Origin of the sequence: Ensifer sp. (genome assembly GCF_031989085.1) — a bacterium.
Taxonomy (GTDB): Bacteria; Pseudomonadota; Alphaproteobacteria; order Rhizobiales; family Rhizobiaceae; genus Ensifer.
Window position 1 is genome coordinate 687,398 of sequence record NZ_DALZXU010000002.1, and the last position, 115,343, is coordinate 802,740.

Sequence of the window (115,343 nt, forward strand, 5' to 3'; positions counted from 1 at the left end):
ACACGGTGTCGGCCTTCGCTGGCAGCGGGTGATGATGATACGTGCCCGTTAAGAAAATGCTCCAACCCATTCCAGCGTCGATGACGTGCAGGCACCCGGAATGCGGCACTTATATGTTGCAGATATTGATGGCCCTCTGCAATTTCCAGAGGCGCGCGCGATTTTTGTTTCGATCGTGTCCACACGAAGATTTGATGGCCGCAGAACTGGCGGTGCATGCAGCCAGCCATAGGCTCCGCGCTTGACTTGCACCTTGTTTCTATCCAACAAACCACGACATGCCGTCAGGCAGGCGCCTGCCAATCCCAACAGCTGGAACCGAAACTTGACCTCTCCCCATTACGAAATGCTGCTGGCGTCGATCTCGACCCGCACGGCCCATGTCGGCGTCATCGGACTTGGTTATGTCGGCCTGCCTCTCGCGATTGCCGCGGCACGCGCCGGGTTTTCGGTGACCGGTTTCGACATCGATCCGGGAAAGATCGTCGCGCTCGACGCCCACACGTCCTATATCGCAGCCGTGCCGAACGCCGTTCTGGCCGAGCAGGCGCAAGCCGGTCGGTTTTCCAGCACGACGGATTTCGGCCAACTTGGCCGTTGCGACGTCATCATCATCTGCGTGCCGACGCCCTTGACGAAACATCGGGATCCCGACCTCTCCTTCGTCGAAAGAACGGCGCGCGCGATCGCTTCGACGTTGAAGCCCGGCCAGCTGGTCGTGCTCGAATCGACGACCTATCCGGGAACCACCGACGGCGTCGTGCGCACGATCCTCGAAGAGACCGGCCTCAGGTCGGCGAGCGATTTCTTCGTCGGCTTTTCGCCCGAGCGCGAGGATCCGGGCAACCCGGTCTACGAGACGACAAGCATCCCGAAAGTGGTGGCAGGCGACGGCCCGCTCGCCGCAAGCCTGATGGAACGGTTCTATTCCGCCGTGGTCAAGACGGTCGTGCCGGTGTCGTCCAACGCCACCGCCGAAGCGGTGAAGTTGACCGAGAACATCTTCCGCTCCGTCAACATCGCGCTCGTCAACGAGTTGAAGATCGTTTTCGAGGCCATGGGCATCGACGTCTGGGAAGTGATCGAAGCGGCAAAGACCAAGCCCTTCGGCTACATGCCGTTTTACCCCGGACCGGGGCTCGGCGGGCACTGCATCCCGATCGACCCCTTCTACCTGACCTGGAAGTCGCGCGAATACGAGCTGCCGACGCGCTTCATCGAATTGGCCGGAGAGATCAATTCGGCGATGCCGCGACATGTGGTCAGCCGCCTCGCCGAGGCGCTCGATCGCCACCAGGGCAAGGCACTCAGCCGGTCCAGGGTGCTCGTCATCGGCCTAGCCTACAAAAAGAACGTGCCCGACATTCGCGAAAGCCCGTCGCTCAGACTGATCGAGCTGATCGAGGAGCGCGGCGGTCGCTGCGACTATCACGACCCCTTTGTCGCCGAGATCCCGTCGACGCGCGAATACAGCGCGCTGAAGGGCAGGCGCTCCGTGACGCTCGATGCGTCGTCGATTCGGCAGTTCGACGCCGTGCTGGTTGCAACCGACCACGACCAGGTCGACTACGCCGCCCTTGCGGCCGCAGCGCCGCTGATCGTCGACACCCGCAATGTCTTTCACCGCAACGGGCTGAGCGGCGAGCACATCGTCAAGGCTTGACCAGGGCCGCCTTCAGCTTGCTGGCGGCCACAGCGTAGCCGCCGGAGGCCCCATCGACGAAGTGCATGTGATCGCGGCTCATCGGCGTCGGCACGATGCAGGTCATCAGCGCGGAGTCCTGCTGGTGAAGGCCGTAGCGGCCGACACCCTCCTCCTCGGCACGGCGCAACCGCGCCTCGATCAGCGCAAGACGGGCGGCGCTGATATCGAGCGTCATCTTGAGACCGTCGTCGAATTTCCGGAAGTCGGTATTGTTGGCGAGATCGCGGCGGTAGCGGTCGATGTCGAATGTGCCGATGTTCCAGCCCATGCGAAAGCAGACGAACAGCAACAACGTCTGCAGGGTGATCCACAATCGCGCCAGCAGCCGGCCCCTGCGGGGAGAGCGTGCGCGCGCTTCAGCGCCGATACCATCGATCGAAAGCCGCGCCTCCGGCCCAAGTTCGGGAACCGGGTGGGCGTGCCGCTCTTCCTGATCGGCGAGTGCGACGACATCGGCGATCAGCGCCTGGAATTCCGGTCCACTGCCTTTTTCGCCGGGCAGGGCGATGATCGAGGCGATCGAGCCATGACGCGATTTTATGGGATTCCACCGGCAGGAAAGCCCCGTGAGGTCCGGCCTGGAACCGGGCGGAGCAGCGTCCACCTGGTAACGCCCTGCCTTCATGGCCGCTTCCGCCCAGCTGGCCCCGCCGCCGGCAAACATCGCGTAGGAAACCTCTTCGCTCGCCTTGAACCGGGCGACACGCATGTCGAGACCGTCTGCCCTGATATCGGCAACGGGAACCAGTGCTGCGCGCAATTCGAGGCCCAGTTCCTCGAGCACCCAGGTCTTGACGGCAGCAAGCGCTTCCCGCGCCCGCCCGGCCATGGCGGCCGGCAGAACCGCGAGGGCGCCGTCACCGCCGAACACGAAGGGCATGGCTTTCTCGTCGAGGGCATTCATCAACGCGGAGATGACACTGGCGCCGGCCATGTTCACCGTCTTGTATCGCCCCTCGGCGATCGCTCCGGTTGAGTTGACGATATCGGCCAGCGCCAGCACCCATCCATCGGGCAAGGCGTGATAGTTCGCCTCGTCCGCGACGCCTTCGAAGGCATCGAAGAGCGGCACGCTGTCGTAGAAACCTGTTTCGCCTGCCTGCGCCATGGGTGCTCCGACCTGCTGACTGTCGGCTATGTCGATAGATGTTCCACGAAAGACCGCAAGAAAAAGTTTCACGCGCATCGTCAATGTGCGACGGGCCGGTTTCGTGCACACTCCGGCTGGAAAGGCATTTTTCCCGCAAAACTGGCCCTCAAACCCGGTCCGAGAGGGCTTTCGCCGCTTGCTGCAACCGTCGGTGCGCCATCGTCATTTGTGGGCATTGATAAGGTTAATGTCTAAACAATAACCCATGGCATTGCAGGGGGGTGGTCATATGTGCTTGTCTATTGGTCAAGCGTGGGCAACAAAGCTTGCGCAGGCAGAGTGAAGCCGAAACAGGAATGCAAGAAGACAACTTTCGAGTGCGATTCTGGGGCGTGAGAGGCAGCTTGCCGGTATCCGGCAAGCAATTCCTGCGCTATGGCGGAAATACATCCTGCATCGAAATTCGGTGCGGCAAGGAAGTGCTACTCTTCGATGCGGGATCCGGGCTGCGCGAGGCCGGCGCCTCGCTGATCGCCGAAGGCGTCGATAACTTCGACCTCTTCTTCACCCACAGCCATTACGACCACATCGTCGGGCTTCCCTATTTCAAGCCGATCTACAAGTGTCAGTCGTCGGTTCGCTTCTGGTCCGGGCACCTTCACGGCGTGATGACGACCAAGGAAATGATCCGCGACTTCATGCGGCCGCCCTGGTTCCCGGTCGATCCGGATATCTGTCAGGCGAGCCTCGAAGGCGTCGACTTCAAGCCCGGCGACGTCCTGACACCGCGCGAAGGCGTGACGATCCGCACGACGAGCCTGACCCATCCCGGCGGTTGCGTCGGCTATCGCGTCGAATGGAACGGTCGCGCGGTCGCCCTCGTCTACGACACCGAGCACGAACCCGGCATCCTCGACCCGGCGGTTCTTCAGCTGGTCGCCGGCGCCGATCTGATGATCTACGACTGCACCTATCTCGAGAGCGAGATGACGCATTTCCGCGGGTTCGGTCATTCGACCGGCGTTCATGGTGCGCGCCTTGCGATGGCGGCGGGCGTCAAGCGCCTGGCGATGTTCCATCACGACCCGGCTCGAACCGATGCTCAGCTGGACGCCATGGAAATCGACGTGCAGTCCCTGTTTGCAGGCGCTTTTGCCGCCCACGACGGACAGATCATCGACCTGTGAGGTCGCTTGTCTTGCGCCACCGGCAAGCCGGGTGTCCCGCAGTGACCGTGAAAAGCGTCTCCAGGAAGTCCCAGACCGCCTCGTCGTGAACGAGGTGATGGGTCAAGATCCCGACCGTACCTCCCGCCTGATCCTCACAGCCCGCAATGTCGCCGCCGACCTGTCGCATGCGTGCGAGGATGTCGGCAACGATCAGCCGGTGTTCGCGGCAGCCGCGCGTGCCGTGCCAGTCCATCACGTCCACATGGGTGTTGACCAACGGGATCGGTGAGCGTTTTTCCGGGCCGAAAACCGAGAGGACCGAAAACCCCGCCTCGGGCAGCCGTGCGAGCAGCGCGGGATCGATCCGGTTCCACGGTGGCACGAGCATGGGCACGAAGTGTTCAGGAAAGAGCGTCCGCAGGCGCTCTACGCCGCCTTGCAGCTCCGCGAGCACCACCTCTTGCGGCCGATGCCCGCCGAGCTCCTGCTTCTTTTCGGTCGGTGGTGCGTGGTTGCGGTGCGCCCAGCCATGAACCGTCACGCCGATATCGCCAAGACCGGCAAGTCGTCGCGCCAGCGCTTGCGTCGCCGGTTCGGGTGGTACGGCGAGTGTCACCGGCACGGCGTGTGCATTAACGAGCGACAGCAGCCGGTCGAGCGCCGCGGTCGGTTCGATAGCATCGTCGTCCCGCAGCCAGAAATCGATCCTCCGTCCACGGAAATGGACCCCGTCGAGCGCCTCGACGAGCAATTGCCAATAAGCATCGGCGGTCACTTGGCGTCCCCCAGAAACTGATCGAAAATGGCATCCAGTCGTCGTGCCGCGGCCGGGAACGACCGCTCGTCATGGGCGAAGCGGCGGGCGTTTTCGCCGAATTGTCTTCGCGTCGCCGGCTCATCGATCATGCGGCGGATCGCGTCCGCATAGGCAGCGATGTCGCCCTCTGGCGTCAACAGGCCGGTCTCGCCATCGCGCACCACTTCCGGCACGCCTGCCGTCCGTTGCGCAATGACAGGCAGCCCTGCCGCCTGCGCCTCGAGATAGGCCAGGCCATAGGCTTCACCGCATCCCGGCCAGAGGTAGAGTGTGCTTTCAGCCAGCACGGCGGGAATATCGCGCGGATCCCGTTCGCCGAGCCAGACGAGCCTTTCTGCTGGCAAGGCGGAAAATGCGTCATGGACATCCTGCCGGCACGGCCCGTCGCCGACGACGGTCAGCGTCCATGGCCGGTTGAGCACCAATGACAGCGATCGGGCAAGCATGCGGTAGCTCGCCATCTTGTCGCCGCTGCGCATCATCGCCACGGTGACGAAGCGGCAGGCTTCGACGTCACCGCCCCCCGTCGAGGCGTATCGACTGGTATCTATGAAGGGCGCAAGCATTGCATGGCGGCAGGCGGGGGCGGCCTCCACCAGTCCGCGGCGATCGCGTTCGGTGAGGCAGATATTGACCGCCGCCTGCTCGATTGCACTCAGGACGTGGCGTTGCGACTGGGTGCGCGTCCCTTGATTGCGCCGGAGCGAGTACGACGCCTCGGCCGTGAGATAGGGAATGGCAAACTCGGCAGCAAGCTGCGGTCCGATCAGATCCGGCGCCTTGTAATACGGGTGGTAGCAGAACCACGCGTCCGGCGGCGTCTGCGACAGCCACAGCGCACGAAGACGCCGGGTTTCGTCGACCGCCGCCTGTCGGATCGCCTCGAACTGCGCCTCGTCGTCGTCCGCCATGAAGCTGCGCAGCGCGCTTGCCACCGACACCTCGTGTCCTGCCGCGCGCAGCGCTTCCACCAGCATGCGCGCCATCAGCCGGTCGCCGGAGGGAACGGGATGGTCGGGGGATTTCAGCGGCGCGTAGAAGGCAATTTTCATGCAGACGGAGCTATCATGTCTTCACGGCCGGGTGTCAACGCCCCGATCAGTTGATCGGTATGTCGAAATAATCCCGGCGCACGAGCTTCAGCGATCGATCCGGCTGGATGATGTAGGCCTCCTTGACGAAGCTGTTTCCGCTGACGAACTGGTGCGGCACGATGCTGCCGACCGGCGCCTTGGTCAGCTTAGTGCGCGGTTGTCCGCCATAGGTGATGCTGCCCGGTATCGGCTCCAGATCCGGCGTCGTACAGCCTGAAAGCACAAGGCCCAGTGCAGCGACCATCACCAGTGCGCCACGACGGCGAGGCGCGGGTTTGGATTTCATCGACATCAATGCCTCCCTGTTGCCTGCTTCTCTTCCCCGGCGTTTCGCGCCGAAACGCCAAACCATGGGCGAACTATCGGCTCCGGCGGGCCGGGCACTACTGTGCGCTGGTGTCGGTGGCAGACGGTGCCTTCGCCTTTGCCGCCTCCTTGGCATGTTCCGCCAGCAGCTCGTAGGCGACGTAGTACTTGTAGATGTTACTGACATACTGGACAGTCTCGCGCCCGACAATCTCGGCGGCAGCGTTTTCGACATTGCCAAACCACAGATCGGGATCGAGCCCCATGTCCTTCGCCTTCGCCCGGAACTTGCGCAGGTTGCCCGGGCCGGCATTGTAGGCCGCAAAGGCAAAGAGCAGCTGGTCCTGCGGCGTAATCTTCGGGTCGTTGATGTAAGTATCGACCAGATGCCGCAGGTATTTCGAACCGGCCTCGACGTTGCGGTCCTGGTCCTTGTCTATTCCCTTGATGCCGACCGACTTGTCGGCGGCCGTTGATGGCAGGAGCTGCATGACGCCGACGGCGCCGCGCGGGCTGCGACGGGACTGATCGAGTTGCGACTCCTGATACCCCTGCGCCATCAGCATGAGATAGTCGAAATCGTAGGTCGTGCCATGCTTGCGGAAGATGTCGACGAGCGCCTGGAAGCGTTCGACATCGGCCGGCGCATAGGCGCGCTTCAGCATCTTGTCGCTCTTGTAGTAGGCGTTCTTCAGCATATTGCCGAAGGTCGTGCCGATGCGGTGCGTCTTGACGAAAGCGTCGAGCGCCGTCTTCAGTTTCGGACTGTCCTTGCGGATCGCCCAGGCGATCTGCCCGTGATCAGAGATCAGGATATCGTCACGCACCTTGAGATCCGTGAACACGGTCGCCCAGATGTCCGCCTTGTACCTGTCGACGACTGTCCACGGCAAAAGTCCTGCATTCACCATCTCGAGCACGTCTTCGTCCTCGAGGTTCTCGTCCATGTCCTTGATAGATATCGGCGCACGGCCGGCCTTGACGAAACCGTCACTCAAGGCCGTGAGGTGTTCGAAATAGCTGCTGGATCTGCGCACGCGGACCTCCTGTCCGCTGAGGTCGTCCAGGCCCGCGATCGCCGGCGCCGACGGCCCCGTCACCAGCACTTCCTGGGCCTCGTCATAAAGCGGCGCGGTGAAATCCACCTTGGAAAGCCTGGCCTCGGTGATCGTGAGGTTGCCCATCACGATGTCGCCGCGGCCCTCCTCAAGAGCTTCGAGAAGCCGTGGCCGCGGAACCGGCACGAAGGCGACGCGGATCCTTTCGATCTCCTTCTTGCGCCCCCCGTTGAGTTCCTTTTCGAGCGCCGTTCCGAATTCAACCGCCGTGCCGAACTGACGTCCGCGATCGAGAAAGTAGATGGTCTTGCTGAAAGGAACCAGGATGCGCACGAGACGGCGCTTCTCCATGCCGTCGAGGTCGCCCAGATGCGGTTTTGTGATGACCTGGAAAGCGCTTTCGGTGGATTGCGCCCAGGAAGGTCCGATCCCCGCAATTGCGAAGAGCAGAAAGAACCATGCCAGCCGTCTCATGTTGGCCTCCCCAGCCCGAGAAAACCTATGCCTGCGGTGCGCCCTCGCCGAGTGCTGCTGCCGCATTCTTCTTGGCGATCGCGTCGCGCGTCGCCGCAGCCGCGGCCGCGTTCTGCTCGTCGCCGGCCACCTGCACCGTCGGCGAAGCGAAGGAAATGCCGTTCTTGTCGAACGCCTCCTTGATCATCGCCTGTGCCCGGCGCCGGACCTGCGTCTGGTGCCCCGGCTTCGTCGTCATCGCGAAACTCAAGGCGATGCCATAGTCGCCGAAGGTCTCCACGCCCTTCATCTTCACCGTCTCGATAATCATCGGTCCCAGCTCGGGATCTTCGAGAAGTGCCGCGCCGATACCCTTGACCACCTTCTTCACCTTGGCGATGTCGGCATCGTAGGAGACGTTGATGAGGAACTTGTCGATGACCCAGTCGCGGCTCATGTTTTGAACCGCACCCAGCGAACCGAACGGCACGGTGAAGACCGGCCCGCGGTGGTGCCTGAGCTTCACGGACCGGATGCTGAAGGATTCGACCGTGCCCTTGTAGCTGCCGCTTTGAATGTACTCGCCAATGCGGAAGGCGTCGTCGGTCATATAGAAGATCCCGCTGATGACGTCCTTGACCAGGGTCTGCGAACCAAAGCCGATGGCGACACCAAACACGCCGGCACCGGCGATCAACGGCCCGATTTCGACGCCAAGCCCCGAGAGCACCATCAACACCGCCACGACCAGGATGAAGGCGGCCAGGAAATTGCGCAGGATCGGCATCAACGTCAAAAGCCGTGTGTTGCGGGCCAGCTGCGCCGGGTCGCCCGTTGCAAGGCGGGCATGCTTGACGCGCAGGCTGATCAGGCTCTTGGTGAGCTGCCACACAAGATCGGCCGCCAGCAGAATGACGATGCCGGTCAAGACGCCGCGGAAGATCCGGTTGACGACATCATCCTGGACCATCATCGAGGCATGCAGGCGGAAGATGAAGATGAGCCAGGCGGCCGCAAGGCCGATGATGACCAGTCTGGCGCCGCGTTCGATCAGCACGTTGCGCATCACGCGCATGTCGTCATCCGCAGACGTATCGACCATGGTCGTCGCAAAGGCGCTGGTAAAGCGCAGCAGCGGCGGCAGCCCGATCACGTAAAGGCCGATCCAGAACAGCACCCGCATGTCGACCACCCACAGGACCCACAGCAGGACCAGGAAAGCGACGATCAATATGTTGCCGACCACGCGGCGCGATCCCGATGCGGTGACGACGGGTCGGCGCAGGACGGTCACCACCGCAAGCACCAGCACCACGAAACCGAGAATGGCGACGATGAGATCGCGAACGTCGCTGGAAACCGCAAGCGCCCGCATCGCGTCGCCAATACCCCAGACGGCAGCCGCGACGCAGATGATCGCCACGGACGACCGGTACCAGAAGCGAGCGTCCTCCGCCGGCAGGTGTAGATAGCCGGCTCGTCCGGTCGCATCCTCGGCATCGGCCGGTCCGGCGGACAGCACGGCGGATGCGATGGTGATCAGCAGCCGCGCGCCGATCCAGGCGACAAGCAGCGGGGCGATCGTCTCTTCGAGGCGGGATGGCCAGTCGGCAACGGCAAGCACCGTCGTCGTGGCAATCGCGAACACCAGGAGCGGCAGAACCTTGACCATCATCGCCCGCGCCGGCCCTGTCAGGGCAACGGAATGCAAGCTCCGCCTCAGGAGGTAGCGCAGAAGGTATTCAGCACCGTAGCCGACCAGCAGAATGAAGAGGAACCCCTTGAGGATCGGAGCGGAGCCGTGGCTTTCCATATCGCCGGAAAGGCGGGCGCGCGCCGCGTCGAACTCGGTACCGACGCGCGGAACCGCATTCGTGATCTTGGCGAGATGCCGGCGCACTTCTGCCGTCCAGCGGGCAGCAAAGCCTGCCTCCGGAGCGGCTTCCGTCGGCGCGGTCGCCGCGGGATTGGCCGCAGCCGTTGTGGCGGGTTGCTTGGTCGAGAGCCACTGGCGAACTTCCGGATCGTCCAGCAGTTCGATCAGTTGCTGCACCTTGGCCGGCTCGGCTACAGGGGCTGCCCCCTGCGCCGGCGCGCCCTGGGCCAAGGCTTGGGTGGCGAACAGAACGCCAAGTAAAATTGTCAACGAAGCGAGTAACCGAGCCACGGACCCGAAAGAAGCACTCAAATAACTGCCACCGACCATGCTGATCCTGCCCCCAGCGATCGGCATGGCGCCGATCGATTCCTGCCCTCATCCGCACAAACGCTAACACACTCTCCAGCGTTTGTGCCAACCCGCGTGTTTCACGCGCTTGCGACCATCAGCGACGGCGAAAACCGCCGCCACCGCCGCCGTGAAAGCCGCCGCCACCGCCCCCGTGGAAACCGCCACCGCCCGAAAAGCCTCCGCCGCCCGAAAAGCCGCCGCCGCCACCATGGAAACCACCACCCCCATGGAAGCCGCCGCCGCCATATCCACCACCGCCGAAACCGCCTTGCCGGTCGAAACCACCGCCGTTGAAGCCGCCGCCGCTTGGGAGGTTGAGCGGCCGCTGGTTGTACGACCGGTGCTCGAACGAACGCTGATTGCCGATCTGGCGGCCGGCCCGGTCGATCGCCAGATGATCGGGCGCACGATTGCGGGTCGAGGCCCGGCCGCCGGCCGGGCGGTTCTCGATGCGCTTGTTCAGGTTCTGCGCCGCATCCGGGTGCTGGGTCGCAAATTGTTTCCCTGCTTTCTTCGCATCCTGGATCGACGGTTTCTGCACCGGCTGCCAGCCATCAGGCGTATGCTTTTGCCATTGGCCGTCGTCGCGGCGATAGACATTGCCGTCGCGTCCGGCATAGACGTCGCCGCCCTTGCCGCCGGCGACGAAACCATGATTGCCGTCGGACGTGCGCCAGCGGGCAACTGCACCGCCTCCCGTCGTCGAACCGCCGCTGATGCGCGCAAAGTCCGATCCGTGCTTGACCGAGGCCGAGCCCCAGTTGCCGTAGACGTTGCTGCCGCCCCGTGCGATCGCCGCATTGCCGGTTCGAGGATTGTAGGCGGCGACGAAGCCGCGTTCGCCAGAAGGACCGTAGCCTGCCGCGCCGCGGATATAGGTGCCGGTGCGCGGGTTGTAGGCAGCACCCGCCACAATGCCGCGATAGGGGCCATAGGCGTAGCCGTAGCGCCCGAATGTGCCGACCGCCGGGTTGTAGAACGCGCCGACGCCATAGGTGATCGGTCGCGGATAGTAGGGCCAGTAGCCACCGCCGGCCCAGCCGTAATCCCAATAGTCGTCGTAGTACCAACCGGTGCCATAAACGAAGGTATCCCAGGCGAGATAGGCGCCCAGATAGCCCATGGTGTATCCGACCCAGACTGCGTCCGGCTCGGTTTCATAGATCCGCACATAGGTGGCATTGTAGACCGGCGATGAGGGCGGGATCGTGTAGATCTCGTCCGGCACGGCCTTTGCGACAGTGAACGGTCCCGTCGGCGTGTCACCGACGAACCAGACGCCGTCCTTCACGACGAAATACTTGTCGCCGACCTTGATCACCGTCTCGTTGGTGTTGACGGCATAGGTGAGCGACGTTCCGTCGATCGCTTCGAATTTCGGATCGCCGCTATAGGCGACATCGACCTTGACAGACCCGTCGAGCGCGACCCGCGCCTTCTGGGGAATGCTCGCTTTCAGGCGGGCTTCCGCATTTTCCGAGGTGCCCGGCACCGACGAGCGCACCGTGTAGTAGGCGGCATCCTCGGGAATATTCTGGAAATCCTGGGGCAGGTTCGGGGTGGCGAAGGTCCACGGGCCCTCGAGCGACTTGGCTGAAAACCACCGGCCGGAGACGAGGACATACCAGTTGCCATCCGCAGCCAGGTGAAAGACGTCGCTCTCGGTGTTCGTCGCGACCATCAAACCGGTGCCCGGCACCGGCTCGAGCTTCGGTTCGCCATCAAACGCGAGCAGTTCGGAAGGCGTGTCGGAATAGATGACCTTTGCCGGCGCGCCCTCACCTGCTGTGGGCGGGATCGCCGCCTTCGCATCCTTCCAATTGTCATCGTCAGGCAATTTGCCGAAGAGATCGGGAAGCGACGTCGTGGGTGTCCAGCCGCTCGCCAGATCCTTCGACTGCAACCAAGCCTTTTCGTTGCGAAGGTAATAGGTGCTGTCGGCGTCGACCTTGAACAGGTCCCAGTTGGTGTTGACCGCAAAGGAAAGGCCTTCGATACCTTTAACCGGTGCGAATACCGCCTTGCCGTCGGTCTGCACGAGCACCGCTGGCTCCTTGCTGAGATAGATCGGCGGCGGATCGGACTTCAGGCCCTCGACATTGCCGAGCCGCTCGTAGTCGGCAAGGCTTGCAGTCAGCTTGTCCTCCGACAGCGTGATCGTGCCGACGGGCAACAATTTGCCGACCTCAAGCGCTAGGTCCGCCAGTTCCTGGCGGTCGAGAACGGAGAAATTGATCTCCTCGACCTTGATGTCGGAAACGACAACCTCGTCGGAGCCACTGTCGGTGACGGTCTTGCCGGTCACCCCGATGACGCCGAAGATGGGCGTGGCGTCGTCGGACTGCTTGTATTCGGTTGCAATCAGGGCATCGAGGTCGGAGAAATCCTTCCAGGCGTTTACCTGCGGCTGGTACAGGGTGATCGTTGCGCCTTTCTCGGTCTTGTAGGCGCGCGGCCAGCCAAGACCTTTCGGATCGGCGTCGTTGAGGTACTTGCCGCTGACGAACCCGTCTTTCCCCTCGTAGCTGACGGCGCACCACGCGCCGGCGTCGTCGCATTCCTTGACGTCGACCTGGCCGCCTTCGCCGATCGTGCCGAAGCTGTCAAAACCGGTTCCCGGGCCGGCGCGGAAATTGACGTTGGCCGTCGTCGTTGCCGGAACAGCCCATGCCGGAGCGGCGCCGATTGCAAACAGGGTCAGGGTCAAGGCTGTTGCGCGCATTTCGCATCTCCGACGTTGCCGAAATCGACTTGAACCAGGCGGGCATGGCCCACCGTGCCCAACGAGCATCGCCCGGGCGCGATCCCGCGCAAGTACGTAACAGTAACAACGACCGTAACGCGGGCCCGACCCAAAGGAGGTATCGGCTTCATACAATGCAATTATCCGTGTTTTGGCGCGTAGTGATTGCATCGAGTCATTTATTCGAGCAAACTCATATGTGTGATTTGGTCATGCAGACATGCGGAGGAACTACCCGTGAACACTAAAGCACCCAGCCAGATTGATGTCTTTGTCGGTTCCCGCGTCAGGATGCGTCGGTTGATGGCCGGGTTGAGTCAGGAAAAGCTGGCTGACGGCCTCGGGATCACCTTCCAGCAGGTCCAGAAATACGAAAAAGGCACCAACCGCATCGGCGCCAGCCGGCTGCAGGCGATCGCCGATGTGCTGGGCGTTCACCCGAGCTTCTTCTTCCAGGAAGGCGAAGAAGGCGCGGCACCGCGGGCAGGCTTGGGCGATGTGCGCGAACCCAACGAAATCTCCTCCTTCGTTTCGTCGAAGGAAGGCATTGCGCTCAACCGCGCCTTCCTGAAGATCACCGACCCGGTCCTGCGCAAGAAGATCATTTCGCTGGTAGCGGCCGTCGCACAGACGCCCGAAGCGGAAACGATCGTCGCTCACAGTAGTTCGGCTCATGCACCCGACCTGCATGGATAGGCACGCCGGTTGCCAATGAGATAGACAGATGAAATTCAGGTTGCAGACCCTCGGGCGGTTGCGACTCGTCGATGACGACGAGTGCGATGTCGCTTTCCCGGAAAAGGGTCTGCTCATCCTCGCCCAGGCAATCGCCGGTGGCCACCGCGAGCAATCGCGCAACGACGTCGCCAAGCTGCTTTGGAGCGACGTCATGCCAAGCCAGGCCTTCGTCAATCTGCGCAAGACCATCTCCCGCATCACATCGCGGCAGGAAGAACTCGGCCACACCTTCCTCAGCTTCTCGCAAACATCCATTCGGCTGGAGACGGACGCACTTTCGAGCGACCTCGACGACCTCCTGAGCAATGTCCCTCAGGATCCCCTGTCGCGGTTCCATTGGGCGATCGAGACATTCCGCGACGATTTCATCAAGGACCTGAAATCGCAGGGCCCGGCCCTTCGCGACTGGGTAGCACAGCAGCGTGCCGATCACACCGGGCTGCTGCGCGAAAGCCTGATCAGCGCTGCCGACGCCGCGACCGGCCCGGATCGCAAGCTCGTCAAGTCCGCGGCGGTCAAGCTTCTGGAGAAAAACCCCGAAGACGACGAGGTTCGCAAGATCCTGAAGACCGTGCTGGCGCTGGAGGGGCGGCAATACGAGCCCCGGCTTCTGCCAGGCATCGAGCTTGCCTCCTTGTCCGCCAAGGCCGCGCCGGCGTCCGCCCTGACAAGCGCCCCTCCGCCCGAGCCCGGCGGCGACACGCGGCCGCCGCGCGTCGTCCTGTTGCCGCCCGGCGCCGGCAACGCCGACACTTCCGCCACGCTGTTTGCCCATTCGCTGATCGAGGACGTTACGATCGGCCTGTGCGCCCTTCGCTCGGTGTCGGTCATTGCGCCCTACACGGCGGCACAAATCAGCCTGCAGGCGGACAAGGCGAGCACCTACGAACAGCACGCCATCAGTTACATTCTCGACACCCGGCTGACCAACGAAGGTAACCGGCAGACGCTGTTCACGCAGCTGATCTTCTTTGCCAATGACGAGGTGATCTGGGCCGATCGCTTCACGCTCGACGACCACGGCCTGATGCGCTCGCGCCAGGAGATCGCACGCCAGATCGCCTTCGCCATCGCGAGCCAGGTCGAACGCAACGAGAGCATGCGCAAGACCTACGAGAGCAACGCCGGCTCCTATCGCAGCTATCTGCTCGGCCAGCGCTTCCTCAAGCAACTGAATTTGCCGGAGGTCCGGCGCGCCAGGAAGAGCTTCCGCGATGCACTCGGCCAGAATGCCGATCTGGCGCCGGCGATGAGCGGACTGGCCCGCAGTTACTTTGTCGAGTGGCTTTTGACGGCGCGCGGCGACAGCGAGCTGCTGGCTCTCGCCGAACAGCATGCGCGCGACGCGATCGCCATCGACGATACGCTTGCAGCCGGTTATCGCGAACTCGGCGTGGTCAAGCTCTACTGCCGGCAGTTCGACGAAAGCATCGAGTTTCACCAAAAGGCCGAAGCGCTGAGCCCGCAGCACGCCAACGTGATTGCAAGCTTCGCCGATACCCTGGTGCAGGCCTCGCGCCCGGATGGCGGCCTGCAGAAGATCGAAGCGGCGATCAACCTCAATCCGATCGCTCCCGACGAGTATTTCTGGACTGCCGCCGGGGCCTGCTACTCGCTAGCGCAATACGAAAACGCCCTTGCGTATATAGAACGAATGCGCGATCCAACGCCTGCGGACCGTCTTGCGGCCGCCAGCTGGGGCATGCTCGGCAATCGCAAGAAGGCGAGCCAATACGTGCGTAAGACGTTTGACGTCCATCCGGACTTCAACCTGGAAAAATGGATGGCAATCGTTCCGTTCCGCGAGGAATGGCAGAAAACCCATTACGGCGAAGGCCTGCGCAAGGCAGGTTTCTGAACCATCACAATCACATGAGGGATAAGGGGAAGATCATGACGGAACAGACTGCGAAGGTCGTTGTATTTGGCGTTGAGGGTGACGACGGCCTGTGGCTCGCGGATCTCGCGGCGGGAACCGTCACACCCATCACAGCCCCGCTCACCGGCGCACTGGCTTCGGCCAACGAGCACAGAAACGCCGGCGCGACGGTGGTCAAGGGCGTGAACTTCGCCGTGCGCGCCAATTCGGCCGGCTCGGTATCCGGCGGCTTCATGGACGGCTAACTCACGGCCGATGACGACGAGGCATGAGGCGGACCGGGCGCGCGAAGGCAGCCCGGTCAAGGACAATCCCGACGTATACTCCGACCGTGTGTGCGCGCCCGAGGAAACCTTCGCGCGGATAGCCGGTCTCTTGCCCGTTTTCGGCGTCAGCAGACTCGCCCGCCTGACCGGGCTCGACAGCATCGGCATACCCGTCTGGAATGCGGTTTCGCCGAATGCACGATCGATCGTCATCAACCAGGGCAAGGGCATCACCGATATCGACGCAAAGGTGTCGGCGGCGATGGAAGCCCTGGAGCGTGCCGTCGCCTGCACGCCTTCGGCACCGGTGCGAACAGAGACGCGGCGCGCACTTCTGGACAAGGGCGAGCGGGCGCTCGGCTTGCCCGGGTTGATCGCAGCCGGCATGGACGATCTCGGCGATGACGAACCCACGACGTGGCTTCGCGGCCACGATCTTTTCGATCGACATACAACGTTCATACCCTTTCACGCCGCATCGCTCGACCGGACGCTTGAGCAATGCCGCTACTGGCAGTCGTCGGACGGGCTAGCCTCCGGCAACACCGAACAGGAGGCGATCCTGCATGGCCTGCTGGAGCGCATCGAGCGTGATGCCGAAACCCTTTGGCGGCTTCGACCACTGGCGGCGCGCCTCAAGACCTGCGTCGATGCCCGGCTGTTCAACGATCCCGTCATCGACGACATGACCGGCCGCATAGAAACGGCCGGCCTGACATTCCGCCTCTTCGACATGACCAGTGACATCGGCATCCCCTGCCTGTCGGCGATCATCGCCGACGCGGACATTCTCGGTGCGAAAGATCCACGGTACCATGACGTGACCGTCGGTCACGGCGCTCATCCGGATCCGCGCCGCGCCGCGATTAGGGCCGTGACCGAGGCGGCACAATCGCGCCTCACCTACATCAGCGGCGCGCGCGACGATGTCTTTCCAGAGACGTTTACGCGCAAGCTGCCGCGTGAAACGCAGCAATTGTTCGTGGCGGCGCCCGGAGATCGCAACCCGGCGGCTTGCGCTTTCGCCGGTACCGGCACCGGCGCGCTGCTCGACCATGTTGTTGCGGCCTTGAAGCGTGCGGGCATCGGGACCGCCGCTGCCGTACCACTTCTCTCAGAGCCGCTGCCGTTTTCCGTGGTCAAGATTTTCGTCCCCGAACTCGAGAACCCCGACGGCGCGCGCAAGCGACGCTTCGGCAACCGGGCCCTGTCACACGCACTGGAGCTCGGATGAAAGTCCTCTTTGCCGGCCCAACATTGCCCGATGCGCGAACTCTGGTCGGCGATGACATCGTCCTTCGCCCCCCGGCCGAACTGGGCGACATCCTGCGGGCGACCCAGGAGGGCGCGACCGCCATCGGGCTTGTCGACGGTCATTTCGAACAGGTTGCCCCCGTTTGGCACAAGGAGATCCTGTTTGCCCTGTCGGTAGGCGTGCACGTCTACGGCGCTGCAAGCATGGGCGCGCTTCGCGCCGCCGAATGTGCAACATTCGGCATGATCGGCGTCGGCCGGATCTATGGCCAATATGCGGCCGGCGAGCTTGAGGACGATGCCGACGTCGCCCTTCTGCATGGCCCGGCTGAGCTCGGGCATCTGCCGCTGACCCTTCCGCTGGTCAACGTCGTTGCAACTCTGGAGGACCTGCGCCAGCGCCAGTTGATCGACGCAGCGGCTGCATTGCAACTTTTGCAGGCAGCCAGAGCGCTTTTTTACAAGCGGCGGACCTGGAGCGCGATCGTCGCCCGAACCACGCATGCGCAAGACGCGGAGACCCGGCGACTGCTGGCACTTCTGACTGGCGGAACGATCAACCAGAAGCGGCTGGACGCCCTGGAATTGCTCGAAATCCTGCGCAACGCCCCGGCCCTGCGGGCGAGGCCGGCCCAGGACTGGGCATTCAATTCGACAAGCCTGTGGAAGCGATTGCTCAATCAACTTGTCGCTTCATCCTGACGATCTGGATTTCCCATGCAACGTGTGTCACGCTCGTGTCACGCGCATCTAAAAATAGTCGCGCTATGATTTGCCATGTTGAAGTGGGTCGCACTGATCCGCGCGGAGCTGGGGAAAATCATGCAATCTTCGATCGCCATGTCCTTTGAAGCCGATGACAAGGAAAAGGAGCTGCTGGCGCTGGCTCGTCTGGTTACGTATGCACGTGACTCGTCGCGCACCCTGAATGTCGAAGGTGTCCAGTATTGCCTCGAACTGGCGCTCGCCGCCTTGCTCAAGGAAGTCGAGGAATGCGGCGACCGGACAGCCCTGCTGACCAACGAACTCATGACTCGCGCCAGCCTCGGCAACTGCTGAGCGCGCCGCCATCAGCGGCAAATTCACCGGTGGCACGGAAAGAGCCCTGCTTCGCGATCGCGCAAAGCGGGGTTTTTCGTTGACTATATGGTCTCCCGCCTCATCCGGGCCGCAGAAAGTCCCGTCCATCCGCCGGTCTGCCTAACGGCTTTCCCCTTTGGATCAAATTCAATCTCAGCAGTCACGCGGTCGTCGGCCCAGTTGTAACGGGCGATGACCGACGGACCCGTTGGGATGGAAATTCTCGTCTTAAGGTCGTTGCCCGAACGCATCTGCGCGCGCGGCCGGATATTTAGTCTATCTTTTCAATAGACAATATTGATTAAACACACACACCCGGTAGGCTTTCTGACAGCAAAGCGGCCAGCGATATCCGGACGGTTCGCCCGATAAGCGGGCATGCCGGCCCTCTACGCGCGGTCGATGAAGGGAGCCCTTATGACCGACACCAACTCATCCTTGCCCATCCTCGATCTACAGCGCTTCGCGGCGGGCCACCCCGAGCGGGCGGCCGCACTTGAAGAGCTGCGTTCCGTCGCCCGCTCGGTGGGCTTCTTCTACCTCGAAGGCCACGGCATTCCGCAAGAGCAGATCGATGGCGTCCTTCATCTCTCCCGACGGTTCTTCAGCCTGCCGGAGGCAGACAAGCTGGCGATCGAAATGCGCAAGTCGCCGCATTTCCGCGGCTACAACCGCGCCGGCCTCGAATATACCCGCGGTACCCAGGACTGGCGCGAGCAGGTCGATTTCGGCCCGGAGCGCGCACCGGTCGAGGTCAAGCCTGACGACGCCCCGTGGAAGCGGCTTGTCGGCCCCAACCAGTTTCCGGACGCCCTGCCCGAATTGAAGCCGGCCATCCTTGCCTGGATCGAAGCGGTGACCGGACTTGGTATCCGCCTGATCGAGGTCTTCGCCGAGGCGCTCGGTCAGCGCGCCGACGTCTTCGAGCCGATCTATCGCGACGGCCCGAACCAGCTTTTGAAGATCATCCGCTATCCCGGCCGCGACAAGACCGAGAGCGACCAGGGGGTTGGCGCCCACAAGGATGGCGGCTTCGTCACCATCCTGCTTCAGGATGAAGTCGGCGGACTGCAGGTCGACGACGGCAGGGGCGGCTGGATCGATGCGCCGCCGAAGCGCGGAACCTTCGTCGTCAATGTCGGCGAATTGCTGGAGCTCGCGTCGAATGGCTACCTGCTTGCCAACATCCACCGCGTGGTCACGCCGCCCGCGGGCGGGGATCGCCGATCGGTCGCCTTCTTCCTCGGCGCCAACCTTGCATCCACCATTCCGGTCCTGGATCTGCCGCCTGCGCTTGCCACGGAGGTCCGCGGCGTGACGCAGGACCCGCTCAATCCCTTGTTCCACGAGGTCGGCCGCAATGTGCTGAAATCGCGCCTGAGATCACACCCCGATGTCGCCGCCACGCACCATGCCGATCTCGTCGAGCAGCTGAAGGTACCCGTGCCGGCCTGACTTTTCCAACGCGACCACGCAAGAGCTGCCACCCAAAAGCTGAAGGAGCATTCGATGACGATCCATCAAAAGCCTGAGGAACCTGCAGTCGAAATCAAGACGCCGAGCGGCCTGCGCGACAGATCGCGACCGCTTCATCCTGAAACGCTGGCCCTTCATGGTGGCAGCTACCGTTTCGACCCGGTGAGCGGCGCCGTCGCCGTGCCGATCTACCAGACCACGTCTTATCAGTTGCCCGGCACCGACGGCGCCGACAAGCTGTTTGCTCTGGAGGCTGCCGGCCATCTCTACACGCGCGTCTCCAATCCGACGCAGGATGCATTCGAACAGCGGCTTGCCGAGATCGAGGGCGGCGCCGCCGCGCTGGCGCTCGGCTCCGGTCAGGCGGCATCGGCCTATGCGTTGCTCAATCTCGCCCGCTCCGGTGACAATATCGTCAGCGCCGCCGGTCTTTACGGCGGCACCTGGGCGCTGTTTGCATCAACGTTGAAAAGCTTCGGCATCGAGGTGCGTTTCGTCGACGCGTCCGACTCCGAGGCCTTTGCGAAGGCGACCGACGACAGGACACGCGCCTATTACGCGGAATCGCTTCCCAACCCGAGCCTAGAAGTCTTTCCGATCGCCGACGTCGCCGAAATCGGTCGCCGGTTCGGCATTCCGCTCGTCATTGACAACACCGCGGCACCATTGACGATCCGCCCGTTCGATCACGGTGCTGCAATCGTGGTCTATTCGACCACGAAATACATCGGCGGACATGGCACCTCGATCGGCGGCGCGATCATCGACAGCGGCACCTTCCCGTGGCACGACCATGCAAGGCGCCATCCCAACCTGCATGAGCCCGACGCAAGCTATCAGGGCAAGACCTGGCTGGAAAAGGCGGCCGCCATCGACTTCCATCCCTACATCCTGCGCGCCCGCGCCGTGCTTTTGCGCGATCTTGGCGCGGCCATCAGCCCACAGAATGTCTTCCAGTTCATTCAGGGGCTCGAAACCCTGCCCTTGCGCATCCGCCAGCACAGCGAGAACGCCATCAAGGTTGCCGATTTCCTGCGATCGCACCCGAAGGTCGCGCGTGTCATCTTCCCGAAATTCCAGGAGGGAGACGCCAAGGCGCGGAACGAAAATTACCTGCGCAACGGCCATTACGGCGCATTGATCGGCTTCGAACTGAAGGACGGGCGCGACGCCGGTCGTCGCTTTATCGATGCGCTGCAGCTGCTTTATCACGTCGCCAACATCGGTGATGCGCGATCGCTTGCGATCCATCCGGCCACCACCACTCACTCGCAGCTGTCTGAAGCGGACCAGCTGAGAACAGGCGTTACGCCCGGTTACGTCAGGCTGTCGATCGGCATCGAGCATCCCGACGACATCATTGCCGACCTGAAGCAGGCCATCGACGCTGCCTGAACGGGCAGAACCGACCAAACGCTCCCGGCCCAACCGTCCACGGCGGTTGGGCCTTTTCCATGCTCGGCGTCAGCCCTTCGTGTCGGCGGTTCGCACGCATGCCAAGGGCGAGAACTTGCGGCTTGCAGTCCTTTGCGTCGGCGCCGAAGGTGACTGCCGATCAACACGAACCGCGGCGCTGTTGCCAAAGCAGGCGCTGACGATGGAAGGAAATGCCATGCCATCCGGAAACACCCAGGTCCGTCTTGCCTCCCGCCCGATGGGCAAGCCTACGCCGGAAAACTTCGAGATCACGCAGACGTCACTTCCCGAACCCGGCGAAGGACAGCTGTTGCTGAAGATCCTTTACCTGTCGCTCGACCCCTATATGCGCGGCCGCATGAATGCGACGAAATCCTACGCCAAGCCGGTCGAGATCGGCGACGTGATGGAAGGCGGCACGGTGGCGCGCGTCGTGCGCTCGCGCCATCCGGACTTCGCCGAGGGTGACGTTGTGTTGTCCCATTCCGGCTGGCAAAGCTACGCCCTTTCCGATGGCGCTGGCCTGCGCAAGCTCGACCCGCAGGCAGCGCCCCTTTCAACCGCGCTCGGCATCCTGGGCATGCCGGGCTTCACCGCCTATTCCGGCCTTTTGACGATCGGCAGGCCGAAGGCGGGCGAAACCGTAGTCGTTGCCGCCGCCAGCGGCGCCGTCGGATCGGCGGTCGGGCAGATCGCGCGCATCAAGGGCGCACGTGCGGTCGGGATTGCGGGAGGTGCCGAGAAATGCGCCTTCGTTCGCGATGAACTCGGCTTTGACGCGGTGATCGACCATCGGGCATCCGATTTTGCCGCACAGCTGGTCGCGGCCTGCCCTGGTGGCATCGACGTCTATTTCGAGAATGTCGGCGGCCATGTCTGGGATGCGGTGTTTCCCTTGCTCAATGATTTTGCCCGTGTTCCTGTGTGCGGGCTGATCGCGCAATACAACAGCCGTCCCGGAGAACCGACCGGCGCCGACCGACTGCCCCTTGTCATGCGCGACGTCCTGAGCAAGAGCCTCAACATTCGTGGCTTCATCCAGAGGGAATTCGCCGACCAGCGCCCCGACTTCTACCGCGCGATGGCCGGATGGATATCCTCGGGCGAGGTGCGCTACCGGGAAGACATCGTTGACGGTCTCGAAAACGCGCCGGCAGCCTTCATCGGCCTGCTTGAGGGCCGAAACTTCGGCAAGCTCGTCATCCGCGTGGCGGCAGAAAACTAGAGCATGCCCGGGAGAAGTGTCTCGGCATTCCGTGAAGATCGGAAACGCTCCAATCGTACCGGCGAGCCTTTGCGCGAACCGCCGTTCGAAACGTCATAGGTGACCGGCGAGACCGACGGCCGCCTTGCCAAGCCCATCCTCGATGAGTGCCGACAACTCGGGCGCGTAGCCGCGCCCGAGCGGCCCGGGCAAGAGCGATAGTTCGGCGCCCCCTTTCAGCGCGCGGACCTCGTCAAGCGCGCTCGTCGCTTCCTCAGTCAAACCGAGCTGGCCCGCGACAGCAAGGCGCAACAGGTTGACGGCATGGTCCGACGCATTCGCCAACTGGCGCACGCGCAACAGGGCTTCCTCGTAGCGACGCTCGCGATAGGCGTCGAGCGCCAGCGTCAGCGCCGCATCGTGATGCAGATATTCGGCGTTTTCCTCGGCCAGGCGCGCCAGCCTTACGCCTTCCAGCCAGTGACCAGAGACATATTGCAGCAATCCGAGCTTGGCGGAGATCGCCTCGTCGAGCGGATTGAGCGCACTGGCCCGCTGTCCCGAAAGAAAGGCGGCCTCGCTGTCACCGGCGGCAAACCGCGCCATCATCTGAGCGACGTAACTCTCGCTAGCCTGCGGGGCCAGCGCAACGGCCCTGTCGGCAAGTTTCAATGCTCTGTTGCCGACAACAGGCGAAGCGGCCGCCTCGCCCGTGGCGACGAGCACCATTGCCAGGCTTGCCGATACATCCGCGTCGTTTGCCCTGTAGGCGAGCGACCGCTCCAGGCAAGACAGCGCGCCCGAGAGATTTTCGCCGTCGCTCCGCGTCAGCGCCATGTTCGCCTGCAACACGCAACCGTAGCCGAGCGACGGCTCGGCGATCTGGCGTGCCGCCTCGAGACTGATGATCACGCCGTTCTCGCCAGCGAGCACGCGGGCGAGCTTGACCAAAAGCGCTTGCTGTATCTCCTCGGCATCGCCGGGAGAAAGAGGTGCTCGCTCCGCGCCGGAACGCAGCGCCTCCTTGCTTTGCGGGTCCACCACCTGCCAGGCGAGTTCAAGGTTGCCCTTTGCCACGCTCGCGTCGATCGACAGCCTGTATTCCTTGCTGCCTGCCAGGCGCACCACCGCTTTCGGAGCCACCCAACCGGTGACCGCGGCGACGTCGACACCGGCGACCGGGTCCTGGGCGAGCGTGCGCACGGACGAAAACTGCGACAACGCATGCACGAGGTCGTCGCCGGCCCTGTTGTTTTGGCCGGTGCCAATTGTCGACGCCGCCTTGACGTCGACGATGACCGTCGGCTTTTCGGAGAGGACCGGCTGCCACGGGAATTGGATGGGCACGGCAGCGTAAAATGCGGCGGCCATGACCAGGATCCCGAGCCCAGCCATGGCGAGCTTGCCCACAGGCATCTGCCGCGGGGCGGAACGTGCCACAACGGCCTCTATCTGAAGCGCCACGTCGGGCGCAGCATGGGCAACTGTCGGCGGCGCAGGCAATGACCGCGGCGATCCGTCCTCGGCCTTGACGAAGAGCGGCACATAATTGCCCTTCGGCAGCTCGATGCGCACCGCAGCCTCGTCGCCCAGCGCCTCATAGTATTGAGCGAGCGCCGCACGCAGCCGCGAGGCCTCTACGCGCACGATGGGATCTGTCGCCGGATCGAAGGAACTCGGCCGAGCGAAGACGTCGATGGCGATGGTGTAGGCTTTCACGGCCCCCGAACGGCCAGCGAAGAACTCGTCAACGAGATACCGAAGCAACTTGCGATGCCGCTCCGTCCCGTGGAAGCGCGGATCGTCGAGCATACGTTCCAGCTCGGCGCGTGCTGCGCGCTCGGGAACAGGGCAATAAGCCGCTCGATTGGCGTCTTCTCCCGTTTTCATACCGCGCCCCCATCTACTACAACTCGAAAGAGAGTGCTAATGCGAGGGAACTCTAAATCAGGGACACGACAGCGAAAAGAAAAATATCGCTCCACATCAAAGAAATTGCGATCAACGCGGTTCGTTTCAAAATCAACCGAAAGATACACTTGAAAACCAGTATGGTTACAGGGGTAAATAGTAGAATTTCCGGATGCGACGTCGCGAGAATAGCTAATCACAACGGATTAGGTTCGTTGCTGGCATTGGAAAGACAAATGGAAATGACTTCCTGCTCGATCTCAAGACAGATCAATTCGTACTCGGCCACCATAGATCCATCCTGCGGATCGCGTCGGCGCTGTCGATCAAGCATGGAGTTGGCTTCGTCATAGGCCTCGCAGAGGCTCGCGAGCGGCATATTCTTGGCACTAAGCAACTGCAACTGGCCGCGCAAGGCCGGAAGCTTGAGCATCAACTTCAAAAGTCCCCGTTGCTTGGCTTCGTTGGGCATTGTGCTGTACCCGATTGAACGACGATCGATGCTGCATGCCACGCCTGCGGGCGATGAAACCATCGCGCCTCTTGCCTAGATCCAGATGCGTCGCCGCAACTCTGATTGCCGGCGCCCCATTCAGATGGGTCTGCCTGGAAACGAATTTCGTCCTGCAGGGGCGACCAACCCCGCCATGCCTCTTTGCCGAAAATTCTCAGGAACCAGGCGCTTCCGGAAGTACGTAACAGTAACATTGGCGCAAGCGCGCTTGACGGGCGCCAATTCGCCGCGCGCAAAGAGACGATCGGCACCGCCTCGCGCACCGCACGGCCTGACGGCATTTTCGACTTTAGCCGCGATGGCGCCTTCAAGGGGCAATCGGCACCGCCGCATTGTCGCGCCCGCTTGCCGGGCTCTGCCAGCGCGCTACAGTTGGGGCCAATCGCCCTGCCAACGCGGATCGATTGCCGATTGTAACTGTTACGTACTTCGATGCCGAATGTTGCAGCGCCTAGAATGCGCACGGTGACGCGCGACGACGCGCCGCGCCGCGTGCTGAGTGCAACGGAGAGATTTCCATGCGATCCCTGGACACAACATCTCATGACCGACGTGGTGCGGCGTTCCTTTTTTCCGGGATCGCCGCAATCCTTTTGTCGCTAACGAGCACAGAGCTTGCGGCAAGCGACGACAAGTTGAGCGGCCTGCCCTCGCTCGTCCTTGGCGGACAGACGGCAACGGCACAGACCCTGCAGTTCGAGACCCCCTTCGACAACAAGGTCAATGCGGGCTCGCTCACCATCGTGCTCGAAAAGACGACCCTCGACGACGTCAAGGCCACGTTCGGCGGCACTGTCCGCAGCCGGTCCGTCGAGGGACTGTCGATCGGCTGGCTATGCTACGAGCTTTCGACAGGCGACCTTCCTCGGCGGATCTGGCTCGTCGCCAACGGCAGGGACGCCGACGCAGCCGACAAGAAGCCGGTAACGTTCATCTCCACGGAAGAGGTTTCAGGCGCCGCCGACAAGTGTGACACACCGACCGTCGCGCTGGCTCCGCTGCTGCTGCCGGTCCCGACCTTGAAGGACGGCACCGACGCGCTGGAAAAGCGCTTCGGTGCAGCGCCGAAGCAAGGCATGGTGCGCTATTCGCACCAGCAGCCGGGCGAACAGAACACGACCGTCATGCAATCGCTCGTCTATCGCCTGAAGGACGGCCTGATCGACGGCATCGCCTTCACGCAGGTTACGTCCAAGTAGCAAGGCACCGGGAATGCCCGCCGCCGCTCTGCCGGCGGGCATTGCGATTGCGAGATCTTTCATTTCTCGAAGGCGTAGATCCTGTTCCAGTCCGCCTTCATGTCGACGAGCAGCCACTTTCGCTGCTCCGCCTCGTTCATCGCCTTGTCCAGCTTGCCGACATGCGACTGCCGGTCATAGGCCCACTCCCGTTCACCGTCCGTGTGATGCACGATCATGCCGAAGCTCGGGCCCGAGCCTGACGTCACCCACCGCAGCATCTCATAGTCGCCGTCGGAATTGCCGGCGGCGAAGATCGGCCGCCGGCCGATGAACTTGTTGATACCGACGGGCTTGCCGGCGCCGTCGTCGATGAAATCGACTTTCGGCTCGCGCATGAGCACAGGCTTATCGCCTTGCAACTCGTATTTTGTCGCGATCGTGCTGCCGACCACCTGTTCAGGGGGAATGCCGTACATCTGCTCCGTCATCGGCCGCATGAACTCGATGCCGCCGCCCGAAACGATATAGGTCTTGAAGCCGTTTTCGCGGAGATAATCGAGAACCTCGCGCATCGGCAGGAAGGTAATTTCGTTGTAGGGCCGGTCGAACCGCGGATGCTTGGCGCTTGCGAACCAATCCTTCACGAGCTTTTCGAATTCCTCGGTGGTCATGCCCGCATGCGTCGCCAGAACGAGCTCGACAAGACCCTTGTCGCCGGCGGCGGCAACACCCGCCATATCGCCCTTGAGAAGCGACGCAAACGGCTCCTTGTCCTTCCACTCAGGATGGTCCGGGGCCATGGCCTTGATGCGGTCGTTGACGAACATCGCCTGGAAATACATCGGCTGTTCGGTCCAGAGCGTGCCGTCATTGTCGAAAACGGCGATACGATCGGCTTCGGCGACAAAATCGGGTCCGCCCTCGGTCGTCACCCGCGTCACGAAGTCGATGATGGCCGACTTTGCCGCTCCGTCGTTCCAGGAAGAAAGGCCGGCCGGCGGCGCATCGGCCGCAAGCGCGAATGCCGGCGCGGCGAGCGTCAATGCCAGCGCGGCGGCGGCCCCCAGCAGCGTGCGCCGCCGCCAGCCGCTGCGATGCCTGTTCGCCCCATTGGAAGTGAGTGGTCCTTCTGCCATTGTCATCGGGTTTTCTCCTGAACGGGGACGAGACGGTCGGTTGGCTCGGGCTCGGCTAGGGCCGGCGGATGCAGCGGAAGCCGATATGGGTCGTGGCGGCATTTTCTTCATGCGCGTGCCGCGCGGCCGGGCGATAGCGACGGCAGTAATTCGGCGCGCAGAGATGCGACCCGCCTTTGACCACCCGCCGCGCGATCAGAATTTCCGGTTGCCTTGGGTCGAAACTCGCCTCACGCCCGCCTCCGCGGGGATTGGATGGGACACAGCAGCTCTTCTGCGCCGGTTCGGGATGATTGCTCGACCAGTAATCGCTCGTCCATTCCCAGACATTGCCGATCATGTCGTAAAGCCCATAGCCGTTCGGCGGAAAGCTCGCGACGGGCGATGTCCGCTCGAAACCGTCTGGACGCAGGTTTTCAGTCGGGAAAGCGCCGTGCCAGGTGTTGGCCATGAAGCGTCCGTCCGGCACCAGGTCGTCGCCCCAGGCAAATTCCGCACCCTCAAGGCCGCCCTTGGCTGCAAACTCCCACTCGGCCTCCGTCGGCAGGTCCTTGCCGGCCCATTGTGCATAGGCCATCGCGTCGACATAGGAGATGTGCACGACGGGATGGTCGAGTTTGCCGCGAATGTTGCTCTGGCGGCCGTAGGGCCTTTTCCAATCCGCCCCGAACTTGAAATCCCACCATTGGGAGGGATCCCGGCTGACGACCCGCTTGGGAGGATCGAAAATGACGGAGCCCGCGCGCAGCATTTCAGGCTTTGCGCCCGGATAGTCCTTGGGATCTGGCGCCTTCTCGGCGACCGTGACGTATCCCGTCGCCTCGACGAAGGCGCCGAACTGGCGGTTGGTGACCGGCGTGACGTCGATCCAGAAACCGTCGACCTTCACCGGATGGGCGGGGGCCTCTTCGGGATAGTGGCTGTCGGACCCCATGGTGAAAGAGCCGCCCTCGATCCAGATGGGCTCAAGTGCGCTCGCATCCATCGGTGTCAGGTCAGCGGTCGGTCTTGTCGATAGGATTTGCATGCGGTTTCAGTCTCCCGGGCAGATGTCTCGGCCATCCTGATGCCGCGAAGTCTAGACGCAAAGCGGCGCGGCCCAAAGTACTTAACTGTTACAGAGACGCAGGCCCCGGTTTCCGACATCGTCCGCGCCGTCGAGGGGGCGTCTGACAACCGTTATCGCCTCCGTCGTTACTGTTACGTTCTTTCCAATCAGCGGCTTGTAACCTTACTCTGCGCAAGGAACGCACATGAACTGGCGCCGGCGGATCGGCCAGAGGGGCGAAATCTCATGGGTACACGCGACGATATCGAGCAGTTGGGCAAACGCATCGGTCAAGCCATTGTCGGCCAGGAGGGCATGATCGAACGCCTGCTGCTCGGTCTCCTCAGCAACGGCCACCTGCTCGTCGAGGGTCTGCCGGGCCTTGCCAAGACACGGGCGATCAAGAGCATGGCCAAGAACCTCGACGCGCAACTGTCCCGCATCCAGTTCACGCCGGACCTCCTGCCGTCGGATATCACCGGCTCGGAAGTGTATTTTACCGAAGGCGGCAAGGGCGAGTTCCGCTTCCAGCAAGGCCCGATCTTCGCCAATCTTATCCTTGCCGACGAAGTGAACCGCGCACCCGCAAAGGTGCAGTCGGCGCTGCTCGAGGCGATGGAGGAGCGGCAGGTCACCGTCGGCGGCGACAGTCACGAACTGCCGGACCTCTTCATGGTGATGGCCACGCAAAACCCGATCGAGCAGGAAGGCACCTACCCCCTGCCCGAGGCCCAGCTCGACCGCTTCCTGATGCATATCCAGGTCGATTATCCCGACGCCAAGTCGGAGGCCGAGATCATGCGGCTGGTGCGCTCGGAGGAAACGGCGACGACGTCGAAGGCCAAGTCGGACGAAAAGCTGGCGCAGGACGCGGTCTTTACAGCCCGCAAGGAAATCTCGGCGGTGACCGTCTCGAGCGCGATCGAGGACTATATCGTCGCCCTTGTCGTGGCGACCCGCTACCCGGACAAGCTCGACAAGGATCTCGCCAAATGGATCCAGGTCGGCATCAGCCCGCGCGGCGTCATCGGCCTCGACAAGGTCTCGCGCGCGCACGCCTGGCTGAAGGGGCGCGATTTCGTCACGCCTGATGACGTGCAGGCAACCGTGCACGACGTCTTCCGCCACCGGCTGGTCCTTTCCTACGAAGCCCATGCCGGCGGCACGACGGCGAACGAGGTGGTCGACCGGATCGTGCAACTGGTCGCTGTCGCCTGACAAAAGGAGAAGGCCCGATGGCAATATCCTTGCCCGCATTCGCAAGATCGAAGGGCATTTCCCGTCCGGCACAGGTGGAGATGTCGGGCGCCTATACGTCCGTCGACGAACTCGTCGCGCTCGAGGCGATCGCCTGCGACTTGAGTTTCCTGCGCAAGGCGCCAGTGAGGCGACTGCTTGCCGGACGTCACGAGTCGCGCATGCGCGGCCGCGGCCTGTCCTTCGAGGAGCTGCGCGAATACCTGCCTGGCGACGACATCCGCACCATCGACTGGAGGGTCACGGCGCGGACCGGCAAACCGGTCGTGCGGGTTTATGACGAGGAGAAGGATCGACCGGCGCTCGTGATCGTCGACCAGCGCATCAACATGTTCTTCGGCAGCCGCCGGGCGATGAAATCGGTCGCTGCGGCGCAAGTGGCGGCCCTGTGCGCCTGGCGCATTACGGCGCTCGGCGATCGGGTCGGCGGCTTCGTCTTCGGCGACGAGACCGTCGACGAAGTCCGCCCCCACCGCAGCCGCGAAGCCGTCATCCGTTTTGCCGACGTCATCGTTCGCCACAATAAAGCGCTCACGGCAGGCTCCACGGTCGCAAGGGGCGACGAGCAACTGGATCTGGTGCTTGCCACCGTCGCCAACATCGCCAAGCACGACCACCTGATCATCGTGGTCAGCGATTTCGACGGGCATGGCCTCGAGACGCGCGACATGCTGCTCAAGCTTTCGGCCCACAACGACGTCATCGCCATCCTGATCTACGACCCCTTCATGCTGGAGCTGCCACGCAAGGGTGACATCGTCGTCAGCGGCGGCGCGTCACAGGCCGAACTGCAGTTCGGCCAGGCCAACGTGCGCGAGGCGATCGACGGTTTCGCCCGCAAGCGCGGCCGGGCGTTGCGCGCCTGGCAGGAAGACCTGGGCCTGCCCATGCTTCCGATCTCGGCCGCTGAAGAGATCGCGCCGCAGTTGCGCGCCATGCTCGGCCAATTGGCCTGGCGTCAGCGGAGACGCTAGCGATGGAAGGCGCGCCCCCGCCAACGGTCGATCCGGGTCTTGCCGCGGCACTGCGAGGTCTTGCCGATATTGCCTCGCCGCCTGATGTCTCGATGCTGCCGCAGACCTGGGCATGGGCGGTACTGGCCGCGCTCGTCGTCCTCGCGATCGCGTTTGCCCTCTGGCGCTGGTTGCGCCACCGCGCGATCAATCGCTACCGCCGCGAAGCCCTTGGCGAACTTCGCCTGATCGAAGCACGCATCGGTACGGCACAGACGCGCGGCGACGCGCTCGCAGCCCTGCCCGCCATCCTCAAGCGCACCGCACTTGCCGCCTGGCCGCGTGAAACAGTCGCCAACTTGAACGGCCCCGGCTGGACCCAATTCCTCGATGCTCATTCCGGCGGGAAGCCCCTTTCGCAAACGTCCGCACACTTCTTCGAAGAGGCCGAATATCGCGGCCCGGCGGCGCTGGCGTCCATTCCCGCAGATGAAGCGCGCGCCCATGTTGCCGCTGCACGCCATTGGATCGAGGCGCACCATGTACGTACTTGATCATCCATGGCTGCTGGCACTGCTGCCGATCCCCGTCGTCGTCTGGTGGCTGCTGCCCGCCTATCGCGAGCAGTCCTCGGCGATCCGCTTTCCCTTTTTCAAGGACATCACGGCGGCAGCCGGCATCGGCGCGACCGAAGGCTCGGTCGTGCCGAAGACCAATTTCGGACAGAAGCTGGTCGCGCCCATCTGCTGGATCCTGGTCGTCCTGGCGTTGGCCCGGCCGCAATATATCGAACCGCCGATCGAAAAGACCGAACCGCAGCGCGACCTGTTGTTGGCGATCGACCTGTCGCAATCGATGGATACGCGCGATTTTCACGATCCCGCCGGCAATCTGCAGGCTCGCGTCGATGCCGTGCACAAGGTGGTCGCCGACTTCATCGACAAGCGCCCCGAAGACAGGCTCGGCCTCGTCGCCTTCGGCGACGCGCCCTATCCGCTCGTGCCTTTCACGATGGACCACAAGACGGTTCAGGCGATGCTGGCCGACAGCCTGCCGGGCATGGCGGGTCCGCGAACGGCCATCGGCGATGCGATCGGCCTTGCCATCAAGATGTTCGACCAGAGCACGGCGCCCGACAAGGTTCTGATCCTGCTCACCGACGGAAACGATACCGCAAGCAAGATGCCGCCCGACAAGGCCGCCGGCATCGCTGCCGACAAGCACATCGTCATCCACACCGTGGGTATCGGCGACCCCAATGCCCAAGGAGAGCAGAAACTCGACACGTCCGTGTTGCAGCAGATCGCCACAGCGACGAAGGGCCGATACTTCTTCGGCCAGGATCAGGCGTCGCTCGAGAACATCTACGTGCTTCTCGACCAGCTGACGCCAGCCAACCAGAAGACCCTTTCCTGGCGACCGCGCATCGAACTGTTCCACTATCCGCTCGGTGCGGCGCTGATCGTCCTTCTCCTCTATCACGCCGCCATGTGGCTTCTCTCCGCGCGGACCACCCGGCAGCGCGAAAAGGGGGCCGACGCATGATCGCCGATTTCCATTTCCTGCGCCCTCTTTGGCTGCTCGCGTTGCTGGCCGCGCCACTGCTCGTCGTCCTGATCGGCCGGCGCACCGACGTGCGCGCGCAGTGGCAGGGCATGATCGCGCCGCATCTTCTCGATCATCTGCTGATCGAAAAGGGCGGAAAACACTGGTTCCACCCCGTCCATCTGACGGCAGCCCTGATCGCGGTTGCCGCGATCGCTGCTGCCGGGCCGACGTGGCAGCGCGAAAAACCGCCCTTTGTCGAGGACACCGCGCCTCTGGCGATCGCCATCGACCTGACCGAGACGATGAACGCCACCGACATCTCGCCGACGCGCCTGGAGCGCGCCAAGCTCAAGGTGCAGGACATTCTTTCGATGCGCAAAGGCGCGCGCACGGCGCTCTTTGCCTATGCCGGCAGCGCCCACATGGTGCTGCCGCTCACCGACGATGCCAACCTGACCAAGACCTATCTGGCGGCCCTGTCGCCCGGTATCATGCCGGTGACCGGCCGGGACACCGGCAAGGCGCTGCAATTGGTGGAGGCCGCGCTTTCCAGCGAGACCGTCCCGGGCACGATCCTGTTCATGACCGACGGCGTCGAGCGCACGGCCTTCGACGCCTTTGCCGGCTATCAGGGGCGAAACGATCTGATGGTGCTCGGCATCGGCACCGCCGACGGTGGCCCGGTAAAGACGGCCGACGGCCAGTTCCTCACCGACGCGACCGGCGCGCGCGTTCGCGCCAAACTCGATGTCGACGCACTGAAAGCCCTGCAGTCTGCCTCGAAGGCCGAGGTGGCAACAGTCACGCCCGACGATGCCGACGTGCGCTGGATCGTCAGGCGGATCCAGACGAGCTTCGCACAGAAGACAGCAGACGGTCTGACGCGCTGGTATGATGCCGGCTGGTGGTTGACCATCCCGGTTGCGCTGATGGCCGCGCTCTGGTTCCGGCGCGGCTGGTCCGTGCGCTGGGCCGTTTTCGTGCTCGCCATCGGCACGGTGTTGTCGGGGGGAAAAGCGGAAGCGGCGGACAACAGCTTTGCCGATCTGTGGTTCACCCCGGACCAGCAGGGACTGCGCGCCGTCCAGCGTGGCGATTTCCAAGCAGCCGCCGACGACTTCACCGATCCGGCCTGGCAAGGCATAGCACTCTATCGCATCGGGCGCTTCCAGGACGCCATCGACGCCTTCGCGCAGGCTGATACGGCCGAGAGCTACTACAATCAGGGCAATGCGCTGATGCATCTCGACAAGGCGGAAGAGGCGATCGCGGCCTACCAGCAGGCCCTCAAACGTCGGGCGGACTGGCCCGAGGCAAAACAGAACCTGGCGGTGGCTGAAAAACGCAAGGCCGACAAGGACAAACTGGAACAGGACGCCCAGCAGGAGCAGGCCGGCATCGACCCGGACGAGGTGCAATTCGACGAGAAGGGGAAGAAGGGCAAGGAGGGTACGGTTCCCGGCGGCGCGCAGACCGCCGACATGTGGATGCGCAACATCCAGGTGTCGCCCGCCGAACTGCTGGCGCGCAAATTCGCGATCGAAGCCAAGGACACGAAGCCATGACCGCGCGCATCTGGCCCATTCTCGTCGCGTTGATCGTCTCCTTGCTGTCGCTGGCAACTAGCGCTGTGGCCGCCGATCCTTTCGCCCGCGCAACGATTGCGACCAAGGGTACGATCTACGCCGGGCAGCAGGTGGAGATCGATGTCGACGTTTTCGTGCCGAATTTCTTCCTTTCGCCGCCGCAGTTTCCGCTGTTCGACCTGCCCGGCACCGTGGTGACGATGCCCGACGATCGCGGCCTCAATCTCAACGAGACCGTCGATGGCGTCGGCTTCTCCGGTATCCGCAAGACCTACATCGTGACACCGCAGGCCGCCGGCGACTACACCTTGCCACCGGTCGAGATCCCGTTCGGCTACGCGGCCGTTCCGGGCGAGACCACGCAAGGTCGGGTGACGCTGCCGCGTTTGCGCCTGACGGTCGCCGCAGTTCCCGGCAGCACCGGTGCCCAGGCGGGCGTGACGGCCGCCAAGGTGACGATCGTCCAGACCTTCGATCGTGATCTGACGAGCCTTGCCGCCGGCGACGCCCTCGTGCGCACCGTCACCGTCAATGCGGCCAGACTGGCTGCGATGATGATCCCGGAGCCGTCCTTCGACGCTCCGGCCGATGTCCAGGTCTATGTCCACGACCCCGTTCTCTCCGAGGACAAGTCGGAGGAAGGCGACCTGCGAGGCGGCATCCGCAAGGACACCGCAACGTATGTCTTCGGAAAGCCTGGGGATTACACGCTGCCTGCGATAACCCTGCAATGGTTCGACCCGTCGAGTGGCAAACAGCAAACCACCGAAGCGCCGGCGGTCAAGGTTTCGGTTGCCGCAGCACCGGCCACCACGACCGCGCTCGCACCGCCGCCTCCCCCGCCCGAGAGGCAGGCAGTCGACTGGCAATGGTGGGTCGCCGCTGGCCTGGCCGTCATAGGCCTGGCGCTCTTGATCCACTTCAGCGCCGTTCTCGCCGGCCGCATTCAGGCATGGTTCGAGGAGATGCGAACGCTGAGGCAGCAGTCCGAAGCGACGGCATTCCGGCGCGTCGACGAGGGATGCGGAAGCGGTGATCCAAAGCGTCTCGAAGCGGCGCTCGACGCCTGGTCGCGCAGGACGGGAAATGTGCCGTTGACGACATGGCTCGACCGCTTCGCAGACCCCGGGACGAAAGCGGCCTTTGCCGCCCACCAGCAGTCGCTCTATCGCGTCGCGCAGACCGCGACAAAGCCGAACCTCCTGCCGCTCAAGGCGGGTCTGGGCAAGGCGAGGCGGCGCTGGCTCGATGAGACCGCGGACTTGGAGCCACCGTCCGGAAACACGTTGCCCGATCTCAATCCTGCACTCGAGGCCGATATGCCGATCGACCGTTAGCGCCTGCGCGCACGGTTGCGGCAACGTTTGCACACAACGGATTCAGCCACATTTGCAGGGCATGTCTGCGCCGATGGCGGCGCGCCAGCGTGGTGGTCGCGACGGGGCATCACGCCCACATCTCAAGCGGCATCGAGCGACTGTCTTCATCGTCCCAACCGCCAGTGCCGCCCACACGTGGCGCGCCCGGCGGGCGTCCCACAAGAATAATTCCGCAAGAAGGGACGCAAGGCGCGAAATATTTGCACGACCACCCTTGCGAATGGCACGGATTTGCAACACGAGGCCCGCTGCCGCGGTGTATCCTTTGCCGCAGTCATACCAACCAACTGTTGGACAGGGAGGCAGGATATCTCATGACGGATCAGGACAAAGCGGCAGAGGCCGCGACATCGCGGGCAGCGATGGACGGCGAACTGGGCATTCTCGCGCGCCGGCGCATCGAGGCGGGCATTATCGCGCCAATCTATGAGGCGATGCGCGAGGAGATCGGCGAGGCACGCGCCCAGGCGATCCTCGACAAGGCGGTCAGCCGGGCTGCCATCGAGGCGGGCCGGACATTTGCAGCCAAGACACCCGGCGGCACCAATCTGCGAACGTTCCAGGAGCTGCAGGACCTCTGGACGCAGGACGACGCCCTGACGATCGAGGTGACCAAGGCGACCGACGAGGAATTCCACTACAACGTCAAGCGCTGTCGATACGCCGAGACCTATCGCGAGATGGGCCTCGGCCATATCGGACATCTGCTTTCCTGCAACCGTGACGGCGTGTTCTGCACCGGCTACGATCCGCGCATTACGCTGGAGCGTACACAGACGGTGATGCAGGGCGCCTCCCATTGCGATTTCCGCTACCGCCTGAACGCTGACCCGGCCGCCGGAGAGCAGAAATGACCGCGACGGGACAGGCACGCCGTGCACCGACTTCGGGCGACAACATGCCCGCCATCAACGGCGATCGGCTCTGGGCCGATATCGTTTCGACCGCCAGCTTCGGCGGCGCCGACAAGGGCGGCGTCACCCGGCTGACATTGACGGAAGAGGACCGGCAGGCTCGCGACTGGTTCGTCGACGAATGCCGCTCGCTCGGCTGCACCGTCGAATTCGACCAGATCGGCAACATCTTTGCCACCTATCCCGGCGAAGACCGATCCCTGCCGCCGATCGCAGTCGGGAGCCATCTCGATACCCAGCCGCAAGGTGGCCGGTTCGACGGCATTCTCGGAGTTCTGGCCGGCGTTGAGCTGATCCGGACGCTGAAGGAAACGGCGACGGTGCTGCGCCATGATCTTACCGTCATCAACTGGACGAACGAGGAAGGCTCGCGCTTCTCCCCGGCGATGATGGGGTCGGGCGTCTTTGCCGGCGCATCGCCGCTATCGAAGATCGAGGCGGTTCAGGATCGGGATGGAGCCACCGTTCGGGCGGCACTCGAAGCAATCGGCTATCGCGGCGAAATTCTGCCTGGCCATGTCGGTTTTGCCGCCTATGTCGAATTGCACATCGAACAGGGACCGCTCCTGGAAGCGGCCGCGACCGAAATAGGCATCGTTACAGGCGTCCAGGGTGTGCGCTGGTTCGATGTGACGATCACCGGGACGGAAGCCCATGCCGGCAGCACGCCCATGGAACAGCGCGATGACGCGCTGGTCGCGGCCTCGCAGATCGTGCTTGCGGTGCGCGATATCGCGCGCCGGCACTCGCCCGGCGTCGGCACGACAGGCTTTGCCGCCGTCGGCCCGAATTCGCGCAATGTCGTGCCGGGTTCCGTGCACTTGCAGATCGACATGCGCCACCCCTCCGATACCGGGCTCGACCAGATGCAAGCTGCGCTTGAACAGGCGATCGACGCGCTGGACGCCCGGATCGTGCTCGACCGCATCTGGTCGAAGCAGCCGGTCGTCTTCGATCCCCTCATTGTCGATGCGGTCCGCGCCAGCGCCGGAGCGCTCGGCCATTCCGCCATCGAGATGGTCTCCGGCGCCGGCCACGACGCCGCCCATCTCGCCGGTATCTGCCCGACGGCGATGATCTTCGTGCCGTCGAAGGATGGCCTGTCGCACAACGAGGCGGAATACACATCGCCGGAGGAATGCGCGCGCGGCGCCGACGTTCTGTTGCAGACGGTGCTGCAGATCGACCTCAAGTAACGATACGCCGCCGGCAGGACTTTCCAGCCGGCGACGCTGATTTCAATAGGCGCTGAAGCGCCCCGCAGGTGCCTGTTCAGGCGCGGGCCGAATCCAGCTGTTCCTGGTCCTTCTCGACCTGCTGGGCCTTCAGGTAGCTTTCGATCAGCAGCTGATACTCCGGGAAGATCTTGGTGTAGATCTCGGCCCATTGCTGGGCGTCATCGCGGTGCCAGGTGCGCTGCAGCTCGGAGGCGACGGCCGCCGTGTCCATCGGGACGACGCCTGCCTGAACGACGCGGGCAAGCGTGATCTCCTGCGCCATCTTCGAATAGGTGCCGGACGCATCGACGACGGCAAAGACCTTGTAGCCCTCGTGCGCGGCACTGATCGCCGGGAACGCCATGCAGACGCTGGTGATGGTGCCGGCGATGATCAGCGTCTTGCGGCCGGTCGCCTTGACGGCTGCGACGAAGTCCGGATTGTCCCAGGCATTGATCTCGCCGCGACGGGCGACATACTTGGCATGCGGCGCGTTCGCGTGGATTTCCGGGATCAGCGGGCCGTTCGGGCCCTGCGGCACCGATGCCGTGGTGATCACCGGCATCTTCGCCAGCGTCGCCATGCTGGCAAGTGCTGCTGCGTGGGCGCGCAGCTTCGGCATCGGCATGTCGTTGACGGTCTGGAACAGGCCGCTCTGATGGTCGATCAGAAGCATCACCGCATCATCGGGATCGATGACCGGGCGGGCGCCGTTGAAGTTTGCGACATTCGTCATGGCTTTTCTCCTGTGCGTGGGACCGGGGTTAGCGGGACGCCTTGGTGGTGGTGTAGCTGGTGATCAGGTTGCGGTAGTCGGGGATGTGGTTGGAAAACAGCGTTCCAAGTCCTTCGACATCGTTGCGCCAATCGCGATGCAGTTCGCAGGCAAGACCGAACCAGGTCATCAGCTGGGCGCCAGCCTGAGACATGCGATCCCAGGCCGAATGGCGGGTGATCTCGTTGAACGTGCCCGACGCGTCAGTGACCACGAAGACGTCAAACCCTTCTTCGAGTGCGGAAAGCGCCGGGAATGCGACACAGACTTCGGTGACGACGCCGGCGATGATCAGCTGCTTCTTGCCCGTCGCCCTGATCGCCTTGACGAAGTCTTCGTTGTCCCAGGCATTGATCTGGCCGGGCCGCGGGATGAACGGCGCATCCGGGAACATGTCCTTCAGTTCCGGCACGATCGGGCCGTTCGGGCCGTCCTCGAAGCTCGTGGTCAGGATGGTCGGCAGCTTGAAATATTTGGCGAGGTCGGCGAGTGCCAGGACGTTGTTCTTGAACTTGTCCGGGTCGATATCCCTCACCAGCGAGAGCAGGCCCGCCTGGTGGTCGACGAGCAGAACCGCAGCCTGATCCTTGTCGAGACGCTTGTAGGTTTTTGCCATAATGAATCTCCTTCATTTTTCGTCATGTCCGCGTGCTCTGGCCGCCAATCGGCCATCATAGGCTCGGCGCGGAGATCCGAGCCCATGGGAACTCAAAGTGCGGGTTGGGAGACAGCGCCGAAGCGGCCGCTCTGGAAATCGGCGAAGGCCTGGCGGATTTCGTCATAAGTGTTCATCACAAAGGGGCCGTGCATGACCACCGGCTCGTCGATCGGCTCGCCGGAAAGCACGAGTGCCGTCGCATCGGTGCTCGCATCGAGCGTGATGGCTCCGCCTTCGCGGCTCATCAGCCCGAATTGGGCTTCGCCGATCAGGTCGCTGCCGTTGACGAGCACGGTCCCGTGCAGCACCGCCAGCCCGACCGAATGGCCCTCGGGCAGATCGAGCGCCAGCGAACCGCCTTGCTTCAGCCGGAGATCCCAGAGGTTGATCGGCGTGAATGTCCGCGCGGGTCCCTTGCGACCCTCAAATTCGCCCGCGATGACCCTGAGGGTGCCGGCACCCTCCGGCAGCGTGACGGTCGGAATGTCGCCATTGGGCAGGGTCTGATAACCCGGTCTCGCCGACTTGGCGCGCGCCGGCAGGTTGACCCAGAGCTGAACCATCTCAAAGGTCCCGCCGTCCCTCGTGAAGGCTTGCGAATGGTATTCCTCATGCAGGATGCCGCCTGCGGCCGTCATCCATTGCACGTCGCCCGGACCGATATGGCCGCCATTGCCGGTGGAATCGCGATGATCCACTTCACCGCGATAGACGACGGTTACCGTTTCGAAGCCGCGATGCGGGTGTACGCCGACACCGCGCGGCTGTGCCGCGGGCGCAAATTCCGTCGGGCCGGCATAGTCGAGCAGCAGGAAGGGGCTTGCGTGCTCGCCGACACTGTCATGGGACAAGAGCGAACGCACCGGGAAGCCATCGCCGACCCAATGCTGCCTAGCGTTTCCGAAGATGCCGAGTATCTTGCGCATGTCTGTTTCTCCTTGTGCATCGCGTGACAGGCGATGACGTTGGGAGGAACATATTCTCGTGACAAATCTGGCGGTAGACGCCTAAAACAGACTATAGTGTCCTATCAATAGGACAATAAATCACCATGCAGGACTTGAACGATCTTAAGCTTTTCGTCGATGTCGTCGAGCAGAACGGCTTTGCCGCCGCCGCACGCAAGCTCGACATGCCCCGCTCACGGCTCAGCCGTCGCATCGGCCTGCTGGAAGAGCGGCTCGGCGTCCGGCTTGTCCAGCGCTCGACGCGCCACTTCGTGGTCACCGATATCGGCAAGGAATATTACCGCCATTGCGTCGCCATGCTGGTGGAAGCCGAAGCCGCACAGGAGGTGATCGACCGGACGCGCTCGGAGCCCCAGGGCGTCGTGCATGTCAGTTGCCCCTCCTCGGTGCTCTATTTCCAGGTCGGCGACATGATCGCCCGCTTCATGGCCGGATGCCCGAAGGTCGAGGTGGTGCTGGAGAGCACCAACCGGCAGGTGGACGTCCTGCGCGAAGGCATCGACATCGCCATCCGCGTGCGCTTCCCCCCGCTGGAGGAAAGCGATCTGGTCATCAAGAGGCTGGCCGAAAGCGCACAGCGCCTGGTCGCCAGCCCGACGCTGCTCGGCAAAAGCACCCGACCGCTGACCCCCGCCGACCTCACGGCGTTTCCAAGCATGGCCTGGAATTCCAACCGTCTTGAGCACGACTGGCGCCTGGAAGGGCCCGATGGCGCCACGGCCATCGTGCGCCACAAGCCACGTCTGGTGACAGAAGACATGGTGGCCCTGCGGCTTGCCGCATTGAACGGCGTCGGCGTCACGCAACTGCCGGCCATGGTCGCCAGGCAAGACCTGAAGGACGGGACACTGGTCGACGTACTCCCCGACTGGGCGCCGCGGGCCGGCATTATTCACGCCGCATTTCCGTCGCGGCGCGGCCTGCTTCCGTCGGTGCGGGCGCTTCTCGATTTCCTGGCGGCGGAATACGCCGAGCTTGCGCGTCTGGACGAGCCGAGGACGTGATCCCGGGCGACCCTTCGTCGCTCACCCGTTTCAGGCTATGTCTGCGGTGCGGGTCTTGAGGATCGCGGAAAAGCGCGGATCGAAGGTGCGGCTGATCGGCTCGGCGGCTGCCCCGATCGCGACCGCCCAAGGGTCGGTAAAGCCGACTTGCAGGCGCGGCAGGATGCGATCGCGGCGATCGGCGAGCGATGGCAGCAACGGTTGCATCGTGTCCGTCAACAGTTGCGCAAGACCTGGCGGCAGTCCGCCGCACAGGATCACCGTCTGCGGATCGAAGATCGTTTCGAGCGCCTGCACGGCCGCACGCAATTCGTAGACGGCCGTATCCAGCCAGCCGGGCAATCTGGCATCCTCGGCCATCACGGCCGCATCGATGTGGGCATAGAGATCCGGGTCGGCCGGGTCGAGTTCAAGCAGCTTGCAGAGCGACGCGATCGATACGCGGTATTCGAGCGGCGTGCGCTCGTCATTGGCCGCGCCGCGCGGCAGGCTGAGGATCATGCCGATCTCGCCGGCATTGCCGTTTGCGCCGCGGTAAAGCTCGCCATTAAGGATCAACCCGGCACCGAGACCATAGCCGAGATAGATGCAGATCGCGTGATCGACGCCGTGGGCGGCGCCGACGAGACGCTCGGCCGTGGCTGCGGCGGCGGAATCGTTCTGGAGCGCGACGTCCAGGCCAGTGCCGGCGGCAAGCGTTTCAAGCAGCGGAAAATTCTGCCACGCCGCCATCATCCAGGGATCATCGACATCCGCGTCGATACCGAATGGACCGGGCATGGCCGCCCCGAGCCCGACAAGGCGCTGCTCGGATTGCGGCGCGACCGCAGCGAGGTCCCGCCTTGTCTTTTCGATCAGGTCGAGAATGGTCTTGACCCCGGTCGCCGGCCCCCCGGCCGGCAGGTTGGCCTCGCCGCGCGCCAGAACCGTGCCGACCAGATCGACCGCAATGGTGCGCGTGACGTGCCGATCGATCTGCAGGCCGATGGCAAAGGCACCCTCGGCAACGAGACGATAGGGCGTCGACGGCTGTCCCCGGCCGTTGCGCACGGCTGCGAGCGACTGCACCAGCCCATCGCGCTCCAGCTCTTCGATGATGTTCGACACCGTCTGCTTCGTCAGCGCCGTCGCCCGGGCAAGATCGGCGCGGGACAACTGCCCGTTCAGCCGCAGCGCGTCGATCATGACGCGGCGGTTGTGGGCGCTCGTCCCTTCCTGGTTGGTGCCGCTCTTTGCCCGGATCGGGCGCAAATCATTCATGCTGAAAACCCTCTTGACACTGTTAGAATATTGAACAAGAAATAAGTCAAGACAATTGACTTAATAAGGAGCCGCAAGAGCTCCGGGGAACGAAGGTGACGGCGACAGGCCGCACGAGCGCTCCGACAGATATGTCGACGGCCGTCCGCTTGCGGACGGATTTCTCATATTCGGCCCACCGGGGAGGTGTTCCGTGAAACCTGAAACGCTCAGTTATTGGAGGCAGGAATGTTGAAATCCATTAAAACCACGCTGCTCAGCGCAACCTTGCTCGGCCTGTCCTTTGCCGGCCACGCCTATGCCGAGACCACGCTCAACGCACTTTTCATGGCGCAGGCCGCCTACAGCGAAGACAACGTGCGCGCCATGACCGAGGCCTTCACCAAGGCCAATCCGGATGTGAAGGTAAACCTCGAATTCGTCCCCTATGACGGCCTGCACGACAAGACGGTGCTGGCGCAGGGATCCGGCGGGGGCTACGACGTCGTGCTCTTCGACGTCATCTGGCCGGCGGAATACGCCACCAACAAGGTTCTCGTCGACGTTACCGACCGCATCACCGACGAGATGAAGTCGGGCGTGCTGCCCGGCGCCTGGACGACGGTCGAATACGACGCCAAGCGCTACGGCATGCCGTGGATCCTCGACACCAAATATCTGTTCTACAACAAGGAAATGCTTGAGAAGGCCGGCATCAAGGCGCCGCCGAAGACTTGGGACGAACTGACGGAACAGGCCAAGATCATCAAGGACAAGGGCCTCGCTGCAACGCCGATCGCATGGAGCTGGTCGCAGGCGGAAGCCGCGATCTGCGACTATACCACGCTGGTCAGTGCCTATGGCGGCAAGTTCATCGAAGGCGGCAAGCCGGCCTTCACCTCGGGTGGTGGCCTCGACGCCCTCAACTATATGGTGACGAGCTATTCATCGGGCCTCACCAATCCGAACTCGAAGGAATTCCTCGAAGAGGACGTCCGCAAGGTCTTCCAGAACGGCGAAGCCGCCTTCGCGCTCAACTGGACCTACATGTACAACCTCGCCAACGACCCGAAGGAAAGCAAGGTCGCCGGCAAGGTCGGTGTGGTGCCGGCACCCGGTGTCGCCGGCAAGAGCGAGGTTTCGGCCGTCAACGGTTCGATGGGCCTCGGCATCACCACGACCAGCAAACATCCGGACGAAGCGTGGAAGTACATCGTCCACATGACGTCGCAGCAGACGCAGAATGCCTATGCCAAGCTCAGCCTGCCGATCTGGGCCTCGTCCTATGACGACGCCGCTGTCGCCAAGGGCCAGGAAGAGCTGATCGGCGCTGCCAAGCTCGGTCTTGCCGCCATGTATGCGCGCCCGACGACGCCGAAGTATCAGGAGCTTTCGACGGCCCTGCAGCAGGCGATCCAGGAAGCGCTGCTCGGCCAGGCTTCCGCCGAGGATGCGCTGAAGACCGCCGCCGAAAACAGCGGTCTCTGATCCCACGGCTTCGACCTCCCGGGTGGCTCCGCCGCCCGGGACTTGCCGGGACATTGCCGCCGGCAATAGCATGACCACCTGCGGCGTAGTTCCTTAAATCGGCATCGCTTTAAGGCAGTGCGCGACAGGTTTAAAACGTAGCAACGTCCTATGCGCGTCATGTCGGACGCGCGGCGCTGTAGACGGCCCATAAGGTTTCCATCCCATGTCCGGTACCTGGATAACAACGCGCGCGTGGCTCCTGATGCTGCCGCTGCTCGTGGTCATGATCGCTGTCATCGGCTGGCCGCTGATCGACAGCGTCAGGCTCTCGTTCACCGACGCCAAGCTCGTCGGCACCGAAGGCAGCTTCGTCGGCCTCGACAACTACGCCAAGGTGCTTGGCGGCTCGAATTTTCAGCGCGCCCTTGTCACCACCACCTGGTTTGCAGTGGTCTCCGTCACCGCCGAAATGGTGATCGGCGTGCTCGCGGCACTGCTGCTCAACCAGCAATTCCGTGGCCGCACGGCGCTTCGTGCGCTGATGATCTTGCCATGGGCGCTTCCGACCGTCGTCAACGCCACGCTGTGGCGGCTGATCTACAATCCGGAATACGGCGCACTCAATGCTGCATTGACGCAGATCGGGCTCATCGACAGCTATCGCTCCTGGCTCGGCGAACCCGGCTCGGCGCTGACGGCGCTGATCATCGCCGACTGCTGGAAGAATTTTCCGCTTGTCGCCTTGATCGCGCTTGCCGCCCTCCAGGCCGTGCCGCGCGATATCACAGCCGCCTCGCTCGTCGATGGCGCCGGCCCGTTCAACCGCTTCCGCTACGTGATCATGCCCTATCTGGCAGGCCCGCTGCTGGTGGCGCTGGTGCTGCGCACGATCGAGGCGTTCAAGGTCTTCGACCTCATCTGGGTGATGACGCGAGGTGGTCCGGCCAACAGCACGCGGACATTGTCGATCCTCGTCTACCAGGAGGCCTTCTCCTTCCAGCGCGCCGGTTCCGGCGCCTCGCTGGCGCTGATCGTCACGCTGCTCGTCACGGTCCTTGCCGTTGCCTATGCCGCGCTGGTGCGCAAAGCCGCAGGAGCCACCTGATGGAACGCCAGAGCCCGATCTTCACGATCTTCGTCTACTGTTCAGCCCTGTTGCTGGCAGCCATCATTCTGGCGCCGGTCCTCTGGCTCTTCGTGATGAGCATCTCGTCTGCCGCCGACCTCTCGGCAAAACCGCTCAACTGGTGGCCAGACGAGATCGACCTGTCACGCTATGGCGTGCTGCTGAGCACGCTCGACAACAGCGCAGGCGCCGCCTTCGTCGCCTCGCTTTTCAACAGCCTGAAGGTCGCAGGCATGGCGACGCTTGCCGCCATCGCCGTTGCCATCCCCTCGGCCTGGGCCGTGTCGCGCACGCCTTCCGTCTCCTGGTCGCTCTACGCTGTCATTGCCACCTACATGCTGCCGCCGGTAGCACTCGCCGTGCCGCTCTATATGGGGCTTGCCTATCTCGGCCTCTTGAATTCGGTGTTCGGCCTGGCGCTCGTCTATCTCACCATTCTTGCGCCCTTCACCACCTGGCTGCTGAAATCCGGGTTTGATGCCATTCCAAAGGAGATCGAGAGCGCCGCGATGATCGATGGCGCAAGGCTCGACCAGATCCTGAGGATCATCACCCTGCCGCTCGCCGCACCCGTGATGGCGACCTCGGCGCTCTTTGCGTTCCTGCTCGCCTGGGACGAATTCTTCTACGCGCTGCTGTTCACCTCCGACCTGCGCGCCAAGACCCTGACGGTCGCCATCGCCGATCTCGCCGGCGGCCGCGTATCCGACTACGGGCTGATTGCAACCGCCGGCGTGCTTGCCGCCCTGCCGCCGGTGCTGATCGGTCTCGTCATGCAAAAGGCCCTGATCTCCGGGCTCACCAGTGGCGGCGTCAAGGGATGACCATGAGCGACACAACCAACCGCCCGGCCGGGCTCATTGCAATCGATCGCGAGATGGCCCGCCAGGCCGCTGACGCCGTCGCGTCGTTCCACTCCGCAAAAGCGCTCGCCGCGCGGATCGCGACATCGCTGAAATCGACGCGCAAGCTTCTGCTGCTCGGCATGGGCGGCTCACATGCGGTCGGCCGTTCGCTTGAACCGCTTTATCGCGCCCACGGCATCGATGCGGTCGCGCTGCCTCTGTCCGAGCAATTGGGCCAGCCGCTTTCGATCGACGGCAAGACCATCCTCGTCACCTCGCAATCGGGAGAAAGCGCCGAAGTGCTGCGCTGGTTTGCCGAAACCGATGGCGCGACCGCTGACACATTCGGCCTGACGCTCGAAGGCAGTTCCTCGCTTGCAAGGAGCGTGCCCTGTCTGGTTGGCGCCGGCGGCACGGAAAAAGCATTCGCCGCGACGCGCAGCCTGACGATCAGCTACGCACTGCACCTTTCGATCCTCGCCGCTCTCGGAGACGACGCCTCCGCGGCCCTTGTCGCAATCGAAGCGCCGCAGGCGCCGGAAACTGCACCAGCGCTCGCAGCGCTTGCCGGCGTCCGCTCCGTCGTGACATCGGGCCGCCAGCTTCAGGGCCTTGCCGAAGCGATCGGCCTTGGCCTGACCGAGCTGTCGCGGCTGCCGTGCTTCTCGCTCGAAGGCGGGCAGTTGCGGCATGGTCCGATGGAAATGCTCGGGCCTTCGGTTGGCGTCGTGCTGTTTCGCGCTGCGGACGCGACCGCAGGCCTCGTTGCGGCCATGGCGGTTTCGGCCGCCGAAGCCGGCTCACCGGTCGTGGTCTTCGATGCCTCCGGCGATGCGCCTGTGCCCGGCGTGACCACCCTTACCTTCGAACCCGCATTCGGCATGGCGGCGATCTTTGCGATGCTGCCGGTGGCGCAATCGTTCATGATCGCCTTTGCCGCGGCACGCGTCGCGGACGCCGGAACGCCGGTCCGCTCGACCAAGATCACCCGGAGCGAATGAAGCATGCGTCCACTTATCGTCATCGGCAACGTCAATGTCGATCTTATCCTCGGACCCGCGGCACCCTGGCCGAAGGCCGGAACCGAGATCATCGTCGATCATGATGAGTTGCGTGTCGGCGGTTGCGCCGGCAACAGTGCGCTGGCCTGGGGATCGCTGGGCGTCGATTATGCGATCGCCGCAAACATCGGCAACGACCAGTTCGGCACCTGGCTGAAGGACGCCTTTGCCGAGCGGGCGAGCGGCTGGCCGGTTGAAAATGCCGGCACGACGCTGTCGGTCGGCATCACCCATCCTGACGGCGAGCGCACCTTCTTCACCACCCGCGGGCATCTGCCGTTGTTCACCTTCGACGAAGTCCGCGGCATGCTTGATGGAGAGCGTCTACGGGGCGGCCTGGCGCTGCTTGCCGGCGCGTTCCTGACCGACGCACTGACCGCCGCCTATGACGACCTTTTCGACTGGGTCGAGGCGCACGACATCAACGTGGCGCTCGACACCGGCTGGCCACTCGACGGCTGGACGGAGGCCAATTGCGCCGCGACCATCGGCTGGCTGAAGCGCTGCCGGCTTGCGCTGTTCAACGAGGTAGAGACGACGACGCTCACGGGCCTTGCCGATGCGGCGGAAGCCGCGCGCGCGCTGAAAACGCATATGCCCGAAGACGCGATCGTCGTCGTCAAACGCGGGCCGAACGGGGCGCTGGCGCTCGGACCGGCCGGCGACATCGTCTCCGTTGCCGCCCCCACAGTCAGGGTGATCGACACGATCGGCGCCGGCGACGTGTTCAACGCTGGCTTTCTGGCGGCCCTTGCCGCCGGCATGCCGCTTCAAGACTGCCTGCGCACTGGCGTTACCATCGCCTCCGAGGCGATCTCGACGCTGCCGCGCAGCTATGGCCCCCCTCTATCCGCCTTTCTTCAGGAGACGACCGCATGAGCGCGCTTGAGATCCACAACATTCACAAGCGCTACGGCGAGGTCGAAACGCTGAAGGGCATCGATATCGCGCTCGAAAGCGGTGAGTTTCTCGTTTTGCTGGGCTCGTCGGGCTGCGGCAAGTCGACCCTGCTCAACATCATCGCCGGCCTCGCCGAACCAAGTGGCGGCGACATCCGCGTCGGTACGCGCTCGATCGTCGGCGTGCACCCCAAGGACCGCGACATCGCCATGGTATTTCAGTCCTACGCGCTCTATCCGAACATGAGCGTCGCCCGCAACATCGGTTTTGGCCTGGAAATGCGCAAGGTCCCGGCGGCCGAGCGGGAGAAGGCCGTCAACGAGACGGCAAGGCTGCTGCAGATCGAAAACCTGCTTGAGCGCCGGCCGGCCCAACTTTCGGGCGGCCAGCGCCAGCGCGTCGCCATCGGCCGGGCCCTGGTGCGCAATCCGCAAGTGTTCCTTTTCGACGAGCCGCTGTCCAACCTCGACGCCAAGCTGCGCATGGAGATGCGCACGGAGCTGAAGCGCCTGCACCAATTGCTGAAGACGACAGTGGTCTATGTCACCCACGACCAGATCGAGGCGATGACGCTTGCCACCCGCATTGCGGTCATGCGCGACGGGCGCATCGAACAGCTCGGCACGCCGGAAGAGATCTACGACCGCCCGGCCACCCTCTATGTCGCGGGCTTCGTCGGTTCGCCGCCGATGAATGTTTTCGAAGCCGTTGCGGCAGAGGACGGCTTGCGCGTCGGGGGCGGCGCACCGATCGCCCTTCCGCCGCGCTTTCACGGCAGGGTTTCGAATGGCCAGCGCGTCAAGGTCGGCATCCGCCCCGAAGCACTGCACCTTGCAGGCCCGGATGCGCGCACGCCGCTGCTGACGGCGCGTGTCGAGGTCGTCGAACTCACCGGCCCTGAGCTGGTGGTCACGGCCCGTATCGGCGGCGAGCGCATCACCGCATGCCTGCCGCCGCGCACGCGCCTCGCCATCGACACCGAACAAAAGTTTGCCTTCGACGATGAGGCCCTGCATCTGTTTAACCCGGAGACCGGACGCTCACTGCTGGCAGGCTGAGGCTGAAGCCATCATTGCGTGCATCGACGATCCGTGCGTAGTCTGCGGCCCTACGATGAGGGGTATGGACCGCGATGAAACCGTTGAGCCACTTCTTTTCTGTGATCGACTACAACGCCTCCGGCGTCGAAAGCCAGCCCGAGATCGCAACCGCGTTTGCGCGCATCCAGGAGGATTGGGTCGCGTCCTATCCCGGCTTCGTCTCAGCCCGCTTTCTTGCCAATACCGACGGCAGCTCCGTCTGCGCCATCGTCGAATGGGCAAGCGAGGCGGATTTCCGCAATTTCGAGCAGGTTTCCGACACTAAAGGACGGATGGCCGGCCTGGAGGCGGTCTTCGAACGCCTGTCCACCAAGGGCGCCCGTCGCACTTTCCGGGCTATTGGAGAACTGGGGCCACAAGCCGCAACCTGAGCGGCGGGCACCAAATGCTGGTTTATCTCTCGGCGTTTCCGCTTGGATCCTCTGCGTCGGCAATGCGGCGCTGGTCATGGATGTGACTGACGAGACGACGCCGTCAAGGCATTCCATTATAACGCACTCAAATCCGGAATAATGGATTGACGGACCGGATTCCGCGGTCATAACTTGTCAAGGGAGGATGATGTAGCTTCGTCTTATATTGCGCCCGACAGAAGGAACTCGCGAGCGATGCCCATGCCGATCGAAACCCCCGCCGTGCTGGTGGACATCGAGATTGCCAAGCGCAACATCCGCACGTTCCAGGATTACGCGGACGCCCACGGCATCCGGGTTCGGCCCCATATCAAGACGCACAAGCTGCCGCAGATGGCCCGATTGCAACTGGAGGCCGGTGCAGTCGGCATCACCTGCCAGAAGGTCACCGAGGCAGAAGCGATGGTGGACGGCAGCGACAGCATCAAGGATGTGCTCATTACCTACAACATCCTCGGCACGCCCAAGCTCGAGCGCCTGCAACGCCTCAACCAGCGCATCGCGCTGGCCGTCGTCGCCGACAACGAGACTGTCATCGACGGCCTGTCCGCCCATTTCGCAACGGGCGACAAACCGATGCGTGTTTTCGTGGAGTGCAACACCGGCGCGGATCGGTGCGGGGTTGGGTCGCCCGCGGAGGCAGCAAGGCTCGCCCGGCGCATCCATGACGCCGGCGGCATCGAATTTGCCGGGCTGATGACCTACCCGCCAGTTGCCGGCGAAGGCAAGGTCCAGGCCTTCATGAGCGAGGCCAAGCGCCTGATCGAGGCCGATGGCATCGCCGTTCCGGCCGTCACCTCCGGCGGCTCACCGAGCATGATGCATGCGGCCGGCGCGCCGGTTGCGACCGAATACCGACCCGGCACCTACATCTACAACGATCGCTCCCTCGTTTCGCGCGGCGTTGCCACCTGGGACGACTGCGCGTTGACCGTCCTTGCCACCGTCGTCTCGGTGCCCTCGCCGCACCGCGCCATCATCGATGCCGGCAGCAAGGTGCTGACCGCCGATCTCCTCGGCCTGACCGGCTATGGCCACGTGCTCGGCCGCGACGACATCCGCATCGACCAGCTCTCAGAGGAACACGGCCGGCTGGTGACCGACGGCGCGATCGATCTTAAGGTCGGCCAGCAGTTGCGCATCGTCCCCAATCATGCCTGCGTCGTTACGAACATGGTCGATGCCGTCCACATCGTCGACGGCGACGAACCCAAGGCGATCTGGCCGATCGTCGCGCGCGGCCACGTGCTTTAGACGACTTGCCGATGGCGGGCGCCGAAACCGCCCGCCCCAATCTCCCCGATGCCCGCGCGGGGTTTCATGCGACTATCAGCATCGATAGGCGCCCGCCTCGGCACGCTCGACGGTCGGCTGACCGATGCAATCACCCCAAATTTCATGCGCACTTGAAAAGGAGCCATGATATTCTCCGGCCGGTTCGCCTGGACAGGAGATCGGCGACCACACGGGCGTTGGGCAAACCGTTCCTTAAATGGGCGCAATAACGATAGGACTTTTCCTGATAACCACGTCCGGCATCATCCGTTTGCGTTGAAGCAGTCGATTAAATTGATAGTTTTATCTGGTAACCGATGGAGGTCGAGATGGGCTTTGGACGAATTACCGGAATTGTGGGACTGGCAATTGTAGTCGGAGGCCTGCAGCTTGGCGCTGCAAGTGTGGCTTTTGCCGACACGACGATCCTGAACGTGTCCTATGACCCGACACGTGAACTTTACAAGGACTTCAACGCCGCTTTCGCTGAAAAGTGGAAAGCGGACACCGGCGAAACCGTGACGATCCAGACATCGCATGGCGGCTCCGGCAAACAGGCGCGCTCCGTGATCGACGGCCTGCAGGCCGATGTCGTCACCCTGGCGCTCGAAGCGGATATCGACGCGATCGCCAAGGAAACCGGCAAGATCCCGGCGGACTGGAAGACCAAGTTCGAAAACAACAGCGCCCCTTACACGTCGACGATCGTCTTCCTGGTGCGCAAGGGCAACCCGAAGGGCATCAAGGACTGGGGCGATCTGGTCAAGCCTGACATCCAGGTGATCACGCCGAACCCGAAGACCTCGGGCGGCGCGCGCTGGAACTTCCTGGCCGCCTGGGCCTATGCCCGCGCTGCCAATGGCGGTGACGACGGCAAGGCGCAGGAATTCGTCACCGAGCTGTTCAAACACGTACCGGTGCTCGATACCGGTGCGCGTGGTTCGACCACGACGTTCGTGCAGCGTGGCCTTGGCGACGTTTTGCTCGCCTGGGAAAACGAGGCCTACCTTTCGCTTGAAGAACTCGGCCCCGACAATTTCGACATCGTCACTCCGTCGATCTCGATCAAGGCCGAGCCGCCGGTCGCCCTCGTCGACGGCAATGTCGATGCCAAGGGCACGCGCAAGGTCGCCGAAGCCTATCTCGGTTACCTCTACAGCGACGCCGGCCAGAAGATCGCGGCCAAGCACTACTATCGTCCGTTCAAGCCGGCAGCTGCCGACCCGAAGGATGTCGCGCGATTTGGTGATCTCAAGCTCGTGACCATCGAGGTCTTTGGCGGCTGGAAGGAAGCGCAACCGAAGTTCTTCGGCGACGGTGGCGTGTTCGACCAGATCTACAAGCCCGGCCAATAATCGACCCTGTCGATGAAGTGAAACAACCGGCCGGACCATTCGATCCGGCCGGTTGCCATGTCGAGCCCGCATGGGGAATGCGGGTCTTGAAGGACAACCGGGCTTCGGCCTGGTCTATGGAGAGGGTGGTTTTGATTTGAGCGGGCATGGCGACATCAGGCGCTGGCGGTTTCGTCAGCCGAGTGTGCTTCCGGGCTTCGGCCTGGGGCTGGGCATCACGCTGTTCTGGCTGGTGCTGATCATTCTGATCCCGCTGTCGGGGCTCGTCTGGCGCTCCAGCAGCCTGGGATGGTCGCAGTTCATCACGCTGGCGCTCGACACCCGCACCTTGAACGCGCTGAAGATCAGTTTCGGCACGGCCTTTGTCGCGGCCATCGTCAATCTCGTCTTCGGCGTCATCCTCGCCTGGGTGCTGGTGCGCTATCGCTTCCCCGGCAAAAGGGTGATCGATGCCATGGTCGACCTGCCGTTTGCGCTGCCGACGGCGGTCGCCGGCATTGCGCTCGCCACGCTCTATGCCCCGAACGGCTGGATCGGCTCGCTGTTGGCCCCGCTCGGCATCAAGATCGCCTTTACGCCCGCCGGCATCGTCATCGCCCTCATCTTCGTCGGCCTGCCCTTCGTCGTCAGGACGGTGCAGCCGATCATGGAAGAGATCGACAAGGAGGTAGAGGAGGCAGCCGCCACCCTTGGCGCCAGCCGCTTCCAGACGATCAGCCGAGTGTTGCTGCCGGGATTGCTGCCGGCCGGGCTCACCGGCTTTGCGCTCGCCTTTGCCCGCGGCGTCGGCGAATACGGCTCGGTGATCTTCATTGCCGGCAACCTGCCCTATGTCTCCGAGATCGCGCCGCTCCTGATCGTCATCAGGCTGGAGGAGTTCAACTATCCCGCCGCCACCGCCATCGCCGCGGTGATGCTGATCATCTCCTTTGCCATGCTGCTCGTCATCAACTCGATCCAGGCCTGGAGCCGGCGGAGATATGTCTATGTCGCCTGATGCCGCTGCCGTCTCCCAGCATGCCGCCTCCCGGCACGTGCGCGCCGCCACCTCGGAAAGCCGCTTTGCGCGGGTAAGCCTGATCGTGGCAGCGCTCGCCTTCGTCGGCCTGTTCCTGCTTTTGCCGCTGGCCGCCGTCTTTACCGAGGCGCTGCGCAAGGGGCCGGCCGAGTTCCTTTCGGCCCTTGGCGATGCCGAGACCTTTTCCGCCATCCGCCTGACGCTGATCGTGGCGGCCATCGCCGTGCCGCTCAACCTCGTCTTCGGTGTTGCCGCCGCCTGGGCGATCGCCAAGTTCGAGTTCAAGGGCAAGGCCTTCCTGACGACGCTGATCGACCTGCCGTTTTCGGTCTCGCCCGTCATCTCCGGCCTCGTCTTCGTGCTTCTGTTCGGCTCCCACAGTCTGCTCGGCCCCTGGCTGCAGAGCCATGGCATCCAGATCCTGTTTGCCGTGCCGGGGCTGGTGCTGGCGACCGTCTTCGTCACCTTCCCCTTCGTTGCCCGCGAGCTGATCCCGTTGATGCAGGAACAGGGCACCAGCGACGAGGAGGCGGCGCTGTCCCTGGGCGCGTCCGGCTGGCAGACCTTCTGGCATGTGACGCTGCCCAACATCAAATGGGGGCTGCTTTACGGCGTGCTCTTGTGCAACGCCCGCGCCATGGGCGAGTTCGGGGCGGTGTCGGTGGTCTCGGGCCATATCCGCGGCCAGACCAACACCATGCCGTTGCAGGTGGAAATCCTCTATAATGAATATAACTTCGTCGCCGCCTTTGCGGTGGCGACGTTGCTGGCGCTGCTGGCGCTGGTCACCCTCGTCTTGAAATCGGCGCTCGAGCTTCGCTACAGCGCCGAGATCGCCGCCAGCCGCAGGCATTGAAAGGTCCGGATCGTCATGGAAGTCCGCGTTCAGAACATACGCAAGGAATTCGGCCGCTTTCCGGCGCTCGACAACGTCTCGCTCGACATCCGCTCGGGCGAGCTGATCGCGCTCTTGGGCCCGTCCGGCTCCGGCAAGACGACGCTTCTGCGCCTCGTTGCCGGCCTCGAAAGCCCGACCGACGGCACAATCTTCTTCGGCGACGACGATGCCTCGCAAAAGACCGTGCAGGAGCGCAACATCGGCTTCGTCTTCCAGCACTATGCCCTGTTCCGGCATATGACCGTGCTCGACAATGTCTCGTTCGGCCTCAAGGTCAGGCCATCCAATCGCCGGCCGCCGGCCGCAGAAATCCGCAAGCGCGCCCTCGACCTGCTCGATCTCGTCCAGCTCTCGGGCCTTGAGAAGCGTTATCCGGCGCAGCTGTCGGGCGGCCAGCGCCAGCGCGTGGCGCTCGCCCGCGCCATGGCGGTCGAACCCAACGTGCTTCTGCTCGACGAGCCTTTTGGCGCACTCGATGCGCAGGTGAGAAAAGAACTGCGTCGCTGGCTGCGCGAGATCCACGACCGCACCGGCCACACCACCATCTTCGTCACCCACGACCAGGAAGAGGCGCTGGAACTTGCCGACCGGGTCGTGGTGATGAGCAAGGGCGCGATCGAACAGGTCGGCACGCCCGACGAGATCTACGATCATCCGGTCTCGCCCTTCGTCTTCGGCTTCATCGGCCAGTCGAATGCGCTGGCCGTCACACTGTCGAACGGCGAGATCTGGTTCGAGGACCGGCCGATCGGCCTGCGCGCCCCGAGCGAGCCCGACGGCCCGGCCACGCTCTACTTCCGCCCGCACGACATCGAGCTGATCGACGGATGTGGCGGCTGTCTCGCCGGCCTGGTCATCGCCAGCCGCCGCGTCGCCGGCACCCGCCATCTCGAAATCGACCTCGGCCGCAACCACCCCCATGCCGAAATCGAGCTGCCGCCCGAACGCACGACAACTCAGGACCGCGCAAGGGTCGCATTCAGACCCACAAAGTGGAAGCTGTATAGGGATCACGCCGCTGTGGTCGAGGCCGAAGGCCCGGCAGTCGAGGCCGACCCGCAGCCGCAACCATTCGAACTGGCGCGCACCGGCACCTGAGAGCCTTTTCGCCGGGCGATCTCCCAATTCCCGTTTCCGCCGAGATGCGCTACAGCGTCTGAGGTGATGCTGGAAGCGGGAGGTTGGGCGCATGTCCGTGATTGAAGACCTGAAACAGGCGCTCGGCGATGCCGTGTTGACCGGCGCTGGCATCGGTGAACGCTATCGCAGCGACGCCAGCCTGACCGGGCGCCATCTGCCCAAGGCCGTCATCCGCCCAGCGAACACAGATGAGGTCGCAACCGCACTTCGCATCTGCAATGCCCATGACCAGACGGTCGTGGTGCAGGGCGGTTTAACCGGCCTTGCCGGCGGCGCCAACCCCGGCGAAGACACGATTTCACTCTCGCTTGAGCGCCTCTCGGGCGTCGAGGAAATCGATCCACTTTCGGCAACCATCACCGTTCTGGCCGGCACCCCGCTCGAAGTGGCCCAGAGCGCTGCCGACGATGCCGGTTTCCTGCTGCCGATCGACCTTGGAGCGCGCGGCTCCTGCCAGATCGGCGGCAATCTCGCCACCAATGCCGGCGGCATCCGCGTCATCGCGCACGGCGTCACCCGCGACAACGTTCTCGGGGTCGAAGTCGTGCTTGCCGACGGCACGGTCCTGTCTTCGCTCAGCAAGATGATCAAGAACAACACCGGTTACGACCTGCGCCAGTATTTCATCGGCTCGGAAGGCACACTCGGCGTCATCACCCGTGCCGTGCTGCGGCTTAAGCCGCGACCGGCTGGCCGGCTGACGGCGCTGTGTGCGCTTGAGAGCTACGATCAGGTGGTCGCCTTCCTGGTGCGGGCGCAAAGGGGCCTGCCGGGCCTGTCGGCCTTCGAGGCCATGTGGGACAGCTATTTTCGCTTCAACTGCGAGGCGGAGGGCCAACGCTTCTTCGAGGCAGCCCCCGCCTTCGCTGTGATCGTCGAGCAGGACGTCCAGGGCCACGACGAAGACGGCGCGGATTTCGAGAATTTTCTCGGAGCCGCGCTCGAAGACGATCTCATCGCCAACGCCCTCATCGCGCAGTCGGAGAAGGAAAGCCGGCTGTTCTGGCAGGTCCGCGAAGGACATGCGATGGACCGCCTGCTGCCGGGGCTGATCAATCTCGACGTCAGCCTGCCGATCGGGGAGATCGGCCGCTTTGCTAGGGAATGCGGCGGGGCGCTTGCCGCCGGATTTCCCGACGCGCATATCTCCTTCTTCGGCCATGTCGCCGACAGCAATCTGCACATCGCGTTTTCCACGCCGGGAAGCGATGCACATACCCAACATGCGGTCGACGGCATCGTCTACGATATCGTTCGCCGCTATCGCGGCTCGATCTCGGCCGAACACGGGATCGGCACGTTGAAGCGGGATTTCCTCGGCCATTCGCGCAGCGATGCCGAACTCGACGTCATGCGCCGCATCAAGCGCGCGCTCGACCCGAAAGGCATCCTCAACCCCGGCAAGGTGATCTGAGGGCCTATTCCGAGAACCTCGCCTGCTGCTGACGCAATGGGTGATGGGTTGAAACGCGCTGCATCAGCCGCGCGGCGGCTGCCGCCAGGCGGGTTCGCGCCGTTCGAAGAAGGCGGCCAAGCCTTCGCGCGCCTCGTCGCTTTCCCAGCAATCGGCAAGCTGCTCGATCGTGGCGGCAATGGTCGCATCGGTGATCGGTTGCCCAAGCGACCGCGCAAGCCGCTTTGCCCGTCCCGTGGCGCCGGGCGCCGTCTGCAGATAGGGCTCGACCTCGGCCGCCATCGCCGCATCCAGCGCATCTGATGCTGCAATCGCCGTAACGAGACCCGCCTCCCTCGCCTCTTCTGCTCCGAACAGACGCGCCGACATGAACAGCGGCCGTGCCTTGCCCTCGCCAATGCGGGCGACGACATAGGGACTGATGGTCGCCGGGATCAGGCCCAGCCGGGTCTCCGTGAGGCCGAACCGCGCATCGGCCGACGCAACGACAGCATCGCAGACGCTCATCAGGCCGATGCCGCCACCGAAGGCATTGCCGTGCACCCGGGCGATGACCGGTTTGGCAATCTCGTTCAGCGCCTTGAACATCAGTGCCAGGCGCGTCGCCTCCGCGATGCGGGTCGGGCGATCCGCATCGAACTGCTCGCGCATCCAGCCGAGATCGCCGCCGGCGCAGAAGCTGCGGCCCTCGGCGTCGAGTATCACGACGCGCACGGCAACATCGCCCGACAGGCGCTCGGCCGCCGCGGTCAATTCGCTGATCATGACGGCAGAAAGCGCATTGTGCTTCTGTGGTTGCGCCAATGTCAGCCGGGCGACACCCCTTTCATCGACGCCATACCGGATCGTTTCGAACATCAGGCGGCACTCCTCAGCGTACGCGCGAAGGCGGCGGCTGCTTCGAGCCGCGTCGCATCCAATCCGGTTGAAAACCCGCGCCCGGTGACAAAGGCATTGACCGCGAGCGTATCGACATTGCCGGCAGCGCCCGGCGCATAGGGGCAGCCACCGAGCCCCCCCGCCGATGCGTCGAAGACGCGCAGGCCGCGCTCGAGCGCGACCGCGATATTGTCCAGCGCCCGGCCCGACGTATCGTGGAAATGCCCGGCCAATTGCCCGGACGAAACATGCTCAAGGACTGCTGCCAGCATAGCGTCCACGGCCTCGGGCGTGCCGCGCCCGATCGTATCGCCGAGACTGACCTCGTAACAGCCGAGTGCCATCAACTCCGCGGCGACCCGAGCGGCGCTCTGCGGCGCAACCCGGCCCTCATAGGGGCATTCAACGACGCAGCTGACATAGCCCCGCAACGGCATGGTATGGGCGCGGCAGGCTTCGGCGACGGGGCGAAAGCGCTCGATGCTTTCGGCGATCGAACAATTGATGTTCTTCTCAGAGAAGGTCTCCGATGCCGAAGCGAAGATCGCGACCTCGTCGGCTTTTGCCAAGCGCGCTGCCTCGAAGCCCTGCATGTTCGGCGTCAGCACGGCATAGCGGGTGCCCGGCCGACGCTTTATCCCGGCCATGACCGCAGACGCATCGGCCATCTGCGGCACCCATTTCGGACTGACGAAACTTGTCACTTCGATGCGCTGATAGCCGCATTCAGACAGTAGATCGACGAGGCGGATCTTGTCGGCATTGTCCACCAGCCGCTTTTCGTTCTGCAGTCCGTCGCGCGGCGCCATTTCGACCAGCGTCACATGCTCCGGCACGCTCATTCGGCGCCCTCCGGCTTCAGCACAACGAGGATTGCCCCGGCGCTGACCTGTTCGCCAGGCGCAATCAGAACGGTCTCGACGACGCCGTCGCGGGACGCCGCCAGGGTCATCTCCATCTTCATCGCCTCCATCACCGCGAGGGGCTGACCCTTGGTCACCACGTCACCGGCGCTGACATGAATGAGCTTGACGATCCCCGGCATCGGCGCAGTCAGCTCATCTTGCGCGGCCTCATCGGAATGGGCCATCGCGAGCGCATCGGGAAGGCGAAGAACGAAGGTCTCGCCGCCGACGAAAAGCGTGATCGTCTCCCCTTCGCGCAGGAAGCGGAAAACCCGTTGCTCGCCGGCGATTTCCACGCGGGCGCCGTCGTCAAGCCGATCGAGCACAAGCACCGGCAAGGTGCTGTCGCCTGCCCTGACCGCGAATTGATCACGCCCACGGGCCGCAAGCGTGACGACCGATCGGCCGCCGGCATGTTCGACGGCAACGCTTCGATGCGCGTCACCCCAGATCTGCCAATGGCCGAGGGACGACCAGGGGTCGTCCGATCTTGCCGGCTGCAGCACGCCGGTGGCGGCGATGGCCGCCAGCGCCAGCGCCTCGTCGCCCGGCACGACCGGCATGGTCAGTTGATCGATCGAACGGTCGATCAGGCCGGTGTCCGGCCGGCCGGCGCGAAACTCCGGTTCGGCCGCGAGCCGGGCGAGAAAGTCGAGATTGGTGATGGTGCCGCCGATACGGCAGGCCCTGAGCGCATTCTCCAGCCGGGCCAGCGCTGCCGAGCGGCTGGGGCCGTGCACGATCAGCTTGGCGATCAGCGGGTCGTAAAACGGCGTGATGATATCGCCCTGCCGAACGCCGGCATCGACGCGCACGCCATCGGCGGGAAAGTCGAGCGTTGCCAGTCGGCCGGTTGCCGGCAGAAAGCCGCGCGTCGGATCCTCCGCATAGATCCGCGCCTCGAACGCCCAGCCATCGATGGCAATTTCGTTCTGGCGCTTGGGCAGCGCCTCTCCGACGGCGGCGCGCAACTGCCATTCGACGAGGTCGATGCCGGTGATCGCCTCGGTGACAGGATGCTCCACCTGGAGCCGGGTGTTCATCTCCATGAAATAGAACTGGTCCGGCCAGAGACCATTGGTCACGTCGGCGATGAACTCGACCGTGCCGGCGCCGACATAGCCGATGGCGCGCGCCGCCTTGACCGCCGCCTCGCCCATCGCCCGACGTACCTCCGCCGTCATGCCCGGCGCCGGTGCTTCCTCGATCACCTTCTGATGGCGGCGCTGCAGCGAGCAGTCGCGCTCGAACAGGTGCAGGATGTTGCCGTGCCGGTCGCCGAAGACCTGGACCTCGATGTGCCTGGGCTTGGTCAGGTATTTCTCGATCAGCACCGCGCTGTCCCCGAAGGCGGCTTGCGCCTCGCGACGCGCAGCCTCAAGGGCAGCTGGAAATTCGCGCGGCTCTTCAACCTTGCGCATGCCCTTGCCGCCGCCGCCGGCCCGCGCCTTGATCAGCACCGGGTAGCCGACCTCAGTGGCCCGCTGCGAAAGGAAGGACGGTTCCTGCTCGTCGCCGTGGTAGCCGGGCACGACGGGAACACCCGCCTGCTCCATCAGCGCCTTGGCCGCATCCTTCAGGCCCATGGCGCGAATGGCGGCCGGCGACGGACCGACGAAGATCAAACCGGCCGCTTCGACCGCCTCGGCGAAGTTCGCGTTCTCCGACAGGAAGCCGTAGCCGGGATGGATGGCGTCGGCGTTCACGGACCGGGCCGCAGCCACGATCTTCTCGATCGACAGGTAGCTTTCGGACGCCGCCGCCGGCCCGATGCGAATGGCCTCGTCGGCAAGCCGCACATGCAGCGCATCGACGTCGGCGTCGGAATAGACCGCGACAGTCCTGACTCCCAGGCGCTGCGCCGTGCGGATGACACGGCAGGCGATTTCTCCACGATTGGCGATCAGAAGCTTGGAAAACATCGGCATTTTGCCCGCCCTATTGTGCCGCGATCACTTCGACTTCGAGCAACCAGCTCGTATCGAAGATACCGGCGATGACCACCGACATGGCCGGTGCCAGCGCGCCGAGATATTCCGCACGGGCCGCACGATTGGCCATGGTATGGCTGCGATCCGCGAGAAAGACCGTGACCTTGACGATATCGGCCTTGCTCATGCCGGCCGCCATCAGCTGGGCGTCGATGTTGCGCCAGACCTGGCGCGCCTGCGCCTCGAAACCGTCAGGCAACTTGTCTTCGGCATCAAGCGGCACCTGGCCACTGACAAAAACCAGCCGCTCGAAATTCTCGAGCCTGACGGCCTGTGAATAGCCGCCGCGGGGCTGGGGTGCATTGCCGGCATTGACGTTCTCGCGCTTCATCGCGATCTCCTACATTCTGAACAGGCCGAAACGCGTCTCTTCGATCGGCGCGTTGAGCGCTGCCGAAAGTGAAAGCGCCAGCACGTCGCGGCTCTTGCGCGGGTCGACGACACCGTCGTCCCAGAGCCGGGCCGAGGCATAGAGCGGGTGGCTCTGGCGTTCGAACAGGTCGAGCACCGGCTGGCGAAACTTCGCCTCCTCTTCCTCGTTCCAGGGCGTGCCCGCGCGCTTCAGTGCCTCGCCGCGAACCGTCGACAGCACGCCGGCCGCCTGTTCGCCGCCCATCACCGAAATCCGGCTGTTCGGCCAGGTCCACAGGAACCGCGGCGAGAAGGCGCGCCCGCACATGCCGTAATTGCCGGCGCCGAACGAGCCGCCGACGAGCATGGTGATCTTCGGCACCTGCGCCGTCGCCACCGCCGTCACCAGCTTGGCGCCGTGCTTGGCGATGCCTTCGGTCTCGTATTTGCGGCCGACCATGAAGCCGGTGATGTTCTGCAGGAAGACGAGCGGGATGCGGCGCTGGGTGCACAGCTCGACGAAATGCGCGCCCTTCAGTGCTGATTCGGAAAACAGCACGCCGTTGTTGGCGATGATGCCGACGGGAACGCCATGCACATGGGCGAAGCCGCAGACGAGCGTCGTCCCGTAGCGCGCCTTGAACTCGTCGAAGCGGGAGCCGTCGACCATCCGGGCGATGACTTCGCGGATATCGTAGGGCGTTCGCAGGTCCGCCGGCACGATGCCGGCGATCTCCTGCGGATCATAAAGCGGTGGCTCGGGGCTTTGCAGTTCCACCGACATCGGCTTGCGGCGGTTGAGGGCCGCGACCGACCGGCGGGCAAGCGCCAGCGCATTGGCATCGTCGCGCGCCATATGATCGGCAACGCCGGACAGGCGCGTATGCACGTCGGCGCCGCCAAGATCCTCGGCCGAAACCACTTCGCCGGTTGCTGCCCTGACCAGCGGCGGCCCGGCGAGGAAGATCGTGCCCTGGCCCTCGACGATGATCGTTTCGTCGGACATCGCCGGCACGTAGGCGCCGCCTGCCGTGCATGACCCCATGACCACGGCGATCTGCGGAATGCCGGCCGCCGACATGTTGGCCTGGTTGTAGAAGATGCGGCCGAAATGGTCGCGATCGGGAAAGACCTCGTCCTGGTTCGGCAGGTTGGCACCACCGGAATCGACCAGATAAATGCAGGGCAGCTGATTTTCGGCGGCGATCTCCTGCGCGCGCAGGTGTTTCTTGACCGTCATCGGGTAGTAGGTCCCGCCTTTGACGGTCGGGTCGTTGCAGACAATCATACACTCGCGGCCGGAAACGCGGCCGATGCCGGTGATCAGGCCGGCCGCCGGCGCGTCGCCGTTATACATGCCGTGCGCGGCGGTCGAGCCGATCTCGAGGAACGGCGTTGCAGGATCGATCAGCGTCGCCACCCGGTCGCGCGGCAGAAGCTTTCCGCGACCCACATGGCGCTCGCGCGCCGTTTCGCCGCCACCGCCAGCTGCAAGCTTGACGGCATCCTCCACGGTCGTGATCGCTTCGGCCATCGCCACCTGATTGGCCTTGAACGCTTCGGACGATGTCGAGATGTGGGATTTCAGAACGGTCATGGCGTCCTCATTCGATCGAGGCTGATTGCGGCTTTGGCAGTGCTGTCGGACGCTATCTGGTCTCGGTGAACAGTTCGCGGCCGATCAGCATACGGCGGATTTCGCTGGTGCCGGCACCGATCTCATAGAGCTTTGCGTCGCGCAGCAGCCGGCCGGCCGGGTAGTCGTTCGTATAGCCATTGCCGCCGAGCGCTTGAATGGCTTCGAGCGCCAGCGCCGTCGCCTTCTCGGCCGCATAGAGGATGCATCCGGCCGCATCCTTGCGCGTGGTCTCACCACGATCGCAGGCGGCCGCCACGGCATAGACATAGGCCCGCGCCGCATTTGCCGTCACGTACATGTCGGCAAGCTTGCCCTGCATCAGCTGGAATTCCCCGATCGCCTGACCGAACTGCTTGCGCTCGTGCAGATAGGGGACGACGACATCCAGACAGGCGGCCATGATGCCGAGCGGTCCGGCGGACAGGACGACGCGTTCATAGTCGAGGCCGGACATCAGCACCCGCACGCCACCGCCCTCGCTGCCGAGAATGTTTTCCGCCGGCACTTCGCAATCGCGGAAGATCAGCTCGCAGGTGTTGGAGCCGCGCATGCCGAGCTTGTCGAGCTTCTGGCCGGTCGAGAACCCGGCAAAGCCCTTTTCGACCAGGAATGCGGTAATCCCGCGCGGGCCAGCGCCGGGATCGGTCTTGGCGTAGACGACCAGCACATCCGCATCCGGGCCGTTGGTGATCCACATCTTGCCGCCGTTGAGGACGTAAGCGTCACCGCGCTTTTCGGCGCGCAGCGACATCGAAACGACATCGGAGCCGGCGCCCGGCTCGGACATGGCGAGCGCGCCGACATGTTCGCCCGAGATCAGCTTGGGCAGGTAGCGTGCCTTCTGCGCCTCGCTGCCGTTGCGGCTGATCTGGTTGACGCAGAGATTGGAGTGCGCGCCGTAGCTCAAACCCACCGATGCGGACGCCCGGCTGATTTCTTCCATGGCGACGCAATGGGCGAGATAGCCCATTCCAGCCCCGCCATAGGCTTCGTCCGCGGTGATGCCGAGCAGACCGAGATCGCCCATCTCGCGCCAGAGCGGCGTCGGGAACGCGTTGCTGCGGTCGGTCTCGTCCGCCAGCGGTGCTATGCGCTCGGTCGCGAAACGCCGCACGCTGTCGCGCAACGCTTCAATGTCCTCGCCGAGCGCGAAGCTCAATCCGCCTTGAAACATCTCTCGTCTCCTCCCCTCGACCCCGTCGGCGATCTCCTCACCACCAACCGGCTCGTCTGCGCTCCATCCTCTACGCGCAAGGCGGCGATTGCAATGATATCAATGCCGCGATGTCGAGCGACGATAGCACCGCGCCTTGCTAATTTCCTTCCAAAGAGGAAATGCGCAAAGCACGATCTGCAAAGTTTGGAAGCGGTTGGCGATGCATCCACTGCGCGCAGCGCTCTTTGCAGCTCAGCCGCAAGGCGGCCGCCACATCACGACGGATTGGCGCTTGCCGCGTTTATTTGTTCGGCCAGATTTCCTGCGCCTTGCTGACGTCGGCAAGCGCGCGCTGCGCGTCGCGATTGCCGGTGGCGGCAACCGCTTCGAAAATGCGCCGCGCCTCGGCGTAGCGCTTGAGATTGAGGTAGGCGTAGCCGCGCAACACCATCAGGTCCGTCCGCTGGGTCGAGATCTGCCCGAGCTGATCGAGGAAGATCAACGTTTCACGGTAGCGTTTGGCGTCGAAGGCGGCGATCGCGCGATCGGCAAGGATCGCGCTCTGCAACTCCTCGACGCGGCCTCGGCTTTGCTTGGACCTCGTGGCGGCAACGGCGGCCTTGTTGGTCAGGCCGGCTCTGAGATAGGCGAGGCTCTGCCCGTAAGCCGCATCCTCGCGCATCTGCGATGCCGGTGCCTGCAGCGCAACCTCGAAGGCTTCGGCCGCTTCCAGCGGCCGGTTCAGATCCATCAGGCACCAACCTCTGTTCAGTGCCGCCTGCGGCGATAGCTGTGCCGGGTTGATGCTCGTCCGGCATCCCGTCGCGCTTCGCACTGTCCTTTGCGGTTGGCGCGCCACGGCGACCGGCTGCTCTGTCACATAGCGGGTGGTGGTTTGCGGAGCAGGTTGCCGGGTGACCACCACGGGCTCCGTTCGCTGCACCGCCGTTGCCGGCACAGGCTCCCGCACCGGCGGCTGTTGCTGCCGGGCGATGGCGTCGCGCCGCTCCTCTTCGGTCTCGCCGAGGCGGGCGATGCGCTCGGAGCGCCCCGCCCATTGTCGCTGGATTTCAACCACGCCCGCGGTATCACCGAGCTGGTTGAGGCTGAGGGCCAGTCCATAGGCAGAGGGTTCGTCGTCGGGCTTCCAGCGAAGCGCGGTTGTAAACCACTGTGCGGCCGTCGCCGGTTGTTCCATCGCACGCGCATACCAGCCGAACTGCTGGGCGGTGGCGGGATCGCGTCCCTTGGTGGTTTCCTGGGCTATCCGGGCCAAGACCTCTTCGCTGAGCGCCACCGGCGGCTCGATCGCCAGCAGGTTTGCGGTGGCGGCGAAATAGGTTGCCTTGGCATCCTGCGATGCGTCGCGCCAGGGATAGAGCACCTTTTCCGCATCCTCGTGGGCCTTGCGCGCGATCAGGGTCAGCGCCAGTCCCTGCGATGCGGAAGCCGAATCCTCCTTGTCGTGGGCGCGGCGGAACCATTGTTCGGCGGCCGCCATGTTGTCCCGGCGAAGCTGATACCAGCCCAGAAGCAAGGCGTCGCTCGCCAGTCCCTCGGTTTCGACCAGCCGCTCCAGCCGCTGGATGTATTTGGCATCGACCGCGAGCTTGCCGTCGCCGTCGCCTTCGGCAACGAAACGCCGCGCCAGGTCGTCGCGCAGGCTTTCGAACTCGGCAACGCCGCCTGGAGCCGTCCGCTCGAACGCCAGCAGTTCCTGCGCCATATCGTAAGGCAGGCCGGAAACGGCCTTTTGTACCGTCGCCAGTCTTTCCGGGGCGCTTTCGCAATTCTTCAAGACGTAGAGATAGGCATCACGCGCGCGATCGGGCCGATCCGTCTGTACGAATGCATCCGCCACCCGCCACAGCACGTCGACCTCCGAGCAGGTGAGCAGGCTCGGCGTACCGGCGGCCACCTCGATGACGGTCTCGTACTGCTTGAGATCGGAAGCGTTGACCAGCCTCGCCCGGGCTTCGGCGACATTCAGCCGCTCAAGCAGATCTGCAGGTGGTTTCCAGCCCGTTTCCGCGGTCTGGCGCTCTGCGATCGCCTTTCGCACCTCTGCGTAGCGTCCCTCCGAATAGAGCTGCCACATCGTTTCGAGCTGGACATCCTTGTTGCGCGGGACGGCAAGTGGGTCCTTCGGCGGGGTCCAATCGGGATAAAGTGCCCTCAGCCGCGAGATCTCTGCCTGCAACCGGGCCGTATCGCCCTTGCTGGCGAAGTACCTGAGCGCCGATTCGTCGACAACAGGTGCGGCCGCCTGCGGGCGCGTCGTCCCTGCGGCCGGCTGCTGGGTGTTCTGCGCGACCTGCTGATACTCGGGAACGGTGCTCCTCGCCCCCTTGTCGACAAGGCCGAACGACGCCTCTTGAACACCCTCGCTTGCCCCGGAAGCCCCGGAGGCAGTCCCCAAATTTCTGCGCAGAAGTCCGTCGTCGGCAAAACCGGCAATCCCGACCGCCGTGAACATGATGCCGGCGATGACAACGGTTGAGGACTTCATAGACACTCCGGACGCTTCTCCTTCGCATAAGACAACCCGAGAAGGTGCAGTGTCGAAGGATAATATTGCGTCGGGCTGAACACCTTGACGCGTTCGGGCAACGGAACCCGCTCGATGACACAGGCCAGAATATGGTTAACAAATTGATAACCGGGGTCGTTCAGCGTGGCTCGAACGCTCCCCGTCGCCACGTCGCTGAGGAGCAGATCGCCGTCTTCCCCGAGCATGCCCTCACGCAAACGCGACAACAGCGCGGTGTCGTCGCTACCGGCGCGAACGAGGTAGAGTGGGATGCGCAAAGCGTTGTAGCCGAACTCGACCGGAAACCCCTGGGCCGGTTTGAGGCGGGTCCTGGCGCTGACCCAATCGGCCGGCATCTTGCGCGGCCCGAACTGCAACGCATCGAGCATGGCCTGCCCCCCATCCTGAAGCGCTTTCCACTTCGGTGAAGGTGCCACACGGTTGAGGACGGGGAAAGCCTCGAAAACCCAATAGGAGGGGTTAACGACAGGGCCATCATCGCGATCACCGGCAGAAAAGCCGGCGACGCCCGGCAAAAGCAGCGTGCGCCCGCCATATTCGGCCACGGTCTCGTCCAGAATGGATTTCGCTATCTTCGCAGCCGCGGCGAGATAGTCCTTGCGCTTCCAGCGCTCGCCGGCCAGCGTCAAGGCATATGCGATCAGGATGTCGCCATCGGTCGCATTGTTGATGTCGATCACATGCGGCTTTTCGCTCGGGCTCCACTTCCAGGCTGCGAGCCCGTCGTTACGCAGCAGCAGTTCGCGCCGGGTAAAGGACCAGATCAACTCGAAATCGGCCGAACTGTCGGCAAGCACCGCCAGCAGCAGGCCATAGCCCTGCCCCTCGCTGTGGCTGATACCGCCATTGCCGTCATCGACGATGCGCCCGCCCGGGTCGAGAAATTTTGCCTTGTAGCTCTGCCAGTCCTCCGCACTGACGGTCCCGCTCCGTCCCTCAGCCTTTGCATGTCCTTGCGGAAGCGCAACGACAAGACCAAGGGCGAGGAGCAAAACCGAGCGCCATGTCATTGGCGCCGCCCCAATCGGCTGAGCATCGACGCCGTTGCCAGACCGAGAAGAACCGACAGGGTCACCAGTAGCACGGCATAAAACAGGATGTTGCTCGACAGCCAGTTGGCGACAATCAGTCGATAGTTGCCGATCGATGCGGGCCTTGTCTCGACGAAGTTGAAATTGGTGATCGGCACGACCTTGACGGATCCGGTTGCCGGCTCATAAGTCGAGATATGACCGGCGATCTGCTGCCATTGGTTGATATCGGCAAGGGCCGCGACGCCATCGTTCAGCAGCCTGGCATTCGGCGCGGCGACTAGCGTCCATGTGGCGTCATCCGTCGGATTTGCCCCTTGAGCCACGAGCAATGATGCCGTTTCCGGCGGCGCAAACACGCCCTGTTCCTCGGGCAGAATGCGCAGCGAGCTCAGCGAGATGTCAAACTCCTGTTTCACCCAGTCCTGAAGCGCCGTCATCTGCGTGCGCCAGGCGCCGCCGCTCAACCGCGTCTGCCATTCGTCGATCGCCTTTTGTGTGTCTGCGCCGCGCCCGACGGCCTGGGCACTGCCCCACGACATCTGGCGGCTGGGATCGATGCCGACCTGCGTGAGCACGGTCTTCGGCAGTTCAGGCAAGGTGCCGACGAACAACGCATTGCGCGCGCCGGCGGCAAGCGGCGAAGCGATCATCTCGACCGCGAGCGGGCGACCGCCGGCAACGGCCATGCGGGCGAGGAACGTGGCCGCGGCCGACAGGGTGTCTGTATCCGCCCGGTCGATGAACAGCGGTATCGTGCCGACGCTGTTGCGATAGGGTGCGGCGGCACCGGAAGTCGCCGCAAGATTGGGGCGGCGGCCAATCCGAGCAAAGTCGGGAATATGGAGTTCCGAGGTATCGAACATCGCAAAACGCGCATCGGTCGAGGCCGGCGCGCCGGGCGCGCAGACCTTGTCCTGCTCCGTCATCAACACGGCCTCAAGCTCGATCAGGTTCGGCCCAGGCTTGAAATGGCGCATCGTCACGTTGATCGGCAGATGGCGCAGAATGCCGCCGGTGGCCGAATCGAACGGGACCGTCGAGGCGATATTGCCATTGACGTAAATGTCGATCCGGCTACCGGGACGAACCGTTTCGGTGTAGGCGGCGTCGAGCAGGATCGTCGCCTCACCATAGGCATCGGCGTAAAAATCCGATGGCACAGCCACGGAGAATTTCGATCGAAAGCGGCGCCCGGTGAACTCGCGGGTCTCGATCCCCAGCTCCGAGAACCGCAGCCGCTTGTTGCCGGGGATCACGGGCGTTTCCGGCAAGAGCCAGCGCTCGGTATTGACGACATCGCGCGGGACGTCGCTCGGTCGGTCCATCGGCTCGGCGACGGCCTCGATCGCCGACTGCACCGCCGGCCAGTCCGGGCCGCTCAGTACCAGCACGGGCGCGTTTGTCTTGCCATCGCGAACAAAGGCCGCGACAGACCCTCCGGCAGCGCCATCCGGCAACGAGGGCAACAACGGCGACAGCTCGTCGACGGTGCCAGCGACCACGGTCAACTGCCCCGGCTTGCCCAACTCCGGCAGGCTTTCGCTGAAAACGATCCTTTGTGCCGGCATGTGGCCCCGCAGCGCCAGGCCCTGCGCCAACCGCATCAGGCCCGCCGCGCGGCTCGGCTGCTGCATCCCCGGAACAACGAGGTTGAACGTCGTATGCCCCTTGTCGTCGAGGCCGACGGCGCGGATGTCGTCGACGCTCGAAAGAACAGCGCTTTCGGCGTTCGCGAAGGTGATGACGGCCGTGTCGGGCACGATCTCGGTCCACAGCTCGTAGGTGGATTCGATCGTGCAATCGGTGCGGTGACGTTGCTGCACCCGGAACCGGATATCGTTGGAGCCGGCACGCAGCAACCCAGCCGGCAGCTCGTAGCTGCGCAACTCGGCCGTATCGGACGCCTTGATGGGCCCCTCTCCGACGAGCTCCCCGTTTACGAAGACCGAAAGGGCCGAGGCCTCCGGCGCGATCACGATCGCATTCTGATAGCCGAATTTCAGCGTGGCGCCCGACTGCGCCTGGGACGGCGTCAGATAGATCGACCACGTGCGCTCGTCGACCTCGCCCGTGAGCGACAGCGCGTCGAAGGGCACGATGTATCGGCTGAAGCCATCGCCCGCGCCGCCTGTCGCCGCGGCAGCTTCGCCATCAACCTTCGGCTCGGCGGCCGGCTGGTCGTCACCGGCACCGTCCGCTTGCGGCGGAAGTTCGATCGCGGGGTCGGCCGCCGGGCGTTCCCGCGACATATCGAACGGGTTCGACTGGGCGAAGGATTGTGTCGTTGCAGCGAGGAGCACTGCGAGACAAGCAGTGAGCGCCCGGTTCATCGCGACGTCTCCGACTGGGCGTCCGAGGGGCGCATGCTGCGGGCGAAATAGATCAGCCCCCGGCTCATCTGGTAGAAGGCGAGCCACAGGAACCAGGCCGTCCCCGCCAACAGTCCGGGATTTCCGCGCCGCCGCTTCTGGAATTCGCTCCACTGCTGGGAATTGGCAAAGATCAAGTCAGCCACCAGACTATGGTGACGCGCGACCTGTGGCAGATAGCGACAGCCGAGCGTAGTGATATCGCCGGCGATCTCCTTGTTCTTGATCGCAACGGGCAGGGTCTCCGACGTGCCGTCGCCGCTATAGGGCTCGAAGCGGATCAGCCCGTCCGTGTCGACCGGCAGCGTTGCGGCATCGACGCCATAGACCTGGACGCGCGCGCCATTGGCCGAAACATCCTCGATGGTGGCGGGGTACCATTGGTCGGCAACGCCGAATTCGCAGCGCCTGCTGACCTTGACGCGTCGCGAGGCCGCCTTTTCGCCGCGCTCCGAAACGACGCCGAGCGCGCAACCCGCCATGATCAGATTGAGGAGGTTCCACCCGCCCACAACCAGGGTGACGTCCGCCTTGTAGGGCTCGGTATAGACACGGTAGACGGTCATCAGAAGCGCGATGAAAAGCACTGCGAAGATGACGAAGAAGGGCCGGCTGATTTCCGACAGGCGGCTCTCCTGGATGGATTCATCCTTGGCGGTCACCTTGAAGGTCGGCCGGCTCGGGCGCATCAGCACGGAGATGACGGCCGGCAGCAGATGCACGGTCTGGGCGTATTCGTAGAGCTCGGAAATCCACGGCCAGCGGAAGGCGCCGTAGAGATAGTTCTGCATCATCAGGTTCACCATCATGTAGGCGAGCGTGTAGGCGAGGAACTCGCCGCCGGATGCGGTGAAGATCTCCAGATCGAAGAACAGGTAGAACAGCGGTGCGAACAGAAAGATCGTGCGCGACACCGGGAACAGCCAGAACAGCGTCGACGACATGTAGCAAAGCCGCTGCGGGATCGACAGGCCGCGCTTGAACAGCGGAAACCGGAACAGGAGGATCTGCATCATGCCCTGGGCCCAGCGGCTGCGCTGGCCGATGAAGCTGGCAAACGTCGCCGGCTGCAACCCGGCGATCAGCGGCCGGTCGACATAGATGCTGTTCCAGCCGCGCCCGTGCAGCGCCAGCGCCGTTTCGCAGTCCTCGGTGATGCTCATCCCGCTGAAGCCCTCGGTGTCTTCGAGTGCCTTGCGGCGCAGAACCGCAGCCGAGCCGCAAAAGAACGCAGCATTCCACTTGTCGAGGCCGCGCTGGATGATGCCGTAGAACATTTCGTTCTCGCTCGGCATCTTCTCGAACGTGCGCAGGTTGCGCTCGAGCGGATCGGGGTTGAGGAAGAAGTGCGGCGTCTGCACCAGGAAGAGCTTCGGATCGTTTTCGAAATAGCCGACCGTTTCCAGCAGGAAGTCACGGGCTGGAGCGTGGTCGGCGTCGAAGACGGCAATCAATTCGCCGTCCGAATGCAGCATCCCGTTGTTGAGGTTGCCAGCCTTGGCATGCTCGTTGCGCTCGCGGGTGAGGTAGCGCACGCCGAGATCCTCGCAGAGCGCCTGCAACTGGACATGACGGGCCGAGGCTCGCTGCGCCTCCACCAGGTTCATCGAATAGCGTTTCTGCTGGGTGCCGCCGTCGTCGAGCAGCCAGACCTGCAGCTTGTCGGCCGGATAATCCATGCCCTTGGCGGCAGCGAGCGTATTGGCCAGCAACTCCGCGTCTTCGTTGTAGGAGGGAACGAACACGTCGACCTTCGGAAAATTTCCGGGCGAAACGGCCTTGGCCTTTCGCGGCGGCAGCGGCATGGCCACGACGAACAAGCTCAACGACAGCATCATCACGCTGTACATTTCCGCGAGATAGAGCAGGAAGCCGGGGATGAAATTTTCAGGCTGGTTCAGCGGCGGCAGGGTGCTGGTCGTGCGCCAGTAGACATAGCGCAGCACGATCGCCGTGCCGAAGGCGAGCGCGATCAGGCGCCAGCGGCCTTCCGCCTTGATGATTTTGAGGATCGCCATGAAGGTGACGACCAGGACGCTCACGATCAGCTGGGTCTGAAGATTGACCGGCAAGGTGATGACGGCCATGACGCAAAGGGAGAAAAACGCCCAAGCGACTACCGGACCGATCTTGTTCATACACATTGCCTCCCAGCATTCGGCGTCATGCCACTGGTATCGCGTAACGCATTTTCATCGGGGTTTTTGCAAACCCGATACCAGCAACTACCAAATGATGGTTAGGAGCTGATTAAGGACAAACGCCTCCCGCCTGCGTATCGCAGGCCGGCGGAGGCACGATCACGCTCGGCGCGGCTTTTACCGTTCCACCGGGCTCCGGCAATCGGACGGCGTTCGACGTTGCCGGAACGGCCGCCGGTTGCTGACGCACCGGCTGTTCGACACGAACCGCGCGCCGGGCGGGTGCCGGTGCCGTCACGACGGTTGCCGGACGGATATCGGTGGGCGCGGGTTCCCGGCGGTAGATCGGGCTGCCAACCCGGCCGATACCCGCCTCCAGCGGCGGCGGTGCGCCGTAGGGGTTCCAGGCGGGGTCGCCGAACGAACCGACGATCGTGTAGTTGTAGACGGGCGCCAGAAGTTCGGTTTCGCTTGCACCGGTTGCGCAATAGCGCAAACGGATCTGGATGGTGCCATAGCCCTTGAGCGGCGAACGGTGATTTTCGGCGCCGCGGATCTGCTGCCAGGCGAAAATGCAGCCATCGCCGCCGTGACCACGGCCATAGGCATATCCGAACGGGCCGTAATTGTTCTGCAGGAAATCGGACGACTGGGCCAGCGCAACGCCGGGCAGCGCACGGCGGGCCTGGCGCATCATCTCCGAGCTTCTGACAGCGACGTAGCCGCTCGACTTCTGCTGGTCGAACCTTGGCTCCATCGGCCCGAAAAACTGGACCCGCAGGACGTTCTGGCCTGGCGTCGAAGCCGAGGTATAGAGGTAGATATCCTGTTCGATCGCGTTGGTCCGCCGGCGTTCGACCACGTTCAAAACGGCTGGGCCGCCCGGCGGCGGCAGGACCAATGCGGTCTCCGCCGGAACGATTTTCGCGTTGGTCGGCGTGCCGACATCGTCCTGCGTCGCGCAGCCGGAAACCAGCGCGACTGCGGCAAATACAAATGCCAGCGAGGCCATGCCTCTCAGACGAACGCCGCCCTTCGGGCATTCGTCCGATGTGCCGAATCGCTTGCTGAAAAATCGTCCTGCCATACCGGAGCATTAGTTGATTCAGGCAAATTCGCAAACCCGCGAACGATGGGGGATTGTTTTTTGAGGCTCGCCGGCTGGTGGGCGCGAGCGGTCCTGCGCCAGTCAGCTGAATGCCAAGCCGATAAGCGATAGGTCACCATGCGCATCACCGGCCAATCGACAACGATGGGCGACGCATTCGCCACTGTGCCCTGAAGTTGCAATTGGCGACAGTAATTCTCGCGGACAATTCCTGTGTTTCCCGCGAGATGGGCAAAAATGAGACAACACTCCTAAATGTAGCCCTTCATTAATCTTCCCTAAGATTTAAGGGTTGACCCCCCTAGGCGCAAACACCATCGTCGGCACATTGGGAGATCGGGGGACGAATTCATGATGGATTCCGTTTGATGGTGATCAGGCAATTGGGCTTCCGTCGACTGTACTTGGCGTTTCTTCCCGTCAAATCCTCCATCGTTCATGGCAGCTGCCTCGCTCTTCTGGCGTCCTGCACCACAGACATCGTAGACAACGTCAATCCGAATAGCGAAATCGCCCGCAGCGTCCAGCAGGAGTATCGGCGGTTCGTAACCTCCGCGGAGGGCGAACTGGGCAGCCACACCACCGACAAGGACGGCAAGGTCGTGCGCTCGACCGAAACGACGATGGCCGGCAATGCCCGGGTCCCGCCGATGGTGGAAGGTCTTGCGATCGGCAAGGTTTCTGCCGGCGCCTACTGGGAAAAGGCGATGTCCGCGCGGCAGTCGCCTCGCGCCAAGACCGTCAATGTCCAGATCGACGACCTTCTCAACCGGATGCTGGATAACTCCAACCAGCTGGCGGCGTCGTCTGATATTCCCTTGATCCGCGAGACCGTCGTGACGGAAGCCGAGGGTCGGTTCGACACCTATGCTTTCGCCGACGGCAACGTCAAGAACAGCCAGACACCACGCTCGAGCCTTCTGGAAACCGGAACGTCGTCGACAGCGCCAACGACACTCGACGAGGACGAAGCGTCCGTCGAGTTCGGCCTTGGCCAACCCCTCATCACCGGCGGCGAGCTCAGGCTCTCGCAGCGCCTCGGACGGCGCGACAGCAATTCTCAGTTCTTCGTTCCCAAGGACCAGGCCGACGCCAAATTGCGCCTGGAGTTGCGCCAGCCGCTGCTGAAGGGCGCCGGCGTCGATGTCAACTCGGCTCCGATGCGGCTTGCGCGCCTCGAGCGGGACCGCAGCGTTGCCGACTTCCAGCGCCAGATCGAGGACCAGTTCTCGGAAGTGGTCAGGTCCTACTGGACCCTTTACGCCGAACGCAGCCGCGTGCTGCAGCGACAAAGGCTTGTCGGCGAGCTGCGGAATGTTTCGGGCCGGATCTCGGCGCGCACGGGACTGGACACGCTCGCCGGCGAAGCCGAACAGGCAACCGCCGCGATCAAGCGGGCAGAGGCATCGATCATCCGCGCCCGAACCGGCGTCGACAACAGCGAGGCGCGCCTGTCGGCACTGCTCAGCGACAAGTCGCTGTTCGGCGACAACGTCGAGATCATCCCGTCGCAACGCCCGCTGAAGAAGTTCGTCGACGTGCCGCTCGAAGACGTGGCACTGCTGGCGATCCAAAACCGTCCGGAGCTGAAGGCAGTGGCGTTGCAATTGCGCAGCGCCGAGCTGCAGGAAAAGGTGGCAAAGAACAACCTGCTTCCGGGTCTCGATCTCTACGCGGGGCTCTCCAACAGTGGCCTTTCCGGCAACTATCATTATGGCGATGCCTGGGATGACCAGTTCGGCCAGACCGACGTGGACGTCGATGTCGGCGTCCGTTTGAAAGTCCCGCTTGGCAACACCAGCGAACGCGCCTTGCACGAACGTCGGCGGATAGAAAAGCGCCAGCTCACGTCGCAACTGCGCAATGTCAGCGACACGGTGCTCCTCGAAGCGCAGGTGGCGGTACGCGAGGTGCGCAGCGCCTATGAGGAGATGCGCGCCCGCGAGGCCGAGCTGACAGCCGTCAATACCGAGATCGGTGCGCTCCAGGCCCGGGCCGATGAGGGCCTTGAAAGCGGCAGCGCCTTTCTTGCAACCCTCATTTCGGGGCTTGAAGACCGGACCCAGGCCGAAGAGCGGCTGATGGAGTCGGCGGTGACCTATAACCTGGCCCTCTATGCACTCGAGCGCGCCGCCGGTACAATGCTGACCGTGCGCGGAATCGAGGCCAAGCGCGTTGCCTCGGGCGACCTCGACTATATCAAGGTCACCAAAAAGAACGGCAAGCAGCCCACTGACGGTGCGGCAAGCAAGGACATTCTGACCGACCCGCAGGCGATCCGCAGCAAGAGTTCAGCGTCCGGGAAAAGCAATGGCAACAAGGTGCCGCAACAATAGGCACGTCGCGCGACTGATCGGCGTGGCGTTGGCGACCGCACTGGCCGGTGCGGCGATGGCGGAAGACTGCAATCTGCAGCACGTCGAAGGGTTTACCGAGCCGGCGGCCACGGTCGAAGTGGCTGCGCGTGAACCCGGCATCGTGGCGACAATGCGCGCCGAAGTGGGGCAACGGGTGTCCGCCGGCGACGTGCTTGCCGAACTCGACAAGACGATCGCTCAGGGCGAGGTCGACAGCGCGCGCGTGCGGGCTCTCGCCAATGGCCGGATCGCGATCGCCGAGGCGCGGCGGGACCTTGCACGCCGCAAGATGACGGAAGTCGCCAAGCTCGAGAAATCAAGAGCGGTCCGTCCGCTCGAAATCATCGAGGCGCGCGCCGAACTGCAGGTCGCGGAAGCGGAGGTCGAGGCCGTTCTCGATGAGCGCCGTACCGCAGAACTGGCGCTTGCAAGCGCTGTCGCGCACCTCTCACTGCTCGATATCAAAGCGCCGTTTGACGGCGTGGTGAGCGCGATCCATCGAAAGCAATCGGAGCTTGCGGGCGCCGGCGGAGATGCGCGGCTCGTCACCCTGTTGAAACTGGAAACGCTGAACGCCGACTTCTTCGTACCCGTCGCCTGCTTCGGCGATATCAGCGCCGGCACGGCGCTCGACGTGAGGCTTGCGCGCGAAGGGCGCGTGCTCAAGGCGCAGGTCCGCGACGTCGGCTCCGAGATCGACGCGCCAACCGGCCTGCGGCGGATCGGCATCGAAATCGCCAACCCTGACTACAGGCTCCTGAGCGGCGAGCGCATCGTCATCAACCTGCCCATCCGAACGGCGCTGCGATGAAGCACGTCCCGCCGCAGGAGGAGATACCGGCGATGACCGGGCCGAACGCCACGGACGCGACTTCGGCGCATCGACGCCTGCAGGCCCTTGCGGCCGAACTTGCCGGCGGCAAGGGGACGCCCGAACACATCCAGTCCGGAATTCTGACCGCACTCGCCGAATTGCTGGATGCCGACGCCGTCGCATTCGTGACCGAGCGAGACGGCTCGCTTGCCGTGCGCGACCTCGCCCTCGACGCACGGCACCGCGCCGCCCACCTGGTGATCGGAAACGAGTTTCGGATGGCGGCCAGCGAGGTCTTGCGGACGTCCAGAGCGCGGACAGAACCTTCGCGCGCCGTGCCGGCGGCCATTCTCCTGGCAACCCCACTCGTCGACGGTCGAAGCGTCATCGCCGCAATCAAGGCTGGGTCGGAGAAAAACCTGTCATCCGTGAAAACGACGCTGGAACTGGCGGCGCTGGCCATGAACACGGCCAGGAGCCCGCGCGAAGCGCCGCTCGTCTCGACGTTGTCGCGCCTGATGGGGACACTCGAAGAGGCCACCAGCGGGCAAGCCGACGATCTCGCCACCCGGCTTGCCTCCGCCTTCGGCGCGCGGCTGGTCCTGTTGTCCGACAACGGCGGCGCCATCCTTGCCACGGCGCCAAAATCGACCATGCGTCCAGACACCCCGGCCCATGGCGCGGCCACGCAGCTGATTGCGCGCGCGACGGCCCTCGGGCGGCCGATTATCGAGCGCGCCGCGGCCAACGAAAACGACACGCTCGCCCACCAGCTGTCGGCGTCCACGGTGGTGGCGCTGCCCATGGGCGATGAACAGCGGCGGCGGCGGTCGGTCCTGATCCTCGTCGAGCCGGACCCCGTCTTTGCGGCACTCGATGCCGAAGGCTGGCGGGTCGTCCAAGCCCTCCTTGCGCCTTTTTCCGGCGCATCACCGCTCAGACGCGAAAGGACGAGCCGGCGCCCGAGCAAAAAGACAATGCTGACGGCCCTCGCACTCGCGGTCGTGGCGGCGGCCCTGTTCATTCCGGTTCCCGACCGCATCCGCGCCGAAGCCGAACTCGAACCGGAAAGCAGAAACTTCGTATCGGCGAGTTTCAGCGGTGTCCTCAGAGAGGCGAAGGTCAAGCCCGGCGACGTGGTCACTGCCGGCGATACGATTGCCACACTCGAAGGTGAAGCGCTGGCGCTTGCGCGCAACACGGCGGCCGCGAAGGCGGAAGAAGCGTTCCGGCGGCGCGATGCCGCCATTCGCGAGAAACGTGTCACCGAAGCGGAGCTGGCGAGAAACGAGGGCGAGGCGGCTGCGGCCGAGCGCGACCTTCTGGACTGGCAATTGGCCAGTCTGGAGCTCAAGGCACCGGTCGACGGCGTGGTGCTTGCAAGCCCGCTTGAACAATCGGCCGGCGCGCCGGTGCGCGAAGGCGATGTGATCGCAGAGATCGCCCCGCTAGCGCGTGTCCGCGTGCGCTTCGATGTTCCGGTCGAGAGCCTGGCGCGCATGGAGGGTGTTTCCAAGGCGGCGCTCTATATGGACGGCGCCGCCGCCAACGCCATCGGGATCGCGCAGTTCACCGCAGCGCCCGAAGCCGAAACGATCGGTGGGCGGACCGTGCTCCCGCTTCGCGCCGCCATCGACAACCCGGGCAATGCGCTGCGCCCCGGGCAGCGGGGCGTCGTCGTTCTCCCCACCGGCACGTCACGCCTCGGCGACATTCTCTTTCGCGATGCGTGGATCGCGCTCAGGCGGTGGTGGCGCTGATGAGTGGCGAACTCCCTCAGCTGCGGCCGGAGTTGCGCTTCGTCTATCGCGACGAAGGCGCTCGCTCGGCTGTGATCATCGAGGACCCGCTAGGCGGCACTTTCTGCGAGACAGATCACGAAACCGCCGCCTTCGCGCGGATGCTCACCGGCACGCGCACCGCCGAGGAAGCGCTTGCGAGCCTCAGGCTCGACCTGCCGGGCATTGCGATCACGCCCTCCGACGTTCCCTCGCTCGTCGACGAACTGCGCCGGCACGGACTGCTTGTTGGCTCCGACGCCGCCACACCGACGAAAACAGGGGCAAGGCGGATTGGCCTGATCTCCCAGCGCATCCGGCTCGGAGCCTGGGATCGCTTCTTTGCGACCTGCGCCATGCGGTTGCGCTGGCTCTACGGTCCGGTCGGCCTGATCGCCTGGTCGGCGCTGCTCATCGCCGGACTTGCCGAGCTGGTCGGGCACTGGTCGAGCTTCCGCCTTGAGCTCGGCACGCTTTTTAGCCCCGACATGGTCATCATGCTCTGGGTGGCGTGGGTGGTCAGCAAAGCGTGGCACGAGTTTCAGCATGGCGTCGTTGCCCGGCTCTACGGCGTCGAGGTTCGCGAAGTCGGCATCCTGTTCATCCTGTTCCTGCCGCTCGGCGCCTATGTCGACGTCACCGGCGCGTGGCGCGTAACGGGCCGGTGGCGACGGCTGCACATCACCGCCGCCGGCATCATGGGCGAACTTGCGCTTGGCGCGGCCGCGGTCCTGCTGTGGTCCGGCGCCGAGCATGGATTGTGGCGCGCGTTCCTGCAGTCGCTCATCGTCGCCACCACCGTCAGCACGCTGGTGTTCAATGCCAATCCGCTGATGCGATACGACGGTTATTATGCGCTGGTCGACCTGTTCGGCGTGTCCAACCTCTACCAGCGCGGCATGTCGGCAACGCGCGACAGGGCCATCTTCCTGTTATCCGGGCTACGGCCGCGGATCGCCGAAAGCCGGTGGATCGAGCTCTATGGCTGGCTTGCCATGGTCTGGCGCGTCGTCGCCGCCACCACCTTGACGATCGTCGCCACCCATCTCGCGTTCGGCTTCGGCCTCGTTCTGGGCGCCGTGGTCGTCTGGAGCATGGTGGTCGCTCCCCTCCTAGGCTTTGCGCGTTCGCTTTGGGGCGTGCAGCGGGGCAATCCGAGACCGCTGGCGTTGCGCATCGCCGCCACTGCCGCCGCGATCGTGTTTTTGTGGTTCCTGCCGCTTCCGACCTGGATCTCGGCGCCTGGCATCATCGCCTACCGCGACGCCCAGCAGATCCGAGCGACAAGTGCGGGGATGGTCACGGATATCGGCGTCAGCACGGGCGACATGGTTACGCCCGGAACGCCGCTCATCACCCTTGCCAATCCATCGCTCGACGCCGACCATCGCCGATTGATCGCCCGTCGCGACGGGACGCGCATTCTCCTCGCACGGGCACAGAGCCTGGCCGATCCGGCCGCGCAACAGGGCGCGCGACAAGCCCTGTCCGCGATGGAGGAGGAGATCGCCGACACGCAAACACGGCTTGCCGGGCTGAAGGTTACAGCACCGCGCGCCGGCATTCTGTTCGGCAAGGATATTGATGCACTGGCAGGTCGCTGGGTCGCACGGGGCGAACTGATCGGCGAAATCGGCGAGCCGTCTCAGCTCGAGGTCCGGGTCTGGTTGCGGCCAGCCGATGTCGAGATGTTGCATGCGAACGGATCCGATCTCAGCTTTCGCTCGATCGGCTTTGCCGCGCCTGCCGTTCCGATTTCCCTCACGCGGCTCGATCCCGTCGCCAGCAATGCGCTGCCGCCACCGGCGATCACCGCAGAAGGCGGCGGTCCGCTGGCGATCGACCTTCGGCAGAAGGACCACAAGCTCGCCGATGTTCGCTTCAGCTCGCGTTTCGCGCCCAAGACGAAGCCCGACGGCTGGCTTGCCGGCGTGCCCGGCACGCTCACATCAGGCGTCCGGTGGAAGACGGCCGGCAGTTCGATCCGTGAATGGTTGGAGAATGTTAACCTGGGACACCTGCCACAATGGGCAAAGCCCCGAACCTGAGCTAGCATGCGCCTGCCACTATGGAATTGCGTGAACCCCTGGACATGACGGCAAGGGATATGGCAATGTTTTACAATCGTGGACAGTCCTACACACCGCGTATCCGCCGCCTCGAAGACAGGGTGTTGCTCAATGCCACGCCCGAGGCGACCGTCGTCGACCTGCCCGACCAGGAACTGATCAACGACAGCTTCTCGTTCGCCGTCAATTTCGATAATACCTCGACCGCTCCGGCGGATATCGGCTACGGCCCGTTCGTCGACGTCACCGTCGAGCCCGGCGTCGACATCAACAGCGTGACCTATCTTGGCACACCCGTCACGGCCCAGACCGTCGGCACATGGGACGGCGCCAACTGGGTCGATGCGGGCGGCAACGTCGTCTCCGCGCATCCGCTCGGCGCCAACATGGCCCCGCCCACCGGCACGGAAATCGGCCAGACCTGGATCAACATTCTCGTGCCGTTCGGCAGCTACGCGCCGGACCAGCCGGTCGCCCGCCTCGATTTCACCGCCACGCTTGCCGAAAGCCCAGACGGCATCGAACCGGGCGCCGTGCCCGGCGATCCGATCGACATAACCGCACGCGCCGGCTTCCAGTTCGGCGCCGACGCGCTCGACAATCCGACGACCGACGCGCCAATCCAGCAGGGCGGCACCAGTTCCGATGCGATTACGCCGATCGTCATGCGGCTGGAAAAAGCCGTGCAACTGCCGGAAGGCGAGACGGCGCAAGGACCGAACTTCCCGTTCACCTACACGATCTCGATCGACGTCGCGACCAACATCACGGTCAGCAACGTCAACGTCAGGGATCTGTTGCCGACCAACCTGTTTTTCCTGAACGCCACCACGACTGCGGCCGCAACCAGCGCCATCGCGCCGGGCGTCGGAGGCACGCCGCAAGGCATCCCCGGCCTCGACACGGTAACGACGGCCGAATGGTCCTTTGCCAGTGTCGTCGGCAGAGCCGGCACCGGCGATATCGTCATCACCCTGTCGGCCTATGTTCCCGAGCGCGATGCGGCGGGCGTCGAGATCATCGACCCCTTGAACCCGCATATCGCGATTGCCACCAACAATGCCAGCGCGGATGCCATGTACAACGGCATCCCGGTCGACGGTACGACGGCCGGCGACCTTCAGGACAGCGTCGACATCATCATCCGTCCCTACACGGTTCTGAAAACGGTCGCCGTGGAAGGCGGCGGCCCGCCGGTTCCCGGCAAGTTCCTGCGCTACCAGGTCGAAGTCGACATCTCCGACTATCAGGCCTTCCAGTCGGTGATCATGAACGACGTGCTGTCGGACGGGTTGACCTTCGATACGACCGACAATGCCAGCCTGGAACACATCCCCGTGCTGCAACTGGTGCAGAACGGCCAGGTGATCCTGATCGACCTGCGACGGGTCGTGCTGCCGGGCGATGCACCCGAAATTCAGACGGCGTTCCAGGCAAACGGAACCGAAACCTTGACCTTCCTGGTCGGCAATGCCCTGCGCAACCACGGCTATGACGAACGATTGGTGGGCGATCTCTTCAACGGCGACCCGCAACAGGGCGCAACCACGCTGACGCTCGTCTATTTCGCGCGGATCGAGGAAAACTACCGCGTCACGACCCGCGGCGCGGTCGTCGTCAACGACCAGTTGTCCAACAGCATCAACATGACGGCGAACAGCGCAGTGCCCGGCGGCGGAGCAGCGGATCCGGACGGCTCGCAAAGCAGCGTCACCGTGCCAGCTCCGGCGCCGCAGAAATCCGTCTATGCGGTCAATGGCACGGTCGGCAATCCGGGGACCGTGTCGCCCGGCGACCTCGTCACCTACCGGATCCGCATCGTGCTCACGAGCGACAACGTCAACGACCTCGTCATCACCGACTATCTGCCGCTGCCCGTCTATGACGTCGACCCCAACAGCAGCGGTCAGCAGAACAGCAACGGCTTCACCTTTGTCGATACACAGGGCGGCGTGCCCGTCGCCTACACCATCATCCGCGGACCGGACGACACCCTGACGGGCGCGGGCAGGGTCGCGGGCGCCCCCTCGGTCTCCACCAACGATCTGACCAATGCTCTGCGCATGGCGTTTCAAAATTTCGCCGAGGACGCGAATGTCGGCGGCATCATCGATCTGCTCTATACCGTGGTCGCCACCGACCAGCCATTCGCCGATGGCCTGCTGCTGGTCAACCAGGCCGTTATCCAGACCGGCGACAGTCAGAACACGATCGTTCTCGAGCAGAACACGATCGGCCAGATCATCCTGCGCCAGCCGGTGCTGTCGCTGACCAAGGGCGTGGTCGCGACCAACGCCAACGGCGCCGTCGACAATTCGCTCGCCTTCAATCCCTCGGCCGTCGGACCGTCGAAACTGACGTTCGCGGTTGGCACGCCGGGTTTCAGCACGACCTCGCCCTTGACCAGCGCCGACCTGCTGGCCACGCCGATCACCAGCGACCTCTCCGGCATCGATGCCGGCGACACCGTGAAGTTCGCGATCGTGATCCAGAACACCGGCGGTCAGGACGCCTTCGATATCCTGATCAGGGATCAGCTCCCGCCCGGCTTCATCATTCCACCCGGCGCCGTGCTGCAGCTTGATGTGCGGTATGGCGATGGCACGGCGGTCGCATCCTTCAGCGGCGATCTGTTCGGCCCGGGCGGATTGCTGATATCGGACAGCCCTGGAACCGGTTCGATTGCAGCCGACGGCGCCAATGACGGCCGCAACATCATCATCATCACCTACCAGTTGATCGCCGACGACACCATCGACCCGGGGATCACCGTTCAAAATGCCGCGGAACTCGTGTCCTACGCCGCCAACGAAGGCGGCGCCGACTTTACCGCAGGGGTCGATGGCCAGTTTACCGACCAGGTGGCGCTGGTCACACAAGGGGTAACGATCGGCAAGCGGCTGATCGCAACCGACCAGCCCTTTACCTCCGGCAACGACCTGACGATCGGCGAAATCGCGACGTTTCAGGTTGCCGTTACCTTTCCGGATGGCGACACGCCGGCAACCGTCACGGATACCCTGCCCCAAGGCATGGTGCTCGTCGGCACGCCGATCCTGCGCCTGACCTTCGTCAACGCCGCCGGCCAGACCGTGACCTTCGACGGGACGGTCGCGCAAGGCGGTCTGCTGGCCGACGGCGCGGCGCTCAGCTACACGCTTTCGGGCAACGTGCTGACCTTCAATTTTAGCAATGTCACGGCGAATGCCGGACCCGGCACCGTGCTCGCGGGCCAGACCTTCGTCATCGAGTACCAGCTGCGCGCCAGTGACGACCCGGCCCTGCAGGCGGGCGTGACGGTCACCAATTCCGCCGTGCTCGACACGCCGACGACGCTGCCGACGGCACCGGCTCAGGCGCCGGTCGATATCGTCGAACCCAGCCTTTCGATCGTCAAGGAATTCCTGCCCGACGTCGCCCAGGGTGGCCAGCTCATACAGATGCGGCTGACGGTGCAGAACTCTTCGGCCGCCACCAGCACGACATCCTTCGGTCTGCAGATGACCGACGACGACCTGCCGCTCGACTGGTTCACGAGCCTCGTGCTGACGTCTAAGACCGGAACCGGCGCCGTCAATACGGCGCTGGTGAATGTGACGATCACGCAGGATAGCGTCAACGGCTTCTGGATCATCACGGTCGCTGACACCAACCCCAACTTTGCGATCGCACCGGGTGAACGGCTGGTGCTCAACTTCGCCATGCGCGTCGATCCGGCGATCGCCACGGGCAGCACGTTGCCCAACGTCGCTGTTATCCCCGATGGCGGCTATACCTCGCTGCCCGGGGTCGACCCCAACGAGCGCCGCTTCGAACAGGTGACCGGCACCGATACGCTGACGATCCTGGCGCCGCAGATCACCAAGACCCTGATCAACACGTCCTATGGCGGCACGGAAAATCTCTTGCCGACCGATCCCGGCTATATCGCCGATACCGATCCGAACGTCCTCGTCGGCGAGATCCTGATCTATGAGATCCGCGTGCCGATCCCGCGCGGGACATCGGGCAATGTCGTCGTCTATGACGATACCGACTTCCTGACGGATCCGGGTTCGCAAGGCGTGATCAAGATCCTCGGCATCGACCGCTGGTTCGTCGGCAGCGCACTGCAATTGTCCGGCACGCCGCAGTTCTCGATAACCGATCCGGATGGCAACGGCATCGACAGCCGCATGCAGTTCGACTTCGGTACCATCCTCAACAACGGTGGGGCCAACGCGGAAGATGAAATCATCGTCATCGTCCTGCGCGCGCAGGTCATGAACGTCCTTGAGACCGACGACGGCGACGTCCACACCAACGGCAGTGCGGTGACGTTTACGGTCGGCGACGATCCGGTTTTTGTCGTTCCATCGGTGAATGCCGTCGTTACCATCCGTGAGCCGGCGATCGATGTTGTCAAGACCGCCACGACACCCGACTCGACGACCGACGCCGGCGATGTCGTCACCTATACGCTGACGATCCGCCACAACGGCACCTCGACCGCCGACGGCTTCGAGCTCGACCTTCGCGACCAGCTGCCCCCGGGCATGATCCTGATCAACGGCTCGGTGACGATCCAGGGCGGAACTCCCGCCTTCGGGCTCGATCCGCTGCAACTGAGCGACGTAACCCTTGATCTCGCCAACAATCGCGTGCTGGTCAACGGCTTCGACCTGGGTCTTGGCCAGGTGGTCACCATCAGCTACCAGGCGACCGTGGCGGCGAATGTCGTCTCGGGCCAGGTTCTGAGCAACACCGTCGATCTCACCTACAAGTCACTGCCCGACATCGACGTGGTCGACGGCGTGGATCCCTCCACCGAGCAGAACATACCCGGGTCCGTGAGCGAACGCCGCGACGGCTCCGATGGCGGGCCGAGGACAGACCAGTTGTTGCTCGACAACTACGCCTTCCAGACGACCGCGACGGTAACCATCGCCCAACCCGGACCGGTCGTCAAAACCAGCGACAGGACGACCTATACGATCGGCGAGGAGATTTCCTACACGATCACCGTGCCGCTGATCGAGGGGCTGACGGTCAACCCGCGCCTGGTCGACATCCTTCCGCGCGGCTTCGTCTTCGTTCCGGGCAGCGGCCTCGCCGTCGACGGCAACGGCAATGCGCTCGTGATCGACAGCGCCACCTTCGTGACCACGAATGGCGTGCAGACGCTCACGCTCGATCTCGCCGACATCACAACCACGGGCGACAACAACCCGAACAACGACTTCATCCGCGTCACCTTCCGCGTGCAGGTGCTGAACGTGTTCGACAACGCCAACGGCATGGTCAAGGTCAACACGGCGACCTTCACCTCCGATTTCGAGCCAACCCGGACGGATACGGTCGACGTCAGGATCGTCGAGCCGCAACTGACCACCCTCAAGACCAATGATGCGCCGGGCCCAGTCGATGCCGGCGACATCCTGACCTTCACGGTCAGCGTCGCGCACGGCGTCTCCTCGACGGCAAACGCCTACGAATACGCCTTCCGCGACACGATGCCGGCGGGCCAACGCGTCATCGGCATCGTCAGTGCCAGCATCAACGGCGTGAATGTCAGCGCGCAGATCGGCTTCAACGCGACGAGCGTCTTCTCGCTGCCCGGAGCAAACCTCGACATCCCGCTCGGCGCGACCTTCACGCTCGTCTACCAGGTGGAAATGGAGGACACGATCGGGCCGCGACAGACGCTGACCAATCTCGTCGAAGGCGACTGGAGTTCGCTCGACGGGCAGGTCAACCCCGGCGCACTGGATGGCGAGCGCATCGGCACGCTGACCTTCGACGCCAACACCTATATCAGTTCGGCGCAGAGCTCGGTGGTCACCGCCGACACCTTCGCGGTCGAGAAAAACGTCGCCGGGCCGGATCTGCTGTTCACGATCGGCGAACGGGTCGACTACATCATCGACGTCAAGGTCTTCGAAGGCACGCTGAAGAACGTCGCCATCATCGACGTGCTGGTGCCCGGACTTCGCATCGACCTGAGCACGTTGGCGATCGCCAATGTCGGCTTTGCCGGCGCGCTGGTGTCGATCCGCAACCCGGTGGTGACGGTCGACGCGCTCGGCTACACGATCCTGACCTTCGAACTCGACAACGATGCGGCACCCGGCTCCAACATCGTCAACCCCGGCGATCCCGCACCCAACGCGGCAAACAACGACACGATCCGTATCGTTTACCAGGCCGTCGTCGAAAACGTTCTTTCGAACCAGCAGGGACAAAACCTGATCAACGTCGTCGTCGGTCGGGCCGACGACGTCTCCCTTGCCGGCGGGGTAGAGGCGATCGGCATCATCGAGCCGCACCTGGTCGTCGACAAGCAGCTGCTAACCCCGAACGTCCCCGTCGACGCCGGCGACGTCATGCAGTTCGAAGTGCTTTTGACCAATGACGGTCTGTCGACCGCCCATGACGTGACGTTCGTCGACACGCTTACCGCCAATGCCCGGTTCACCGTGGCAACCGCCTTCGACAGCGCCGGCAATGTCGTGGGGACCTTCACGATCTCGGGCAACGGCCAGCAACTCAACGGATCGGGCATGACGATCGCCGTCGGCGACTTCGTGCGCGTCGTCTATTCGGTGGTCGCCTCCGACACGATCCAACCCAACGACGTGATCACCAACAATGCCGATGTGCGCTGGACCTCGCTTGCCGGCACCAATCCGGACGAGCGAACCGGCGCTGACGGACCCGGGCCCGACAACGTCGTGCTCAACAACTATGTCGGGCAGGATACGGTGACCGTAACGGCCAGCGCCTTCCCGGTATCTGTCGACAAGGCCGTGGTCGATACCAGCGTTGCCCAATCCCCGGGCACCAACGTGGTGGTCGGCGAGATCGTCACCTTCCGTTTGCGCGTCAATCTTGCGGAGGGAACGACGCTCGGCCTGCTCCTGAGCGATATCCTGCCGGCCGGCCAGCGCTACATCCCCGGTTCGATCGTCGTCGTCGCCGGCAATTCCGGCGCGACGCTCTCCTTCGATCCAGCAAACGTGACCGTCGACGCGAACAACGTCCTGATCATCCCGCTCGGCACCGTCGTCAATCCCGGCGACAACGATGCGACCAACGACTATGTCGATATCACCTATAGGGTCGTCATCGAGAACGACGCCGTCAACGTCATCAACGGCGCCAACCTCGCAAACACCGTAACCTTGACCTCCGACCACGGCGCAACGGATACAGCCACGGCAACGGTCACCGTTGTCGAGCCACAGCTGACCATCGACAAGGCCGTCAACGCGCCGTTCGTCGCGATCGGCGAAAGCGTCGGCTATACGATCACCGTCGCGCATGCGCCTGGTTCGGCCGTAGATGCCTTCGATGTGGTCGTGTCGGATCCGTTCGGCGACCCCTTCCTGCTGCTCGATCCGGCATCGCTCACCGCCGTCATCGTCAACGGTGCGGGGCTGCCGGCTCCGATCGTCGAAATCGTCGGCAGCGGCTTCCGCATCACCGTGCCCGTGCTTCCCGTCGGCGCCGTGCTGCAGATCAGTTTCGACGCGATCGCGCAGAACATCGCCGCGGCCAATGGCGAGGCATCCACCAATGTTGCGACCGTCGAATACGACACGGTGCCGGGCACAGACACGCCCGACGAACAACGCGATTATGTCACCAACGACGACGCGACCGTGACGATCGCCGGCCCTGACCTCCAGGTCATCAAGGACGCGTCGCTATCGCTCGTCGCGCCCGGCCAGATCTTCAGCTACACGATCCAGGTGCTGAACACTGGCGCGCCCAATGTCAGCGCCGGCAGCATCGAGCAGGCAAGAAACGTGGTGCTGACGGATACGCTTCCGGTTGATATCACCCTGTTGACGGTCACGGTCGACGGTGTGCCCACCGCGTTCAGCGTCGATCCGGCCACCCGGCAGTTCAGCATCGACCTTGGCACGATGGACGAGGGTCAGACGCGCATCATCACGCTGATAGCGCGCCTCGACGATCCGCTGTCGCCGATCACGACAGACGGGCCGGACCGGTTCTTCCTCATCAATACGGCAACTGCCACGCTCGACCAGCCGGACCCGACGCCTGAAAACAACACCGACACCGCAACGATCGCGCCGATCGGCACCGCCCCGGATCTGGTCGTCACCAAGACCAACGCTGTCGAGGAGACCGGCGGCAGCGAAACCGTGGTCTTCACCATCACGGCACAGAACGTCGGCAACCGCGTCGCCGCGCAGGTGGAGGTCATCGACTTCATCGACACCCGTGTCTTCGACTTCGTGTCGGCCAGCAACGGCGGCACCTTCGACGCGGCAACCGGCAGAGTGATCTGGCAGTTCAATACGCTGTCACCCGACGACGGCGTATTGACGCTCACCATGACGCTGCAGGTCAAGCCGGGTCTGCCCGCCTTTATAGATCAGACGACCAACAACATCCTCATCGAGGACAACGGCCTCGGCGGCGAGGACCCGACCCCAGAAAACAACACCGACAGCCACACCGATCAGCTGATCTATCCGGACCTGGTGGTGACAAAGACCAACGACGTCGAGGAAGTCACGCCCGGCGATATCGTCAGCTATCAGATCACCGTCAGCAATGTCGGCCGGTTCATGGCCGACGGGGTGCGTGTGGTCGACTTCGTCGATCCGCGTCTCTTCCGCTTCGTCAGCGCCAGCGACGGCGGCGTCTATGACGCGGCGAGCGGCCAGGTCGTCTGGGACCTCGGCACGCTTGAGGCCGGCGCGGGCCCGCGCATGCTCACCATGGTCGTCGAGGTGATCTTCCCGCCTTCGAACGACCTCCAGCACACCGTCAACCTCGTCGTCATCACTTCGGACGGAACCCGAGGCCAGGACGCCAACATCTTCAACAATTTCGATATCCACCTCGACCGGTTCACCCCCGGGATCGATCCGGCGGAAATCGATGCCATATTGCGGCGCGACGACATCGACAGGTTCGAGGAGGAAGAAGACGACCTTCTCTACATCTCGCCGATGCTGACCGGCCGCGCCGCCGTCGGCTCCTATGTCTCGGTCACTCTGATCGCGCCGGACGGTCGCCGCGTCGAGCTCGGATCGGCGCTGACGTCTGCCAGCGGCGAGTGGATCATCACCATGCCCGACATGCGCGGGCGCGGACCGATCTCGGCGATCATCACGACGGCGCCGCCGGTGCTGACCAGCCTCGGCGCGCTCGATGCCAACAACGTCTTCTACAATCCCGGCGGCGATTCACCGATCGCGTTCCAGCGCCGCTTCGACCTTTTCAGCGTCAGCGACGGCGGCAGCGATGCAGTTCTCCAAGCCCAGATTGCCGCCAGCGAAGATCCCTATGCCCTGACGTCGCGGCGGTTCATCAACTTCAACAGGATTGGAGCGGCAGGGATAACGATGCAATAGCGTCGATGAGGCTGCGATCCGGCAACCACACCGGGTGGGCGCGGTCACCGCCGCGCCGAAGCCCTTTGCGTCATTTCGCTCTGCTCTGGATGACGTCAGCGCTGCGCCGCATGATGAGACATGTCGTATTTTCCATCCGTGAATACGGCGTGTCTTTTAAAGACAGAAATAATATTGAGACATGGAAGAACGATCGCTCGCCATGGATCCGCACCACCATCGGTGCCAAATATTTTACCCACCCCTACGATGAAAAATTGCGGCCTGGCTCAAATTCACCGGAACGAATTATTTTTACGTCACTCAGGAGTTTGGGCCTGAACGACCCTTAACACGGGAGATTATTATTATTGTTCTGGACATTTACTTATCATGAACAGTCAAGCAGAATGATAAAACTCTCTGGCAACAAGACCCTTTGAAGCCCATCGTCGGTAGCGAACGGACTCCATCGAAATTGCGCTGGAAATAGATTCGATCCGTCCGATCGGATTCTTGATCGAGCCAAAGCCTCTGCTGCGGGTTCCTTTAAGGCCATTCATCGTCGCAGCGTGTCGCCAGCAGGATCTGGCTACCGCGCAAGCAGAGTGAAAAAGAGCCCGTCATGAAAAGCCTCCTTCCCGCGCGCCTGCACAACTACGATTTCAGCCCGATCTTCGTGGCGAGTGGATTCACGCTTGCCGTGGGCATCATCATCTATGGTTCCCTGTTCGGCCGCATCCTCTAGCAGGATGCCGATACCCGGAAGGGCGGCGCAACGACTGCTGCCAATCATGACACCGCCGGCGAATTCGGCTTATCGCGGACCGTCTCGCACGTCGGATGGCGCCGCTCGGTGCAGCGACACCAGACCGCCGAGGGCGGCAAGCGTCGCCGCGATCACGTCGACGGTCGGCTGATCGACATCGACGATCACCGTCAGCGGCTCGCCGATCGGCTCTTCCAACGTTGCCAGCTGCGTGTCGAGCAGCGAAGCAGGCATGAAATGCCCTTCGCGATGCTGCATCCGGGCGGCCAGAACCGAGTGGGAGCCTTGGAGATAAACGAAGGCCAGATCGCCGCTGGTACTTTCACGCAGCAGGTCGCGATAGCTCCGCTTCAACGCCGAGCAGGAAACCACGACCGGCTTGGCGTTTTCGGAAAGTTCACGTCCGATCTCTCGCAGCCAGGGCCAGCGATCGTCGTCGACAAGCGGGATGCCGGCCGACATCTTGGCGATATTGGCCTGCGGGTGCAGGGCATCGCCCTCGATAAAACGGTAGCCGAAGGCTCTCGCGACCGCCTCACCGACAGACGTCTTGCCGCTGCCGGAAACGCCCATGACGACGATCGAGCCGGCAAACGTCGGTCGGCTTGCAGCAGGTGACGCGTTGGGGCTCGCCATGGATCGGGTGTCTCTCCGGTGCAGGATTGCGACTGATGCCGCTGATAACGCCGCACCGGCGACGAGACAAGACGGATTTGCGACCTGGGCTTTTCCTGTTCGAGCAGAAAGGAAACGCCCCGTAGCTTTGCCCGAGGCAATTCCTGACGGAAAACCGCTTCGCACTTTTCCTGGAATTGCTCTAGCTCGCGACCCGCGGACGGGCGATATCGTTGACGCCCTCGTCGTCCGGCGCCTGACCATAGCTCATGCGGCGCATCTGGGCGATGACACGCTGCATCTCGTCGTCAGGCAGAACCGGTGGCTCGCCGAGCGTGAGTGCCTGCACATACATGCGCGAGAGCGTCTCGATCTCGATTGCCATCCACAACGCCGATTCCAGCGTCTTGCCGAGCGAAATCTGGCCGTGCTGGCCGAGCAGGCAGGCGGTGCGATCCTTGAGCGCCACGAGCGCATTGTTGGAAAGCGCCTGGGTGCCGAAGGTCGCATATTCGGCGCAGCGGATCGTCGTGCCACCGGCAATGCCGGTCATGTAGTGGAAGCTCGGAATAGTCTTGTGATGGCAGGCAAGCGTCGTCGCATAGATCGAGTGGCAATGCAGGACCACGTTGATATCAGGGCGTTCGCGCAGGATGTCGCGGTGGAAACGCCACTCGGAGGACGGCCGCGGACCGGTGTAGTTGCCTTGAAAATCCATTTCCACCAGGTCTTCCGGCTGCATCGCCTCATAGGCAAGCGACGAGGGCGTAACGAGGAAGCCGTTGGCGGTGCGCACCGAAAGATTGCCGGCGGTCCCCTGGTTGATGCCGCTCGAATTCATCCGGCGGCAGATGTCCACCATCTCGCGGCGGAGGGAGAGAATATCGGGCTCGGTCATGGGGCTTTCCTTTCGATCTGTCATTGAAGAACGGGTTCGGTCCGGCGGCGCGCGGTGGCGCGCCAGCGGGCCGCGTAATCGGCAATTGCCGCGCTCAGCGGCGCGATGTCTGCAGGGTCCGCCAGAAAGAGCGGTGCGGGCTCGCTTCGGGTGCCTTGACCGGCGAGAAGCGCGGCGCCCGACGCGACGCCATAGGCATCGAGACTGAACTTTACCTGCCGCCCAGGCAGCAAGGCCGCGACCAGGCGGGCATAGACCGGGTCTCTGAGGAAACTGCCGTCGAGCACGACGAGAGGCCCCGCCCCCAGCGCGTCGACACATTCGGCGGTCAAGAGCGCACAATAGACGACCGCCAGCGCCTTGCGCTCCATCGGCGTCTCAGGCTTGCGCCCGGCGATATAGCCCTGTCCGGCACTGCGGGGAAAAAGGCCGCTGTCGTCGCCGAAGGACGGCATTGCCATGGTTCCCCCGGCAATCAGGCGCCGGACGATCTGTTCGGGCACCGGTGCATCGGGCGGGTCCTCGCCCGCGACATGCGAAAATGCGCGTCCACCCATGGTCAGCACACCGCCGAGCGGCTTGCCGAACACGTCACTGTTAAGCGTCATGCCCCTTTCTTCGTCGAGGCTTTCGAGCGGCGTCTGGCCGCAAAAGCCGACAATCCAGGTTCCGGTGGAAATGACGGTAAAATCCCGCAGGCCGGCGGCGTGGTAGCGGTAATGGTTGAGGCTGCTATCGTGTGCGCCGGCAAGGACGCGTAGCTCTTGCGGCAGACCACAGCGCCGCGCCAACTCTGCGCGCACCGGCCCCAGATCCTGCCAGGCATCGGCAAAGGCCGGCATCAGCCGGCCCCAGCCGCGCGCATCGACGATCGGCGCAAAACGCCGTTGCGCAACGTTCCAGAGGTGCGACTGCGCGCCGAGCAGGCTTGCTTCCGATGCCGCCACGCCCGAAAGACGCCAGGCCCAGTATTGCGGCAGGCCCAGATACCAGCGCGCCCGCGAGAATGCATGCGGTTCACGCTCCTGCATCCAGTAGAGCTGCCGGGCCTGGTGCGTCGCGGCGTGCATCGTCGCGCTGCCGCGGTCGAAGAACGAACCGGCAAGCGGCGCGTAGCCCGCCCTGATTACCTCGGGCGGGGCCTGTTCGTAGTCGATCATCGGCAGGGCCGCGCCATCACCCTGCTCAGGATCGTCGCCGACCAGCACGCCGCCGGAACCATGTCCGCAGGCGACGAAAGTGGAAAACGGGTGGCGCCGGGCAAGCTGCGCGAGGCCCGAAAAGACCCACTCGCCGATCGCGCCGAGATCGTGATGCCGCCAGGGCGGGCCAGGCAGCACCGGGTTGGCGATGGTGAGCGTCTCGAGCACGGCGCCATCGGCCGTCACGGCATTGAGCTTGACGTTGGTCTTGCCGACATCGAGCACCGCAATCGTGCCCTCGTCGTTGCGTGATCGTGTGAGCACGATGCCGCACCTCCCTCACTTTCAGCTCCGCCACGGACGGGCTCGCACCTTCAGATGAGCCCGTACTGTTTGGCCTTGTTGCGCAGGAACGGCAGGCCGTTGCCCATCACCTCTTCCTCGTCCTTGGCCACCGGCCGCCAGACGGCTAGTCCGTAGGCCACCTCCGGCGGCATGTTGATGAAGCTCTCCATGGCAAGGCCGCCCTTGAACCCGATCGCCGCAAGCGTCGCGAAAATCTCGTCCCAGGCGCAATTGCCGTAACCCGGCGTGCCGCGATCGCTCTCCGACAGGTGGATGTATTTGATGTGTTCGCGCGCATCGAGAATGCCGGTGCCGATGCCCTTTTCCTCGATGTTCATGTGGTAGGTGTCGAGATGCACGAAGACATTGTCGGCACCGACGCGCCGGATCGTGTCCACGGCCTGCCAGCCGGTGTTGATCAGGTGGTTTTCGTAGCGGTTGACCGCCTCGACGCCGAGTTCGATGCCGCGCGACTTCGCGTGTTTCGCCGCAGCCGTCAGCACGCGGGCGATGTTGTCGTATTCGACTTCGGTCGGCGGGACGCCCGTGCGCTCACCGATGCCGCCATAGATGACGCCCGACAATGCCTCACCACCGAGATCGGCGGTCTTGTCGATGGCGATCTTCAGGTGTTCGATCGCGGCATCGGGGCGGACCGAAGCCCAGGCGCGCTCGGGAAGGCCGAGCGAGCAGACGGCGCGCAGCTTGTTTTTTTCGAGCAGCGCCTTGGTGTGCGCTGTGTCGACGGCGGGAGGATTGAGCATCGGTATCTCGATGAAATCCACCTTGTACTTGACCGCCGCCGCGACCGCCCGCTCGGCGCCGGGCCGATCCCAATTCATGGTCCACATGCTCGTATGGACGCCAAAACCCTGCATGATCACGTTCCTTTTCTGACGAATGAAATCTTGAACTTGGACGCGGCAAACCGCAGCACCATGACGCCGACGAGAAGCAGGCCCCAGACGGCGGTGGCGAGGTGCTGGTTGGCGCCGATCAGGTTGAGCCCCGAGGACAAAAGCTGCAGCACGATGAGCGCCACGAACACCGGGATGACCCGGCCGAAACCACCGAACGGATTGACGCCGCCGAGGAAGCAGGCAAGCACGGTAATCAGCAGATAGGACTCGCCGTGACCGATGCGCACCGAGTTGAACCGCGCCAGCATGATGATGCCGGCAATGGCGCACATGGCGCCCGAGAGCGTGTAGACGAGCACGATCACCTTGCGGGTATTGATGCCGGAATAGCGGGTCGCCTCGAGATTGGAGCCGATCATGTAGGTGTTGAAACCGAGCTTCGTGCGCGTCAGAAGCACATGCCAGGCGAGCACGCAGACGATGAAGACGATCAGCGGCACCGGTATGCCCGCGATCGAGCCGTGACCGAGCGGCCCGATGAAGGCCGGAAAGCCGGAGACATCGCCGCCACGGGTCAGGAACTCGCCGAGACCGCGCAGGAAGATCATCATCGACAGCGAGACGAGGATCGGGTGCGCGCGGGTAAAGGCGATGACCAGACCCATGACCACGCCACTTGCTGCGCCGACCGCGACCGCAAGGATGCAGCCGAGCGCGAAGGCGCCGGCACCCGCATCCGCACCGCCATTGGCCTGCAGCACCCAGGCAAGCGTCAGCCCAGCGATATTGGCGGTGAAGGTCACCGCCAGGTTCAGGCCACCGGTCAGGATCGGCAGCAGCATGGCGAGTGTCAGAAGCCCCAGTTCGGGCAGCTGGAACGCGACCGAGCCGAAGGTCGCCGCACTCAGGAACTGCGGCGAGGCAAGGCCGAATACCAGGATGACGGCGATGAGCGCCAGGCCCGGACCCGCCATCTCCGGTCCGAACCATGCCTTCAGGCGATCAGAAAAGGATGTCATCGGCGTGCACCTTTCTGGCTGGCGAAGGGGAAAAGCCGTTCGATGCTGGTGTTGGACAGCGTGATGGCGACGAGGATGATGGCGCCGACGATCATCTTGAAGGCGAAGGGAGAGACGCCCATCAGGTTCAGGCCGTTCTGGGTGATTGCCACCAGGAGAACGCCGAGCACGCAGCCGAGCACCGAGCCCTTGCCGCCGCCGAGCCTCGCACCGCCGAGAACGACGGCGGCGAGCACGTCGAGTTCACGCCCGTAAAGCGCGTTCGGCACCACTTCCTGGGCATAATGCGCCTGCACCAACCCACCGATACCGGCCATCAATCCGAGCCAGCCGAAGGCGATGAACTGCATGGCGCCGATGTTGATGCCGAAGCGGCGCGCGCCTTCCGGGTTGTCGCCAAACGCGTAGAGCTGCCGGCCGGTGGTCGTGCGCGTGATCAGCACCCAGGTGGCGATGACGCACAACACCATCACCAGCACCGGAAGGGTGAGCTCGATCCAGCTGCCGTCGGCCATTTCATGCTCGAACAGCACGACGCGATCGGTCAGCCATTCCGGCAGGTCGTAGATCGACACGCCCTTGGTGAAGAACATCAACAGGCCGAAATAGATGTTGAAGGTGGATATCGTCGCGACGATCGAGATGACGCGGAAACGGTGGATCAGAAGCGCGTTGATCGCGCCGAGGCAGATGCCGATCGACCCGGCGATGACGAGGCCGGAGATCCAGCCGCCGCCACCGATCCAGCCGAGCGCGATCGCCGTGCCGTACTGCACGACCGAGGCGGCAACCGCAAAGGAGATGTCGATGCCGCCGGCAATCAGCACCACCAGCAGGCCGACGGCGAAGATGATGTTGACCGAACTGGTGTTCAGCAGATCGAAGGCGTTGCCGAGGGAGAAGAAGTTGCTCGTTGCAAACGACAGCACCATGCAGATGACGGTTATGACGGCAAGCAGCGCGACCTCGGTTGCATGGGTGCGGGCGAAACTATGCATAGACAGCCCCCTCGATTTCGGCGAGCGGCACGGCGCGAGGGTCATACTCTCCAACGATGCGGCCCTGCGCCATGTGCAGCACCCGGTCGGCGTTGAAGTAGACCTCCGGCACTTCGTCGGAGATCAGGATGATCGCAAGCCCCGTCTCCGCAAGCTTGGAAACGATATCGAAGATGCCGGCGCGCGCGCCGACATCGACGCCGACCGTGGGCGAATCGAGGATCAGGAGCTTCGGGTCGGTCGCGAGCCACTTGGCAATGGCGACGCGCTGCTGGTTGCCGCCCGACAGCGTCGAGATAGGATCGCCTTGACGGCCGATCTTTACGCCGAGATCAGCGATCCAGCCGGCGACGAGCCTGCGCTTGCGCTCATCCGACAGGAAGGCACCGGACATGATCTTGCCGAGCGAACTGATGACCAGATTGTCGGCGATCGATTGCGGCTGGATGAGCCCGAGCGACAGTCGATCCTCCGAGAGATAGGCGACACCCGCCTTGATCGCATCACGGTTGGAGGAAAAGTGCACAGGCCGGCCCTCAAGTGTAATCGTGCCGGCAGCCGGCTTCAGCATGCCGAACAGCGTCTGTGCCAACTCCGTCCGCCCGGCCCCGAGAAGGCCCGTGATCCCGAGCGTCTCGCCGCGCCGGACGGTCAGGGAGATGTCGTCGAACTGGCCGGGACGGCTCAAACCCTTGACGTCGAGAACGACGGGCTGGTCGCCGCGCGACCTGGCGCGGACCTGCTGGTCGAAGGTCTTGCCCGTCATCAGCTCGGTGATGCGCGACTGCGTCATGCCGGCCGCGGGATAGACGCCGACCAGCGCGCCGTCTCGAAGAACGGTGATGCGGCTTGATATCTCCAGCACTTCCGCAAGACGGTGGCTGACGAAGACGACGGCGACGCCTGCGGCCGAAAGGCCGCGGACGATATCGAGCAGATGGTCGGTTTCCGATTGCGTCAGCGATGCGGTCGGCTCGTCCATGAAAACGAGTTTGGCTTGCCCGACCAGCGCGCGGGCGATCGCCACGATCTGGCGCTGGGCGATGGCATAGTCCTTGAGCGGCAGGTCGACGTCGAGCGTGATGCCGAGACGCTTCAGCGCGTCCGTCGCGATCTTGCGCATGCGGCCGTAATCGACCAGCTTCGGCCAGCGGCCGAGAACGGTCTGGAAAGCAATGTTTTCGGCAACGCTCATTTCGGGAAACAACGCCAGATCCTGCCAGATGACCTGGATGCCGCGATCCTGGGCCGTGACCGGCGACATGTGGGAATAGGTCTCGCCGTCATATTCGATCGAGGCGCCGTCGGCCGGGCGGTAGACACCCGTGATGATCTTGATGAGCGTGCTCTTTCCGCAACCGTTCTCGCCGGCGAGGCAATGCACCTCGCCCGGGCGAACGTCGAAGCTCACATTCTTGAGCGCCTTGACGCCCCCGAAGGTCATGTTGATGTCGTGCAGGGACAGGAGCGGCTTTTCGCTGCCTCCCGTGTTCGCAAGCTGGTGCATGAACAAGTGCCCTAAGGACCGTTTTGAAAGACGTGCCAGGCCGGCCGGAGCCGGCCCAGCAGCCGGGAGAACCCGGTGCATGCCCTCAGAGGCTCAACCGAGCCGTGGATGAGGCATGCAACAATTCAAGATGCGGCAGCGACCGTTGCACATCTGGCGCGCGGGTCGCTGCGGCCGATCACAATCCCATCGCTGCGAGATCGGCGACGGTGTCCTTGTTGATCGGCACGAGCTGATCAACGATGATGTTGCGGTTTTCGAAGTCCGGCTTGACCTTGCCGAGACCTTCGATCTCGTCGCCGTCCTTGACCTCTTCGCCCTTCATCAGCTTGTCGGCGAGCGTGACGAACACTTCACCGGCCTGCTTCGGGTTCCACATGAAGCCGCCTGAGATCGCATCGGACTTTACGAGTTTCTGGCCCTGCCCCGGAGAGAACGGCCCAAGCACGAAGATCTCGCCGACCTTGCGGCGCTCTTCGACCGCACGCCCTGCCCCGATCGGTCCCTGGCTGCCGAAGGCAAGAAAGCCCTTCAGGTTCGGATGGGCGGAGATCAGGTCGAGTGCCGTCGAACGGCTCTTGTCGACGTCCTCGGCCACGCCGTAGCGGTCGCCGACGAGCGTCATGTCGGGGTGGTTCTTCTTGATATAGGCGATGGCAGCGTCAGCCCAGGCATTGTGCAGGGGCACGGTCAGCGAGCCGACGAAGACCGCATATTCACCCTTGCCGCCCATCTTCTCGGCGAGCAGCTTGCCGTGCGCTTCGCCGAAGCCGGTCGATGACGCCAGCTCGAAGTCCCAGTCGGCGCCCTTCTGGCTCGGCGATTCATGGGTGATGACGATGATGCCCTTTTCCTTGGCCTTGGTCAGGACCGGTTCCAGGACCTTGGCATCGTTCGGCACCACGCCGATTACCTTCACGCCCTGGGCGATCAGATCCTCGATGGCGCGCACCTGCAGCGCCGGGTCGGCGCTCGTTGGGCCGACCATGAAGGCGTCGATACCGAGCTTTTGGCCCCGTTCCTTGATGCCGGCCTCCATGGCGTTGAACCACGGAATGCCGCCGATCTTGACCACGACGCCGACCTTGCCGGCATCCTGGGCGAATGCGGCGGCCGCACCGGCAAGCGAAAGCGATGTCGCTAGCGCCGCGACCAGAATTTTCTTGATCATGTCTCTCCTCCACTCGTTCCCCATCGGGAACACGCCCGGCTGCACGAAGCGCCGGCCTCCAGTTTCAAATCGCAACTGGCCGGGAACGAATTCCCGCCTCCCTGATCGCCGCCTCCTCAGACGGCCCATCCGTTTTGCACAATCGATATTTCTTGTTTGCACAATCGATGGTGCAAAGACTATTGTGCAGACTTAATCTTTCGTCAAGGGGAAATCGGCACTAAGACGATGAGGGAGGACCGGGATGACGAAGACCAGTAAGAAGAAGGCGACGATCTACGACCTGTCGGTGCTGTCAGGCAGCTCTCCCTCAACCGTGAGTGCAGTTCTGAACGGCACCTGGCAGAAGCGTCGGATCAAGGAGAGCACCGCCGCGCTGATCCGCGATCTTGCGGAAACCCATCAATATACCGCGAACCGCCAGGCGCGCGGATTGCGCAGTTCGCGCTCCGGCCTCATCGGCCTCCTCTTGCCCGTGCACGACAACCGCTACTTCTCCTCGATGGCGCAGACGTTCGAGGCGCATGTCAGAAGCAAGGGCCAATGCCCGATCGTCGTCAGCGCCAGCCGCGATCCGGAAGAGGAGCGAAGAACGGCCGAGACCTTGATCTCATACTCGATCGACGAGCTCTTCATCTGCGGCGCGACCGACCCGGACGGCGTGCACGAGGTCTGCGAGACCGTGGGACTGAAGCACATCAACATCGACCTGCCCGGCACCAAAGTTCCCTCCGTCATCAGCGACAACTACGAGGGCGGGCGCATGCTGACCGAGGCGATCATCCGCCGCTTCCCGGTGGATCAGCCACTTCGCGCCGATGAACTCTACCTCTTCGGCGGTCGCGACGACCACGCCAGCCGCGAGCGTATCCGCGGCTTTCGCGCCGTGAAGCGCGAGTTGCTGGGTGACGACCCCGACGGATGCATTCTACCGACCGGCTACGCACCCAACACGGCCAGGCTCGCATTCGAGGCTTTCTATGAGAAAAACGGCAAGCTGCCGCGTGCGCTGTTCGTCAACTCCTCGATCAACTTCGAAGGCCTGCTGCGCTTCATGGCCGGCCATCCGCACGAAAATTTCGCCGACCTTACCGTCGGGTGCTATGACTACGACCCCTTCGCTTCATTCCTGCCCTTCCCCGTCATCATGATCCGGCAGGATGTCGAGGGCATGATCACCAAGGCGTTCGAGGTCATCGAAGAAGGACGGCCGCAACCGCGCATCCATCTCATCAGCCCTGAACTCGTGCAGCCGCGCACAGCACTGACCGGCCCGCTCGACGCGCTCAAGGATATCGGCTGACGTCGTCACCACGGATTCTTCGGCGCATCGACGCCAAAACCATCGAAACTTCTGTACAATTATGTAGATTCCACGTATTTTTCTATAATGGATGAGATTGACAGAAAAATCATTGGAATTCTTGCGCAGGATTCACGCCGGTCCCTGACCGATATCGGCGCGGCGGTCGAGCTGTCGCCCTCCTCCGTCAACGAGCGCATCCGCCGGCTTGTCGCAAGCGGTGTCGTTCGCAGCTTCACCATCGATGCTGACCATCGCGCGCTCGGCCTCGATGTGCTCGCCTTCGTCTGGGTCGGGCTTTCTGCCGATGCGGATGAGGCAGCGTTTCGCGCTTTCATGGCGACGCACCCGTCGGTCGCGGAATGTCACCACGTCACAGGCGCCTGGTCCTACTGCGTCAAGGTGCGCATGCCGTCGCTTGGCGACATCGAACCTTTCCTGACTGAACTCAAGCACCGCCGGTTCCTCGCGCGCAGCGAGACCGTGATCGCCCTGTCGACAGTCAGGGAAACGCCGTTCACCGGTCCGGAGCGCTAGACGATGTCCTTGCTGCTGTTCACAAAGGGCCTGTTGCTCGGTCTTGCCATCGCCGCCCCTGTCGGCCCGATCGGCGTCCTGTGCATCAACCGCACGCTCGAGCGCGGCTTCTGGGCCGGTGTGGCCGGTGGATTGGGAACCGCACTTGCCGATGCCAGTTACGCGCTGCTCGCGGCGGCAGGCTTTGCCGCATTCGCGGCCCTGCTGGCAACTGTCTCCGTTCCGCTCAGCCTTGCCGGCGGCGCCTTCATGATCTGGCTCGGCTGGCGAGGGCTGCGACCCAGCCCCGTTGCCGCTGCCGCCAGGATCGGCGCGCGCGACCTCCTCCAGACGACAGCCGCCACCTTCCTGCTGACCATCGCCAATCCATTGACGATCCTGTCCTTTGCCGCGTTCTTTGCCGTTCTCGGCCTGGCGAATTCAGGCGGGTCTGCCGACGCCGCCATCGTCGTTGCCGGCGTTTTCCTTGGCTCGCTTGCCTGGTGGATGCTCCTGAGCGGCGGGGTTTCGCTGGCCCGGACCCGGCTGCCCGACAGTTTCAGCACCTGGGTCTCGCGCCTTTCCGGCCTGGTATTGATTGTCTTCGGCGCCGTGGCGATCGGCTCGGTCGTCGTCGGCCTCATCTAAGCCAACGCCCCACAAGGTTCGTGCCGCCCGCGGCTATTCAGCCGCCGGCTTGACGCATTCGACATGCCACCATTTCGGGCGGCTGCCCCGATAGCTGTGAGAGACGGGGACGAGATCGACGGCATTGGTCTTGTCGAAGCACCCGAGCATCAAGGCGACGACGGGCGCATCGTCGATCGCGCCGATCGTGCTGCCGCAGGTGCCGCAGAAGGCGCGACTGGAATAATCGGAGGAGCGATAGGTCGAGGGCGCGCCACCGGGGCCAGTCCAGGCAACGGCGTCACTCGGAAATTCGACCCAGGCGACCGTCAGCCCGCCCGAATGCCGCTGGCAGAGCTTGCAGGAGCAGGTGTGCGGCTTTCCGGCCGGCGCTTGCGCCTCGAAGCGGATGGCTCCGCATAGGCACCCTCCCTTATGGGGCTTGATCTTCTTGGCCGCGGGTCGCGTCACGCTTTACCTCCAGTTGCAGTTTCGAATCATCCGCAGCATAACTTGCGTCGGACGGATTAGTGTAGCGCCACGATGATACATCCCATGAGGGCATCCATGCGTGTGGTTTTCGCGATATCGACCCTGATCATCGGCGCCTGCGTCGCCGCCCCGGCAATGGCCGAGGAAGACACCCAATCGCCTGCACGTCTGGAGGCGACCATCGAAGCGGTGGAGCACGGTCTCGTGCAGGCGGTCTCCATTGCCGGGGAACCGGCAAGGACGCGATCGCTGCCCGACGAAATGAGACGGCTTCATGTGCCTGGGGTCAGCATCGCGGTCCTGGACGATGGCAAGATCGTCTGGGCGAAAGGCTATGGCATGACCCGTTCCGGCGGACCGCCGGTCACGCCGGATACGATCTTTCAGGCGGCGTCGATCAGCAAGCCGGTTACCGCCGTTGCCGCATTGCGGTTGGTCGATCAAGGCAAGCTCGCCCTCGTCGGTGACGTCAATGAGCAGCTTGAGGGCTGGAAGCTTCCGGCGCCGACGGGGATTCATGTCACCTTGCGCGATCTACTCTCGCATACGGCAGGCACAACAGTGTCCGGCTTTCCGGGTTACGCCGCGGGAAAGCCGGTGCCGACCATCGACGACGTGCTTCTCGGTCGGCCGCCGGCGACGACGAAACCCGTCATCGTGGACACGCCGCCTGGAGAGGCCTGGCGTTATTCCGGCGGCGGCACGACTGTCGTTCAGAAACTGATTGGCGATGCGACCGGCCGAGCCTTCGCCGATGTTTTGCGCGAAACGGTTCTCGACCCCGTCGGCATGACGCACAGCAGCTTTGTGCAACCACTTGGCGAATCGGCTCTCAAAACTGCGGCATGGCCACATGACGCCGCCGGCGATCCGATTCCGGGCGGCCCGCATACCTACCCTGAACTCGCGGCAGCCGGCCTCTGGACGACGCCGAGCGATCTCGCCCGTTTCGCGCTCGCGGTGCGACGTGCGGCCGGCCACGCCCCTGACGCATTGCTGCCGCCGGCACTCGCCGACGCAATGCTGACGCCCGTCAAATCCGACTATGGGCTGGGTTTCAGCCTACGCGTCACGTCGGGCGTTCACAGTTTTTCGCATAGCGGCAGCAATGAAGGCTACGAAGGCGTGCTCATTGCGTTTTCCGGAAGTGGTGACGGCGTCGTGGTGATGACCAACGGCCAGCAGGGCGGCGAACTGGCGAACGCGTTGGTTCACAGCGTTGCCGTCGCGTATGGCTGGCCCGATTATCGCAGTATCGAGCGACCCAGCATTCCGGTTTCCGCCGAAAAGGCGGCAAGGCTCGCCGGCGAATATCGGGTTCAGGGCCGAGGCACCTTCTCGATTGTCGCAAACGGCGGACAGTTGTCTGTTTCGCTGAAGGAAGGCGTCAGCGAACCGCTCTACGCAATGTCGTCAAGCGCATACTTCGTGCTTTCGAGGGACAGGGTGTTCCATATCGATGACACCAGCGCGACACTCAAGGGCCGGCTGGTCAACGGCCCCTTCAGCGTCGACTTCACGAAAATCCGCTGAACGCGACAACGACCGTGCGTCGCGGCCGGCTGAAGCGCCGCCCGCCCGAACAGACGCGTGGCGCTGCTACGCCAGCGTGCACGAAGCCGTGGCTTGGCTTGGCTTGGCGACCATAGACCGCCGATCAATAAAACCATGTTCCGATGTCGCGGAACGCCCGTTTACTTTGTTCGCGCCGATTACCGTCGCGTGCCGTCTGACCGTCGCCGATCGGCAGGCTGAAACCGAAGGGATCGGACGGTTGGCCGCCCCTGTCACCCCAATAGGCATCGAGATCGGTGACCATCATCCGTCGACGCTTGCGCCGCCGGCGATTGATCACATGCCTCTCGTTGGAGACAGCATAGAGGTACAACGCGTTGCCCTCGCTGGCGAGCCCCTGCAGCGTGAGCAGGACGGCATCCTTCGGCCGCAAGCCGCCGAGGTCACGCGTGGCGGTGATCAGCGCCCGCTTCCCGTCGCCCCCGCGTGGCCCCTGCATGCCGCCGATCACCAGACTATAGGCGTCGTCGTCGCAGCGCACGAAGGCGAAGCTGGCCGTGCAAAGCGCATATCGGTCGCTCTGGCGGCTGAGCCGGACGGCAAAGGCGCCCTCGTGGCGCCCCCCGCAATGGTCGGCCAGAAGCAACTGGACGCGGTAGTTTTCGGCGCGCCCGCCGACAGTGCCCATTTCCATCGATGCACCCCGCCACAGGGCCATCAGCGATCGGCGGGACAGCACCTCGCTGGCGATATCGAAATGGTTCATCAGCAGCTGAAGTCGCCGCCGGCAAGACGCGCCGTGCAACAGGAACGTCGGCACCGACTTGCGGATGAGATCGTCGTGCGGGAGACCCAATCTGTAGCGGTCGCCGAACCCGCCGAGAAAGGCGAGCCAGCGCGTGGTCGACACCGGGTGGCGGGCAAGACGCATCGAGAAGACGATCGCGCGTTTCAATGTCAGCCGCCCGCCGAGCTTGAGAACCTGCCACAGAACGTGACGGCTAGAGCGACCGCATTCCGGCATGTTGGCGGCCGCGACATAGCCTAAAGCCGACGGTGGGGTTTCAACCCGGCAAACGCCCGTGTCGGTGAGCGATGGCGGTTCCGATCGAGCGCTGAATTGCGGCAAACGACCTTCCAGGGACATGGTGCAATTCCTTGAAAGCAAATGCTTGTCGAAGCATCGCCGGGATATCCGGCGCCGCTCGGTTTGCCTTCTGTTTGTCAAGGGAATGCGGAGATGTGATCGGGAATTGGGCGCCGGTCAAACGAGCCGATCGTCCTCGGCGCCATGCCTTCGCCGGCGCTGACGTCGGGCACGCCGACGGGGCCTGTAGGGCCCCGTTCAGAAAGTGGCGAAGGCCGTGGTCAGGCGGGGCTTTCGCGCGGCAGCATGATGGTGATCATCGCCCCGCCGCCCGGCCGCGCCCCGAATTCCAGTCGACCGCCATGCGCCTTGGCAATGGCCTGCACCACCGATAGGCCGAGCCCCGTGCCGCCGGTTGCCCGCGAGCGGGAACCATCTCCGCGCCAGAAGAGGTCGATCGAGTGCGTCGACACATCGTCTGGCAGTCCCGGCCCGCGATCGAGCACCCGGATGAAGGCTTCGTCGGCACCTCTGACCCCGGTCTCGCAGCGAAGCACGCCGCCAGATGCCGCATAGCGACAGGCATTTTCGACGAGCGCAAGCAGCGCCTGACGCAGGCGCTGGCAATCCCCCTGCACGACAGCGGGCATCAGCGCCACCTCAAGCGACAGGCCGGCGGATGCCAGGATGGTGCGAGATGCGCCGAGGACCTGCGTCGCTTCGGCGGCGAGATCGACGGCGCCGCGGTGGGTCACCAGCTTCTGGCCAGCGGCGAGCGACAGCGTGCGCAGATCCTCGACCAAAGCCGACAGCCCCTCGACCTGGACGAGCAATTGCCGCACGCGCTCCTGCTCAAGCGGAAAGACGCCGTCGGCCATGCCCTGCAGGTTGCCCTGGAGGATCGTCAGCGGCGTGCGCAACTCATGGGCGACCGCCATCGTATTGAAGCGGAGGCGACTTTCCATGCTTTCGAGCTCTGCCGCCAGTTCATCGAAATTCTTGATCAACGTCGCCACCTCTTTCGCCCCCTTCCCGACAGAGCCAACTCGAACTGCGAAATCACCTGCGCGCAGATCCTCGGTCGCCTGCGCAAGCAGCTCGAGGGGGAGGCTGATCTTTCGGGCGAGCCAATAGCCGATCAGACTGCAGGTGGCCGCAGCGATCGCACCGAACGTGATTATCGACAGGTCTATCTCGTTATTGCCCCATTCCTCGATCGCGGGAACGCTGGTGACAAACGCACGAAGGTTTTCCTCTGTTGGCATCCGGCCGGCATTGATGTCGGTATAGCCTTGCGCCGCCCCGCGCGACATCATCTTGAGCATCCGCTCCTCGAGGTCTGCCTCCATCCACATGACACCGAAATAGACGATGCACACGCTGACCACGAGCAGCACGGCCTGAAGCATCGCCGTGAGAACGCCGAGCGGCATTCGCGACATTCTGATTTTCATCTCGGCTCCACAAAACGGTAGCCGACGCCGCGAACCGCGGTGAAGAAACCGGCAGCGCCGAGATCCTCGAGCTTGCGCCTGAGATTGGCGACATGGGTATCGACGGTTCGTGCCAGCGCGTCGCTGTCGGGAAGGCAGGCGTCGAGAATATCGGCCCGCTCGAAGGCGTGCGTCGGACGGCGGATCATGTGCGCCAGGATGCGGAATTCGCTGAGCGTCAGCGGCAGCGACTGTCGCTTGCCGCTGGTTTCGACGAAGGCGGCATGGGCGTCGAGATCGACCTCGACATTTTCGAAACGCAGCACCGTTGCGCCGCCGCCGTTTCTCGTGCGCCGGAGCACCGCATTGACGCGGGCCACGACCTCCTGCGGGTTGAACGGCTTGACGACGTAATCGTCAGCCCCGAGCCTGAGGCCCGCGAGACGATCGAGATCTTCGGCAAGCGCCGTCACCATGATCGTCGGCGTGTTGCTCTCGCGGCGAATGCGCGCCAGCACTTCGAAACCGTCGAGTCTCGGAATCCGCACGTCGAGAAGCACGAGATCCGGCGAAAGCACGGAATGATGGGTCAGCGCAGTCTCGCCATCGGCAGCGCGCACCGTCCGGAAACCGTCGCGCACCAGATAGGCATCGAGGATCTGGGCAATCTCCGGTTCGTCCTCGACCAAAAGGATCAGCCCCTTGTCGACCATCTGCATTGTCCTCGCGCATATGTTGTGATCGGCAGCTTATGGGACGAAAAAACCCGGCGCGCAATTCGTCGCAACCACCCTCGACAGCACCACGCCGCATTCCGCATCGAGCCTACTTCGTTTCTCCGTCATTCCTTGACAAATCGAACCGAATGTCCGCCCGGAACCGCCGGTTTCCTGGCAACGATCGCGATACGCCCGCCGTTGGCCGTCCCCTTTATCAGCCCCGCAAAGGACAAAGCATGGCCGTTGAGACGACCGAGCTCACATCTGCCGACATCGGCAAGATCCTGCAATGCATCCCGCACCGCTATCCTTTTCTGCTGATCGACAGGCTCGTTTCGATCCGGGGCGAAGAAAGCGGCATCGGGATCAAGAACGTCTCGATCAATGAGCCACAGTTTCAAGGGCATTTCCCCGGCAATCCCGTTTTCCCGGGCGTGCTGATCGTCGAGGGCATGGCGCAAACGGCAGGCGTCATGTGTGCCGCGGCAAAACTTGCCCAGGGCCTGACCCCGAAGATCATCTACATGCTCACCGTCGACGGCGCGCGTTTTCGCAAGCCCGTACGTCCGGGCGACACCCTGGAGTACCACCTGACGAAGCTCGCCTATCGCCGCAATGTCTGGCGCTATCGCGCCGATGCGCTGGTCGACGGCACGCGCGTGGCTGAAGCGGAAATCTCCGCCTACCTGGAGACAGAGGCGCAACTGGACGAGACGGCAGCCTGAACCTTGCATCGCGCCAGGCGCGCAGGTCCTTCATCCGCCTGGCACAGCCGGATCGCGGCGGCACTCCTTTGCCCGCCATCTCGCAGAACCCACCGGGCAAGAAACGAGGCGGCGACGGCTGGCGGAGTGTCTGTCCGCCTCGAGCCTTCTCTCTTTCCACGCCCTTCCTTGACAGACGAAAGCAACAGTCCGCTCGCCCCAATCAACATCCTCCATCGCGAGCATCCGGAATGTCCAGCATCCTGCAGTCGACCACCACATCTCCAACCGGTCGCCGTTCACATGTCGCCAATCCCCTGGCATGGCCTGCCCTGTTGCAGACCCACGTCCATGACCAGCCCGTTCAGGCGGCCGCTTCGGCAACAATCCTTGCAGGCTTTGTCTTCATGGCCTTTCCGGGCATCGATCTCGCCGTGTCGCGACTGGCGGCCGTGGACGCAGGCTTTCCACTGTCGCAGGAGCACGCCCTGCGCGTGGTGCGCGATTTCAACCGCCAGATTCCGGTTCTGCTACTGCCTCTTGTCGCAGTCATGCTCGCCGTGCAGATGCGTTCGCCGCGCGACTGGCTTCCACGCCCGCACAAACTGCTGTTTTTCCTCACGTTTTATGCGGTCGGTCCGGGCCTGGCCATCCAGTTCCTGAAACGGCTTGTCGGTCGCGCCCGGCCCAACGAGATCGTCGAGTTCGGCGGGACGCTGCCGTTTACGCCCGCTTGGCAGGTTTCGGGCGCCTGCTCGCGCAGTTGTTCGTTTGCTTCGGGCGAATCGGCGACAGCCATCGCCTTGATGGGGCTGACCATCCTGCTGCCGGCACGGTGGCGCGTCAGGACGATTGTGGCCCTGGTGCCTGTTGTGCTCATCTTCTCGCTCAACCGGATCGCCTTCGGAGCGCATTTTCTCTCCGACGTGGTGCTCGCCTGGCTGCTGATGCTCTGGATCATGGCCTGGTTATGGTCGGTCTTCGCCGCCAATGGGACGCGCATTGATGCCGCGCTCACGCGTCAAAGGCCGACTGAAAACCGGCATTGAAACCCAACGAAACCCCGAGGCTGGCGGCAGTCTTGCCGTCGGTCGACCGCGGCCGTCAGGCGCTGCGCACCGACCGGCGCCAGACGAAGGGCGCATTGAGCCGCAAGGATTGCGACGGCCCGACGTCCTCGTTCATCAGCCACGCCACCGCCGCTACGGCGATTTCCTCGATCGGTTGGGCGAATGTCGTCAGGTCGTAGGAGTTCCACGACGCCTGCGGGATATCGTCGAAGCCGACGACACAGAGATCCTGGGGGATCGACAGCGAAAACTGGTGTCGTGCCGCATCCATGAAGCCGAGCGCGACGAGGTCGGTCACACAGAAAACCGCATCCGGGCGTTCGCGACGGGTCATCAGCCGCTGCGCCAACACCTTCCCGCTCTCGTAGGCCGTCGGGCCGAAGCGCTCGACGGTGACATCGAGGCCCTGCTCGCGGGCGGCGGCCAGAAAGCCGACCTCGCGCGCCATAAGGCTCGGCGTCCCGGCTTCCGAATTGGCAAAGGCAAGGCGGCGACAGCCGGCACGCAGGAACGCGGTCACGACGGCCTGCGCCGTATCGTCCTCGTCTAGGTTGATCCTGAGCGGGCCCTGGTGTTCGTCGTCGCGATTGATCAGAACCAGCCGCTGGCCATTCCTGACGCAGAGATCGACGAGCGATTTGTCCGGCATGCCAGACAGCACGATCGAGGCGTCGGCGCGGTAGCGGATCGCCTGGCGCAGCGCCATGTCGACACGCTCGTCGGATCGATCCGTGTTGACGATCATCGCGACCTTGCCGGCATTCTGCAATTGCTGCGTCAACGCCTTGATCAGCGCAGAACGGTAGGGCGTCCCCATGTCGGAAACGACGAGGCAGACGATGCCGCTTTCGTTGCGCATCAACCCGCGGGCCAGATGGTTGACGTGGTAGCCGAGCGCCTCGGCGGCCTCCATCACCTTGCGGCGCGTCTCCGGCGCGATGCTCGCGCCCGATGTGAATGCGCGCGAAACGGCGGAGCGGGAAACGCCGGCCTTCCTTGCCACTTCCTCTGCACTGACGAATATCTTGTCGCTCATCGGGAACCAATCTTGCACGGCCTTGCAAATTTCTTGCAACAAAACTCACCACCGTGCAAGCCCATTCAAAGCCGATCGATTATTCTTTCCGCAATTGATTTGACGCGGATTGACAACATTCTAATCCATGTGACACGTTGCACACGCTTGCATTACCGCGATGTGGAGGCATCGCACCATTGGGAGGAAGTTATGAAAGCTGTATCGATTTCAGTTGCGCTGGCCGCAACCGGCCTGACATTGGCGGCGCCGCAGGCGCAGGCCGCAGGCAGTCTCAACCTGATTTGCTCGGCAGACGTCGTCATTTGCGAGCAGATGACCGCCGATTTCGAGAAGGAAAGCGGCATCAAGGTCAACATGGTCCGCCTGTCTTCCGGCGAGACCTATGCCAAGGTTCGCGCCGAAGCGCGCAATCCGAAAACCGACATCTGGTGGGCAGGCACCGGCGACCCGCATCTGCAGGCGGCATCCGACGGGCTGACGCTCGAATACAAGTCGCCCATGCTCGATCAGCTTCAGGATTGGGCGAAGAAGCAGGCCGAAGGCTCGGGATTTCGCACTGTCGGCGTTTATGCCGGCGCGCTCGGCTGGGGCTACAACACCGAAATCTTCCAGAAGAAGGGTTTCAAGGAGCCGAAGTGCTGGGCCGATCTGCTCGACCCCTCGCTGAAGGGCGAGATCCAGATGGCAAACCCGAACTCCTCGGGCACGGCCTATACGGCGCTGGCATCGCTGGTGCAGATCATGGGCGAGGACCAGGCGTTCGACTACCTGAAGAAGCTTAACGCCAACGTCGCGCAATACACCAAATCCGGCTCGGCTCCGGTCAAGTCGGCCGCCCGTGGCGAGGCAGGCCTCGGCATCGTCTTCATGCACGACGCCGTCGCCCAGGCTGCCGAAGGCTTCCCGATCAAGGCGATCGCCCCTTGCGAAGGCACCGGCTACGAGATCGGCTCCATGTCGATCATCCGTGGCGCCAAGAACCTCGACAATGCCAAGGCCTGGTACGACTGGGCGCTGAAGGCGGAGGTTCAGTCGCGCATGAAGGACGCCAAGTCCTTCCAGCTGCCGTCCAACAAGAGTGCGGAGGTGCCCAAGGAGGCGCCGAAGTTCGAGGACATCAAGCTGATCGACTACGACTTCGCCACCTATGGCGATTCCGAAAAGCGCAAGGCCCTGCTTGAACGCTGGGACCGCGAAGTCGGCGCCAACGCCAACTGACGCACTTCGACGCGGGGCCGACCGGTTCGAACGACCCGGCCGGCCCTAAGTCCAGGCGACCGCAGGCGCTTCCGGCCCGTCAGCCGGCCCTGAACGACGATCGACATATCAACAGTGAAGAGACGCGAGGACCGTGATGGAACATCGCAACCGTAGGCTCGACCTCACGCTCGGGCTCGGACTGGCCGCATTTCTGGTTGTGCCCTGGTACCGCATCGAGGGCGGCTTCTTCGGCCTTGGCTGGCTGTCCGGCTTTCCCTCCGATGCCGCCGTGGCACCGGGCCTTGCGCAAATTTTCGCCCATGGACGCCCGTGGCTCGTGATCGCGCTCCTGCTTTTCGGCGTATGCGCCGCCGCCCGGTTCGTGCGCAACCCGGATCGCCGTGGCCTCGTGCTGGCAGCAGCCGGTGCAACCGGCCTTCTCTTCATCGCCCTTCAGGGCCTGGCCATCGGTTTTACCGGCTGGACCTGGACGATCAGCGAAACTCTGTTCGGCCCGCTTGCCGACGGGCAGCCCTCGATGGGCGCAGGTGCCGTCCTTGCATCTCTCAGTTTCATCCTGCTCTTCGCCTTCGGACTGGCCGAGCGCGGCGCCATGAAGGGCGACGCCTTTATCGTCGCCTCGATCTCGCTGCTTGTCTGCCTTGTCGTCGTGTTCGTCTTCTATCCCGTCGGCAGTATGTTTGCGGCTTCCGTCCAGGATTTCGACGGTTCGTTCAAGCCGGATGGCTTCCTTCGCAACATCCAGGACGGCTCGATCTGGAGTCTTGGCTGCGTGACCGGCGGCGAGCGCTGCGGTGTCGCCTGGCGCACGCTGTGGCTGGCGCTGATGACCGCATCCGGCGCGACCCTGCTCGGCCTTGCCTTCGCGCTGGTTGCAACCCGCACCCGCTTCCCCTTCAAGAAGGGCATGCGGCTGTTGACGATCCTGCCGATCATCACGCCCCCCTTCGTCATCGGCCTGGCGCTGACGCTGCTCTTCGGCCGCGCCGGCGTCGTGACCGAGTTCCTCTCCGATGTCTTCGGCATAGAGCCCGGCCGCTGGCTTTATGGCCTCACCGGCATCTGGATCGCGCAGGTGCTGTCCTTCACCCCGATCTCCTTCCTCGTGCTGATCGGGGTCGTCGAGGGCGTCAGCCCATCGATGGAAGAGGCGTCGCAGACATTACGCGCCGACCGCTGGCGCACCTTCTGGCACGTGTCGCTGCCGTTGATGAAGCCCGGCCTTGCCAACGCTTTCCTCATCGGCTTCATCGAAAGCATGGCCGATTTCGGCAACCCGCTGGTGCTCGGCGGCAGCCATGGCGTTCTGTCGACAGAGATCTTCTTCGCCGTCGTCGGCGCGCAAAACGATCCTTCGCGCGCCGCCGTGCTTGCCATTATCCTGTTATGTTTCACCCTGTCGGCGTTCCTCGCCCAGCGTTATTGGCTGGCGGGGAAGAACTACTCGACCGTCACCGGCAAGGGCGACAGCGGCTCGCACATCGCGCTGCCCCGGTCGCTGTCGATCGGTGTCCATGCGGTGGTGATCCCGTGGATGATCTTCACCATCGTCGTCTACGGCATGATCCTGTTCGGCGGTTTCGTGAAGACCTGGGGTCTCGATAACTCGCTAACGTTCGAACACTATATCAAGGCATTCTCGATCTCGGTCGCAGACGGCGCCATCGCGTGGACCGGCGTTGCCTGGAATTCGTTCTGGACGACGATGGAGATCGCGTTGATCTCGGCACCGTTGACGGCCCTCGTCGGGCTGCTGACCGCCTACCTGATCGTTCGCCAGCGCTTTGCCGGGCGGGATGTGTTCGAGTTCGCGCTGATGCTCAGCTTCGCCATCCCCGGCACGGTCATCGGCATCAGCTACATCATCGCCTTCAACCTGCCGCCACTCGAAATGACCGGCACCGCGCTGATCCTCGTTGCCTGCTTCGTTTTCCGCAACATGCCCGTCGGCGTTCGCGGCGGCATCGCGGCGATGAGCCAACTGGACAAGAGCCTGGACGAGGCCTCGCTGACGCTCAGGGCGACCAGCTTCCGCACCCTGCGCAAGGTCATTTTGCCGCTGTTGCGGCCGGCCATCGTCGCCGCCCTCGTCTACTCGTTCGTGCGGGCGATCACGTCGATCAGCGCCGTCGTCTTCCTCGTCAGCGCCGAATACAACATGGCGACGGCCTACATCGTCGGCCTTGTCGAAAACGGCGAATTCGGCGTGGCGATCGCCTATTCTTCGGCCCTCATCGTGGTGATGATCACTGTCATCACCGGCCTGCAACTGCTTGTCGGCGAGCGCAAGCTCCGGCGCGAAAACCGCGTCTTCGGCGCGGCCCCTGCCCGCGCCGCCAGCAAAACCCTTTCCCAGGAGAACCCCGCATGAGCACGCCCCGCACCGGCTCCGTCGTCTTCCAGAACCTGCGCAAACAGTTCGGCGCGTTCACCGCCATCCACGACCTTTCGCTGACCATCGAACCGGGCACCCTCGTCACCCTGCTCGGGCCGTCGGGCTGCGGCAAGACCACGACACTGCGCATGCTTGCCGGCCTCGAGCATCCGTCCTCCGGCCGGATCCTGATCGGCGGCAAGGACGTGACCATGCTGCCGGCCAACGAACGCGACGTGTCGATGGTGTTTCAGTCCTATGCGCTGTTTCCGCACATGACCTCGCTCGACAATGTCGCCTATGGCCTTGAATCCTCCGGCATGAAGAAGAAAGAGGCGCGTGACCGGGCGGAAGAGGGCCTGAAGCTCGTCGGTCTCGGCGGCCTCGGCCAGCGGTTGCCGGCCGAACTGTCGGGCGGGCAACAACAGCGTGTCGCCGTCGCCCGCGCGCTGGTGCTGGAGCCGCAAGTGCTTCTGCTCGACGAACCGCTCTCCAACCTCGACGCGCGATTGCGCCGGCGGGTGCGCACCGAGATCCGGGAGCTGCAGCAGCGGCTCGGCTTTACCGCCGTCTACGTCACACACGATCAGGACGAGGCGCTTGCCGTTTCCGACCGGATCATCGTGATGAAGGATGGCGAAATTGCCCAGGAAGGCGCGCCGCGTGACCTTTACGAGGCGCCTGCATCCGCCTTCATCGCCGACTTCATGGGCGAGGCCAATGTACTGCCTTGCGAAGTCACGGGTTCTCACGCCGGTCTTGCCACCATCCGCGTCGGCGGGCTCGAACATCGGCTGCCGTCGCGCAATGCCCGGCCCGGCCCGTCGAAGCTCGCCGTGCGCCCCAATGCGGTGACGCTGACGCCAGCAAGCGGCGCCGCCCTGCCCGGCGTCATCAGCACCGCCGCCTATCTCGGCGGTCACATCGAATACGAAGTTGAAACCTCAACAGGATTGCTATTCGTAGTTGACGACGCGATCGAACAGATGTTGCCTCCCGCAACCGAAGTCGCCATCGGCTTCCGCAATCGCGGCCTTGCTTTGATTACGGCATAATTTTCGAAATCGACACAGGAAGGACTTTTTGCATGACTTCGCCAATCGCGGGCCTGGACGCCCGTTTTGCGCTCGCCAAGACCATCGCCGCAGAAGCCGGAAAGCTCGCCCACGACTATTTCCTGCAGCGCGAGACGCTGGTGATCGAAACCAAGGCCGACGCCCATGACGTCGTTTCGATCGCCGATCGCAACGTCGAGACCCTTATCCGCGACCGCATCATTGCCGCCTTTCCCGGCGATGGCGCCCTTGGCGAAGAGCATGGACTTGTCACGAGCACCTCGGGCTTCACGTGGGTGATCGATCCGATCGACGGAACGACACCTTTCGTCAACGGCATGCCTAACTGGTGCGTCTCGATCGCCGTTCTTTATGCCGACAAACCGGTGATCGGCGTGATCCAGTCACCCTGCCACGACGAGCTTTATGCGGCGGCGACCGGTCACGGCGCGACGCTCAACGGCAAGGTCCTGCGTCTTGACGCGACGCGGACCATCCGCAATGCGGTGACCGGTCTCGGCGCCAACAATCACGTGACGCCGGCCACGGTTGCGGGCATCGTCGAGCGGCTGCTTGAAGCTGGCGGCAACTTCATGCGCAATGGTTCGGGCGCGCTGATGATCGCCTATGTCGCTGCTGGGCGGCTCGTCGGTTACTACGAGCCCTACATGCACGCCTGGGATTGCCTGGCCGGCTATTGCCTCGTCAACGAGGCCGGCGGCTGGTCGCTGCCGTTCCCGACGCAGGGCGAAGCGCTGACGCGGGGAAGCGCCGTGCTGGTCGCGGCCCCGGGCGCCATCGAAGACCTGCTCAAGGTGGCGCAACTGGAGCGCAAGGCGGCCTGAACCATGCCGGACGCGGTTAGCTCGCCGGTTTGTCGGCTTTCGCCGTCAGCAGGTTCACGAGCTCCATCGGGAACGGAAAGACGATCGTCGAGTTCTTTTCGCCGGCAATCACGTTCAAGGTGCTCAGATAGCGCAACTGCATGGCCTGTGGCTGCCGGGCGAGGATCTCGGCAGCTTCCAGCAGCTTGGCCGCCGCCTGCTGTTCGCCCTCCGCGTTGATGACCTTGGCGCGACGTTCGCGCTCCGCCTCTGCCTGACGGGCAATCGCTCGGACCATGCTTTCGTTGATGTCGACATGCTTGATTTCGACGGTCGCAACCTTGATGCCCCAGGCATCGGTCTGGCTGTCGAGGATCTTCTGGATGTCGTCGTTCAGGCGGTCGCGCTCTGCCAGCATCTCGTCGAGGTCATGCTTGCCGAGCACCGAGCGTAGCGTCGTCTGGGCGAGTTGGCTCGTCGCCATCATGAAATCCTCGACCTGGATCGTCGATTTCTCCGCATCGATCACCCGGAAGTAGATGACCGCGCTGACGCGGACCGACACGTTGTCATGCGAGATGACGTCCTGGCTCGGAACGTCGAGCACCCGGGTTCTGAGATCGACCCGCACCATCTGCTGGACATAGGGAAGCAGCAGGATCAGCCCCGGCCCCTTCACACCCGTGAACCGGCCGAGCGTGAAGACGACACCGCGCTCGTATTCGCGCAGGATCCGGATCGCATAGGCAATCACGATCAGGAAAAACAACAGGATCGCCAGATAGGGAGCGAGGCTCCCGAGCATGTCCATGATCTCTACTCCTTCTAAAGCAGGCCTCAGGCCTTTGTCTCATCGCGCGCGACGTCGAGCGTCAGCCCGTTGCGGCCGACAACCCTGACGGTCTCTCCCACATCCAGCGCCTGGCTGCTGACGGCCTGCCAGCGCTCCCCATGGGCGATGACGTAGCCGCTTGCGCCCGACCAGCTGTCGACCTTGCCGGCGATCCCGATCATCTGCTCGCCGCCGGTGACGACCGCTCGGCGACGCGACGCGAAGGCAAGGCGACCGACAAGCAGGCTGAAACCGAGGCTGGCGACGCCGAGCCCGATGAGAACGGGAAGGGACACCCGCAGCCCCGGCGTCTCGCCATCGAAAAGAATGGCCGCCCCGAGCACGAGCGCCAAGGCCCCGCCGGCACCGAGCACGCCGAAGGAAGGCGCATGCGCCTCTGCCACCAGCAGCCCCAAGCCGAGCAGGATCAAGCCAAGGCCCGCATAGCTGACCGGCAAGACGGCCAAAGCGTAGAGCCCAAGCAACAGGCATATCCCGCCGATAGTGCCGGGCACGACGGATCCGGGCGTGAGGAACTCGAAGATCAGCCCGTAAATGCCGATCATCATCAGAATGACCGCAATGTTCGGATCGGTGATGACTGCAAGTAGCCGGGTGCGCCAATCGGGCACAAAAGCCTCGAGGCCAAGACCTGCCGTATTCAGACTGAGATCGGACTGTCCGACGCGGACGGTGCGGCCGTCCGCCTGCTTCACAAGATCGTCGACCGAAGCGGCCGTGAAATCGACGACTTTTTCCTGGACCGCCGCTACGGCCGACAGGCTCGCCGCCTCGCGGACGGCCCGCTCCGCCCAGTCGGCATTGCGCCCGCGCAGTTCGGCCAGGCCACGGATGTAGGCAACGGCATCGTTGACGAGCTTGGCTTCACTTGCGGTCTGCGCTGGCTGCGGCTTGGTCGCCGCTTCCTTGTCGTTCCCGGCAGGTTGCTCATCCTTCTGTCCACCGAACATCTCTCCGCCAATGGCGATCGGCGTTGCCGCCCCTAGATTGGTTCCGGGCGCCATGGTCGCGATATGGCTGGCATAGAGGATATAGGTGCCGGCACTCGCGGCGCGCGCGCCGCTTGGCGCAACGTAGCTTGCGACCGGAACAGGTGACGCCAGGATTGCCTGGATGATCTCGCGCATCGACGTATCGAGACCGCCGGGCGTGTCCATTTCAAGAATGACAAGCGCAAGGTTACGGTCATTCGCCCGCTGCAATCCGCGCTTGACGTATTCAGCCGTGGCCGGGCCGATCGCGCCTTTCAACTGAAGCACCAAGGCGACCCGCTCGGTTTCTGGCGCAGACGCAGCTGGAAACACGCATATCGAAATCAGGACGAACAACAGGCTGAGGATTCGCAACACCGTCGTCAAAGCCTCGGATTGCGGCCGCCTTTCGGGGAAGGCGTCCGGCAGGAGAAATATTAGCA

General features: G+C 63.7%; 91 protein-coding genes. 50 read left to right on the forward strand and 41 right to left on the reverse strand.

The genetic code is table 11. The annotated features are described in order from the left end of the window. The first annotated feature begins 325 nt into the window (after window positions 1-325). A complete protein-coding gene (locus tag RTP54_RS16035) occupies window positions 326-1,663 on the forward strand; it encodes a nucleotide sugar dehydrogenase (protein WP_312364073.1) in 1,338 nt (445 codons plus the stop codon). Here RTP54_RS16035 and RTP54_RS16040 read toward each other — a convergent pair. Beyond that, complete coding sequence (locus RTP54_RS16040; RefSeq protein ID WP_112833219.1) at window positions 1,653-2,813, reverse strand: DUF3095 domain-containing protein; 1,161 nt, start codon at window positions 2,811-2,813, stop codon at window positions 1,653-1,655. The genes RTP54_RS16035 and RTP54_RS16040 overlap by 11 nt on opposite strands. A 338-nt stretch (window positions 2,814-3,151) precedes the next feature. Here RTP54_RS16040 and RTP54_RS16045 point away from each other — a divergent pair, with 338 nt between their 5' ends. Next, window positions 3,152-3,982, forward strand: a complete 831-nt coding sequence (locus tag RTP54_RS16045) for an MBL fold metallo-hydrolase (RefSeq protein ID WP_312364075.1) — start codon at window positions 3,152-3,154, stop codon at window positions 3,980-3,982. Here the strand turns inward: RTP54_RS16045 and RTP54_RS16050 are convergent. From RTP54_RS16050 to RTP54_RS16075, 6 genes are all read right to left on the reverse strand, one after another. Beyond that, window positions 3,969-4,739, reverse strand: a complete 771-nt coding sequence (locus RTP54_RS16050; protein WP_312364076.1) for a polysaccharide deacetylase family protein — start codon at window positions 4,737-4,739, stop codon at window positions 3,969-3,971. The two genes, RTP54_RS16045 and RTP54_RS16050, sit on opposite strands and share 14 nt — an antisense overlap. Then, window positions 4,736-5,833: a glycosyltransferase family 4 protein gene (locus tag RTP54_RS16055; RefSeq protein ID WP_312364078.1), complete on the reverse strand. Its 1,098-nt coding sequence runs from the start codon at window positions 5,831-5,833 to the stop codon at window positions 4,736-4,738. The genes RTP54_RS16050 and RTP54_RS16055 overlap by 4 nt, the downstream gene beginning before the upstream one ends. Window positions 5,834-5,879: 46 nt before the next feature. Continuing rightward, entirely contained in the window at window positions 5,880-6,119 is a 240-nt protein-coding gene (locus RTP54_RS16060) for a hypothetical protein (protein WP_162719447.1), read from the reverse strand. Window positions 6,120-6,258: 139 nt separating this feature from the next. After that, window positions 6,259-7,713 carry a lytic transglycosylase F gene (locus RTP54_RS16065; RefSeq protein WP_312364080.1) on the reverse strand — a complete coding sequence of 485 codons (1,455 nt, stop codon included), beginning with the start codon at window positions 7,711-7,713 and terminating at the stop codon, window positions 6,259-6,261. A 25-nt stretch (window positions 7,714-7,738) separates the two neighbouring features. Continuing rightward, complete coding sequence (locus RTP54_RS16070; RefSeq protein ID WP_312364442.1) at window positions 7,739-9,898, reverse strand: mechanosensitive ion channel family protein; 2,160 nt, start codon at window positions 9,896-9,898, stop codon at window positions 7,739-7,741. A gap of 118 nt (window positions 9,899-10,016) precedes the next feature. Beyond that, window positions 10,017-12,644 carry an SH3 domain-containing protein gene (locus RTP54_RS16075; protein ID WP_312364082.1) on the reverse strand — a complete coding sequence of 876 codons (2,628 nt, stop codon included), beginning with the start codon at window positions 12,642-12,644 and terminating at the stop codon, window positions 10,017-10,019. 258 nt (window positions 12,645-12,902) lie between these two features. Here RTP54_RS16075 and RTP54_RS16080 point away from each other — a divergent pair, with 258 nt between their 5' ends. The 9 genes from RTP54_RS16080 (at window position 12,903) to RTP54_RS16120 (ending at window position 21,999) form a co-directional block, all read left to right on the forward strand. Continuing rightward, window positions 12,903-13,361 (forward strand): helix-turn-helix domain-containing protein, encoded by a 459-nt coding sequence (locus RTP54_RS16080; RefSeq protein ID WP_112809657.1) that lies wholly within the window; start codon window positions 12,903-12,905, stop codon window positions 13,359-13,361. Between the two features lie 28 nt (window positions 13,362-13,389). Beyond that, the gene (locus RTP54_RS16085) at window positions 13,390-15,261 is read left to right on the forward strand and encodes an SARP family transcriptional regulator (protein ID WP_112833738.1); all 1,872 of its coding nucleotides are present in this window, start codon (window positions 13,390-13,392) and stop codon (window positions 15,259-15,261) included. Between the two features lie 35 nt (window positions 15,262-15,296). Next, window positions 15,297-15,527, forward strand: a complete 231-nt coding sequence (locus tag RTP54_RS16090) for a hypothetical protein (protein WP_112809659.1) — start codon at window positions 15,297-15,299, stop codon at window positions 15,525-15,527. A 10-nt stretch (window positions 15,528-15,537) separates the two neighbouring features. Then, window positions 15,538-16,782 (forward strand): YcaO-like family protein, encoded by a 1,245-nt coding sequence (locus tag RTP54_RS16095; RefSeq protein ID WP_312364087.1) that lies wholly within the window; start codon window positions 15,538-15,540, stop codon window positions 16,780-16,782. Further along, entirely contained in the window at window positions 16,779-17,504 is a 726-nt protein-coding gene (locus RTP54_RS16100; protein ID WP_312364089.1) for a TfuA-like protein, read from the forward strand. Before RTP54_RS16095 ends, RTP54_RS16100 begins: the two co-directional genes overlap by 4 nt. A gap of 75 nt (window positions 17,505-17,579) precedes the next feature. Beyond that, entirely contained in the window at window positions 17,580-17,861 is a 282-nt protein-coding gene (locus RTP54_RS16105) for a hypothetical protein (protein WP_112809662.1), read from the forward strand. A gap of 438 nt (window positions 17,862-18,299) precedes the next feature. Then, window positions 18,300-19,337, forward strand: coding sequence for a 2-oxoglutarate and iron-dependent oxygenase domain-containing protein (locus RTP54_RS16110; RefSeq protein WP_312364091.1), 1,038 nt, complete (start codon window positions 18,300-18,302; stop codon window positions 19,335-19,337). 54 nt (window positions 19,338-19,391) lie between these two features. Beyond that, window positions 19,392-20,753 (forward strand): PLP-dependent transferase, encoded by a 1,362-nt coding sequence (locus RTP54_RS16115; protein WP_312364093.1) that lies wholly within the window; start codon window positions 19,392-19,394, stop codon window positions 20,751-20,753. A gap of 217 nt (window positions 20,754-20,970) precedes the next feature. Then, window positions 20,971-21,999: an NADP-dependent oxidoreductase gene (locus RTP54_RS16120; protein WP_312364095.1), complete on the forward strand. Its 1,029-nt coding sequence runs from the start codon at window positions 20,971-20,973 to the stop codon at window positions 21,997-21,999. Window positions 22,000-22,092: 93 nt separating this feature from the next. Here RTP54_RS16120 and RTP54_RS16125 read toward each other — a convergent pair whose 3' ends face one another. Continuing rightward, window positions 22,093-23,868 (reverse strand): hypothetical protein, encoded by a 1,776-nt coding sequence (locus RTP54_RS16125; protein WP_312364096.1) that lies wholly within the window; start codon window positions 23,866-23,868, stop codon window positions 22,093-22,095. A 217-nt stretch (window positions 23,869-24,085) separates the two neighbouring features. Next, entirely contained in the window at window positions 24,086-24,361 is a 276-nt protein-coding gene (locus tag RTP54_RS16130) for a hypothetical protein (RefSeq protein ID WP_112809709.1), read from the reverse strand. Window positions 24,362-24,921: 560 nt separating this feature from the next. Between RTP54_RS16130 and RTP54_RS16135 the strand changes: the two genes are divergently transcribed. Further along, entirely contained in the window at window positions 24,922-25,602 is a 681-nt protein-coding gene (locus RTP54_RS16135; protein ID WP_112818340.1) for a hypothetical protein, read from the forward strand. A 59-nt stretch (window positions 25,603-25,661) separates the two neighbouring features. On the opposite strand, the gene RTP54_RS16140 is transcribed toward RTP54_RS16135, so the two are convergent. Both RTP54_RS16140 and RTP54_RS16145 read right to left on the reverse strand, forming a co-directional pair. Continuing rightward, a complete protein-coding gene (locus RTP54_RS16140) occupies window positions 25,662-26,720 on the reverse strand; it encodes an HAD family hydrolase (protein WP_409517155.1) in 1,059 nt (352 codons plus the stop codon). A 55-nt stretch (window positions 26,721-26,775) separates the two neighbouring features. Further along, window positions 26,776-27,705: a formylglycine-generating enzyme family protein gene (locus RTP54_RS16145; RefSeq protein ID WP_112818351.1), complete on the reverse strand. Its 930-nt coding sequence runs from the start codon at window positions 27,703-27,705 to the stop codon at window positions 26,776-26,778. Between the two features lie 309 nt (window positions 27,706-28,014). On the opposite strand from RTP54_RS16145, the gene RTP54_RS16150 reads away from it, so the two are divergent. The 8 genes from RTP54_RS16150 to RTP54_RS16185 all read left to right on the forward strand — a co-directional run bounded on the left by RTP54_RS16150 (window position 28,015) and on the right by RTP54_RS16185 (window position 36,601). Continuing rightward, window positions 28,015-28,986 (forward strand): AAA family ATPase, encoded by a 972-nt coding sequence (locus RTP54_RS16150; RefSeq protein ID WP_112809670.1) that lies wholly within the window; start codon window positions 28,015-28,017, stop codon window positions 28,984-28,986. 17 nt (window positions 28,987-29,003) lie between these two features. Continuing rightward, the gene (locus RTP54_RS16155; RefSeq protein ID WP_312364101.1) at window positions 29,004-29,999 is read left to right on the forward strand and encodes a DUF58 domain-containing protein; all 996 of its coding nucleotides are present in this window, start codon (window positions 29,004-29,006) and stop codon (window positions 29,997-29,999) included. A gap of 2 nt (window positions 30,000-30,001) precedes the next feature. Next, a complete protein-coding gene (locus RTP54_RS16160) occupies window positions 30,002-30,532 on the forward strand; it encodes a DUF4381 domain-containing protein (RefSeq protein ID WP_312364103.1) in 531 nt (176 codons plus the stop codon). Next, entirely contained in the window at window positions 30,519-31,523 is a 1,005-nt protein-coding gene (locus RTP54_RS16165) for a VWA domain-containing protein (protein WP_312364105.1), read from the forward strand. Before RTP54_RS16160 ends, RTP54_RS16165 begins: the two co-directional genes overlap by 14 nt. Next, the gene (locus RTP54_RS16170; protein WP_312364107.1) at window positions 31,520-33,091 is read left to right on the forward strand and encodes a VWA domain-containing protein; all 1,572 of its coding nucleotides are present in this window, start codon (window positions 31,520-31,522) and stop codon (window positions 33,089-33,091) included. The genes RTP54_RS16165 and RTP54_RS16170 overlap by 4 nt, the downstream gene beginning before the upstream one ends. Beyond that, window positions 33,088-34,449 carry a BatD family protein gene (locus RTP54_RS16175; RefSeq protein WP_312364109.1) on the forward strand — a complete coding sequence of 454 codons (1,362 nt, stop codon included), beginning with the start codon at window positions 33,088-33,090 and terminating at the stop codon, window positions 34,447-34,449. Before RTP54_RS16170 ends, RTP54_RS16175 begins: the two co-directional genes overlap by 4 nt. Before the next feature lie 356 nt (window positions 34,450-34,805). Continuing rightward, window positions 34,806-35,345, forward strand: a complete 540-nt coding sequence (locus tag RTP54_RS16180) for an L-2-amino-thiazoline-4-carboxylic acid hydrolase (RefSeq protein WP_112809676.1) — start codon at window positions 34,806-34,808, stop codon at window positions 35,343-35,345. After that, a complete protein-coding gene (locus tag RTP54_RS16185; protein ID WP_312364112.1) occupies window positions 35,342-36,601 on the forward strand; it encodes a M20 family metallo-hydrolase in 1,260 nt (419 codons plus the stop codon). Before RTP54_RS16180 ends, RTP54_RS16185 begins: the two co-directional genes overlap by 4 nt. A 76-nt stretch (window positions 36,602-36,677) precedes the next feature. Here the strand turns inward: RTP54_RS16185 and RTP54_RS16190 are convergent, their stop codons facing one another. From RTP54_RS16190 to RTP54_RS16200, 3 genes are all read right to left on the reverse strand, one after another. Then, window positions 36,678-37,358 carry an isochorismatase family protein gene (locus RTP54_RS16190; RefSeq protein ID WP_112809677.1) on the reverse strand — a complete coding sequence of 227 codons (681 nt, stop codon included), beginning with the start codon at window positions 37,356-37,358 and terminating at the stop codon, window positions 36,678-36,680. 28 nt (window positions 37,359-37,386) lie between these two features. After that, window positions 37,387-38,013 carry an isochorismate family cysteine hydrolase YcaC gene (gene ycaC / locus RTP54_RS16195; RefSeq protein WP_112833727.1) on the reverse strand — a complete coding sequence of 209 codons (627 nt, stop codon included), beginning with the start codon at window positions 38,011-38,013 and terminating at the stop codon, window positions 37,387-37,389. Window positions 38,014-38,105: 92 nt separating this feature from the next. Next, a complete protein-coding gene (locus RTP54_RS16200; protein ID WP_312364118.1) occupies window positions 38,106-38,981 on the reverse strand; it encodes a pirin family protein in 876 nt (291 codons plus the stop codon). 125 nt (window positions 38,982-39,106) lie between these two features. Between RTP54_RS16200 and RTP54_RS16205 the strand changes: the two genes are divergently transcribed. After that, the gene (locus tag RTP54_RS16205; RefSeq protein ID WP_312364120.1) at window positions 39,107-40,027 is read left to right on the forward strand and encodes a LysR family transcriptional regulator; all 921 of its coding nucleotides are present in this window, start codon (window positions 39,107-39,109) and stop codon (window positions 40,025-40,027) included. A gap of 30 nt (window positions 40,028-40,057) precedes the next feature. Here RTP54_RS16205 and RTP54_RS16210 read toward each other — a convergent pair whose 3' ends face one another. Then, window positions 40,058-41,287, reverse strand: coding sequence for an ROK family transcriptional regulator (locus RTP54_RS16210; protein WP_312364122.1), 1,230 nt, complete (start codon window positions 41,285-41,287; stop codon window positions 40,058-40,060). A gap of 228 nt (window positions 41,288-41,515) precedes the next feature. Here RTP54_RS16210 and RTP54_RS16215 point away from each other — a divergent pair, with 228 nt between their 5' ends. The 13 genes from RTP54_RS16215 to RTP54_RS16275 all read left to right on the forward strand — a co-directional run bounded on the left by RTP54_RS16215 (window position 41,516) and on the right by RTP54_RS16275 (window position 55,281). After that, window positions 41,516-42,754 (forward strand): extracellular solute-binding protein, encoded by a 1,239-nt coding sequence (locus tag RTP54_RS16215; RefSeq protein ID WP_312364124.1) that lies wholly within the window; start codon window positions 41,516-41,518, stop codon window positions 42,752-42,754. A 205-nt stretch (window positions 42,755-42,959) separates the two neighbouring features. After that, window positions 42,960-43,841, forward strand: coding sequence for a carbohydrate ABC transporter permease (locus RTP54_RS16220; RefSeq protein WP_112809683.1), 882 nt, complete (start codon window positions 42,960-42,962; stop codon window positions 43,839-43,841). After that, window positions 43,841-44,686: a carbohydrate ABC transporter permease gene (locus RTP54_RS16225; RefSeq protein WP_112809684.1), complete on the forward strand. Its 846-nt coding sequence runs from the start codon at window positions 43,841-43,843 to the stop codon at window positions 44,684-44,686. The genes RTP54_RS16220 and RTP54_RS16225 overlap by 1 nt, the downstream gene beginning before the upstream one ends. Then, window positions 44,683-45,708 carry an aminotransferase gene (locus RTP54_RS16230; protein ID WP_312364126.1) on the forward strand — a complete coding sequence of 342 codons (1,026 nt, stop codon included), beginning with the start codon at window positions 44,683-44,685 and terminating at the stop codon, window positions 45,706-45,708. The genes RTP54_RS16225 and RTP54_RS16230 overlap by 4 nt, the downstream gene beginning before the upstream one ends. 3 nt (window positions 45,709-45,711) lie before the next feature. Next, entirely contained in the window at window positions 45,712-46,647 is a 936-nt protein-coding gene (locus RTP54_RS16235; protein ID WP_312364127.1) for a carbohydrate kinase family protein, read from the forward strand. After that, window positions 46,644-47,726, forward strand: a complete 1,083-nt coding sequence (locus tag RTP54_RS16240; RefSeq protein ID WP_312364128.1) for a sn-glycerol-3-phosphate ABC transporter ATP-binding protein UgpC — start codon at window positions 46,644-46,646, stop codon at window positions 47,724-47,726. The genes RTP54_RS16235 and RTP54_RS16240 overlap by 4 nt, the downstream gene beginning before the upstream one ends. A gap of 74 nt (window positions 47,727-47,800) precedes the next feature. Beyond that, window positions 47,801-48,139, forward strand: a complete 339-nt coding sequence (locus RTP54_RS16245; RefSeq protein WP_312364130.1) for an antibiotic biosynthesis monooxygenase — start codon at window positions 47,801-47,803, stop codon at window positions 48,137-48,139. A 237-nt stretch (window positions 48,140-48,376) separates the two neighbouring features. Then, window positions 48,377-49,435 (forward strand): D-TA family PLP-dependent enzyme, encoded by a 1,059-nt coding sequence (locus tag RTP54_RS16250; protein WP_112809688.1) that lies wholly within the window; start codon window positions 48,377-48,379, stop codon window positions 49,433-49,435. A 338-nt stretch (window positions 49,436-49,773) separates the two neighbouring features. Then, window positions 49,774-50,811, forward strand: coding sequence for a sulfate ABC transporter substrate-binding protein (locus RTP54_RS16255; RefSeq protein ID WP_409517142.1), 1,038 nt, complete (start codon window positions 49,774-49,776; stop codon window positions 50,809-50,811). Window positions 50,812-50,881: 70 nt separating this feature from the next. Further along, window positions 50,882-51,808 carry a sulfate ABC transporter permease subunit CysT gene (gene cysT, locus RTP54_RS16260; protein WP_312364134.1) on the forward strand — a complete coding sequence of 309 codons (927 nt, stop codon included), beginning with the start codon at window positions 50,882-50,884 and terminating at the stop codon, window positions 51,806-51,808. Further along, the gene (cysW, locus tag RTP54_RS16265) at window positions 51,798-52,685 is read left to right on the forward strand and encodes a sulfate ABC transporter permease subunit CysW (protein WP_112812295.1); all 888 of its coding nucleotides are present in this window, start codon (window positions 51,798-51,800) and stop codon (window positions 52,683-52,685) included. Before cysT ends, cysW begins: the two co-directional genes overlap by 11 nt. Before the next feature lie 15 nt (window positions 52,686-52,700). After that, window positions 52,701-53,825, forward strand: a complete 1,125-nt coding sequence (locus RTP54_RS16270) for a sulfate/molybdate ABC transporter ATP-binding protein (RefSeq protein WP_312364135.1) — start codon at window positions 52,701-52,703, stop codon at window positions 53,823-53,825. A gap of 91 nt (window positions 53,826-53,916) precedes the next feature. After that, window positions 53,917-55,281, forward strand: coding sequence for an FAD-binding oxidoreductase (locus tag RTP54_RS16275; RefSeq protein ID WP_312364136.1), 1,365 nt, complete (start codon window positions 53,917-53,919; stop codon window positions 55,279-55,281). 63 nt (window positions 55,282-55,344) lie between these two features. Here the strand turns inward: RTP54_RS16275 and RTP54_RS16280 are convergent, their stop codons facing one another. The 11 genes from RTP54_RS16280 to bcsN form a co-directional block, all read right to left on the reverse strand. Continuing rightward, complete coding sequence (locus RTP54_RS16280) at window positions 55,345-56,142, reverse strand: crotonase/enoyl-CoA hydratase family protein (RefSeq protein ID WP_312364447.1); 798 nt, start codon at window positions 56,140-56,142, stop codon at window positions 55,345-55,347. Continuing rightward, complete coding sequence (locus RTP54_RS16285; protein ID WP_312364138.1) at window positions 56,139-57,002, reverse strand: hydroxymethylglutaryl-CoA lyase; 864 nt, start codon at window positions 57,000-57,002, stop codon at window positions 56,139-56,141. The genes RTP54_RS16280 and RTP54_RS16285 overlap by 4 nt, the downstream gene beginning before the upstream one ends. Further along, window positions 56,999-58,987 carry an acetyl/propionyl/methylcrotonyl-CoA carboxylase subunit alpha gene (locus tag RTP54_RS16290; protein WP_312364450.1) on the reverse strand — a complete coding sequence of 663 codons (1,989 nt, stop codon included), beginning with the start codon at window positions 58,985-58,987 and terminating at the stop codon, window positions 56,999-57,001. The genes RTP54_RS16285 and RTP54_RS16290 overlap by 4 nt, the downstream gene beginning before the upstream one ends. Window positions 58,988-59,003: 16 nt before the next feature. Then, a complete protein-coding gene (locus tag RTP54_RS16295; protein WP_312364139.1) occupies window positions 59,004-59,387 on the reverse strand; it encodes a RidA family protein in 384 nt (127 codons plus the stop codon). 9 nt (window positions 59,388-59,396) lie between these two features. Further along, entirely contained in the window at window positions 59,397-61,004 is a 1,608-nt protein-coding gene (locus RTP54_RS16300; RefSeq protein ID WP_312364141.1) for a carboxyl transferase domain-containing protein, read from the reverse strand. A 52-nt stretch (window positions 61,005-61,056) separates the two neighbouring features. Next, the gene (locus RTP54_RS16305) at window positions 61,057-62,220 is read right to left on the reverse strand and encodes an isovaleryl-CoA dehydrogenase (protein WP_112807961.1); all 1,164 of its coding nucleotides are present in this window, start codon (window positions 62,218-62,220) and stop codon (window positions 61,057-61,059) included. Window positions 62,221-62,503: 283 nt separating this feature from the next. Then, on the reverse strand, window positions 62,504-64,711 hold the full coding sequence (locus RTP54_RS16310; RefSeq protein WP_312364145.1) for a cellulose synthase: 2,208 nt from the start codon (window positions 64,709-64,711) through the stop codon (window positions 62,504-62,506). Beyond that, a complete protein-coding gene (locus RTP54_RS16315; RefSeq protein WP_112833035.1) occupies window positions 64,708-65,763 on the reverse strand; it encodes a glycosyl hydrolase family 8 in 1,056 nt (351 codons plus the stop codon). The genes RTP54_RS16310 and RTP54_RS16315 overlap by 4 nt, the downstream gene beginning before the upstream one ends. Then, window positions 65,760-68,117 carry a cellulose biosynthesis cyclic di-GMP-binding regulatory protein BcsB gene (locus RTP54_RS16320; protein WP_312364147.1) on the reverse strand — a complete coding sequence of 786 codons (2,358 nt, stop codon included), beginning with the start codon at window positions 68,115-68,117 and terminating at the stop codon, window positions 65,760-65,762. The genes RTP54_RS16315 and RTP54_RS16320 overlap by 4 nt, the downstream gene beginning before the upstream one ends. Next, the gene (gene bcsA, locus RTP54_RS16325; RefSeq protein ID WP_162703382.1) at window positions 68,114-70,294 is read right to left on the reverse strand and encodes a UDP-forming cellulose synthase catalytic subunit; all 2,181 of its coding nucleotides are present in this window, start codon (window positions 70,292-70,294) and stop codon (window positions 68,114-68,116) included. The genes RTP54_RS16320 and bcsA overlap by 4 nt, the downstream gene beginning before the upstream one ends. A 112-nt stretch (window positions 70,295-70,406) precedes the next feature. After that, complete coding sequence (gene bcsN / locus RTP54_RS16330; protein ID WP_112817762.1) at window positions 70,407-71,309, reverse strand: cellulose biosynthesis protein BcsN; 903 nt, start codon at window positions 71,307-71,309, stop codon at window positions 70,407-70,409. A gap of 500 nt (window positions 71,310-71,809) precedes the next feature. Between bcsN and RTP54_RS16335 the strand changes: the two genes are divergently transcribed. The 6 genes from RTP54_RS16335 to RTP54_RS16360 all read left to right on the forward strand — a co-directional run bounded on the left by RTP54_RS16335 (window position 71,810) and on the right by RTP54_RS16360 (window position 88,521). Continuing rightward, entirely contained in the window at window positions 71,810-73,741 is a 1,932-nt protein-coding gene (locus RTP54_RS16335) for a TolC family protein (protein WP_312364152.1), read from the forward strand. Beyond that, window positions 73,716-74,573: an efflux RND transporter periplasmic adaptor subunit gene (locus RTP54_RS16340; protein WP_312364154.1), complete on the forward strand. Its 858-nt coding sequence runs from the start codon at window positions 73,716-73,718 to the stop codon at window positions 74,571-74,573. Before RTP54_RS16335 ends, RTP54_RS16340 begins: the two co-directional genes overlap by 26 nt. 32 nt (window positions 74,574-74,605) lie before the next feature. After that, window positions 74,606-76,336, forward strand: a complete 1,731-nt coding sequence (locus tag RTP54_RS16345; RefSeq protein ID WP_312364155.1) for an efflux RND transporter periplasmic adaptor subunit — start codon at window positions 74,606-74,608, stop codon at window positions 76,334-76,336. After that, on the forward strand, window positions 76,336-78,402 hold the full coding sequence (locus RTP54_RS16350; protein WP_312364157.1) for an efflux RND transporter periplasmic adaptor subunit: 2,067 nt from the start codon (window positions 76,336-76,338) through the stop codon (window positions 78,400-78,402). The genes RTP54_RS16345 and RTP54_RS16350 overlap by 1 nt, the downstream gene beginning before the upstream one ends. Before the next feature lie 65 nt (window positions 78,403-78,467). After that, the gene (locus RTP54_RS16355; protein WP_312364159.1) at window positions 78,468-87,794 is read left to right on the forward strand and encodes an isopeptide-forming domain-containing fimbrial protein; all 9,327 of its coding nucleotides are present in this window, start codon (window positions 78,468-78,470) and stop codon (window positions 87,792-87,794) included. Window positions 87,795-88,398: 604 nt separating this feature from the next. Next, window positions 88,399-88,521: a hypothetical protein gene (locus RTP54_RS16360; RefSeq protein WP_312364161.1), complete on the forward strand. Its 123-nt coding sequence runs from the start codon at window positions 88,399-88,401 to the stop codon at window positions 88,519-88,521. A 69-nt stretch (window positions 88,522-88,590) separates the two neighbouring features. Here RTP54_RS16360 and RTP54_RS16365 read toward each other — a convergent pair whose 3' ends face one another. The 8 genes from RTP54_RS16365 to RTP54_RS16400 form a co-directional block, all read right to left on the reverse strand. Continuing rightward, window positions 88,591-89,178: a gluconokinase gene (locus RTP54_RS16365; RefSeq protein WP_312364162.1), complete on the reverse strand. Its 588-nt coding sequence runs from the start codon at window positions 89,176-89,178 to the stop codon at window positions 88,591-88,593. A 181-nt stretch (window positions 89,179-89,359) separates the two neighbouring features. Beyond that, window positions 89,360-90,055 (reverse strand): class II aldolase/adducin family protein, encoded by a 696-nt coding sequence (locus RTP54_RS16370; protein WP_312364164.1) that lies wholly within the window; start codon window positions 90,053-90,055, stop codon window positions 89,360-89,362. Window positions 90,056-90,075: 20 nt separating this feature from the next. Further along, window positions 90,076-91,521: an FGGY family carbohydrate kinase gene (locus tag RTP54_RS16375; RefSeq protein ID WP_312364165.1), complete on the reverse strand. Its 1,446-nt coding sequence runs from the start codon at window positions 91,519-91,521 to the stop codon at window positions 90,076-90,078. A 50-nt stretch (window positions 91,522-91,571) separates the two neighbouring features. Next, the gene (locus RTP54_RS16380; RefSeq protein WP_312364166.1) at window positions 91,572-92,420 is read right to left on the reverse strand and encodes a sugar phosphate isomerase/epimerase; all 849 of its coding nucleotides are present in this window, start codon (window positions 92,418-92,420) and stop codon (window positions 91,572-91,574) included. Between the two features lie 2 nt (window positions 92,421-92,422). Next, entirely contained in the window at window positions 92,423-93,421 is a 999-nt protein-coding gene (locus tag RTP54_RS16385; protein WP_112833040.1) for an ABC transporter permease, read from the reverse strand. Beyond that, the gene (locus RTP54_RS16390) at window positions 93,418-94,419 is read right to left on the reverse strand and encodes an ABC transporter permease (RefSeq protein ID WP_312364169.1); all 1,002 of its coding nucleotides are present in this window, start codon (window positions 94,417-94,419) and stop codon (window positions 93,418-93,420) included. The genes RTP54_RS16385 and RTP54_RS16390 overlap by 4 nt, the downstream gene beginning before the upstream one ends. Beyond that, window positions 94,412-95,926 carry a sugar ABC transporter ATP-binding protein gene (locus tag RTP54_RS16395; RefSeq protein WP_312364171.1) on the reverse strand — a complete coding sequence of 505 codons (1,515 nt, stop codon included), beginning with the start codon at window positions 95,924-95,926 and terminating at the stop codon, window positions 94,412-94,414. The genes RTP54_RS16390 and RTP54_RS16395 overlap by 8 nt, the downstream gene beginning before the upstream one ends. Window positions 95,927-96,104: 178 nt before the next feature. Next, window positions 96,105-97,097, reverse strand: coding sequence for an autoinducer 2 ABC transporter substrate-binding protein (locus RTP54_RS16400; protein ID WP_112807931.1), 993 nt, complete (start codon window positions 97,095-97,097; stop codon window positions 96,105-96,107). Between the two features lie 244 nt (window positions 97,098-97,341). Here RTP54_RS16400 and RTP54_RS16405 point away from each other — a divergent pair, with 244 nt between their 5' ends. From RTP54_RS16405 to RTP54_RS16415, 3 genes are all read left to right on the forward strand, one after another. Next, entirely contained in the window at window positions 97,342-98,400 is a 1,059-nt protein-coding gene (locus RTP54_RS16405; RefSeq protein WP_312364172.1) for a LacI family DNA-binding transcriptional regulator, read from the forward strand. Window positions 98,401-98,487: 87 nt separating this feature from the next. Then, the gene (locus RTP54_RS16410) at window positions 98,488-98,937 is read left to right on the forward strand and encodes an Lrp/AsnC family transcriptional regulator (protein WP_312364174.1); all 450 of its coding nucleotides are present in this window, start codon (window positions 98,488-98,490) and stop codon (window positions 98,935-98,937) included. A 3-nt stretch (window positions 98,938-98,940) separates the two neighbouring features. After that, window positions 98,941-99,564 (forward strand): LysE family transporter, encoded by a 624-nt coding sequence (locus tag RTP54_RS16415; RefSeq protein WP_312364176.1) that lies wholly within the window; start codon window positions 98,941-98,943, stop codon window positions 99,562-99,564. Window positions 99,565-99,597: 33 nt separating this feature from the next. Here the strand turns inward: RTP54_RS16415 and RTP54_RS16420 are convergent, their stop codons facing one another. Further along, entirely contained in the window at window positions 99,598-100,014 is a 417-nt protein-coding gene (locus RTP54_RS16420; protein ID WP_312364178.1) for a GFA family protein, read from the reverse strand. A gap of 96 nt (window positions 100,015-100,110) precedes the next feature. Between RTP54_RS16420 and RTP54_RS16425 the strand changes: the two genes are divergently transcribed. Further along, complete coding sequence (locus tag RTP54_RS16425; RefSeq protein WP_312364180.1) at window positions 100,111-101,568, forward strand: serine hydrolase domain-containing protein; 1,458 nt, start codon at window positions 100,111-100,113, stop codon at window positions 101,566-101,568. 124 nt (window positions 101,569-101,692) lie between these two features. On the opposite strand, the gene RTP54_RS16430 is transcribed toward RTP54_RS16425, so the two are convergent. The 3 genes from RTP54_RS16430 to RTP54_RS16440 form a co-directional block, all read right to left on the reverse strand. Continuing rightward, a complete protein-coding gene (locus RTP54_RS16430) occupies window positions 101,693-102,697 on the reverse strand; it encodes a DUF535 family protein (RefSeq protein WP_312364181.1) in 1,005 nt (334 codons plus the stop codon). A 221-nt stretch (window positions 102,698-102,918) separates the two neighbouring features. Beyond that, window positions 102,919-104,091: an ATP-binding protein gene (locus RTP54_RS16435; protein ID WP_312364182.1), complete on the reverse strand. Its 1,173-nt coding sequence runs from the start codon at window positions 104,089-104,091 to the stop codon at window positions 102,919-102,921. Next, window positions 104,088-104,783: a response regulator gene (locus RTP54_RS16440; protein ID WP_112807922.1), complete on the reverse strand. Its 696-nt coding sequence runs from the start codon at window positions 104,781-104,783 to the stop codon at window positions 104,088-104,090. The genes RTP54_RS16435 and RTP54_RS16440 overlap by 4 nt, the downstream gene beginning before the upstream one ends. Window positions 104,784-105,025: 242 nt before the next feature. Here RTP54_RS16440 and fabZ point away from each other — a divergent pair, with 242 nt between their 5' ends. Next, window positions 105,026-105,514: a 3-hydroxyacyl-ACP dehydratase FabZ gene (gene fabZ / locus RTP54_RS16445; protein ID WP_112817679.1), complete on the forward strand. Its 489-nt coding sequence runs from the start codon at window positions 105,026-105,028 to the stop codon at window positions 105,512-105,514. A 68-nt stretch (window positions 105,515-105,582) separates the two neighbouring features. After that, window positions 105,583-106,542: a phosphatase PAP2 family protein gene (locus tag RTP54_RS16450; RefSeq protein ID WP_312364184.1), complete on the forward strand. Its 960-nt coding sequence runs from the start codon at window positions 105,583-105,585 to the stop codon at window positions 106,540-106,542. Between the two features lie 55 nt (window positions 106,543-106,597). On the opposite strand, the gene RTP54_RS16455 is transcribed toward RTP54_RS16450, so the two are convergent. Then, window positions 106,598-107,599: a substrate-binding domain-containing protein gene (locus RTP54_RS16455; RefSeq protein WP_112807916.1), complete on the reverse strand. Its 1,002-nt coding sequence runs from the start codon at window positions 107,597-107,599 to the stop codon at window positions 106,598-106,600. 192 nt (window positions 107,600-107,791) lie between these two features. Between RTP54_RS16455 and RTP54_RS16460 the strand changes: the two genes are divergently transcribed. The 4 genes from RTP54_RS16460 to RTP54_RS16475 all read left to right on the forward strand — a co-directional run bounded on the left by RTP54_RS16460 (window position 107,792) and on the right by RTP54_RS16475 (window position 113,097). Continuing rightward, window positions 107,792-108,820 (forward strand): ABC transporter substrate-binding protein, encoded by a 1,029-nt coding sequence (locus RTP54_RS16460; RefSeq protein ID WP_112817681.1) that lies wholly within the window; start codon window positions 107,792-107,794, stop codon window positions 108,818-108,820. A gap of 136 nt (window positions 108,821-108,956) precedes the next feature. Continuing rightward, on the forward strand, window positions 108,957-111,194 hold the full coding sequence (locus RTP54_RS16465) for an iron ABC transporter permease (protein WP_312364190.1): 2,238 nt from the start codon (window positions 108,957-108,959) through the stop codon (window positions 111,192-111,194). Beyond that, entirely contained in the window at window positions 111,191-112,252 is a 1,062-nt protein-coding gene (locus tag RTP54_RS16470; RefSeq protein WP_312364191.1) for an ABC transporter ATP-binding protein, read from the forward strand. Before RTP54_RS16465 ends, RTP54_RS16470 begins: the two co-directional genes overlap by 4 nt. A gap of 32 nt (window positions 112,253-112,284) precedes the next feature. Beyond that, window positions 112,285-113,097, forward strand: a complete 813-nt coding sequence (locus RTP54_RS16475; RefSeq protein WP_112817683.1) for an inositol monophosphatase family protein — start codon at window positions 112,285-112,287, stop codon at window positions 113,095-113,097. Window positions 113,098-113,113: 16 nt separating this feature from the next. On the opposite strand, the gene RTP54_RS16480 is transcribed toward RTP54_RS16475, so the two are convergent. Beyond that, window positions 113,114-113,887: a slipin family protein gene (locus RTP54_RS16480; RefSeq protein ID WP_112817684.1), complete on the reverse strand. Its 774-nt coding sequence runs from the start codon at window positions 113,885-113,887 to the stop codon at window positions 113,114-113,116. Window positions 113,888-113,913: 26 nt separating this feature from the next. Next, window positions 113,914-115,278 carry a nodulation protein NfeD gene (locus RTP54_RS16485; protein WP_312364193.1) on the reverse strand — a complete coding sequence of 455 codons (1,365 nt, stop codon included), beginning with the start codon at window positions 115,276-115,278 and terminating at the stop codon, window positions 113,914-113,916. Between the last annotated feature and the right edge of the window lie 65 nt (window positions 115,279-115,343).

What these genes read in the sequence shown, in the direction of transcription:
- RTP54_RS16170 (WP_312364107.1), top strand. Translation starts at nt 31,520, where the DNA reads ATGATCGCCGATTTCCATTTCCTGCGCCCTCTTTGGCTGCTCGCGTTG.
- RTP54_RS16090 (WP_112809659.1), top strand. Translation starts at nt 15,297, where the DNA reads ATGACGGAACAGACTGCGAAGGTCGTTGTATTTGGCGTTGAGGGTGAC.
- RTP54_RS16355 (WP_312364159.1), top strand. Translation starts at nt 78,468, where the DNA reads ATGTTTTACAATCGTGGACAGTCCTACACACCGCGTATCCGCCGCCTC.
- RTP54_RS16180 (WP_112809676.1), top strand. Translation starts at nt 34,806, where the DNA reads ATGACGGATCAGGACAAAGCGGCAGAGGCCGCGACATCGCGGGCAGCG.
- RTP54_RS16440 (WP_112807922.1), bottom strand. Translation starts at nt 104,783, where the DNA reads ATGGTCGACAAGGGGCTGATCCTTTTGGTCGAGGACGAACCGGAGATT.
- RTP54_RS16295 (WP_312364139.1), bottom strand. Translation starts at nt 59,387, where the DNA reads ATGAAGCGCGAGAACGTCAATGCCGGCAATGCACCCCAGCCCCGCGGC.
- RTP54_RS16340 (WP_312364154.1), top strand. Translation starts at nt 73,716, where the DNA reads ATGGCAACAAGGTGCCGCAACAATAGGCACGTCGCGCGACTGATCGGC.
- RTP54_RS16100 (WP_312364089.1), top strand. Translation starts at nt 16,779, where the DNA reads ATGAAAGTCCTCTTTGCCGGCCCAACATTGCCCGATGCGCGAACTCTG.
- RTP54_RS16345 (WP_312364155.1), top strand. Translation starts at nt 74,606, where the DNA reads ATGACCGGGCCGAACGCCACGGACGCGACTTCGGCGCATCGACGCCTG.
- RTP54_RS16040 (WP_112833219.1), bottom strand. Translation starts at nt 2,813, where the DNA reads ATGGCGCAGGCAGGCGAAACAGGTTTCTACGACAGCGTGCCGCTCTTC.
- RTP54_RS16425 (WP_312364180.1), top strand. Translation starts at nt 100,111, where the DNA reads ATGCGTGTGGTTTTCGCGATATCGACCCTGATCATCGGCGCCTGCGTC.
- RTP54_RS16245 (WP_312364130.1), top strand. Translation starts at nt 47,801, where the DNA reads ATGAAACCGTTGAGCCACTTCTTTTCTGTGATCGACTACAACGCCTCC.
- RTP54_RS16250 (WP_112809688.1), top strand. Translation starts at nt 48,377, where the DNA reads ATGCCCATGCCGATCGAAACCCCCGCCGTGCTGGTGGACATCGAGATT.
- fabZ (WP_112817679.1), top strand. Translation starts at nt 105,026, where the DNA reads ATGGCCGTTGAGACGACCGAGCTCACATCTGCCGACATCGGCAAGATC.
- RTP54_RS16255 (WP_409517142.1), top strand. Translation starts at nt 49,774, where the DNA reads ATGGAGGTCGAGATGGGCTTTGGACGAATTACCGGAATTGTGGGACTG.
- RTP54_RS16225 (WP_112809684.1), top strand. Translation starts at nt 43,841, where the DNA reads ATGGAACGCCAGAGCCCGATCTTCACGATCTTCGTCTACTGTTCAGCC.
- RTP54_RS16395 (WP_312364171.1), bottom strand. Translation starts at nt 95,926, where the DNA reads ATGCACCAGCTTGCGAACACGGGAGGCAGCGAAAAGCCGCTCCTGTCC.
- RTP54_RS16415 (WP_312364176.1), top strand. Translation starts at nt 98,941, where the DNA reads ATGTCCTTGCTGCTGTTCACAAAGGGCCTGTTGCTCGGTCTTGCCATC.
- RTP54_RS16400 (WP_112807931.1), bottom strand. Translation starts at nt 97,097, where the DNA reads ATGATCAAGAAAATTCTGGTCGCGGCGCTAGCGACATCGCTTTCGCTT.
- RTP54_RS16235 (WP_312364127.1), top strand. Translation starts at nt 45,712, where the DNA reads ATGCGTCCACTTATCGTCATCGGCAACGTCAATGTCGATCTTATCCTC.
- RTP54_RS16115 (WP_312364093.1), top strand. Translation starts at nt 19,392, where the DNA reads ATGACGATCCATCAAAAGCCTGAGGAACCTGCAGTCGAAATCAAGACG.
- RTP54_RS16215 (WP_312364124.1), top strand. Translation starts at nt 41,516, where the DNA reads ATGTTGAAATCCATTAAAACCACGCTGCTCAGCGCAACCTTGCTCGGC.
- RTP54_RS16120 (WP_312364095.1), top strand. Translation starts at nt 20,971, where the DNA reads ATGCCATCCGGAAACACCCAGGTCCGTCTTGCCTCCCGCCCGATGGGC.
- RTP54_RS16230 (WP_312364126.1), top strand. Translation starts at nt 44,683, where the DNA reads ATGACCATGAGCGACACAACCAACCGCCCGGCCGGGCTCATTGCAATC.
- bcsN (WP_112817762.1), bottom strand. Translation starts at nt 71,309, where the DNA reads ATGGCCTCGCTGGCATTTGTATTTGCCGCAGTCGCGCTGGTTTCCGGC.
- RTP54_RS16370 (WP_312364164.1), bottom strand. Translation starts at nt 90,055, where the DNA reads ATGACCGAGCCCGATATTCTCTCCCTCCGCCGCGAGATGGTGGACATC.
- RTP54_RS16465 (WP_312364190.1), top strand. Translation starts at nt 108,957, where the DNA reads ATGGAACATCGCAACCGTAGGCTCGACCTCACGCTCGGGCTCGGACTG.
- RTP54_RS16045 (WP_312364075.1), top strand. Translation starts at nt 3,152, where the DNA reads ATGCAAGAAGACAACTTTCGAGTGCGATTCTGGGGCGTGAGAGGCAGC.
- RTP54_RS16155 (WP_312364101.1), top strand. Translation starts at nt 29,004, where the DNA reads ATGGCAATATCCTTGCCCGCATTCGCAAGATCGAAGGGCATTTCCCGT.
- RTP54_RS16285 (WP_312364138.1), bottom strand. Translation starts at nt 57,002, where the DNA reads ATGAGCGTGCCGGAGCATGTGACGCTGGTCGAAATGGCGCCGCGCGAC.
- RTP54_RS16365 (WP_312364162.1), bottom strand. Translation starts at nt 89,178, where the DNA reads ATGGCGAGCCCCAACGCGTCACCTGCTGCAAGCCGACCGACGTTTGCC.
- RTP54_RS16290 (WP_312364450.1), bottom strand. Translation starts at nt 58,987, where the DNA reads ATGTTTTCCAAGCTTCTGATCGCCAATCGTGGAGAAATCGCCTGCCGT.
- RTP54_RS16160 (WP_312364103.1), top strand. Translation starts at nt 30,002, where the DNA reads ATGGAAGGCGCGCCCCCGCCAACGGTCGATCCGGGTCTTGCCGCGGCA.
- RTP54_RS16385 (WP_112833040.1), bottom strand. Translation starts at nt 93,421, where the DNA reads ATGACATCCTTTTCTGATCGCCTGAAGGCATGGTTCGGACCGGAGATG.
- RTP54_RS16475 (WP_112817683.1), top strand. Translation starts at nt 112,285, where the DNA reads ATGACTTCGCCAATCGCGGGCCTGGACGCCCGTTTTGCGCTCGCCAAG.
- RTP54_RS16130 (WP_112809709.1), bottom strand. Translation starts at nt 24,361, where the DNA reads ATGCCCAACGAAGCCAAGCAACGGGGACTTTTGAAGTTGATGCTCAAG.
- RTP54_RS16200 (WP_312364118.1), bottom strand. Translation starts at nt 38,981, where the DNA reads ATGCGCAAGATACTCGGCATCTTCGGAAACGCTAGGCAGCATTGGGTC.
- RTP54_RS16270 (WP_312364135.1), top strand. Translation starts at nt 52,701, where the DNA reads ATGGAAGTCCGCGTTCAGAACATACGCAAGGAATTCGGCCGCTTTCCG.
- RTP54_RS16305 (WP_112807961.1), bottom strand. Translation starts at nt 62,220, where the DNA reads ATGTTTCAAGGCGGATTGAGCTTCGCGCTCGGCGAGGACATTGAAGCG.
- cysW (WP_112812295.1), top strand. Translation starts at nt 51,798, where the DNA reads ATGTCGCCTGATGCCGCTGCCGTCTCCCAGCATGCCGCCTCCCGGCAC.
- RTP54_RS16085 (WP_112833738.1), top strand. Translation starts at nt 13,390, where the DNA reads ATGAAATTCAGGTTGCAGACCCTCGGGCGGTTGCGACTCGTCGATGAC.
- cysT (WP_312364134.1), top strand. Translation starts at nt 50,882, where the DNA reads ATGGGGAATGCGGGTCTTGAAGGACAACCGGGCTTCGGCCTGGTCTAT.
- RTP54_RS16410 (WP_312364174.1), top strand. Translation starts at nt 98,488, where the DNA reads ATGGATGAGATTGACAGAAAAATCATTGGAATTCTTGCGCAGGATTCA.
- RTP54_RS16185 (WP_312364112.1), top strand. Translation starts at nt 35,342, where the DNA reads ATGACCGCGACGGGACAGGCACGCCGTGCACCGACTTCGGGCGACAAC.
- RTP54_RS16175 (WP_312364109.1), top strand. Translation starts at nt 33,088, where the DNA reads ATGACCGCGCGCATCTGGCCCATTCTCGTCGCGTTGATCGTCTCCTTG.
- bcsA (WP_162703382.1), bottom strand. Translation starts at nt 70,294, where the DNA reads ATGAACAAGATCGGTCCGGTAGTCGCTTGGGCGTTTTTCTCCCTTTGC.
- RTP54_RS16165 (WP_312364105.1), top strand. Translation starts at nt 30,519, where the DNA reads ATGTACGTACTTGATCATCCATGGCTGCTGGCACTGCTGCCGATCCCC.
- RTP54_RS16310 (WP_312364145.1), bottom strand. Translation starts at nt 64,711, where the DNA reads ATGAAGTCCTCAACCGTTGTCATCGCCGGCATCATGTTCACGGCGGTC.
- RTP54_RS16070 (WP_312364442.1), bottom strand. Translation starts at nt 9,898, where the DNA reads ATGGTCGGTGGCAGTTATTTGAGTGCTTCTTTCGGGTCCGTGGCTCGG.
- RTP54_RS16075 (WP_312364082.1), bottom strand. Translation starts at nt 12,644, where the DNA reads ATGCGCGCAACAGCCTTGACCCTGACCCTGTTTGCAATCGGCGCCGCT.
- RTP54_RS16060 (WP_162719447.1), bottom strand. Translation starts at nt 6,119, where the DNA reads ATGGTCGCTGCACTGGGCCTTGTGCTTTCAGGCTGTACGACGCCGGAT.
- RTP54_RS16405 (WP_312364172.1), top strand. Translation starts at nt 97,342, where the DNA reads ATGACGAAGACCAGTAAGAAGAAGGCGACGATCTACGACCTGTCGGTG.
- RTP54_RS16220 (WP_112809683.1), top strand. Translation starts at nt 42,960, where the DNA reads ATGTCCGGTACCTGGATAACAACGCGCGCGTGGCTCCTGATGCTGCCG.
- RTP54_RS16240 (WP_312364128.1), top strand. Translation starts at nt 46,644, where the DNA reads ATGAGCGCGCTTGAGATCCACAACATTCACAAGCGCTACGGCGAGGTC.
- RTP54_RS16145 (WP_112818351.1), bottom strand. Translation starts at nt 27,705, where the DNA reads ATGGATGCGAGCGCACTTGAGCCCATCTGGATCGAGGGCGGCTCTTTC.
- RTP54_RS16190 (WP_112809677.1), bottom strand. Translation starts at nt 37,358, where the DNA reads ATGACGAATGTCGCAAACTTCAACGGCGCCCGCCCGGTCATCGATCCC.
- RTP54_RS16125 (WP_312364096.1), bottom strand. Translation starts at nt 23,868, where the DNA reads ATGAAAACGGGAGAAGACGCCAATCGAGCGGCTTATTGCCCTGTTCCC.
- RTP54_RS16135 (WP_112818340.1), top strand. Translation starts at nt 24,922, where the DNA reads ATGCGATCCCTGGACACAACATCTCATGACCGACGTGGTGCGGCGTTC.
- RTP54_RS16210 (WP_312364122.1), bottom strand. Translation starts at nt 41,287, where the DNA reads ATGAATGATTTGCGCCCGATCCGGGCAAAGAGCGGCACCAACCAGGAA.
- RTP54_RS16095 (WP_312364087.1), top strand. Translation starts at nt 15,538, where the DNA reads ATGACGACGAGGCATGAGGCGGACCGGGCGCGCGAAGGCAGCCCGGTC.
- RTP54_RS16480 (WP_112817684.1), bottom strand. Translation starts at nt 113,887, where the DNA reads ATGGACATGCTCGGGAGCCTCGCTCCCTATCTGGCGATCCTGTTGTTT.
- RTP54_RS16380 (WP_312364166.1), bottom strand. Translation starts at nt 92,420, where the DNA reads ATGCAGGGTTTTGGCGTCCATACGAGCATGTGGACCATGAATTGGGAT.
- RTP54_RS16455 (WP_112807916.1), bottom strand. Translation starts at nt 107,599, where the DNA reads ATGAGCGACAAGATATTCGTCAGTGCAGAGGAAGTGGCAAGGAAGGCC.
- RTP54_RS16110 (WP_312364091.1), top strand. Translation starts at nt 18,300, where the DNA reads ATGACCGACACCAACTCATCCTTGCCCATCCTCGATCTACAGCGCTTC.
- RTP54_RS16300 (WP_312364141.1), bottom strand. Translation starts at nt 61,004, where the DNA reads ATGACCGTTCTGAAATCCCACATCTCGACATCGTCCGAAGCGTTCAAG.
- RTP54_RS16055 (WP_312364078.1), bottom strand. Translation starts at nt 5,833, where the DNA reads ATGAAAATTGCCTTCTACGCGCCGCTGAAATCCCCCGACCATCCCGTT.
- RTP54_RS16205 (WP_312364120.1), top strand. Translation starts at nt 39,107, where the DNA reads ATGCAGGACTTGAACGATCTTAAGCTTTTCGTCGATGTCGTCGAGCAG.
- RTP54_RS16140 (WP_409517155.1), bottom strand. Translation starts at nt 26,720, where the DNA reads ATGGCAGAAGGACCACTCACTTCCAATGGGGCGAACAGGCATCGCAGC.
- RTP54_RS16430 (WP_312364181.1), bottom strand. Translation starts at nt 102,697, where the DNA reads ATGTCCCTGGAAGGTCGTTTGCCGCAATTCAGCGCTCGATCGGAACCG.
- RTP54_RS16065 (WP_312364080.1), bottom strand. Translation starts at nt 7,713, where the DNA reads ATGAGACGGCTGGCATGGTTCTTTCTGCTCTTCGCAATTGCGGGGATC.
- RTP54_RS16435 (WP_312364182.1), bottom strand. Translation starts at nt 104,091, where the DNA reads ATGAAAATCAGAATGTCGCGAATGCCGCTCGGCGTTCTCACGGCGATG.
- RTP54_RS16460 (WP_112817681.1), top strand. Translation starts at nt 107,792, where the DNA reads ATGAAAGCTGTATCGATTTCAGTTGCGCTGGCCGCAACCGGCCTGACA.
- RTP54_RS16275 (WP_312364136.1), top strand. Translation starts at nt 53,917, where the DNA reads ATGTCCGTGATTGAAGACCTGAAACAGGCGCTCGGCGATGCCGTGTTG.
- RTP54_RS16390 (WP_312364169.1), bottom strand. Translation starts at nt 94,419, where the DNA reads ATGCATAGTTTCGCCCGCACCCATGCAACCGAGGTCGCGCTGCTTGCC.
- RTP54_RS16350 (WP_312364157.1), top strand. Translation starts at nt 76,336, where the DNA reads ATGAGTGGCGAACTCCCTCAGCTGCGGCCGGAGTTGCGCTTCGTCTAT.
- RTP54_RS16105 (WP_112809662.1), top strand. Translation starts at nt 17,580, where the DNA reads ATGTTGAAGTGGGTCGCACTGATCCGCGCGGAGCTGGGGAAAATCATG.
- RTP54_RS16320 (WP_312364147.1), bottom strand. Translation starts at nt 68,117, where the DNA reads ATGAACCGGGCGCTCACTGCTTGTCTCGCAGTGCTCCTCGCTGCAACG.
- RTP54_RS16470 (WP_312364191.1), top strand. Translation starts at nt 111,191, where the DNA reads ATGAGCACGCCCCGCACCGGCTCCGTCGTCTTCCAGAACCTGCGCAAA.
- RTP54_RS16315 (WP_112833035.1), bottom strand. Translation starts at nt 65,763, where the DNA reads ATGACATGGCGCTCGGTTTTGCTCCTCGCCCTTGGTCTTGTCGTTGCG.
- RTP54_RS16360 (WP_312364161.1), top strand. Translation starts at nt 88,399, where the DNA reads ATGAAAAGCCTCCTTCCCGCGCGCCTGCACAACTACGATTTCAGCCCG.
- RTP54_RS16150 (WP_112809670.1), top strand. Translation starts at nt 28,015, where the DNA reads ATGGGTACACGCGACGATATCGAGCAGTTGGGCAAACGCATCGGTCAA.
- ycaC (WP_112833727.1), bottom strand. Translation starts at nt 38,013, where the DNA reads ATGGCAAAAACCTACAAGCGTCTCGACAAGGATCAGGCTGCGGTTCTG.